Source organism: Microbacterium sp. ABRD28 (assembly GCF_003850245.1).
Classification (GTDB): Bacteria; Actinomycetota; Actinomycetes; order Actinomycetales; family Microbacteriaceae; genus Microbacterium.
In genome coordinates, this window is sequence record NZ_CP031015.1 from 1,127,069 (window position 1) to 1,239,541 (window position 112,473).

Annotated in this window: 108 protein-coding genes, 1 tRNA gene and 2 pseudogenes (2 of these 111 only partly in view); 57 read left to right on the forward strand and 54 right to left on the reverse strand. The window is 69.8% G+C overall.

What is annotated here, in order from left to right:
- The 6 genes in view from DT073_RS05545 to DT073_RS05570 are tightly spaced (at most 30 nt apart) and all read left to right on the forward strand, a layout consistent with a single transcriptional unit that may run on beyond the window.
- Positions 1 to 774, forward strand: the 3' portion of a protein-coding gene (locus tag DT073_RS05545; protein WP_124292485.1) for a MetQ/NlpA family ABC transporter substrate-binding protein. It extends 222 nt beyond the left edge of the window; 774 of the gene's 996 nt are visible here — the last part of the coding sequence; its start codon lies beyond the left edge, outside the window; it ends in the stop codon at positions 772 to 774.
- A gap of 30 nt (positions 775 to 804) precedes the next feature.
- Positions 805 to 1,857, forward strand: a complete 1,053-nt coding sequence (locus tag DT073_RS05550) for a methionine ABC transporter ATP-binding protein (RefSeq protein WP_124292486.1) — start codon at positions 805 to 807, stop codon at positions 1,855 to 1,857.
- Positions 1,850 to 2,512 carry a methionine ABC transporter permease gene (locus DT073_RS05555; RefSeq protein ID WP_124292487.1) on the forward strand — a complete coding sequence of 221 codons (663 nt, stop codon included), beginning with the start codon at positions 1,850 to 1,852 and terminating at the stop codon, positions 2,510 to 2,512. The genes DT073_RS05550 and DT073_RS05555 overlap by 8 nt, the downstream gene beginning before the upstream one ends.
- 5 nt (positions 2,513 to 2,517) lie before the next feature.
- Positions 2,518 to 3,714 carry an acyl-CoA dehydrogenase family protein gene (locus DT073_RS05560; protein WP_240638822.1) on the forward strand — a complete coding sequence of 399 codons (1,197 nt, stop codon included), beginning with the start codon at positions 2,518 to 2,520 and terminating at the stop codon, positions 3,712 to 3,714.
- On the forward strand, positions 3,711 to 4,967 hold the full coding sequence (locus DT073_RS05565; protein WP_124292488.1) for an acyl-CoA dehydrogenase family protein: 1,257 nt from the start codon (positions 3,711 to 3,713) through the stop codon (positions 4,965 to 4,967). The genes DT073_RS05560 and DT073_RS05565 overlap by 4 nt, the downstream gene beginning before the upstream one ends.
- A 17-nt stretch (positions 4,968 to 4,984) precedes the next feature.
- Positions 4,985 to 6,400 carry an NtaA/DmoA family FMN-dependent monooxygenase gene (locus DT073_RS05570; RefSeq protein WP_124292489.1) on the forward strand — a complete coding sequence of 472 codons (1,416 nt, stop codon included), beginning with the start codon at positions 4,985 to 4,987 and terminating at the stop codon, positions 6,398 to 6,400.
- Here DT073_RS05570 and DT073_RS05575 read toward each other — a convergent pair.
- Entirely contained in the window at positions 6,397 to 7,332 is a 936-nt protein-coding gene (locus DT073_RS05575; RefSeq protein ID WP_124292490.1) for a protein kinase family protein, read from the reverse strand. The genes DT073_RS05570 and DT073_RS05575 overlap by 4 nt on opposite strands.
- 148 nt (positions 7,333 to 7,480) lie before the next feature.
- Between DT073_RS05575 and DT073_RS05580 the strand changes: the two genes are divergently transcribed.
- The 5 genes from DT073_RS05580 to DT073_RS05600 are packed head-to-tail and all read left to right on the forward strand — an operon-like array spanning position 7,481 to position 12,343.
- A complete protein-coding gene (locus DT073_RS05580) occupies positions 7,481 to 8,458 on the forward strand; it encodes an ABC transporter substrate-binding protein (RefSeq protein ID WP_124292491.1) in 978 nt (325 codons plus the stop codon).
- Between the two features lie 14 nt (positions 8,459 to 8,472).
- Complete coding sequence (locus DT073_RS05585; RefSeq protein ID WP_124292492.1) at positions 8,473 to 9,435, forward strand: amino acid ABC transporter permease; 963 nt, start codon at positions 8,473 to 8,475, stop codon at positions 9,433 to 9,435.
- Positions 9,432 to 10,262 (forward strand): amino acid ABC transporter ATP-binding protein, encoded by an 831-nt coding sequence (locus tag DT073_RS05590; RefSeq protein ID WP_124292493.1) that lies wholly within the window; start codon positions 9,432 to 9,434, stop codon positions 10,260 to 10,262. The genes DT073_RS05585 and DT073_RS05590 overlap by 4 nt, the downstream gene beginning before the upstream one ends.
- Positions 10,263 to 11,453: a M20/M25/M40 family metallo-hydrolase gene (locus tag DT073_RS05595; protein ID WP_205783037.1), complete on the forward strand. Its 1,191-nt coding sequence runs from the start codon at positions 10,263 to 10,265 to the stop codon at positions 11,451 to 11,453. It abuts the gene before it with no gap.
- Between the two features lie 32 nt (positions 11,454 to 11,485).
- Entirely contained in the window at positions 11,486 to 12,343 is an 858-nt protein-coding gene (locus DT073_RS05600) for a MurR/RpiR family transcriptional regulator (protein WP_124292494.1), read from the forward strand.
- Positions 12,344 to 12,393: 50 nt separating this feature from the next.
- On the opposite strand, the gene DT073_RS05605 is transcribed toward DT073_RS05600, so the two are convergent.
- Positions 12,394 to 13,701, reverse strand: a complete 1,308-nt coding sequence (locus DT073_RS05605; RefSeq protein WP_124292495.1) for a cyanophycinase — start codon at positions 13,699 to 13,701, stop codon at positions 12,394 to 12,396.
- Positions 13,702 to 13,803: 102 nt separating this feature from the next.
- On the opposite strand from DT073_RS05605, the gene DT073_RS05610 reads away from it, so the two are divergent.
- Positions 13,804 to 15,213, forward strand: coding sequence for a pyridoxal phosphate-dependent decarboxylase family protein (locus DT073_RS05610; protein ID WP_124292496.1), 1,410 nt, complete (start codon positions 13,804 to 13,806; stop codon positions 15,211 to 15,213).
- 114 nt (positions 15,214 to 15,327) lie between these two features.
- Here the strand turns inward: DT073_RS05610 and DT073_RS05615 are convergent, their stop codons facing one another.
- A complete protein-coding gene (locus DT073_RS05615) occupies positions 15,328 to 15,624 on the reverse strand; it encodes a helix-turn-helix transcriptional regulator (RefSeq protein ID WP_124292497.1) in 297 nt (98 codons plus the stop codon).
- 89 nt (positions 15,625 to 15,713) lie between these two features.
- Between DT073_RS05615 and DT073_RS05620 the strand changes: the two genes are divergently transcribed.
- The 4 genes from DT073_RS05620 to DT073_RS05635 are packed head-to-tail and all read left to right on the forward strand — an operon-like array spanning position 15,714 to position 20,840.
- Entirely contained in the window at positions 15,714 to 17,090 is a 1,377-nt protein-coding gene (locus DT073_RS05620) for a proton-conducting transporter transmembrane domain-containing protein (protein WP_124292498.1), read from the forward strand.
- Entirely contained in the window at positions 17,087 to 19,681 is a 2,595-nt protein-coding gene (locus tag DT073_RS05625) for a DUF2309 domain-containing protein (RefSeq protein WP_124292499.1), read from the forward strand. Before DT073_RS05620 ends, DT073_RS05625 begins: the two co-directional genes overlap by 4 nt.
- Complete coding sequence (locus DT073_RS05630; RefSeq protein ID WP_124292500.1) at positions 19,678 to 20,001, forward strand: P-II family nitrogen regulator; 324 nt, start codon at positions 19,678 to 19,680, stop codon at positions 19,999 to 20,001. Before DT073_RS05625 ends, DT073_RS05630 begins: the two co-directional genes overlap by 4 nt.
- A complete protein-coding gene (locus tag DT073_RS05635; RefSeq protein WP_124292501.1) occupies positions 19,998 to 20,840 on the forward strand; it encodes a DUF6671 family protein in 843 nt (280 codons plus the stop codon). The genes DT073_RS05630 and DT073_RS05635 overlap by 4 nt, the downstream gene beginning before the upstream one ends.
- Here DT073_RS05635 and DT073_RS05640 read toward each other — a convergent pair.
- The 3 genes from DT073_RS05640 to DT073_RS05650 are packed head-to-tail and all read right to left on the reverse strand — an operon-like array spanning position 20,825 to position 22,909.
- Positions 20,825 to 22,066, reverse strand: a complete 1,242-nt coding sequence (locus DT073_RS05640) for an RNA polymerase sigma factor (RefSeq protein ID WP_124292502.1) — start codon at positions 22,064 to 22,066, stop codon at positions 20,825 to 20,827. The genes DT073_RS05635 and DT073_RS05640 overlap by 16 nt on opposite strands.
- A gap of 24 nt (positions 22,067 to 22,090) precedes the next feature.
- Complete coding sequence (locus DT073_RS05645) at positions 22,091 to 22,447, reverse strand: YciI family protein (protein ID WP_124292503.1); 357 nt, start codon at positions 22,445 to 22,447, stop codon at positions 22,091 to 22,093.
- Positions 22,448 to 22,459: 12 nt separating this feature from the next.
- Positions 22,460 to 22,909, reverse strand: coding sequence for an SRPBCC domain-containing protein (locus tag DT073_RS05650; protein ID WP_124292504.1), 450 nt, complete (start codon positions 22,907 to 22,909; stop codon positions 22,460 to 22,462).
- Positions 22,910 to 23,031: 122 nt separating this feature from the next.
- Between DT073_RS05650 and DT073_RS05655 the strand changes: the two genes are divergently transcribed.
- Complete coding sequence (locus tag DT073_RS05655; protein ID WP_124292505.1) at positions 23,032 to 23,757, forward strand: ThuA domain-containing protein; 726 nt, start codon at positions 23,032 to 23,034, stop codon at positions 23,755 to 23,757.
- Here the strand turns inward: DT073_RS05655 and DT073_RS05660 are convergent, their stop codons facing one another.
- Together DT073_RS05660 and DT073_RS05665 are read right to left on the reverse strand one after the other, a co-directional pair.
- Positions 23,758 to 24,237, reverse strand: a complete 480-nt coding sequence (locus DT073_RS05660) for a BLUF domain-containing protein (RefSeq protein ID WP_124292506.1) — start codon at positions 24,235 to 24,237, stop codon at positions 23,758 to 23,760.
- Between the two features lie 10 nt (positions 24,238 to 24,247).
- Positions 24,248 to 24,448, reverse strand: coding sequence for a hypothetical protein (locus DT073_RS05665; protein ID WP_240638783.1), 201 nt, complete (start codon positions 24,446 to 24,448; stop codon positions 24,248 to 24,250).
- Between the two features lie 195 nt (positions 24,449 to 24,643).
- Between DT073_RS05665 and DT073_RS05670 the strand changes: the two genes are divergently transcribed.
- The 4 genes from DT073_RS05670 (at position 24,644) to DT073_RS05685 (ending at position 29,392) form a co-directional block, all read left to right on the forward strand.
- Positions 24,644 to 25,765, forward strand: coding sequence for a Gfo/Idh/MocA family protein (locus DT073_RS05670; RefSeq protein WP_124292508.1), 1,122 nt, complete (start codon positions 24,644 to 24,646; stop codon positions 25,763 to 25,765).
- A gap of 47 nt (positions 25,766 to 25,812) precedes the next feature.
- Positions 25,813 to 26,706 carry an aldo/keto reductase gene (locus DT073_RS05675; protein WP_124292509.1) on the forward strand — a complete coding sequence of 298 codons (894 nt, stop codon included), beginning with the start codon at positions 25,813 to 25,815 and terminating at the stop codon, positions 26,704 to 26,706.
- 201 nt (positions 26,707 to 26,907) lie between these two features.
- Positions 26,908 to 28,419, forward strand: a complete 1,512-nt coding sequence (locus DT073_RS05680; RefSeq protein ID WP_124292510.1) for an HNH endonuclease signature motif containing protein — start codon at positions 26,908 to 26,910, stop codon at positions 28,417 to 28,419.
- Between the two features lie 163 nt (positions 28,420 to 28,582).
- Entirely contained in the window at positions 28,583 to 29,392 is an 810-nt protein-coding gene (locus tag DT073_RS05685; RefSeq protein ID WP_124292511.1) for a DUF1206 domain-containing protein, read from the forward strand.
- A gap of 19 nt (positions 29,393 to 29,411) precedes the next feature.
- Here DT073_RS05685 and DT073_RS05690 read toward each other — a convergent pair whose 3' ends face one another.
- Positions 29,412 to 31,541 carry an alpha-galactosidase gene (locus DT073_RS05690; RefSeq protein ID WP_240638784.1) on the reverse strand — a complete coding sequence of 710 codons (2,130 nt, stop codon included), beginning with the start codon at positions 31,539 to 31,541 and terminating at the stop codon, positions 29,412 to 29,414.
- Between the two features lie 62 nt (positions 31,542 to 31,603).
- On the opposite strand from DT073_RS05690, the gene DT073_RS05695 reads away from it, so the two are divergent.
- Complete coding sequence (locus DT073_RS05695) at positions 31,604 to 32,749, forward strand: ROK family transcriptional regulator (RefSeq protein ID WP_124292512.1); 1,146 nt, start codon at positions 31,604 to 31,606, stop codon at positions 32,747 to 32,749.
- Positions 32,750 to 32,752: 3 nt separating this feature from the next.
- Here DT073_RS05695 and DT073_RS05700 read toward each other — a convergent pair whose 3' ends face one another.
- Genes DT073_RS05700 through DT073_RS05720 form a run of 5 tightly spaced genes read right to left on the reverse strand, consistent with a single transcriptional unit; the run spans position 32,753 to position 37,570 of the window.
- Positions 32,753 to 33,841 carry a DNA polymerase IV gene (locus DT073_RS05700; protein ID WP_205783039.1) on the reverse strand — a complete coding sequence of 363 codons (1,089 nt, stop codon included), beginning with the start codon at positions 33,839 to 33,841 and terminating at the stop codon, positions 32,753 to 32,755.
- Positions 33,842 to 33,858: 17 nt separating this feature from the next.
- On the reverse strand, positions 33,859 to 34,779 hold the full coding sequence (locus DT073_RS05705; RefSeq protein WP_124292513.1) for an oxygenase MpaB family protein: 921 nt from the start codon (positions 34,777 to 34,779) through the stop codon (positions 33,859 to 33,861).
- A gap of 27 nt (positions 34,780 to 34,806) precedes the next feature.
- Positions 34,807 to 36,063: an FAD-binding protein gene (locus DT073_RS05710; protein ID WP_124292514.1), complete on the reverse strand. Its 1,257-nt coding sequence runs from the start codon at positions 36,061 to 36,063 to the stop codon at positions 34,807 to 34,809.
- A 9-nt stretch (positions 36,064 to 36,072) separates the two neighbouring features.
- Positions 36,073 to 37,050, reverse strand: coding sequence for a 2-phospho-L-lactate transferase (gene cofD, locus DT073_RS05715; RefSeq protein WP_124292515.1), 978 nt, complete (start codon positions 37,048 to 37,050; stop codon positions 36,073 to 36,075).
- 25 nt (positions 37,051 to 37,075) lie between these two features.
- Entirely contained in the window at positions 37,076 to 37,570 is a 495-nt protein-coding gene (locus tag DT073_RS05720; protein WP_124292516.1) for a metallophosphoesterase family protein, read from the reverse strand.
- Between the two features lie 86 nt (positions 37,571 to 37,656).
- Here DT073_RS05720 and DT073_RS05725 point away from each other — a divergent pair, with 86 nt between their 5' ends.
- Complete coding sequence (locus DT073_RS05725) at positions 37,657 to 38,163, forward strand: bifunctional nuclease family protein (protein WP_124292517.1); 507 nt, start codon at positions 37,657 to 37,659, stop codon at positions 38,161 to 38,163.
- A 14-nt stretch (positions 38,164 to 38,177) separates the two neighbouring features.
- Here the strand turns inward: DT073_RS05725 and DT073_RS05730 are convergent, their stop codons facing one another.
- From DT073_RS05730 to DT073_RS05745, 4 genes are all read right to left on the reverse strand, one after another.
- Positions 38,178 to 39,635: a phytoene desaturase family protein gene (locus DT073_RS05730; protein ID WP_124292518.1), complete on the reverse strand. Its 1,458-nt coding sequence runs from the start codon at positions 39,633 to 39,635 to the stop codon at positions 38,178 to 38,180.
- Positions 39,632 to 40,198, reverse strand: a complete 567-nt coding sequence (locus DT073_RS05735) for an SRPBCC family protein (protein ID WP_124292519.1) — start codon at positions 40,196 to 40,198, stop codon at positions 39,632 to 39,634. Before DT073_RS05735 ends, DT073_RS05730 begins: the two co-directional genes overlap by 4 nt.
- A gap of 85 nt (positions 40,199 to 40,283) precedes the next feature.
- Positions 40,284 to 40,835 (reverse strand): DnaJ family domain-containing protein, encoded by a 552-nt coding sequence (locus DT073_RS05740; protein ID WP_124292520.1) that lies wholly within the window; start codon positions 40,833 to 40,835, stop codon positions 40,284 to 40,286.
- A 49-nt stretch (positions 40,836 to 40,884) separates the two neighbouring features.
- A complete protein-coding gene (locus DT073_RS05745) occupies positions 40,885 to 42,123 on the reverse strand; it encodes an MFS transporter (RefSeq protein WP_124292521.1) in 1,239 nt (412 codons plus the stop codon).
- 286 nt (positions 42,124 to 42,409) lie between these two features.
- On the opposite strand from DT073_RS05745, the gene DT073_RS05750 reads away from it, so the two are divergent.
- A complete protein-coding gene (locus tag DT073_RS05750; protein WP_124292522.1) occupies positions 42,410 to 42,934 on the forward strand; it encodes a hypothetical protein in 525 nt (174 codons plus the stop codon).
- Positions 42,935 to 43,024: 90 nt separating this feature from the next.
- Here the strand turns inward: DT073_RS05750 and DT073_RS05755 are convergent, their stop codons facing one another.
- Positions 43,025 to 43,873: an NAD-dependent epimerase/dehydratase family protein gene (locus DT073_RS05755; RefSeq protein WP_124292523.1), complete on the reverse strand. Its 849-nt coding sequence runs from the start codon at positions 43,871 to 43,873 to the stop codon at positions 43,025 to 43,027.
- A gap of 107 nt (positions 43,874 to 43,980) precedes the next feature.
- Between DT073_RS05755 and DT073_RS05760 the strand changes: the two genes are divergently transcribed.
- The 7 genes from DT073_RS05760 (at position 43,981) to DT073_RS05790 (ending at position 50,682) form a co-directional block, all read left to right on the forward strand.
- On the forward strand, positions 43,981 to 44,991 hold the full coding sequence (locus DT073_RS05760) for a LacI family DNA-binding transcriptional regulator (protein WP_124292524.1): 1,011 nt from the start codon (positions 43,981 to 43,983) through the stop codon (positions 44,989 to 44,991).
- A 148-nt stretch (positions 44,992 to 45,139) separates the two neighbouring features.
- A complete protein-coding gene (locus DT073_RS05765) occupies positions 45,140 to 45,829 on the forward strand; it encodes an L-ribulose-5-phosphate 4-epimerase (RefSeq protein WP_240638826.1) in 690 nt (229 codons plus the stop codon).
- Complete coding sequence (locus DT073_RS05770) at positions 45,826 to 47,412, forward strand: xylulokinase (RefSeq protein ID WP_124292526.1); 1,587 nt, start codon at positions 45,826 to 45,828, stop codon at positions 47,410 to 47,412. The genes DT073_RS05765 and DT073_RS05770 overlap by 4 nt, the downstream gene beginning before the upstream one ends.
- Before the next feature lie 26 nt (positions 47,413 to 47,438).
- Positions 47,439 to 48,944 carry an L-arabinose isomerase gene (araA, locus tag DT073_RS05775; RefSeq protein ID WP_124292527.1) on the forward strand — a complete coding sequence of 502 codons (1,506 nt, stop codon included), beginning with the start codon at positions 47,439 to 47,441 and terminating at the stop codon, positions 48,942 to 48,944.
- A 5-nt stretch (positions 48,945 to 48,949) separates the two neighbouring features.
- Entirely contained in the window at positions 48,950 to 49,894 is a 945-nt protein-coding gene (locus DT073_RS05780) for an aldose 1-epimerase family protein (RefSeq protein WP_124292528.1), read from the forward strand.
- Between the two features lie 69 nt (positions 49,895 to 49,963).
- Positions 49,964 to 50,524 carry an asparagine synthase gene (locus tag DT073_RS05785; RefSeq protein WP_124292529.1) on the forward strand — a complete coding sequence of 187 codons (561 nt, stop codon included), beginning with the start codon at positions 49,964 to 49,966 and terminating at the stop codon, positions 50,522 to 50,524.
- Positions 50,525 to 50,609: 85 nt separating this feature from the next.
- Positions 50,610 to 50,682, forward strand: a tRNA-Arg gene (locus tag DT073_RS05790).
- Between the two features lie 83 nt (positions 50,683 to 50,765).
- Here DT073_RS05790 and DT073_RS05795 read toward each other — a convergent pair.
- A complete protein-coding gene (locus DT073_RS05795; RefSeq protein WP_124292530.1) occupies positions 50,766 to 51,263 on the reverse strand; it encodes a DUF4188 domain-containing protein in 498 nt (165 codons plus the stop codon).
- 67 nt (positions 51,264 to 51,330) lie between these two features.
- On the opposite strand from DT073_RS05795, the gene DT073_RS05800 reads away from it, so the two are divergent.
- Entirely contained in the window at positions 51,331 to 51,936 is a 606-nt protein-coding gene (locus DT073_RS05800) for a MerR family transcriptional regulator (RefSeq protein ID WP_124292531.1), read from the forward strand.
- A 12-nt stretch (positions 51,937 to 51,948) separates the two neighbouring features.
- Here the strand turns inward: DT073_RS05800 and DT073_RS05805 are convergent, their stop codons facing one another.
- Positions 51,949 to 52,992, reverse strand: a complete 1,044-nt coding sequence (locus DT073_RS05805) for a LacI family DNA-binding transcriptional regulator (protein WP_124292532.1) — start codon at positions 52,990 to 52,992, stop codon at positions 51,949 to 51,951.
- A gap of 255 nt (positions 52,993 to 53,247) precedes the next feature.
- Here DT073_RS05805 and DT073_RS05810 point away from each other — a divergent pair, with 255 nt between their 5' ends.
- The 5 genes from DT073_RS05810 (at position 53,248) to DT073_RS05830 (ending at position 58,727) form a co-directional block, all read left to right on the forward strand.
- The gene (locus DT073_RS05810; RefSeq protein ID WP_124292533.1) at positions 53,248 to 54,609 is read left to right on the forward strand and encodes an ABC transporter substrate-binding protein; all 1,362 of its coding nucleotides are present in this window, start codon (positions 53,248 to 53,250) and stop codon (positions 54,607 to 54,609) included.
- A gap of 72 nt (positions 54,610 to 54,681) precedes the next feature.
- Complete coding sequence (locus DT073_RS05815; protein ID WP_124292534.1) at positions 54,682 to 55,629, forward strand: carbohydrate ABC transporter permease; 948 nt, start codon at positions 54,682 to 54,684, stop codon at positions 55,627 to 55,629.
- A complete protein-coding gene (locus tag DT073_RS05820; RefSeq protein WP_124292535.1) occupies positions 55,626 to 56,555 on the forward strand; it encodes a carbohydrate ABC transporter permease in 930 nt (309 codons plus the stop codon). Before DT073_RS05815 ends, DT073_RS05820 begins: the two co-directional genes overlap by 4 nt.
- A gap of 53 nt (positions 56,556 to 56,608) precedes the next feature.
- Entirely contained in the window at positions 56,609 to 58,123 is a 1,515-nt protein-coding gene (gene arfA, locus DT073_RS05825) for an arabinosylfuranosidase ArfA (RefSeq protein WP_124292536.1), read from the forward strand.
- Between the two features lie 130 nt (positions 58,124 to 58,253).
- Complete coding sequence (locus DT073_RS05830) at positions 58,254 to 58,727, forward strand: Hsp20/alpha crystallin family protein (protein ID WP_124292537.1); 474 nt, start codon at positions 58,254 to 58,256, stop codon at positions 58,725 to 58,727.
- Positions 58,728 to 58,772: 45 nt separating this feature from the next.
- Here the strand turns inward: DT073_RS05830 and DT073_RS05835 are convergent, their stop codons facing one another.
- The gene (locus DT073_RS05835) at positions 58,773 to 59,216 is read right to left on the reverse strand and encodes a MarR family winged helix-turn-helix transcriptional regulator (protein ID WP_124292538.1); all 444 of its coding nucleotides are present in this window, start codon (positions 59,214 to 59,216) and stop codon (positions 58,773 to 58,775) included.
- Between the two features lie 48 nt (positions 59,217 to 59,264).
- Here DT073_RS05835 and DT073_RS05840 point away from each other — a divergent pair, with 48 nt between their 5' ends.
- The 4 genes from DT073_RS05840 (at position 59,265) to DT073_RS05855 (ending at position 64,778) form a co-directional block, all read left to right on the forward strand.
- On the forward strand, positions 59,265 to 61,055 hold the full coding sequence (locus tag DT073_RS05840) for a DUF2207 domain-containing protein (RefSeq protein WP_124292539.1): 1,791 nt from the start codon (positions 59,265 to 59,267) through the stop codon (positions 61,053 to 61,055).
- A gap of 83 nt (positions 61,056 to 61,138) precedes the next feature.
- Entirely contained in the window at positions 61,139 to 62,104 is a 966-nt protein-coding gene (locus DT073_RS05845) for a TIGR03885 family FMN-dependent LLM class oxidoreductase (RefSeq protein WP_124292540.1), read from the forward strand.
- Positions 62,101 to 63,756: an alpha-amylase family protein gene (locus DT073_RS05850; protein ID WP_124292541.1), complete on the forward strand. Its 1,656-nt coding sequence runs from the start codon at positions 62,101 to 62,103 to the stop codon at positions 63,754 to 63,756. The genes DT073_RS05845 and DT073_RS05850 overlap by 4 nt, the downstream gene beginning before the upstream one ends.
- 62 nt (positions 63,757 to 63,818) lie before the next feature.
- Positions 63,819 to 64,778 (forward strand): endonuclease/exonuclease/phosphatase family protein, encoded by a 960-nt coding sequence (locus DT073_RS05855; protein ID WP_124292542.1) that lies wholly within the window; start codon positions 63,819 to 63,821, stop codon positions 64,776 to 64,778.
- A gap of 388 nt (positions 64,779 to 65,166) precedes the next feature.
- Here DT073_RS05855 and DT073_RS05860 read toward each other — a convergent pair whose 3' ends face one another.
- Genes DT073_RS05860 through DT073_RS05875 form a run of 4 tightly spaced genes read right to left on the reverse strand, consistent with a single transcriptional unit; the run spans position 65,167 to position 69,438 of the window.
- On the reverse strand, positions 65,167 to 66,030 hold the full coding sequence (locus DT073_RS05860) for an ABC transporter permease (RefSeq protein WP_124292543.1): 864 nt from the start codon (positions 66,028 to 66,030) through the stop codon (positions 65,167 to 65,169).
- Positions 66,017 to 66,994: an ABC transporter ATP-binding protein gene (locus DT073_RS05865; RefSeq protein WP_124292544.1), complete on the reverse strand. Its 978-nt coding sequence runs from the start codon at positions 66,992 to 66,994 to the stop codon at positions 66,017 to 66,019. The genes DT073_RS05860 and DT073_RS05865 overlap by 14 nt, the downstream gene beginning before the upstream one ends.
- Before the next feature lie 9 nt (positions 66,995 to 67,003).
- Complete coding sequence (locus DT073_RS05870) at positions 67,004 to 68,131, reverse strand: LolA family protein (RefSeq protein WP_124292545.1); 1,128 nt, start codon at positions 68,129 to 68,131, stop codon at positions 67,004 to 67,006.
- A 38-nt stretch (positions 68,132 to 68,169) separates the two neighbouring features.
- Positions 68,170 to 69,438 (reverse strand): MFS transporter, encoded by a 1,269-nt coding sequence (locus tag DT073_RS05875; RefSeq protein ID WP_124292546.1) that lies wholly within the window; start codon positions 69,436 to 69,438, stop codon positions 68,170 to 68,172.
- An 81-nt stretch (positions 69,439 to 69,519) separates the two neighbouring features.
- Between DT073_RS05875 and DT073_RS05880 the strand changes: the two genes are divergently transcribed.
- Both DT073_RS05880 and DT073_RS05885 read left to right on the forward strand, forming a co-directional pair.
- Positions 69,520 to 69,804, forward strand: a complete 285-nt coding sequence (locus tag DT073_RS05880; protein ID WP_124292547.1) for a hypothetical protein — start codon at positions 69,520 to 69,522, stop codon at positions 69,802 to 69,804.
- Between the two features lie 44 nt (positions 69,805 to 69,848).
- A complete protein-coding gene (locus DT073_RS05885; protein ID WP_124292548.1) occupies positions 69,849 to 70,832 on the forward strand; it encodes a squalene cyclase in 984 nt (327 codons plus the stop codon).
- Between the two features lie 17 nt (positions 70,833 to 70,849).
- Here the strand turns inward: DT073_RS05885 and DT073_RS05890 are convergent.
- From DT073_RS05890 to DT073_RS05925, 9 genes and pseudogenes are all read right to left on the reverse strand, one after another.
- Positions 70,850 to 71,143, reverse strand: a pseudogene (locus tag DT073_RS05890) (LysE family translocator); the annotation flags it as partial.
- Positions 71,119 to 71,322 carry a hypothetical protein gene (locus DT073_RS15965; protein ID WP_205783140.1) on the reverse strand — a complete coding sequence of 68 codons (204 nt, stop codon included), beginning with the start codon at positions 71,320 to 71,322 and terminating at the stop codon, positions 71,119 to 71,121. The gene DT073_RS15965 and the pseudogene DT073_RS05890, both read right to left, overlap by 25 nt.
- Before the next feature lie 148 nt (positions 71,323 to 71,470).
- On the reverse strand, positions 71,471 to 71,929 hold the full coding sequence (locus tag DT073_RS05900) for an iron chaperone (protein WP_124292549.1): 459 nt from the start codon (positions 71,927 to 71,929) through the stop codon (positions 71,471 to 71,473).
- 1 nt (position 71,930) lies between these two features.
- Positions 71,931 to 72,347, reverse strand: coding sequence for a VOC family protein (locus DT073_RS05905; protein ID WP_124292550.1), 417 nt, complete (start codon positions 72,345 to 72,347; stop codon positions 71,931 to 71,933).
- Between the two features lie 21 nt (positions 72,348 to 72,368).
- Positions 72,369 to 72,752: a helix-turn-helix transcriptional regulator gene (locus tag DT073_RS05910; protein ID WP_124294374.1), complete on the reverse strand. Its 384-nt coding sequence runs from the start codon at positions 72,750 to 72,752 to the stop codon at positions 72,369 to 72,371.
- Between the two features lie 84 nt (positions 72,753 to 72,836).
- Positions 72,837 to 73,007, reverse strand: coding sequence for a hypothetical protein (locus DT073_RS15820; protein WP_164478151.1), 171 nt, complete (start codon positions 73,005 to 73,007; stop codon positions 72,837 to 72,839).
- Positions 73,008 to 73,154: 147 nt separating this feature from the next.
- The gene (locus DT073_RS05915; protein WP_124292551.1) at positions 73,155 to 74,243 is read right to left on the reverse strand and encodes a fatty acid desaturase family protein; all 1,089 of its coding nucleotides are present in this window, start codon (positions 74,241 to 74,243) and stop codon (positions 73,155 to 73,157) included.
- Positions 74,244 to 74,380: 137 nt separating this feature from the next.
- A complete protein-coding gene (locus DT073_RS05920) occupies positions 74,381 to 75,088 on the reverse strand; it encodes a GAF and ANTAR domain-containing protein (RefSeq protein WP_124292552.1) in 708 nt (235 codons plus the stop codon).
- Position 75,089: 1 nt separating this feature from the next.
- A complete protein-coding gene (locus DT073_RS05925) occupies positions 75,090 to 75,821 on the reverse strand; it encodes a GAF and ANTAR domain-containing protein (protein WP_124292553.1) in 732 nt (243 codons plus the stop codon).
- A 164-nt stretch (positions 75,822 to 75,985) separates the two neighbouring features.
- Here DT073_RS05925 and DT073_RS05930 point away from each other — a divergent pair, with 164 nt between their 5' ends.
- Positions 75,986 to 77,692 (forward strand): long-chain-fatty-acid--CoA ligase, encoded by a 1,707-nt coding sequence (locus DT073_RS05930; protein WP_124292554.1) that lies wholly within the window; start codon positions 75,986 to 75,988, stop codon positions 77,690 to 77,692.
- Between the two features lie 198 nt (positions 77,693 to 77,890).
- On the opposite strand, the pseudogene erm reads toward DT073_RS05930, so the two are convergent.
- Together erm and DT073_RS05940 are read right to left on the reverse strand one after the other, a co-directional pair.
- A pseudogene (erm, locus tag DT073_RS05935) lies at positions 77,891 to 78,634 on the reverse strand (23S ribosomal RNA methyltransferase Erm); the annotation flags it as partial.
- A gap of 224 nt (positions 78,635 to 78,858) precedes the next feature.
- Entirely contained in the window at positions 78,859 to 80,037 is a 1,179-nt protein-coding gene (locus tag DT073_RS05940) for an MFS transporter (RefSeq protein WP_124292556.1), read from the reverse strand.
- Between the two features lie 69 nt (positions 80,038 to 80,106).
- Here DT073_RS05940 and DT073_RS05945 point away from each other — a divergent pair, with 69 nt between their 5' ends.
- Together DT073_RS05945 and DT073_RS05950 are read left to right on the forward strand one after the other, a co-directional pair.
- Complete coding sequence (locus DT073_RS05945) at positions 80,107 to 80,748, forward strand: TetR/AcrR family transcriptional regulator (RefSeq protein WP_124292557.1); 642 nt, start codon at positions 80,107 to 80,109, stop codon at positions 80,746 to 80,748.
- Positions 80,745 to 81,374 (forward strand): SAM-dependent methyltransferase, encoded by a 630-nt coding sequence (locus DT073_RS05950; protein ID WP_124292558.1) that lies wholly within the window; start codon positions 80,745 to 80,747, stop codon positions 81,372 to 81,374. The genes DT073_RS05945 and DT073_RS05950 overlap by 4 nt, the downstream gene beginning before the upstream one ends.
- Before the next feature lie 34 nt (positions 81,375 to 81,408).
- Here the strand turns inward: DT073_RS05950 and DT073_RS05955 are convergent, their stop codons facing one another.
- Positions 81,409 to 82,800, reverse strand: coding sequence for an HNH endonuclease signature motif containing protein (locus tag DT073_RS05955; RefSeq protein ID WP_124292559.1), 1,392 nt, complete (start codon positions 82,798 to 82,800; stop codon positions 81,409 to 81,411).
- Positions 82,801 to 82,938: 138 nt separating this feature from the next.
- Here DT073_RS05955 and DT073_RS05960 point away from each other — a divergent pair, with 138 nt between their 5' ends.
- On the forward strand, positions 82,939 to 84,009 hold the full coding sequence (locus DT073_RS05960) for a spore photoproduct lyase family protein (RefSeq protein ID WP_124292560.1): 1,071 nt from the start codon (positions 82,939 to 82,941) through the stop codon (positions 84,007 to 84,009).
- A gap of 4 nt (positions 84,010 to 84,013) precedes the next feature.
- Here the strand turns inward: DT073_RS05960 and DT073_RS05965 are convergent, their stop codons facing one another.
- Both DT073_RS05965 and DT073_RS05970 read right to left on the reverse strand, forming a co-directional pair.
- Positions 84,014 to 84,211, reverse strand: a complete 198-nt coding sequence (locus tag DT073_RS05965) for a DUF6186 family protein (protein WP_124292561.1) — start codon at positions 84,209 to 84,211, stop codon at positions 84,014 to 84,016.
- Positions 84,211 to 84,813, reverse strand: coding sequence for a hypothetical protein (locus tag DT073_RS05970; RefSeq protein ID WP_124292562.1), 603 nt, complete (start codon positions 84,811 to 84,813; stop codon positions 84,211 to 84,213). The genes DT073_RS05965 and DT073_RS05970 overlap by 1 nt, the downstream gene beginning before the upstream one ends.
- 164 nt (positions 84,814 to 84,977) lie before the next feature.
- Between DT073_RS05970 and DT073_RS05975 the strand changes: the two genes are divergently transcribed.
- The 3 genes from DT073_RS05975 (at position 84,978) to DT073_RS05985 (ending at position 88,965) form a co-directional block, all read left to right on the forward strand.
- Positions 84,978 to 85,838, forward strand: coding sequence for an ABC transporter ATP-binding protein (locus DT073_RS05975; RefSeq protein ID WP_124294375.1), 861 nt, complete (start codon positions 84,978 to 84,980; stop codon positions 85,836 to 85,838).
- A 77-nt stretch (positions 85,839 to 85,915) separates the two neighbouring features.
- A complete protein-coding gene (locus DT073_RS05980; RefSeq protein WP_124292563.1) occupies positions 85,916 to 86,953 on the forward strand; it encodes an iron-siderophore ABC transporter substrate-binding protein in 1,038 nt (345 codons plus the stop codon).
- Positions 86,950 to 88,965 (forward strand): iron ABC transporter permease, encoded by a 2,016-nt coding sequence (locus tag DT073_RS05985; RefSeq protein WP_124292564.1) that lies wholly within the window; start codon positions 86,950 to 86,952, stop codon positions 88,963 to 88,965. The genes DT073_RS05980 and DT073_RS05985 overlap by 4 nt, the downstream gene beginning before the upstream one ends.
- A gap of 146 nt (positions 88,966 to 89,111) precedes the next feature.
- Here DT073_RS05985 and DT073_RS05990 read toward each other — a convergent pair whose 3' ends face one another.
- Positions 89,112 to 89,840, reverse strand: coding sequence for a MerR family transcriptional regulator (locus DT073_RS05990; protein WP_124292565.1), 729 nt, complete (start codon positions 89,838 to 89,840; stop codon positions 89,112 to 89,114).
- A gap of 61 nt (positions 89,841 to 89,901) precedes the next feature.
- On the opposite strand from DT073_RS05990, the gene DT073_RS05995 reads away from it, so the two are divergent.
- Both DT073_RS05995 and DT073_RS06000 read left to right on the forward strand, forming a co-directional pair.
- Positions 89,902 to 90,348: a DUF6194 family protein gene (locus DT073_RS05995; RefSeq protein ID WP_124292566.1), complete on the forward strand. Its 447-nt coding sequence runs from the start codon at positions 89,902 to 89,904 to the stop codon at positions 90,346 to 90,348.
- A gap of 3 nt (positions 90,349 to 90,351) precedes the next feature.
- Complete coding sequence (locus DT073_RS06000) at positions 90,352 to 90,888, forward strand: putative immunity protein (protein ID WP_124292567.1); 537 nt, start codon at positions 90,352 to 90,354, stop codon at positions 90,886 to 90,888.
- A 109-nt stretch (positions 90,889 to 90,997) separates the two neighbouring features.
- On the opposite strand, the gene DT073_RS06005 is transcribed toward DT073_RS06000, so the two are convergent.
- From DT073_RS06005 to DT073_RS06025, 4 genes are all read right to left on the reverse strand, one after another.
- Entirely contained in the window at positions 90,998 to 92,374 is a 1,377-nt protein-coding gene (locus tag DT073_RS06005; protein ID WP_124292568.1) for an HNH endonuclease signature motif containing protein, read from the reverse strand.
- 87 nt (positions 92,375 to 92,461) lie between these two features.
- Positions 92,462 to 93,013: a dihydrofolate reductase family protein gene (locus tag DT073_RS06010; RefSeq protein WP_164478152.1), complete on the reverse strand. Its 552-nt coding sequence runs from the start codon at positions 93,011 to 93,013 to the stop codon at positions 92,462 to 92,464.
- A 219-nt stretch (positions 93,014 to 93,232) separates the two neighbouring features.
- Positions 93,233 to 93,802 carry a TM2 domain-containing protein gene (locus tag DT073_RS06015; protein WP_124292570.1) on the reverse strand — a complete coding sequence of 190 codons (570 nt, stop codon included), beginning with the start codon at positions 93,800 to 93,802 and terminating at the stop codon, positions 93,233 to 93,235.
- 286 nt (positions 93,803 to 94,088) lie between these two features.
- Positions 94,089 to 96,815, reverse strand: a complete 2,727-nt coding sequence (locus tag DT073_RS06025; protein WP_353681954.1) for an AAA family ATPase — start codon at positions 96,813 to 96,815, stop codon at positions 94,089 to 94,091.
- 142 nt (positions 96,816 to 96,957) lie between these two features.
- Here DT073_RS06025 and DT073_RS06030 point away from each other — a divergent pair, with 142 nt between their 5' ends.
- The 3 genes from DT073_RS06030 to DT073_RS06040 are packed head-to-tail and all read left to right on the forward strand — an operon-like array spanning position 96,958 to position 99,468.
- Positions 96,958 to 97,782, forward strand: a complete 825-nt coding sequence (locus DT073_RS06030; protein WP_124292572.1) for an alpha/beta fold hydrolase — start codon at positions 96,958 to 96,960, stop codon at positions 97,780 to 97,782.
- 43 nt (positions 97,783 to 97,825) lie between these two features.
- The gene (locus DT073_RS06035; protein ID WP_124292573.1) at positions 97,826 to 98,659 is read left to right on the forward strand and encodes an alpha/beta hydrolase; all 834 of its coding nucleotides are present in this window, start codon (positions 97,826 to 97,828) and stop codon (positions 98,657 to 98,659) included.
- Between the two features lie 26 nt (positions 98,660 to 98,685).
- Complete coding sequence (locus DT073_RS06040; RefSeq protein WP_124292574.1) at positions 98,686 to 99,468, forward strand: MBL fold metallo-hydrolase; 783 nt, start codon at positions 98,686 to 98,688, stop codon at positions 99,466 to 99,468.
- Here the strand turns inward: DT073_RS06040 and DT073_RS06045 are convergent.
- From DT073_RS06045 to DT073_RS06080, 8 genes are all read right to left on the reverse strand, one after another.
- On the reverse strand, positions 99,461 to 101,182 hold the full coding sequence (locus DT073_RS06045; protein WP_353681949.1) for a SulP family inorganic anion transporter: 1,722 nt from the start codon (positions 101,180 to 101,182) through the stop codon (positions 99,461 to 99,463). The genes DT073_RS06040 and DT073_RS06045 overlap by 8 nt on opposite strands.
- Before the next feature lie 167 nt (positions 101,183 to 101,349).
- Positions 101,350 to 101,922, reverse strand: coding sequence for a YdeI/OmpD-associated family protein (locus DT073_RS06050; RefSeq protein ID WP_124292575.1), 573 nt, complete (start codon positions 101,920 to 101,922; stop codon positions 101,350 to 101,352).
- A gap of 68 nt (positions 101,923 to 101,990) precedes the next feature.
- Positions 101,991 to 102,914, reverse strand: a complete 924-nt coding sequence (locus tag DT073_RS06055) for an N-acetylglucosamine kinase (RefSeq protein ID WP_124292576.1) — start codon at positions 102,912 to 102,914, stop codon at positions 101,991 to 101,993.
- Complete coding sequence (locus tag DT073_RS06060) at positions 102,911 to 103,867, reverse strand: glycoside hydrolase family 113 (protein WP_502697160.1); 957 nt, start codon at positions 103,865 to 103,867, stop codon at positions 102,911 to 102,913. The genes DT073_RS06055 and DT073_RS06060 overlap by 4 nt, the downstream gene beginning before the upstream one ends.
- Positions 103,864 to 106,350, reverse strand: a complete 2,487-nt coding sequence (locus DT073_RS06065; RefSeq protein ID WP_240638785.1) for a glycoside hydrolase family 2 protein — start codon at positions 106,348 to 106,350, stop codon at positions 103,864 to 103,866. Before DT073_RS06065 ends, DT073_RS06060 begins: the two co-directional genes overlap by 4 nt.
- A complete protein-coding gene (locus DT073_RS06070; RefSeq protein ID WP_124292577.1) occupies positions 106,347 to 107,195 on the reverse strand; it encodes a carbohydrate ABC transporter permease in 849 nt (282 codons plus the stop codon). The genes DT073_RS06065 and DT073_RS06070 overlap by 4 nt, the downstream gene beginning before the upstream one ends.
- A complete protein-coding gene (locus tag DT073_RS06075; RefSeq protein WP_124292578.1) occupies positions 107,192 to 108,175 on the reverse strand; it encodes a carbohydrate ABC transporter permease in 984 nt (327 codons plus the stop codon). Before DT073_RS06075 ends, DT073_RS06070 begins: the two co-directional genes overlap by 4 nt.
- 60 nt (positions 108,176 to 108,235) lie before the next feature.
- Positions 108,236 to 109,555: an ABC transporter substrate-binding protein gene (locus DT073_RS06080; protein ID WP_124292579.1), complete on the reverse strand. Its 1,320-nt coding sequence runs from the start codon at positions 109,553 to 109,555 to the stop codon at positions 108,236 to 108,238.
- Positions 109,556 to 109,821: 266 nt separating this feature from the next.
- Here DT073_RS06080 and DT073_RS06085 point away from each other — a divergent pair, with 266 nt between their 5' ends.
- Positions 109,822 to 110,835 (forward strand): LacI family DNA-binding transcriptional regulator, encoded by a 1,014-nt coding sequence (locus tag DT073_RS06085; RefSeq protein WP_124292580.1) that lies wholly within the window; start codon positions 109,822 to 109,824, stop codon positions 110,833 to 110,835.
- A 9-nt stretch (positions 110,836 to 110,844) separates the two neighbouring features.
- Here DT073_RS06085 and DT073_RS06090 read toward each other — a convergent pair whose 3' ends face one another.
- On the reverse strand, positions 110,845 to 111,297 hold the full coding sequence (locus DT073_RS06090) for a pyridoxamine 5'-phosphate oxidase family protein (protein ID WP_124292581.1): 453 nt from the start codon (positions 111,295 to 111,297) through the stop codon (positions 110,845 to 110,847).
- Positions 111,298 to 111,492: 195 nt separating this feature from the next.
- Between DT073_RS06090 and ppsA the strand changes: the two genes are divergently transcribed.
- Positions 111,493 to 112,473, forward strand: the 5' end (the start) of a protein-coding gene (gene ppsA, locus DT073_RS06095; protein ID WP_240638786.1) for a phosphoenolpyruvate synthase. Its footprint extends 1,413 nt past the window's final position; 981 of the gene's 2,394 nt are visible here — the first part of the coding sequence; its start codon is at positions 111,493 to 111,495; the stop codon falls past the right edge of the window.

The following is a 112,473-nucleotide window of genomic DNA, read 5'->3' on the forward strand; positions in this document are numbered from 1 at the left end:
GCCACCGCCGAGGACAGTGTGTTCCAGGACACCATCGCCGAGGTCGCCGCCGAGAAGGGGCTCGAGGTCGACTGGCTGAACGTCGATGACTGGGTGCTCCCCAACACCGAGCTCGTGGCCGGCACCGTGGACGCCAACGCGTTCCAGCACATCCTCTATCTCAGCGCCTTCAACACCGAGAACGACGCTGACATCACCCCTGTCTTCTCGACCGTGATCACGCAGTGGGGCATCTTCTCCGCCACCCTCGACGACATCGACGCGCTCGCCGACGGCGCGCGGATCGGGATTCCGGACGACCCGTCGAACGGCGGTCGCGCCCTGAACATCCTCGAGTCCGCGGGGCTCATCGAGCTCACCGCCGACGCGGGTGACTTCCCGACCGTCGACGACATCGAGACCAACGAGCGGAATCTGCAGTTCGTGCCGCTTCCCGCGCGCGACATCCCTCTCCAGTTCGAAGACCCGAGCCTCTCGGCCGTCATCGTCGGCACCTCGTACTTCGACCCGTCGCAGGGGATCGGCGCCGACGACGCGCTCTTCCTCGACGACTCGCTCGACGAGAAGAACCTTCCGTACGTCAACGTCGTCGCCACGCGTGCCGACGACGTCGACAACCCGGCGTGGAAGATCCTCAAGGAGGCGTACGCCGACCCCCGGGTGGCCGATGCCCTGGAGGAGGAGTACTTCGGGAACACCGTGCTGGTCGACGTCGACATCGAAGACCTCCGCGCCAAGCTCGCCGACCTGGAAGCCGCGGCCGCGCAGGGTTGATCCCCGGCGGTGCGCAGAGAGGACACGGCCATGACGACCGCCATCTCCTTCGAGGGTGTCTCGAAGACGTTCACCGTCAGGGGACGCCGCATCGACGCCCTCCGCGATGTCGACCTGACCGTCGAGCGGGGCGAGATCTTCGGAATCGTCGGCTACTCCGGCGCCGGGAAGTCGACCCTCCTGCGCACCGTCAACGCTCTGGAGCGTCCGACGTCGGGACGCGTCCTCGTCGACGGCGTGGAGATCTCCGCCCTCGCCGGGCGAGAACTCTACGCCGCGCGGCAGGGCATCGGGATGATCTTCCAGCAGTTCAACCTGCTGCGATCGCGGACGGTGTACAAGAACATCGCGTACCCGCTGAAGCTCGCCGGCTACACGGCAGAGCAGATCGTCGACAGGGTCGAGGAGCTTCTCGAGTTCGTCGGCCTCTCCGACAAGGCGCTCGCCTACCCGTCGCAGCTGTCCGGGGGGCAGAAGCAGCGGGTGGGCATCGCCCGGGCGCTGGCGACGCGTCCCGACATCCTCATCTCCGACGAGTCGACCAGTGCCCTCGACCCCCAGACGACGGGCGAGGTGCTCGAGCTTCTCACGCGGATCAACCGAGAGCAGGGGGTGACCATCGTGCTCGTGACGCACGAGGTCGACGTGGTGCGAGAGATCGCCCATCGCGTCGCCGTCATGGACAGCGGGCGGGTGGTGGAGACGGGGAGCGTCTACGACGTCTTCTCGGCCCCCCGGAACGCGACCTCGCGGCGATTCGTGTCGTCGGTGCTCCGCCACGTGCCCTCGCCGGAGACGCTCGATCGACTGCGCGCGCGTCACCCCGGCCGGCTGGTGCAGGTGCGGATCGCCGACGATGACGGGGCGGGAACGGTTCTCTCCCGCGTCGCGCGTGATCACGGGGTCGACGTGAACGTCGTCTACGGCGGAGTCGACGAACTGCAGGGCCGCACGTTCGGCACCCTCACCGTCGAGCTCGTGGGTCACCCGTCCGACATCGACCGCGCCCTCGACGGCCTCCGTGCCGTGACCACCGTGACGGAGCTCATCGAGGCGCGACTCCCGGAGGTCACCTATGCGTGATTTCGACCTCGAAGCATTCCTTCCCCGCTTCTTCCAGGCGCTGGCTGAGACAGGGCTGATGGTCTCCGTCGCCTTTCTCGGCGCCGCGATCATCGGGATACTCCTCGGCCTGCTGCTCTACGCCTCACGACCCGGCAACCTGCTGCAGAACCGTGTGATCTTCGGGGTGCTGAATTTCGTGATCAACGTCATCCGGCCGATCCCCTTCCTCATCGTCGCGATCGCGCTCATTCCGCTGACGCGATTCGTGTTCGGCACCGGTATCGGCCCGCTTCCCGCGACGCTGCCGCTCGTCCTCGTCGCGAGCGTCGCGATCGCCCGCGTCGCCGAGTCGAATCTCGTCGCCGTCGACCCGGGATCGATCGAGGCGGGAGCGGCGATGGGTGCGAGCCCCGCCCGGGTGCTCTTCACGATCGTGGTCCCCGAGGCGCTCGGGCCGCTCACGCTCGGGCTCACCTACATCCTCGTCGCGCTCGTGGATGCGACGGCCGTCGCCGGCGTCGTCGGAGGCGGGGGACTCGGCGACCTGGCGCTGAAGTTCGGGTATGCGCGTTTCGACTGGATCACCGTGCTGATCGTCGTCGTCACCCTCATCGTCCTGGTCCAGCTCGCACAGCTGATCGGCAATGCCGTCGCGAAGCGGGTGCTGCATTGAGCGCCGTGGACGCGGGTGCGATTCCGAGCGCCCGAGCGCAGGAAGAAGAGCCGAGGGATGACGGCTTCGCGGCCTTCCTCGACCGGGTGGCCGCCGGTGCGGTCGACCGCGAGCGCGACCGCCGGCTGCTCTTCGATGAGGTCGCCGAGCTGCGCGGCCTCGGGTTCGGTGCGCTGCGTGTGCCCGCCGCCTACGGGGGAGAAGACCTCGCCTTCGCGGAGGTCATCGAACGCGTCATCCGTCTGTCTGCCGCCGATGCGAGCCTCGGGCACCTGTGGCGCGGACACATCGCGTTCGTCGAGGATCTCCGTGCGCAGGGCGGGGGAGCGGATGACCGGTGGTGGCGACGCATCCTCGACGGCGACCTGATCGGCAACGCCCAGTCCGAGCGGCAGAGCACGGCGCGTCTGGAGACCCGCCTCGATCGGGTCGGCGACGAGCTGCTGCTCACGGGCACGAAGTACTACACGACCGGGAGCATCTACGCCGACTGGATCCACCTCGCCGCGCTCGACGGTGGCGAGCGCGTCGCGGTCACCGTGGCGGCGGCGCACCCGGGCGTCCGGCCCATCGACGACTGGGACGGCTTCGGCCAGCTGCTGACCGGCAGCGGGACGACCACCTTCGAACGCGTCCCCGTCGACCCGCGCGACGTGGTGCCGTCGATCGAGGACGAGCGCCGGTGGGCGGCGCTCGGGAGCGTCTTCCAACTCACCCTGCTGGCCGTGATCGCCGGCATCGCGCAGCGTGCGCTCGACGACACCGTGTCGTTCGTCCGGCCGAGGCGGCGGACGTTCGGCTTCGCCGGCGAGACGCTCCCCGCCGACGACCCGCTCGTGCAGCTGGTCGTGGGAGAGGTGGGTGCGGCGGCCGCCGCCTCCCGACGCCTCGTGCTCTCGGTCGCCGCCGAGCTCGGCGACGCCCTCGAGGATCGGGGAGCGGGTGGTGCCGAGCGGCTCCGCGCGCTCCAGCTCGAGGTGTACCGGCTGCAGGAGGTCGTCCCCCGGCTGATCCTCGACGCCGCGACGCGGCTGTTCGAGGTCGGCGGGGCGTCTGCCGTGAGTGTGAGCATCGCCCTCGACCGTCACTGGCGGAACGTCCGCACCATCGCCTCTCACAATCCCGTCCTTCAGCGCACACGGGCGATCGGGCAGTGGGAGCTGCGGGGGACGCTCCCCGAGTGGAAGGCGCCGGGAGCATGACGATCACGTTCCCGCTGACGGCCGACGACGTCGGGCCGCGCGCGAGCACCCCGGAGCTGGTCGAGCGTTACCGAGCGGTGTTCGACGAGATCGGCGCCGGAGCCGTCGCGCGTGAGCACGAGCGGCGCCTGCCGTTCGCCGAGGTGGAGCTCCTGCGGGCGTCCGGCTTCACGCGGGTCACGCTGCCGCGCGACCTCGGGGGAGACGGGGCCGACCACCACGCCCTCTTCGAGCTGCTCACCGAGCTCGCCCGACGCGACCCGAACCTCGCTCAGCTCCTTCGCTCCCACTTCGCCTTCGTCGACCGCACCCTGCACGCGGAACCGTCCACCACCGCGGGCGTGCGTCTCGCCCGGATCGCCGAGGGCGCGATCCACGGCAATGCGACCTTCGAGCGGGGCCCTGCGGGGGTCGGCGCGTATGCGACGACGCTGTCTCGCGATGAGCGGGGGCTGCGACTGGACGGGCGGAAATTCTACAGCACGGGCACGCTCTTCGCGGACGTGGTGGGGGTCCTCGCCGCGCCCGATCCCTCGACCGGGCTCGGGCCCGAACCGGTCAGCGTCCTCGTCGCGACCGACGCCCCCGGGCTCACGCGCGTCGATGACTGGGACGGGTTCGGGCAGCGGATGACCGGCAGCGGGTCCACGGTCTTCGACGACGTCCGGGTCGCGGAGGGCGACGTCGTCGCACGTTCCGCCGCACCCGGCCACGCCGGCGCCTTCGTGCAGCTCGTGCTGCTCGCCGCCCTCACCGGCATCGGCCGCGCCGTCGTCGACGACGCCACGCGATTCGTCCGGGAACGCACCCGCTCGTACTCGCACGCCAGCGCAGACCGACCGCGTCACGACCCGATCGTGCAGGAGGTCGTCGGCGATCTCTCCGCCGCCTCCTTCGCCGCCGACGCGGCGCTGAGTCGTGCGGTCACCGCTCTGCAGCGCGCGGCGGAGGCGCCGCATCCCTCCTCATCGTCGCGGCACGGTGATGACCGGGCAGCCGCGATCGCGGCCGCCGACCTCGCCGCCGCCCAGGCGCAGCTCGTCATCGTCCCGAACGTGCTGAAGGCGGCGACCGACCTGTTCGAGGTGGGGGGTGCCAGCGCCCTCGGTGGGTCGCTCGCGCTCGATCGGCACTGGCGGAACGCCCGCGCGCTGGCCTCCCACAACCCCGCGCGGTACAAGGCGCGCATCGTCGGCGACCACCTCGTCAACACCACCCCGATCGTCGCCTGGTGGACCAGCGGCGAAGCCTGAACCGGAAGAATCGCCCTATGACCTCCCCGTCTGCCGAGAAGAAGCCGCTCATCCTGAACCTGTTCGAGATGAACACCGTCAGCCACATCACCCACGGGCTGTGGACGCTGCCGGACAACAACCGCCACCGTCACGGCGAGATCGGGTACTGGACGGAACTCGCCCAGATCCTCGAGGAGGGCGGATTCGACGGCGTGTTCCTCGCCGACGTCGTCGGGGCCTACGACACCTTTCGTGGCAGCCCCGACACCGCCGTGAAGGAGGGTCTGCAGATCCCCTCGCACGACCCGCTGCTGGTGATCCCGCTCATGGCCGCCGTCACCCGCCACCTCGGCTTCGGGGTCACGTTCTCCACCAGCTACGAGCCGCCGTTCTCGTTCGCGAGGCGCATGTCGACGCTCGACCACCTCACCGGTGGGCGCGTCGGGTGGAACATCGTCACCTCCTACCTTCCGAACGCCGCCCGCAACTTCGGCCTCGCCGACGAGATCCCGCACGACGAGCGCTACGAGATCGCCGACGAATTCCTCGAGGTCGTGTACAAGCTGTGGGAGGGATCGTGGGATGACGACGCCGTCGTCGCCGATCGCGAGAACGGCGTCTTCACCCGGCCCGAGATGGTGCGCTACGTCGACCATGTCGGTGAGCACTTCCGTGTGGCGGGGCCGCACCTGGTCGAACCGTCGCCGCAGCGCACGCCCGTGCTGTACCAGGCGACGCAGTCGCCCGCGGGGATCGCGTTCGCGGGGCGGCACGCCGAGCTCGTCTTCACCGGGGGGCGGACCGCAGAGGACTTCCGCCGCCACGCCGCCGACATGCGGGTCGCGGCAGAGGCGAGCGGGCGGTCGGGTGATGACGTGAAGTTCATCGTGCAGGCGGGAGTCGTGGTCGGGCGCACGGAGGAGGAGGCCTCGGACAAGTGGCGCCGCTACCGCGAGCGGCAGAGTCTCGACGGCATCCTGGCGCACGCCAGTCTGCCGCTCGATCTCCCGCGCCTCCCTCGGGAGCAGACAATCGCGGCGGCGCTCGCCGACGCAGGACTGCCGCCGGAGGCGATGGGGCCGATCGACGGTGCGACCACAGTCGGCGCCGTGCTCGACCGATTCGCTGCGCAGCGCGAGGGCCGATTCTTCGTCGCCGGCACCCCCACCGTCGTGGCCGACGAGATCGAGCGCTGGCTCGACGAGGACGGCGTGGACGGCATCAACCTGCGCCAGTACCACTCGTTCGGCACCGCGCGTGATTTCGTCGAGCTCGTGGTCCCCGAGCTTCGTCGGCGCGGGCGCATCCGTGAGCGGCCCGCGGAACCTCAGACACTCCGCGAGCGACTGTTCGGAAAGGGGCCGCGCCTGGCCGAACCGCATCCGGCCGCCGCGTATCGCGGAGCCGCCGGGGTGCGGTCGAGCAGGGAGCCGCTGCGGTTCTCGGCCTAGCCGAGGCCGGCGCGGGCGCGAAGCGCCGCAACGTCCCGGCGGAAGAGGTCGAGCTGCGTGCCGCCGCCGTCCGCGGCATCCTTCCGGGCATTGAACGCGCGATGCCAGAGCGCGGCCGCCCACGCCGCTCTCGTCTCAACCGCATCGAACGGCGCGCCGCGGTGGTGCTCATAGGCGGCGATGAAATCGGCGGCCTGCCCGATCGTGGCGCACCACGCCACGACGCCGGCCGGCCAGATCGCCGCCACGGCGCCGACGCCTGCGCACTCGGGAAGCGGGGCGAGACTGTCCCAGTCGTGGACGACGTGGATGCGCGTGCCGTGCCACCGGATGTTCTGATCCTCGAAATCGGCGTGGACGAGGACCGGTTCACGATCGAGGGTGCGGAGGACCTCGGCGGCATCGCGTCCCGCGTCATCGACGTCGGCCGGACCGGGACTGCGAATCTCGCCCCCCGGGCTGTCGCGCTGCGGCCACAGCCGCGAGGCATCGTCACCCCAGTCCACCCAGGCGGGGAGGTCGTGGCGGAGAGAGGGATGCTGCGCCGCGCCCGGCGCCGCCCGCACGAGGTCGTGGAACACCGCCGCGAAGTCCGACGCGGCGCCGGCGGTGGGGCCCCGGTGTTCGCCGCCGAGGACGAGGCGCTCGACGCTGACGGCCCGACCGTTCTGCCGGTGCACGGTGCCGAGCGGCTCCGGCACCGGCTGCCCGGCACCGTGCAGCGCCCGCTGTACGCCGAGCACACCCTCGAGCCGTGACGAATCGGGGCGTGACTTCACGACGACCTCGTCACCCTCGACGGTGCGCACTCCGACGACCCGGCTCAGGTTGCCCGTCGAGAAGAGCACCTTCTCGACCTGCGCGCCCAAGACCTCCTGGGGGTCGAGCCCCCCGAGGGCGAGAGCGAGGGTGTCCACCGCATCGTCGCTCATTCGGTTCCTTCCGCGTCCAGGACTCACAGCTTCGCACGCTCACTGAATCAAGGAATACTTCTGACGCAAACCTGGACAATCTGTAATGCGTGTTACATGATTGACCGCGACGCCCGACGATGAGCGCTCCGCAGAAAGGTCCACACCGATGGCACACTTCCCCCGCCCCCACCGCGCGATCCTCGCCGCCACCGCGCTTGCCGCGAGCGGCGCCCTCCTGGCCGGCTGCGCAGCCGCGGCCGGTTCTGAGAGCGCCTCTTCCGACGGGGCCGCCGGTCCCGTGGACATCCTCGGCATCGAGGTCGCCGTCGACGACGGCGCCCGCGCGCTCCTGCCCGATGACATCGCCGAGGCCGGCCGTGTCACCGCCGCCACCGACGCGCCCTACGCCCCGTTCGAGATGTTCGTCGAGGAGGGCTCCGAAGAGCTCACCGGCGTCGACATCCTCCTCGGGAAGGCGATCGGCGCCAAGCTCGGCATCGACGTCGAGTTCGCCCAGCAGGGCTTCGACGGCATCATCCCCGCCCTCCAGGCCGGCAACTACGACCTCACCATCTCGGCGATGACCTCGAGCGTCGAGCGTATGGACGTGCTGACGTTCGTGGACTACTCGGCATCGGGCACCGGCATCCTCACCCGCGCCGGGAATCCCGACGACATCGAGACCTACCTCGACCTCTGCGGCAAGGATGTCGCCGTGCAGACCGCCACCAGCCAGGTCGAACTGGTCACCGATGTCTGGCAGGCCGAATGCGAGGCCGAGGGTCTCGACCCGATCTCGCTCGCCGAGTTCCCATCGGACTCCGATGCCCAGCTGGCGATCACGGCCGGCAAGGCCGTCGCGTCGCTGCTGACCAAGCCCAGTGCCGGTTTCGTCGCCAAGACGACGAACGACGGTGAGACGTTCATGGTGGTGGAGGACCCCACGGCCCCCAACGGCTACGACGCGACGCTGAACGGGATCGGCGTGCTCAAGGAGAACGAGCAGTTCGCCGAGGCCATCCAGGCGGCGCTGCAGAGCCTGATGGACGACGGCACGTACACCACGATCCTCGCCGAGTTCGGCGTCGAGGGCATCGGCGTCGACGCGGCGACCATCAACGCCGCCGCCGAGTCCGCCTCCTGAGCGGGGGAGCACCGATGGTCACGTCCTCGATCCCGGTCGACACACCCACGCCTCCTCCTCCCGCCCGCGCCGGGGAGCCCGCGCGCCCGGCGCCCGCACCCATCACCGCGGTGCCCCTCCGGCACCCGGGGCGATGGATCTCCGGCGCAATCGTGGGGATCCTCGCCGCAGCGCTCCTCCTGGGATTCGCCCAGAACCCCAACCTCGACTGGCCGACGGTGGGGGAGTACCTCTTCGCGCCGCTCACGCTCCAGGGCCTCGCGACGACCATCTTCCTCACCGTCGCGGCCATGGCGATCGGGCTCGGTGGTGGAGTCGTCGTGGCGATCATGCGCCTCTCGCCCAACCCGGTACTCCGCGTGGTCGCGGGCCTGTTCGTGTGGGTGTTCCGCGGAACCCCGGTGCTCCTCCAGCTGATCTTCTGGGGCTTCATCGGCGCGTTCCTGCCGAAGATCGTCATCGGCATCCCGTTCACGAGCGTGGAATTCTGGTCGGTCTCGACCAGCGACCTCATCCCCGCGACGGTCGCCGCGCTCCTCGCCCTGGGCCTGAACGAGATGGCCTACGCCTCTGAGATCGTGCGTGCCGGCATCCAGTCGGTCGATCACGGCCAGACCGAGGCTGCGCACTCGCTCGGGATGACCCCGGCGCGCACCATGCGGCGGATCGTGCTCCCGCAGGCGATGCGCGTGATCGTGCCGCCGATGGGGAACGAGGTCATCACCATGCTGAAGACCACCGCGTTGGTGTCGGTGATCGCGGGGCGCGACCTCATGTCGAACCTGCAGGCCGCCTACGCCCAGAACTTCAAGATCATCCCGCTCCTCATCGTCGCCGCGATCTGGTACCTCGCTCTCACGAGCATCCTCGCCGTGCCGCAGGCCTGGCTCGAGCGCCGCTACGGGCGCGGCGTCGCGGGCACGCGCGAGAGCAGCACTCTCCGACTCCTTCGCACCTGGAAAGGCGGCACGAAATGACCACCCCCGTGACCTCACCGGTGCGTGAGCACGCCGCGGCGGCGGCATCCGTCCCCCCGGCATCCGAGACCGCCATCATCGATGCCCGCGATGTGCACAAGCGGTTCGGGTCGCTGGAGGTGCTCAAGGGCATCACGCTTCAGGTCGAGCGCGGCCAGGTCGCGTGCCTGCTCGGACCCTCGGGGTCGGGCAAGTCGACCTTCCTCCGGTGCATCAACCACCTCGAGAAGATCGACGCCGGGCTCATCCGGGTCGCCGGTCGCACGGTCGGCTACGCCGAACGGGGCGGCAAGTTGTACGAGCTGAAGGAGAAGGACGTCGCGCGCCAGCGCCGTGGCGTCGGCATGGTCTTCCAGCGGTTCAACCTCTTCCCGCACATGACGGCGCTGGAGAACATCATCGAGGCGCCGACCCAGGTGCGCGGGCAGTCGCGCGCCGCGGCCAGGGAGCGGGCTCATCACCTGCTCGAGCGGGTGGGGCTCGCCGACAAGGCCGGTGCCTATCCCAGTGCCCTCTCGGGTGGGCAGCAGCAGCGGATCGCCATCGCGCGGGCACTGGCGATGGATCCCGAGGTCATGCTCTTCGACGAGCCGACGTCGGCGCTCGACCCCGAACTCGTCGGCGACGTGCTGGATGTGATGCGCGATCTCGCTGACTCGGGCATGACGATGATCGTCGTCACGCACGAGATCGGATTCGCCCGCGAGGTCGGCGACGTGGCGGTCTTCATGGATGGTGGCGTCGTGGTCGAGCAGGGTGATCCGGCTCAGGTGCTCGGTGACCCACGCGAAGCGCGGACCCGGGCGTTCTTGGCGAAGGTCCTGTAAGTGCTGTTCCAGACGGATGCCGCGGCGTCGGCATCCGCCGCAGTGCTGCGTGCGTACGCCGACGAGCACCTCGCACGATATCGGCGGGAGTTGGCGCACCTGGTCGGGATCGACTCGGGGTCGTACTCCCCGGACGGGGTCGACGCCGTAGGTGCGTGGTGTGCGGCCCGGCTCGACGCGGCCGGGTTCGCCGTCGAGTCCCTGCCGACGCCGGTCGTCGACGGTCGACGCTTCGGCCGCGTCGTGGTGGGTCGACGCCGCGGCACCGGTACGCGCCGCATCCTGCTGTTCGCCCACATGGACACCGTCTTCGCCGACGGCACCGCGGACCTGCGCCCCTACCGGGAATCGGGAGGCCGCGCCTTCGGCCCGGGGGTGAGCGACGACAAGGGTGGGCTGCTCGCCGGGATCCACGCCGCCGATGTGCTGGATCGCGCCGGATACGTCGGGTACGGCGAGCTCATCCTCGCCTTCACCCCCGACGAGGAGGTCGGGGCGCCCGCCTCCGGCGGTCTGCTCCGAGCCGTGGGGACAGGAGTCGACGCCGCGCTGTGCCTGGAATGCGCGCGGGAGAACGGCGATGTCGTCATCGCTCGCAAGGGTGTCGCCGATGTGCGTTTCGACGTGTCGGGGCGTGCGGCGCACGCCGGTGTGGAGCCCGAGCGGGGCGCCGACGCCGCCGTCGAGGCGGCCCGTCTGCTGTTGGACGCGCACGAGCTGGCGCGCGAGGGCGAGGTGACGGTCAACATCGGCGTCGTCGCGGCCGGGGATCGGCCCAACGTCGTGCCCGCTGCAGCCCGGCTGAGCGGAGAGGTCCGGGCGTTCGGTGCGGGATCTCTCGAGCAGACGCTGCGCGCGCTCGAGCGGCGCGCGAACGCGCCGACGGTCGCCGGTGTCGTCACCGCGTTCCGCACGGAGGCACTGTGTCCGCCGCTGGAGCCGACGGCTACGGCGACGCTCTTCACGGCGGCGCGTGACGTCGCCGCCGAACTCGGCTTCTCTCTCGGCGGCGCGGCAACCGGCGGCGTCTCGGACGCCAACTTCGTCGCGGCGCTCGGCGTTCCGGTCCTCGACGGATTGGGCCCGATCGGAGGTGACGACCACTCCCCGGCCGAGTGGCTCGATCTCGCCTCGGTTCCCGAACGTGTCGCGCTGCTCGCCGGACTCGTCGTCCGCATCGCGGAGGGATGAGGGCAGTACTGTCGAGGGCGGAGGTGCCGCAGATGACCGATGCCGGTGTCGCAGAGTCCATCCGGCGCGGGATGGCGGACTGTTCGCCCGCCGAGCGCAAGGTCGCTCGGGTGCTGCTCTCCGCCTACCCGTCCGCCGGATTCGAGACGGTGGCACGTCTCGCCGAGCGTGCGGGGGTGAGCGGTCCCACCGTGCTGCGGTTCGTGCATCGCCTCGGTTATCGGGGGTTCCCCGATTTCCAGGAGGCCCTCCGCCACGACCTCGACGAGCGTTCGGCGTCGCCGCTGCGCATCCTCGCGTCGCGCCCGCCCTCCGATTCCGAACCACAGAGCCTGCGCGACCGGGCCGCGGCGATCACCACGGGAACGGTGCAGCGCACGTTCGACGAGGTGAACACCCATGACCTCGAGCGCTGCGTGGAGCTCGTCTCTCACGCCTCCGGCTCGGTGGTCATCGCCGGCGGACGCTACAGCAACCTGCTCGGTCGCATTCTGGCACTGCACCTGGAGCAACTCCGCCCGCGGGTGCGGATGCTCTCCGACCAACCGTCCGCGCGGGCGGCGATGGTCGACGACCTCGGGCGGCGGGACGTCGTGGTGCTGTTCGACTACCGACGCTACGAGGAGGCCACGCTTCGGCTCGCGAGGCTCGCGCGCGAGCGCCACGCCGTCCTGGTGCTGTTCACCGATACGTTCCTCTCGCCGATCGCGTCGGAAGCCGACGTGGTGCTCGCGAGCGAAACGGCCGCCCCGTCGCCGTTCGACGCCCTGACGCCCGCGCTCGCACTCATCGAGACGGTGGTCGCCGGCTGCTTCGAGCGCCTCGGCGACGCGGCGGTGGACCGGATGGCGCGGGCCGACCGGGCCGCCGCCGATCTCGGTCTCTACTGAGTTCGGGGCGCCCCGCGAAGGCGGGACGCCCCGAGCAAGGCCGCGCGCGGTCAGTCGGCGACGCGGATGTCCATCCGGAGGTCGGAGAACGACACGGCGCCCGCGGGAGTCGTCCAGACGTCGGTCTTCCGGTCGCGCGTGAGCACGGTCTCGAACCGCGGCTCACCCTCGAAGCTCACACCCGTGCCGACGCCGGTCCGTGACGCGGCGACCTCCCGGGCCAGATCGCGTAGGGAGTAGACGCCGCCGTCGCCGTCGATCGAGTCCCAGACATCCGTGCGTACGGCCGCATCGGCGCCCCGGGGCTTCAGCTTCTTCGCGCCGCGCGCGTCTTCGACCTCGGCCCGACCGCGCAGGTCGATCTCGTCTCCGGCGCTGGCGTAGCTCCACCGCACGTTCTCGATCCCGGTGTCGGTGACCGTCGCGCGGGTCACGTCGAGGATCGAGGCGCCGTGTTCGCCGATCACGCGCCCCTCGTGGTCATCGCGGTCGAGCACCACCGCCGTGGTCTCGTCGACGCCGAGGACGTACGGGTTCCCCGTCTCGAGCGCCAGCTTCGCCGCGCGCCCCTGCCGGCCCCACGTCGTGAAGTGGCTGTCGAGGAGCACGCCGTCCACGAAGCCGAAACCGCCGAAGGGGAGGTACCCCAGGGCGGTGGCGTCGTCGAGATAGCCGGGGGTCGCACCGTCGCGCAGCGCCTGGTAGGACTCACCGCCCGTGATCATGTCGGCGCCCTGCTGGATCGTCAAGCCCGCGCTCACGCCGGCCACGACCCCGCGACCTGCAACCTGACGGATCGCCGTCATCGCCGGAGTATCGGTGCACGAGGTGAAGGCTTCGAGCTCGGCGTCGTCGCAGGTGAACAGCGTCCGGACGTATCGCATCTGATCGCCACCGCCGAAGAACACGCCCGTCGAGGCCGCGATCTGCGCCGCCACCTCGGGATCGGAGGCGCGCGCCGGGTAGTAGGCGTCTCCGTCGTAGTCGGCACGGGTGTCGATCGGCACGGCGTAGGTGTCCGCGCCGAAGCGGCCGAAGAGCTCGGCGTAGTAGAGCCCGTTGGCTGCGGCGTTGTTGAGCGTCGCGTCGGCGGCTTCGGCGGGGGTCCGCGCCGTCGACGACGCCGCCGTCACGATCGCGATCCGCGCACGCGCGGGTCCGGTTCCGTCGGGGTCTGCGAGGTCGACGATCGTCTGGAGGATCTCTGCGTTCTCCTTGAGATTGCCGCCGATGAGAACGGCATGCGGGTCGAGGGGCTTCGACCGGTTCAGCGGGGCGGCGGTCGCAGGGGCGGCGACGCCGACGATCATGGCGCAGGATAGAGCGAGAACGCCCCACGTGCGAGCGGATGAGGTCACGGTTTCTCCTTCGAAACGACGACGGTGAAATGTACGATACGGATTCGGTATCTTCATGACTGAAGCTAACGCACATTACATGACGACGGAAGAGGTCTCCCGATGACGCGAGCGCCCGAATTGCCCTCCTCGGGCCTCGACACCGCCGCGCGGATGCACGCGATCACCCCGCAGACGACGGCCGTCGTCGACCAGGTCCTCGAATATGCGCGTCGGCGCGCGCTCTACTCCGACGTGCCCCTCGATCGCGCGATGCGCCTGGCAGACCTCCGCCGGCTCGCCGGCGACTCCATCCGACCCGACGGCATGGGGTCCGAGCGCGCCCTTGCGCTGTTCGAGCACGTGCTCGCTCCCGCCTGCCTGTCGACCGATCACCCCGGTTACCTCTCCTTCATCCCGTCGGCGCCGTCGAAGGCCGCGTTGGCGTTCGATGTCGTCGTATCGGCATCCGCGATCTACGGCGGCTCGTGGATGGAGGGCTCGGGGGCGGTCTTCGCCGAGAACGAGGTGCTCCGGTGGCTCGCCGCCGAGTTCGGCCTCCCCGCCTCGGCGGGCGGGGTGTTCGTGCAGGGCGGGACCATCGGAAACCTCTCCGCCCTCGTCACGGCGCGTGACCACGCGCGCCGGCGCGCCGCCGACACCGAGCGGCCGGCTCCCGCCCGCTGGGCCGTGGTCTGCAGCGCCGAGGCGCACTCGTCGATCGCGTCGGCCGCCGCCGTGATGGATGTCGACGTGCTGACCGCGGCCGTGGGTGACGACGGCAAGCTGCACGGCGCGGCCGTGCGCGCGGTGCTGGACGACCACGGCGATCGGGTGTTCGCCGTGGTCGCGACAGCCGGAACGACGAACTTCGGCATCGTCGACGACATCGCCTCGATCGCCGACGCGGCCAAGGACGCCGGGGTGTGGTTCCACGTCGACGGCGCCTACGGACTCGCGGCGATGCTCTCGCCCGCCTCGCGACCGCTGTTCGCCGGCGTGGAGCAGGCCGATTCGGTCATCGTCGACCCGCACAAGTGGCTGTTCGCCCCCTTCGACGCCTGCGCCCTGATCTACCGCGACCCGGTGCCGGCGATCCAGGCGCACACCCAGAAGGCCGAGTACCTCGACACCCTCACCGACTCGCTCGACTGGAACCCCTCCGACCTCGCCATTCAGCTCACCCGACGCGCCCGCGGCCTGCCGCTGTGGTTCTCGCTCGCCGTGCACGGCACCGAGCAGTACCGCACGACGATCGCCGATGCGGTCTCGCGGGCGAAGCGTCTCGCCGACGACATCCGCCGTCGCCCCGGCCTCACCCTCGTCCGCGAGCCCGACCTGTCGGTGGTGGTGTTCCGCCGTGAGGGGTGGTCGCTCGCCGACTACGAGGCGTGGTCGGACAGGCTGCTCGACGAGCAGCGCGCGTTCGTCGTGCCGAGTTCGCACCGGGGCGAGCCCGTGCTGCGGATCGCCCTCATCTCACCGCTCACCACCGACGAGCTGCTCGGCGAGATCCTCGACTCGCTGGTCTGACCCTGCCTCTTCGGTCGTCGGGGCCGACTCCTTCCGCCGCGACCGACCGCGTCACGACAGGTCTCGGCCGCGCGGGTGGGTCTCGACGTGCCGAGCGGCTGCGCCCTGCGTCCGTCAGTCGGCCGAGGCCCGGGGGCCGGGCTTGGTGAGGGTCGCCAACAGCTCGCCGATCAGATGGTCGCTTTCGATCGGATGCCGCAGCGGCAGGTCTTCGACGCACTCGTAGCGATTGCGCCGCCCCGACTTCTCGCGACGCAGATAGCCGGCGTCGACGAGGTCGCTGAGGATCCCCTGCGCCGTTCGCTCGGTGATGCCGACGGCATCGGCGATGTCGCGCACCCGCGCGCCCGGATCGCGGGCGACGTAGATGAGCACGTGAGCGTGATTGGTCATGAAGGTCCATCCGCTCATGCCTCGATTCTACGCGGGAGCGTCGGCACGGCGGACATCTGAAACGTGTGCTTTGACACCGGCAATACAATACAGGTATTGTGCGACGCATGACATGGCCCACCCTCCGCTCTCTCGCGCCGACCATGGTGCTGGTCGTCACCCTTCTCGGTGGTCTCGCCGTCGCCGTCCTGCGCGGCGACGTCGTCGGAGCCGCCCTCGCCGTGCTCGTGGTGGGTCTGACGGCGGTGGTGCAGTCCTTCAGCAGGCGGCACCTGCGCGGTGATCCGCGCGCCGGCCGCTTCCTCGCCCTGTCGTCGGTCTTCGCGCTGGCGAGCGTCGTCACCGTCACCGCGTCGACCCTCGTCGTCCTCGCCGCGGGCTGGACGGTTGCGAGCGTCGTCATGGCGCTCCTCCTCGCCACGGGCGGTGCCCCGCAGACCGTGGTGGCGGTCCGCCGCTCCGCCGTCGCCTTCCTCATCGGCGATCTCGCGCTGTGGGGCGCGGTCGTCCTGTCGCTCGAGGCGCTGGGAACGACGCAGTTCGCCGCGCTCGCCGACATCGAGCCCGTGACAGCCAGCGCCGTGGGCGCGCTGATCGCCGTCGCCGCCGTCGCCCGCGCCGCGTCGGTGCCCTTCCATGGGTGGCTGCCCGCGACGGTCGCGAGCACGACACCGGTCTCGGCCCTCCTCCACGCCGGATTCGTCAACGCCGGGGCTCTGCTGCTGCTGCGCACCGACGCCGTTCCGTCCCTCGCCGGCCCCCTCGTCGTCGGTATCGCCGGAGCCCTCACGGTCGTCATCGCCGGAGCAGCGATGCTCACCCGAAGCGACGTGAAAGGCAGGCTCGTCCAGTCCACGGCGGCGCAGATGGGATTCATGCTCCTCGCGTGCAGCCTGGGCGCCTTCGCCGTCGCCCTGGTGCACGTGATCGGGCACGCGCTGTTCAAGGCGAGCCTCTTCCTGGGCGCCGGGTCGGCCGTGGAGCGGGCGGTGGCCGGTCGTGCCGCTCCCCGCAGAGACCACGACCGCCGGATGCCGCTCCTCGCCGCCCTCGCGGTGATCGCCGTCGCCGCCACCGCGGTGGCCGGTACGGCGGCGTGGACGAGCCCGTCGGCGGTGCTTCTGCTGTTCGTCGTCACCACCGCCGCCGTCGCCGCCGCGCAGCTCGCGGGGGGCGCGCTTCCCGCCGGGGCACGGCTGGCCGGCGTGGCACTCGTCGGCGGCGCTGTCGCGATCTACGTCTTCGCGGTCGCCGATCTCGGCGGCATCCTGGGTCTCCCGCCCGCCGCTGCGGCGATGCCGGCCACGCTGGCCGTCGCGACCTTCGTCGCCGGCGTCGCGGTCGCCCTCCTCGCGCGGGCGCGGGGTGCACTCGCCGATCGCGCGTACGTCTTCGCCCTCGGCTGGGGGCGTCCGCCCCTGCCGGTCTCTTCGTCCGTTCCCGCCGGATCATCCGGCCCTCGTGAATACCGGAGCGCGTCATGACCCTCCCCTCCCTGCACGACAGCGTCCTCGAGCAGCGCGCCGCGATCCGCGGCATGGTCGCCGCCGCGGCGCGCGCCATCTCGCCGCACTACCCGCTCGAGACCTTCATCGCGCGAAATCCCGTCGCCGACTATGAACGCCTGAGCTTCGAAGACGCCATCCGCGCGGTCGCGGCCGACCACGGCGCGGGCCTCACGCACCCCGAGCCCGTGTTCCGGCAGCTCCTGGCTGCGGGACGGATCACCCCAGACGACCTCCGCCGTGCGATCGCCTTCCACGTCGCCGAGGCGCGGAGCCCCCGCATCCTCTGCTGCGGTGAGACGGAGGTGACGGTCGGGGAGCTGCTCCTGATCGACCTGTGCCACGCGCCCGCGGACGCCTCGCCGCGCCCCGCGCTTCAGACGCCGGCCGCGCTCCAGGCGCCGAAGGCGCACGCGCGCATCGACGAGCACATCGGCCGCTGGCTGAGCGCCGCCTTCGCTGAGGCCTCCTGGGCTCGGGGGCCCGAAGACGGCGGGCTCTGGGAGGCCTGGCGCCGGCTCGCGCCGCTCGACCTGCGTCTGCCGCGGCGCGTGCGCTCCGGCATCCGATGGTCGGCGACGCACCCCGAAGACGCCATCGCCGACGTGCTCTCCCGGTGGGAATGGGACGACGCGACCGCGACGCAGTACCTGCGCGCGCATGTGCTGGCGCAGCCCGGCTGGACGGCCGCAGTGCGCCATGCCGCGATGACGGGGGACGAGCGGATGTCGGTGACCGCGCTCGTCGCGATGAGGGTCACCCTCGAGTCCCTCCTCCTCGCCGACCGCGACCTCTCGCCCGAGGAGCTCGGGTACGTCGGCGCTGCGCAGGCCCCGGCGGCGCCCGGCGACGACAGGATCGACGCCGTCGGCCGGGCGGCGGGCGTCGATGTCACCGATCCCGCGGTGCGGCAGGCGTTGGCGCGCGTGCTCAGCCTCGTCGACCCGGCGAGTCGGCGGGCGATCTGGCAGGAGGCCTACGAGCGGGGTGTCGCCCGGCGTCTCGCCCCCGTCGTCGCTCCCGTGCTGCGGCCCGTCGGTCCGGCAACCGGACGACCGCTCGCTCAGGCGGTGTTCTGCATCGACCCGCGGTCCGAGGGCATCCGCCGCCACCTCGAAGCGGCGGGGCACGTCGAAACTCTCGGCTTCGCCGGCTTCTTCGCCGTGCCGATCTCGTTCCGCAGCGCTGCGGGCGGGCCGGCCGTCGCCTCGTGCCCCGTCCTCCTCACGCCGCGCCGCGCGGTGACCGAATCCTCCTCCGACCGCGAGCCCCTCGCCCGCTGGCAGGAGCGGCTCGCCGGCGGTCACGCCCTGCGCGGCACGTTCGGGCGGGTCAAGGAATCGACGATCACGCCCTTCGCCCTGGCCGAGACCGCCGGGTGGCTCATGGGCCCGGCGATGGCTGCCCGCACCGTCAGCCCGACCGGATGGCGGGCGCTCGGAGAGCGGGTCGGTCGTCTGCTGCCGGCCAAACCGGCGACCCGACTCGACGCGGATGTCGCGATGGATCTCGACGAACGGGTGCTCTACGCCGAAGCGGCCCTGCGCATGATGGGTCTCGTCGACGGCTTCGCCCGCCTCGTCGTGCTCGCCGGTCATGGCGCGGAGGTGACGAACAACCCCTACGCGTCGGCCCTGCAGTGCGGTGCCTGCGGCGGACACGAGGGCGCGCCCAACGCCCGGGCGGCCGCCCTGGTCTTCAACGACCCGCCCACCCGTGCCCGGCTCGCCGAGCGCGGCATCCGCATCCCCGACGACACGCTCTTCGTCGCGGCTCAGCACGACACCGTCACCGACAGTGTGCGGCTGCTCGAGCCGTGGGCGATCCCGGCGACGCACGCCGACGACGTCGAGCGCCTCGACGCGGTGTTGGGCCGCGCGCGCGCAGGCCATGCGGCGGAACGGCTGGCGGTGCTGCCCGGGGTCGCTCCCGGCGCGGATCCACTGCGGGAGACCGCCCGTCGCGGGGCGGACTGGGCCGAGGTGTACCCCGAGTGGGGCCTCGCGGGCAACGCCGCCTTCATCGTGGGACCGCGAAGCATCACCGGCGGACACGACCTCGGCCGGCGGGCGTTCCTCCACAGCTACGACGCCGACGCCGACCCCGACGGCTCGGGGTTGGAGACCATCCTCACCGCCCCGATGATCGTCGCGCAATGGATCAACGCTCAGTACGCGGCATCCGCTCTCTCACCCGACCGATTCGGCGCCGGGCCCAAGCCCCTGCACAACGTCGTCGGAACCGTCGGCGTGCTCTCGGGGTATGGCGGCGACCTGCGCATCGGCCTGCCATGGCAGTCGGTCGGGGTCGGCGGCGAGCTCGTTCACGAGCCGGTGCGCCTGCAGGTGTTCGTGCAGGCGCCCTTCGCCCGCCTGAACCACCTTCTGGAATCGGCGGAGGTCGTCCGCGACCTCGTCGTCAAAGAGTGGATCACGCTGCGCGCCCGTGAGCACGACACCGACCGCTGGCTGCGGTTCGGACCCTACGGCTGGGTGGAGGAACCCGACCTGGCACCCGTTCCGGCCGATACTCCCGCTCCCACCCTCGAGAACCTGGAGGCTTCACGATGAGCACGACCGCCCTCACCCCCATGACCAAGATCGAGATCGTCGTTCCCGGCGACGATGCGGCAGACGTCGCGGAGCTCATCCGCTCCGTCGGCGCCCGCGGGTACACCTCGGTCTCCGGCGTCTCGGGCTTCGGCCACCACGGCGCGCGCGGCGGCCGGATGCTATTCAACGACCACGATGCGCTGACGCTCCTCATCACGGTGGTGCCCGACGATCGGGCGGATGCGATCGTCGCGGGCATCCGGCCGATCCTCGATCGCACGTCGGGGGTGATGTTCGTCTCGGCGACGGCCGTGAGCCGACCCGACTACTTCGCGTGACCTCACCCGCCAGGACCCGGCCCTACGAGGGACGGACCGTCACCGTCGGCACGCTGCACGGCAAGGAGCGGCAGTTCGCGCCCGCGTTCGCGCGGTGGCACGGCATGACGGCGCGGGCGACGCGCGCGCTCGACACCGACCTGCTCGGCACCTTCAGCGGGGAGGTCGCAAGAACCCTTGTGCCGGTGGCGGCCGCGACGGCCAAGGCGGTCGCGGCGACCGAGGAGTCGGGGTCTTCCCTCGGACTCGCGAGTGAGGCGTCGTACGTCTCCAGCGCGGGCGGGTTCGGCCCGGTCATGCACGAGGAGATCGCGGTCTTCGTCGATCAGGAGCGGGGGACCCGCGTCGTGGAGACGATCCGGGCCTTCGCGGCGGTGCCGGCGCCGGTGACGCTGCGGGAGGGGGTCGGCATCGAGGCGGGGCTGAGGCGACTCGGCTTCCCCGAGAACGCCCTGATCATCCGGATGCCGGACGGCACGCTGCACAAGGGGATCACCGACCGCGCGGCCGTCGAGGATCTGTTCGCCGTCGCTCGCTCGGCGGGGCCGATGACCCTCGAGCGCGACCTGCGCGCGCACCACAACCCCTCACGACAGCGGGTTCTCCGCCGTCTGGCGTGGGTGCTCGCCGCGCGGTTGACCACCCCGTGCCCGGCGTGTCGGACTCCGGGATTCGGCCGCGTCGCGGTCATCCGGGGCCTCCCGTGCGCGTGGTGCGGGGAACCGACCCGCCGGATCATCGCCGACGTGCACGGCTGCGGACTCTGCGACGAGCGAGTCGAGGTGGGCCGTGGGAACGGCCGGGCCGATCCCGGATCGTGCGATCAGTGCAATCCCTGAGCGGACCGCCCCACGAGGTACGCCCTCACCCTCGGGTCGGTGGTCAGGCCGATCGCACGCCGCATCGCGGCATCCGCCTCGACGTGTCGCCCACGCGCCGCCTCGACCCGAGCGAGACAGACCCAGTACGGCTGATGGGCGGCGACGGCAGACGGCGGCAGGTCGGCGAGCATGCGCGCTGCCTCATCGACATCGCCCACCTCGACCAGAGCCGCGGCGGCGCCGATCGTCGCCCCGACCGACGGCGCGATCTGCAGGAGGCCGCGATAGAGCGTGACCACCGCCTGCCAATCGGTGACGCCGGTCTCGGCGCGCGCCGAGTGCACGGCGCTGATCGCCGCTTCGAGCTGAAACCGTCCGAGCGCGCCGAACGCCGCCGCGCGCCGGAGCTCGGCGTCACCGCGCCGGCGGAGCGTTGCCGACCAGACCCGGGTGTCCTGGGAGGCGAGCGGCACGAACCCGCCCTCGCCGAAGCGAGCAGGGCGTCGGCTCTCGGTGTGGAGCAACAGCGCCAGCAGCCCGCGGGCCTCGGGGTCTTCGGGGACCAGGGCCACCATCATCTCGGCCAGCCGCAGTGCCTCGTCCCGAAGTGCCGGACGATCGCCGCCGGGATCGTCGATGAGAGCATCGGATGATCCGTAGGCGGCGTAGATCGCGCGCAGCACCGCCCCCACCCGCCCCGGCAGCTCTTCGGCGGGAGGCATCCGGTAGCGGATCCCGGCGTCACGGATCTTGATCTTCACCCGGCTGAGGCGCTGACCCATCGTGGCCGGCGGAACGAGGAAGACCGCCGCGATTCGTGCGGCGTCGACCGCGAGCACCGCCTGCAGCATGAGAGGGGCGTGCAGTCGTTCGTCGATCGCCGGATGGGCGCACACGAAGAGCAGAGAGAGGACGTCGTCGGGGGTGGGCGCGCCTTCTGCGACCGCGTCGTCGCTCGCGGTCATGCCCGTCATCTCCTCGGGGGCGACGGAGACCTCCCGGGTGCGCCGCCGCGCGGCACTGACCGCGGCGTTCCGCGCTGCAACCCGCAGCCAGGCCTCAGCCGACCCCGGCACACCGCCGGCCCGCCAGGCGGTGACGGCGTGAGCGAAGGCCGTCGCCACGGCATCCTCTGCGGCCTGCAGATCGCCGTCTCGGCGGAACAGCCAGCCGACGAGACGCCCGAAGAGCTCTCGATGAGCCTCGGCGAGCGCCTCGTCGACCGGGTCGTGGCGGTGGATCATCCGCGGTGTGGGGACGGCACGGGATCAGGACATCGGCGGCAGCACCGGGCGGACCTCCACCGACCCCCGCGCGGCCGCCGGGCAGCGCGCCGCCCACGCCATCGCGGCGTCGAGATCGGGGACGTCGATGAGGAAGATCCCGCCCAGGTGCTCCTTGACGTCGGCGAAGGGGCCGTCCTGGATCTCGACGTCACCGCCTCGGTTTCGAAGCGTCGTCGCCGTACCCGGTGGTTGCAGTCCCGCGGCCGCCGACATGATGCCGCTGTCCTGAAGCGCCGCGACGTATGCCGCCCACGACGCCCAGTAGGCCTCGGCGTGGTCAGGATCGATGCGGTCGGCGTAGTCGGCCTCGGCCTCCATCGCCAGGATCGCGAACTGCATGGGGTGTCCTTCCTAGGCGGTCGGCGCCGGCACGAGCGGCGCCGAGGTCTCGAGCAGCGTCTTCAGGCCCGAGAGGATCAGCACCCATCCGCGCTCGATGTCCTCGGCGGTGGTGCTCTCGGGAAGGCCGTCGTGAGTCAGCGTGAGCTGAGTCAGACCCGGGACCGCCATCGCGGTGTCCGACAGCACGTACGTCACGCGGCTCTCGGGGAGCTCGGCGACATCCGGCGCCCACGATCCACGGAAGGTCATGCCCAGACGCTCCCCTTCGACGTAGTCGGTGACGGTGCCGGCGATGACCTCGCGACCGCCCATCACGTACGAGTATGGCTCTCCCGCGGTCGTCGGGAAGCGGGCTTCGAAGCCGTAGTAGTAGGCGGGCGAGATCGCGGGGTCGGTGAGCGCGCGCCAGACCTTCCCGGCCGGAGCCTTGATGGCGAGCTGGATCTTCTGGGTCGACATGATGTCCTCTCTTCGCGCCACGGTGGCGCTACCGGGAAGACGCGCGAATCATCGACGTTTCGACAAACCCGCGAAAAAAGTTCTTCGCGGGTAGTGTGTGCCGGGTTGCGGAAGGGTGACCGGTGAACGATCGAGCAGGAGACAACCCCGAGCGCCGTGCGCTCATCGTGCGCGGCGGATGGGAAGGGCACCAGCCGGTCGCGGCGACCGACCTCTTCGTGCCGTTCCTGCGCAATCAGGGATTCGCGGTGCGGATCGAGGACTCCAACGCCGTCTACGCCGATGCTCAGGTGATGGCCGAAACCGACCTCATCGTGCAGAGCGTGACGATGTCGGAGATCTCGGCCGATGCGCTCCGCGGCCTCATGGACGCCGTTGCGTCGGGGACCGGCCTCGCCGGTTGGCACGGCGGGATCGCCGATTCGTACCGCAACAGCTCCGACTACCTGCAGCTGATCGGCGGACAGTTCGCAACACATCCGGCGAAGGCCCCCGACGAGCGTGTCAACGACGAGACCGACAACTTCCTGCCCTACACGATCGAGATCACCCCGCTCGGGCGCGAACATGAGATCACTCGTGGCATCGGCGACTTCGACCTCGTCACCGAGCAGTACTGGGTGCTCCACGACGACCTCAACGACGTGCTCGCGACCACCATCCACCCGGTGCAGCCCTACCAGCCGTGGCACCGGCCGGTCACGTCGCCCGCGGTCTGGACGCGAGCGTGGGGGAGCGGTCGGGTGTTCGTGGCGACCCCCGGTCACAGTGTCGACGTGCTGCAGGACGACCGGGTGCGCTCGATCATCGAGCGCGGCATGCTGTGGGCCGCGCGCGAGCGGGCCTGATCAGAACGACGTCGCCGCCCTCGAGCGCACCCGGAACCACAGGCTGAGCTCCCGCGCCGCGCGGATCGTCGGGGCGGCACCTTCGACGCCATCCAGATCGTCGAAGGTGCTCCGGAAGCCCAGGGGGATGGTCTCCTCGTGATCGGGGACGCGCTCGAAGCCCATCGTCCACTCTGCGAAGTGGCGTTCGTCGACGCGGTCTTCGACCAGCGTGCGCACCGAGTGATGACGGGGGTCGACGGCGATGCTGTCGTAGAGCGTGCGGACCTCGGCGGCCGGGCCCTCGATCACCTGGAAGAAGCGTCCCGCGCGATACACGAGCAGGCCGGTGATGCCGGCGGCGGCGTTTCGCTCACGGCTCGCCCTGAGCAGTTCGGTGAGCTGGCCGTCGTCCAGCGGTTCATGGGAGGTGCTGGTGTAGAGCACCGACAGGAGGTCGTCGAATGTTCCTTGCGGACGCGTGGCTGCGCTTTCCCTCACGCGGTCTCCTTCATCTGCGTTCGTAGCCGATCCCGAGCGTCAGGGCCACCAGCCCGTGCATCGCCTCGGTCAGGTCGGCGTACTTCCCGACCGGTCGAGAGCGCATGTCGTAGGCGGTGAACCGACGGTCGCGCTCTCGGATGATGTATCCGAGCAACGCGCCGCTGCGGCTTCCGACGTGGAATCCGTCTTCCACACGCGACCAGACCACGCCTGCGCCAGGACTGCTGCCTCGATGGTTCACGAGCTGGCCTACTCATCCTGTTGCGCGCCGGTGGATCCACGCGTGACCCTCAGGGTGACACACGCGGGTCTCCGTCCGGTAGTCGGCCCGCGGCCGCGACGCGTGTGACCGATAACCTGACAGGACAGGACGAGCCCGATTCGCAGGCGAAGGGAAGCATCGATGACGACGTCGACCGGCAGTGACCCAGGTTCCACCGCTCGGCCCCACGGGGTGGGCATCGTGGGGCTCGGGGTGATCTCGGGTCAGTACCTCACCACCTTCCGGGGTCGCGATGACGTCGCCGTCGTGGCCGTCGCCGATCTCGACATCGCCCGGGCCGAGACGGTGGCCCGCGGCATCCCCGGATGCCGGGCCCTGTCCGTTCCCGACCTGATGTCCGATCCGCGCGTCGATACGGTGCTCAACCTCACCATCCCGGCGGCGCACGCCGAGATCGCCCTGCAGTCGCTCGCCGCAGGGAAGAACGTCTACGGCGAGAAGCCTCTTGCGGCCACCCTGGCCGATGCGCGAAGTGTCGTCGACGCCGTCCCGGCGGGTGCGTGGCTCGGCGGGGCTCCCGACACGGTGCTGGGCACCGGCATCCAGACCGCGCGCGCCGCTGTGGATGCCGGCCTCATCGGCCGGCCGGTGGCGGCGATCGCGACCTGGACCTCCGGCGGCCACGAGTCGTGGCACCCGCACCCCGACTTCTACTATCGCGAGGGGGGTGGGCCGCTGCTGGACATGGGGCCGTACTACCTCACGTCACTTGTCCAGCTGCTCGGCCCGGTCGTGCGGGTGAGTGGAGCGTCCTCGCGCTCGCGAGATATCCGCCGCATCGCCACGGGTCCCCGCGCGGGGGAGGAGATTCCTGTCGAGGTCGACACCCACGTCACGGGCACCCTCGTGCACGCGGGCGGGGCGATCTCGACGGTGACCTTCAGCTTCGACGGGGGCGAAACCGGAGCGCCGCCGATCGAGGTGCACGGCGAGGCGGGCAGTCTGCAGGCGCCCGACCCGAATCACTTCGACGGCCAGGTGAGGATGCGACGCCACGGCGCACAGGAGTGGGCCGAGGTCCCGGTCGGAGCCGGTTATGTCGCGGCGGGTCGCGGTGTCGGTCTGGTGGACTTCGTGCGCCCGGGTGGCGGGCGCGCGAGCGGCGCGATGGCCCTGCACGTGCTCGAGATCATGTCCTCGCTCCTCGAGGCCGCCGCCGAGCGACGCTGGATCGAACTGGTGACGACGGTCGAGCGGCCGACGCCGGTGCCCCTGACGCGTTTCGGCGCGCTGCCGCGCTGAGGGCCCCGTCCCGTGGCGCATCAATCCCCCACTGAAGGAGAAGCCCCATGAAACACCGTTCACTCGCCGGTCGTCGTGTCTCGGCGATCGGGCTGGGCGCGATGCCCCTGTCGATGAACAACGACCGGGTGTTCCCGAGTCGCGAAGAGGCGGTCGCCACCGTCCATGCCGCCCTCGACGCCGGAGTCACCCTCATCGACACCGCCGACATCTATGCGCCGCAGTGGGACCAGATGGGGCACAACGAAGAGATCGTGGCAGAGGCGCTCCGCACCTGGGGAGGCGATGCATCGTCTGTGTTCGTCACCACCAAGGGCGGGATCACACGGGCGGAGGGCGAGACATGGGGACGCGACGGATCGCTCGCCTACCTCCGCGCCGCCGTCGAGCGGTCGACGCGGATCCTGGGGGTGGACGCGATCGAGCTCTACCAGTACCACCGGCCCGACCGCTGGATGGTCTACGGCGAGATCATGCAGAACCTGAAGGCGCTGCAGGACGAGGGGCTGATCCGCCACATCGGCATCTCGAACGCGAGCGTCGAGGAGATCGACATCGCCGTGGAAGTGCTGGGCGAGGGCAACCTGGCGAGCGTTCAGAACGAGTTCTCGCCGAAGTATCCGGGATCGATCGACGAGCTCCGCCACTGCGCGAGGCACGGTATCGCCTTCTTGCCCTGGAGCCCCCTGGGAGGAACCGGAGGCGGAGCGCGCACGGTGGGCGATCGCTTCTCGGCCTTCGCCGAGGTGGCATCGGCGCACGAGGTGAGCCCGCAGCGCGTCGTCCTTGCGTGGGAGCTGGCACTCGCCGACACCGTCATTCCGATCCCTGGCGCACGGCGCGCCGCGTCCATCGTCGATTCGGCGGCCGCCGCCGATCTCGAGCTGTCCGCCGACGAGGTCGAGCGCCTGTCGTACTCGGTCGGTATCGATCCGCAGTAGCGCGCGAGAGGACGACGGTCGCCGGCAGCTGGGGGAGGACTACGAGGTCTTCCACCGCATCGTGGACAGGTGGCAGCCTTAGGGTGCAACTCCGGCGCTTATTCGAATCTTTGTCCTGCTAACCGGATCTGCTGGCTCGTCTCGTCACGCAGATCATCGTGCTCTCCCGGCGATGCCGGAGGCAAAGCGTAGATTTGTTCTATGAAAAGTTCCGGTGCGATGGCGACCACGCGGCGGTTGAGGGATGCCGCTGATCGTGTCGCTGCCGACCTGGAGGCCGCCTGCGGTGCGGCGTTGTCGTGTTCGCTGTCGGAGGTTGTCGCCGGGATCGGCGATGACGAGCTGTTGGCGCTGCTGTCGGATGCAGCGCAGGTGCGGGCGGCGGCGGACGTCATCACCGCTGCCGCGGCCGCGGAAGCAACCCGGCGCTCGGCACGGGAGCTGGGGTACGACGGGTTGGCGCAGCGCACGGGGCACCGCAACGGCACGACGCTGGTGCAGACGATCACGGGGCAGACGCGCGCGGATGTGACCCGTGCGGTGCGGACCGGTGAGGACCTCGCGCCGAGTGTTCCGCCGCCGGCGGTCTCGGGCGCGGAATCAGCGCCCGCGGTTCCGGCGACTCCGGAGTGGTTGCGGTTGCTGCGGGAGGCGTTGACGGGCGGGGTGATCACGCAGGCGCAGTTCCGGGCGATCCGTGACGGGCTGGGGGATCCGCCGGTCGAGCGGTACCCGGATCTGGATCCGGGGTTCCTTCCCGCGGCGTGGGCGACCGCGGTCGGGATGCTGCTGGAGGAGGCGGGGGTGTTCCCCGTCGAAGAGCTCCGGAACGCGGCCCGGATCGCCAGGGACCGGTTGGATCCGGTCGGGGTGACTGTGCGGTTCGAGGAACGCTTCGCGGCGCGGTCGCTACGGACATGGACCGATGAGCACGGGCAGCAACACGCGAAGATCGTGTTCGACGACGACGGGGCGGCGTGGGTGCAGGTGATCCTCTCCGCGGCGCTGCGTCCCCGGCGTGGGCCGCGATTCGTGGAGTCACCGGCTGCGACGGCGGCCGACGGTGGGCGGGATGAGCGGTCGAATGGGCAGGTGCAGTACGACACGGTGCTGGCGATCCTGCGCACCGGCGCCGCCGCGGACCCCGCTCAGTCGTTCGGGGACCGGCAACCCGGGGTGCGGATCCTCGTCACCGCCGACACCCTCACCTCCGAGACCGACGCCGACGGGGTGATCCGGGTGCGGGTGGTCGGGGTGGGGCACCTCGAGGACGGTGGCGCGGCGATCCCCGGTGGCGTGGTCGACAGTTATCTGTGTGATGCGGGCAGTGTTCCGGTGATCCGCGACAGCACCGGCAGGCCCCTCGATGTCGGAAGGGAGCAGCGCCTGTTCACCCGAAAACAGCGTCTCGCGATCGCCGCCCGTCACGGCGGGTGCATCGGAGAGCACTGCACCGCTCCGTCGAGCTGGACCGAGATCCACCACCTGACCCACTGGTCCCACGGTGGACACACCGACGTCGACGACGGTGTTCCCCTGTGTCGTAACTGCCACCTCGGCCTCCACAACCGCGGCCAGTGGATCACCCGCGAACGCGACCCCGACGGCGCCGACGCGTACTGGCTGCACTCCCCACCTGATCCGGTCAGCGGGGAAGCAGCTCCGCCCACTCGACTGAGGTCCCGCAGTCCGCTGCGCTTCACCGCCGCCTGACCCGGCGATGTGGATGTCGCCGCCTGACCCGTCGCCGTGGATGTGCGCACCGGTGCTGAGGGGAGCGCAGCGAGACGAAACGCGCTCCGGCGGTGGCACAGCACGTCGCAGGGGGCGCGTCAACAGGTGGTCGGGGCGCGCGGGAGACGGATACCGTTTCGGCATGAGCACGGCGAAGCAAGCGGCGCGGTCGGCGCACTCATCATCCACTTTCCGTGCCGTCGCGCGCGTCGGTTACGCCGTCCTCGGACTCCTCCACATCATCATCGGCAGCATCGCCCTCACGATCGCCACCGGCGCCGGTGGCGGCTCCGCAGACCAGAGCGGCGCGATGGCGCAGATCCGAGAGACGCCCTTCGGCCTCGGCGTGCTCTGGGTCATCGTCATCGGACTCGCCGCCCTTGCTCTCTTCGAGATCGCCCAGGCGTTCTTCGCCTCCGACTCGGACGGCGACAGCAAGAAGAAGTGGGGCAGGCGCGTGAAGCACCTCGGCACCGCCGCCGCCTACATCGCGATCGCCGTGACCGCCCTCATCTACGCGCTGGGCGGAAGCTCCTCATCGTCGGGGTCGACGCAGTCGCTCAGCGCCCAGCTGCTCGCCGCGCCGGGTGGAGTCTTCGTGCTCGTCCTCATCGGCCTCGTGGTGCTCGCCATCGGCGGCGCGTTCATCTACAAGGGCGCCACGAAGAAGTTCGAGGAGAAGCTCGACCTCCCCACCTCGCAGGTCCGGAAGGCGATCGTCGCGTTCGGCGTCACCGGGTACATCGCCAAGGGCGTCGCCGTCGGAGTCGCCGGCATCCTCTTCGTCGTCGCCGCTTTCACCCACGACCCCGAAGCCGCCGGCGGTCTCGATGGGGCACTGCAGAGCCTCGCGCAGCTGCCGTTCGGGCAGGTCATCCTCTGGATCGTCGGCGCCGGGCTCATCCTCTACGGCCTGTTCTGCTTCGCCCGCGCCCGCTACGCCCGCATGTGACACCGGTGGTGATGCGGCGTCAATCCACCGCCACCACGTCGACGACGATCGCGCGCTGCGGTTGCTGCACCATGGGCCGCAGTCCCACGACCGACAGCTGCCGGCCGGTCAGGACCGTGTCGACCGTCGCCCACTCCAGCGCCGACTGCCCGGCATCATGGTCGCGCGTGAGCGGCGAGAGCGTGAGACGGTACAGCCGGTCATCGTCCAGGCCGGGCATGCGCACGCGCCCCGGCGGCCACGCGGCATCCGTCGCCGTCTGCACGATCGTGAACATCGCCTGCGAGCGATCCGCGGCGACGACACCGCGCACGTCCACCCCCGGGTCGGCGCCGTCGACATGCACCGTGCGACCGGTGGCGATCATCTCGCGAAGCGACTTCGCGTAGACCACCCACTCCGCGATGCGCGCGCGGGTGGCCGCGTCGGTGGCCGTGAGATCCCACTCGATGCCGACGTGCCCGATGAGGGCCACCGCGGCGCTCAGCTCGAGATCGACCGTCCGGCCCGACGTGTGCAGGTGCGGAGTCGTCAGGTGTGCGCCCATCATCTCCGGCGGCACGACGAGCCCGGTGTACCTCTGGTTGGGAAGGCGCTCGAGCGGGTCGAGGCTGTCGCTCGTCCAGATCCGGTCGGTGCGGTCGAGGATTCCCAGATCGACCCGCGCCCCGCCGGACGCACAGCTCTCGATCTCGAGTGCGGGGTGCGCGGCCTTCAGCTCGTCGAGAAGGCGGTACAGCGCCTGCGTGGTGGCATGGACCCGCGCGACTCCGCCAGGGCCCGCCGCCGCATCGACGAGGTCGCGATTGTGGTCCCACTTGAGGTACGCGATCGGGTACTCCTCGAGCAGTGCGTGCAGTCGCTCGGAGATGTAGCGATACGCGTCGGGGTGCGCCAAATCCAGCACCTGCTGCTGCCGTGCCGACGGGGGCAGGTCGGCACGTCCGCGCAGGATCCAGTCCGGGTGCCGCCGGGCCAGCTCGCTGTCGGGGTTCACCATCTCGGGCTCGACCCACAGCCCGAACTCCATGCCGAGGGCCCGCACGTGGTCGACGAGCGGATGCAGCCCGTCGGGCCAGACGACGGGGTCGACCAGCCAATCACCGAGACCGGCGGTGTCGTCGCGGCGGCCGAGGAACCACCCGTCATCGAGCACGAATCGCTCGACACCCACGTCGGCGGCGGCGGCGGCGAGGGCCGTGAGCCGGGCCAGGTCGTGGTCGAAGTACACCGCCTCCCAGGTGTTGAGGGTGATCGGACGCGGACGGGACGGATGCTGCGGGCGCGCCCGCCACTCGTCATGGAACCGGTGCGACAGCGCGCTCAGACCCTCACCCCAGGACCCCATCACGGGGGGTGTCGCGATCTCCTCGCCTGGAGCGAGCACGACCTCCCCCGGGAGGAACAGCTCGCCGCCGGCGAGGAACGCATCGCCGTTGCTCGTGCGCTCGGCGAGGACGCGGTGGTTGCCGCTCCACGCGACGTGGAGGCCGTGCACCAGTCCGGCTTCGAACCCGAAGCCCGGGCGCCCGGCGGCGAGCAGCACGGTGGCATCGGCGCCCGGCCGCCCCCGCCGACTCTCGCGCAGGTGGGTGCCGAGGGCGAGGGGCCGGCGCTGCGGCGCGCGCTCGCGCAGATGATGGCCGGTGGTGTCGAGGATCTCCGTCGCGTCCCAGGGCAGGGGGAACGTCGCCTGCAGCCGGTCGACCGTGAACGCCGAGTCACCGGTGTTGCGCAGGGTCACCCGCTGGGTGAACACCCCCGCGACGCCGAGCGTCAGCTCGACCCGTGCGGAGAGACCCGCCGCGGCGTCGACGAGCTCGAGCGTCGCCGAGTGATCGTCGGCGGTGACCTGTGAGAGGGCGAAGAGGATGCTGCTGCCTGCGCCGCTTCGGTGGCCCTCGATGGCGGGGGTGAACATCCATCCGGCCGCCTCGGTGGGAATCACCGTGAGACGCGGTGTGGCGTCGAGACCACCCGAGACCCGCTGCGGGCGGGCGGCGACCGCGAGCGAGGAGAGTGCGGCGACGGGCAGCTCGCCGAGGTCGGCGCCCCAGTGCACGATCGTCGGGAGAGGGGCGGTCGACAGATCGAGGATGACACTCGTGCCGCCGCGTCGGAGATGAAGGACGTCGTCGCGGGGGTTCATGACAATATTTCTATCAGGAAAATATTCCCCGACCGCGGTGAGGCCCGGTCGTAGGAGGCGCCGTGCTGACTGCAAGCGAGTCCGCCCTCGCGCGCGCCGTCCTGGTGCACGGCCCGATCGCCCGGAGCGCACTGGCGCACCGCCTCGCCCTGTCGCCGGCGACGCTGACGCGCCTGGTCAAGCCGTTCCTCGATCAGGGCGTGTTCGTCGAACGGCCGCACACGGTCGACGGCCTGGTGGGCCGCCCCGTCACCCCCCTCGACGTCTCCCCGGGGTGGGGTCGGTTCGCGGGGGTGAAGCTCACGGGCGACCGCGCCTATGCGGTCATCACCGATGCGCGGGCCGAGGTGCTCGCGCGCGGCGACCGGCCGCTCGTCTCGACCGAACCCGAGGCGGTGTGTGCGCTCATCGCCGACCTGGTGGACGGCCTCCTCGCCGGTGGCCTCCCCCCAGACCCCGTGCAGCTCCGCGCGGCCGGGGTGAGTCTCGGCGGCATCGTCCGGTCGGGACGCGCGGTGTTCGCACCGTTCCTCGACTGGGCCGACGTCGACCTCGCTCCGCTCCTCGCTCCCCGCCTCGGGGTGCCGGTGACGGTCGAGAACGACGTCATCGCGCTCACCGAGGCCGAGCACTGGTTCGGGCACGGCCGCGGCATCCCGGGATTCTCGCTCATCACGATCGGGGCGGGGGTGGGGCACGGGCTGGTCGTCGACGACCGCGTGGTCCGTGCGGCCGCGGGCGCCGACCTCGTGGGGCACGTGCCGGTCGCGTCGTCGGGCCCGGTCTGCCTGCTCGGTCACCGGGGCTGCGCCCAGATGCTGACGACGGCGGCGATCCTCTCCGAATGCGCCGGTGCGCTCGGCCGACCCGTCGCCTACGACGACCTCCGTGCCCTGGTGCTGAGGGGTGATGAGAGGATCGCCCCGATCATCGACGCGCTCGCCGACGCGCTCGGGAGCCTCATCGCGCTCGTGGCCGGCCTCACGCAGCAGCGTGCGGTCGTGCTCGCGGGTGACGGGGTCGGCCTTTTCGTCGCCGCGGAGGACCGTGTCCGGGCAGCGATCGCCGCTGCCCGGGATCGGCGCGCCGACGCCGTCGAGCTGCATGTCGACGAGAGCGGCTTTCCCGCGTGGGCGCGAGGCGCGGCCGCGGTGGCCATCCAGGCGGCGGTCGACCGGATCGATCTCGCGAAGGCTCCGATCGTCTGAGTGTCACCAGCCGCTGCGGGTGGGCGTGTGCCCTCCGCGTGCATCATCCGGCATGGCCATCTCCGCCCGCATCCCGAGCAGCCGGACCGGCCGGTCGGGCTCGATCTTGGCGAGGAGAGCGGATGCTTCGGCGATCACCCTCTCGCGGTCGTGCGTCTCGGCGATCCGGCGGGTGAAGGTCTTGGTGAGAAAGGGCGCGTAGCGCACCTTGAGCCCGAGGCCGACGACGGGGCGCCCCTCGGCGGCGACGTCGTCGAGCACCTGCGCGAGCAGGACGAGCGCCGCCGCCTCGATCTCCTCCCGCGCGACGAGGTTCTGCTGGTATGTCGTCTCGCGGCTGTGCCCCCGTGCGACCCAGGGGGTGTCATCGACGACGTTCGATCCGTCACCGCGGCCGAGCTGGCGATACCACGGCCCCATCTTCGGCCCGAACTCCGCCGCGAGGGGCGCGGTCTCGGCGACCGCCAGGTCGCGCACCGTTCGGATGCCGAGCGCCTCGAGGCGCCGCGAGATCTTCGTGCCGACGCCCCAGAGCTCGATCGTGGGCCGGTCGCCCATCACTGCCAGCCAGGTGTCCGCGGTGAGGCGGAAGCGACCGCGCGGCTTGCCGAATCCGGTGGCGTTCTTCGCCCGCACGAGGGTGTCGCCGATGCCCACGCTGCAGTGCAGCCGGGTGCGCTCGAGCACCGCGCGCTGCAAATTCTCGGCGTACCCCTCGGGGTCGGCGGTGGTGATGCCCACGAATGCCTCATCCCACCCGAGCACCTGCACCACGGCGCCGGGCTGGACGCGAAGCGTCGCCATCACCTCCTCCGAGGCGGCGGTGTACGCGTCGTGATCCACCGGCAGAATCACCGCGTCGGGCACCTTCCTCGCGGCGATCCGCAGGGGCATCCCCGACCCGACGCCGAACTCCCGTGCTTCGTACGACGCGGTCGAGACGACGGCGCGCTCCGTGGGGTCACCCCGACCGCCGACGATCACGGGCCTCCCGGCGAGCTCAGGGTGGCGGAGCACCTCGACGGCCGCGATGAACTGGTCGAGGTCGACGTGCAGCACCCAGCGACGCGTCTCTGCCTCGCTCTGGGCCATCGGCGTGCTCCGACCGGTCAGTCCTGGCCCACGGGCGGCGGGAATCCGAGCCGTGCGTGGCGTTCGCGGGCGAAATCCTGCGCGCGGGGCCCGGCGCCGAGGGCGCGGGTGGATGCCGCGAGCGCGACCCGCGCGAGCGTGATCACCGGCAGCGGCAGTCGGCGCAGCCCGAGCAGCTTCCGGTATTCGCGGGGCAGGCTCGCCACGGCTGCAGCGAACAGCAGTCGGTAGCTCACGCCCATCGAGCCGGGAAGCGGCACGCGGCGGAGGAACCGCACGACGTCGTCCACGCGCTCGTCGCGGCGCAGCTCGCCGGTGAACGCCGCGAGGCGTTCCCGCAGTGCGGCCTCGGTCTCGGGGGGATGAGCGACCCGCATCAGTCGGCCCGCCTGCGCCCACTCCCGGACGTAGGCGTCGCTTCCGCCCGGAATGGGTCCACCCCAGATCTTGTGCGCGCCGAGGAAGGCCTCGGTGAACGCCAGATGCACCCACTCGACGAGGTCGGCGTCGTCGGCGGAGTAGGCGCGCTCGCCGTCGGCGGCGTCGTACGTGCCCCGCACCCGCTGGTGCAGACGCCCGACTCGCGCGGTCTCGCGCCGGGCCTGCTCGGTCGAGCCGTAGGTGACGCACAGGATCCACCGCACGGTGCCCGACAGGCGCCCCATGGGATCATCGCGGTACCGCGAGTGGTCGTGGACGCCGGCCAATGCGCCCGGGTGGAGCGCCTGGATGAGCAGCGCCCGGATGCCCGCGATCAGCGTGCTCGTGCCGGCGTGCACGGTCCACACGGCCCCGCCGTCGGCGAAGTAGCCGGCGTCGTCGCCGTCGGCGAGGGCCCGCACCCAGGGCGGGGTGCCGTTGGGGTCGCCCGACAGCGCGGTGAGCAGGCGAGAGCGCAGCGTCGACGAACGCGGGGGAGCGAGCGATCCGGTGCCCATGCTTCCAGCGTGCCACGCCTCCGCAGGTTAGAGACCGAGTCGCGCGAGGTAGTCACCGACGAACCGGCGGTCGGGGTCCAGACGCGCCCGCAGCGCCGAGAAGTCGTCGAACCGCGGGTAGCGGCGACGGATCTCGTCGCCGGGCATCGTGAAGACCTTCCCCCAGTGCGGACGGGCGGAGGCGGGGAGAGCCGCTTCGAGCGTGGGGAGGAGGGCGCGCACGGCTGCTTCGTCGCGCTGCCACGTGAAGTGGATGCCGACGGTCGGGCGCCCGTACGCGGGGGAGAGCCACAGATCATCGGCCGCCATCGTGCGCACCTCGCACGTGAGAAGGAGCGGCGCGATCCGGTCGGCGAGCCCCCGCACGGCCTGGATCGCCGCTACGGCGTCGGCGCGGGCGACGAGGTACTCCGACTGCAGCTCTTCACCCGCCGAGGGGGTGAACGCCAGCCGGAAGTGCGGAAGCCGGTCGTACCAGGGCCCCGGGACGCCCTCCTGCGCCGTGCACGGGGTCGGGTCGATGCCGGGGATCGGATGACGGGGTCCGTCGGCGGCCCGGGCGCCGAACGTCGACAGGTCATCGGGGTCCGAAGTCGTCCGGGACTTGACCCACACCTGGTCGATGACGTCGGCGTCCGTCCACCGTGTGAACAGGCTCACGCTGTCGCCCGCACCGGTGAGCTCGTCGAAGCGGCTCAGCGCGTCATCCCATCGCACACCCTCGAAGACGGTCTGCGCGACGGTGAAGTGCGGCAGGGCGTCGAGGGTCAGGTGCGTGACGATGCCGAGCGCGCCGAGCCCGACGACGACGCCGTCGAATCCGTCCTCGCCCCTTGTGAGCGTCATGCGCTCTCCGGCGGCGGTGAGGAGTTCGACGCCGGCGACCTGGGTGCCGAGGGCTCCGACGCGGTCGCCCGACCCGTGCGTGCCGGTCTGCACGGCGCCGGCGACGGAGATGTGAGGGAGGGAGGCGAGGTTCGCCAGCGCGAGACCTTCGCGTTCGAGCACGGGCACCAGGTCGCCATAGCGGATGCCCGCGGGGATCCGCACGGTCTGGCGGTCGGGCGCGACGCTCACGCGGTCGGCGGTGGCGAGGCCGGCGAGGGAGATGATCACCCCGTCGGTGTCGGCGACGTCGTTGAAGGAGTGCCGGCTCCCCAGCACGCGGACGGTGGTGCCATCGCCACGCGCACGATCGAGGATGGCGCTCAGTTCGGCCTCATCGATCGGTTCGACGATGCGCGCAGCGCGGTACGTGAGGTTCCCTGCCCAGTTGGTGGTCACCCCACAGGTCTACCCGAGATCGGCGACCGTCCGGGCCAGCGCGACCGCATCGGCGGCGAGGGCGGCCGAGGTATCGGCATCCTTCATCCACAGCGGAACAGCGCGGGCGACGATCCCCGCGGCCTCGATACCCGGCACCGCCGGTGAGTCCTCGTCGTCGACCAGCCAGCCATCCAGCACGCCGCCGGCGGCGCGCGCGCCGTAGTGCCGGGCGACGGCGCCCGCGTCGGCGTCGACGCCGATGACGGCAAGGCACGCCTCGGCCATGCCCCGCACCGCGGCCCCGCCGATGATCGGCGAGACGCCGACGATCGGCGCGGATGCGGTGGCGAGCGCGGCGCGGATACCCGGGATCTCGAGCACCGGGCCGATCGAGACCACGGGGTTCGACGGGGCGACGAGGATGACATCCGCGGCGGTGATCGCGTCCAGCGCGGCCGGGGCGGGGCGCGCCGCGTCGATCCCGTTCTGCTCGAACCGCGCGACCGGAAGGCGCGCGCGGTGCCGGGTCCACCACTCCTGGAAGTGCAGCCGCTCGCCGTCCGGCGTGACGATGTGGGTGTCGACCTCGTCATCGGTCGCCGGGTGCAGGGTCACGCCGAGGTCCCACCGGGCGCCGAGACGCCGCGCGACCTCCGTGGGTGTCTCGCCGGCGCGGAGCCACGCCGTCCGGGCGATGTGAGTGCCGAGATCGAGGTCGCCGAGGGTGAACCACTCGGGGGTGACGCCCCAGGTGCGAAGCTCCGCCGACACGCGTTCGCTCTCGCCGCGCCGGCCCCAGCCGCGCTCTTCGTCGTTCTGCCCGGCGAGGGTGTAGAGGATGCTGTCATGGTCGGGCCAGATGCGAAGACCCGCCAGCCACCAGTCATCCCCGGTGTTGACGACCACGTCGATGGTGTGGTCCTCGTCGCTGCGGCGAACGAACTCCCGGACGCCGCGCACGAATCGTGCGCCGCCGACGCCCCCTGCGATGACGGTGATCTTCACCCGTCAACGCTACCCGCGCGCCGAGTCAGAGTTCGACGCGCGTCACCTCGCGGAGAGCCCGATCGTCGACGACCGCTGTCATGAGCGTGTGATGCGGCTGACGCCGACGATCTGTGGGCGAGCCGGGGTTGAGAAGGCGCAATCCCGACGCGGTGGTCGTGTCCCAGGGGATGTGGCTGTGCCCGAAGACGAGCACATCGAGGTCGGGGTAGCGCAGCGTCATCCGTCTCTCCCGGCCCTTCGCATCGCCGGTCTCGTGCACGACGCCCCATCGCACTCCCTCGATCGTCCGCTCGGCGAACTCGGGGAGACGGGCCCGCAGGTCATCGCCGTCGTTGTTGCCGTACACCCCCAGCACCTCGCCGTGGCCCTGCAGGTCATCGAGCACGTCGACAGTCACCCAGTCGCCGGCGTGGATGATGAGATCGGCGGCGTCGGCCTCACGACGCACGGCATCGGGCAGGCTGCGCGCCCGCCCGGGGATGTGGGTGTCGGAGATCAGCAGCAGACGCGTCGGCATGGATCGAGTCTGACTGACCATCGCCGCCCGGCGGCCGCTGTGCCTACGATGGGCACATCCTCGCCGTCGACATCGAGGAGGTCGGCATGGTCCAGGTTCGTGTGATCGGCGTCGCGCTCGACGCCGCGCGCCAGTACGTGATCCTGCTGCGGCCGATCACCGAAGAGGTGGACGGTCCGCGGATGCTCCCCATCTGGATCGGCGCGCAGGAGGCCACGTCGATCGCCATCGCCGTCGAGGGTGCCGAACCGCCGCGCCCGCTCGCCCACGATCTGATGAAGACCCTGCTCGAGACGGTGTCGGCGCAGGTCGAGCGGGTCGAGATCACCCGCATCGACGACGGCACCTTCTACGCCGAGATCACTCTCCTGCTTCCGGGTGGCCGGCGCGTGCTCGACGCCCGTCCCTCCGACGCGATCGCGCTCGCCTCCCGCGTCGACGCACCGATCTGGGTGGCCGACGAGGTGCTGGCCGACGCCGGCATCCCGGTCTCGGCGATGGAGTTCGAAGACGACGACAGGCTCGAGGAGGAGAAGCTCGAGGAGTTCAAGCGCTTCCTCGACGAGGTCGACCCGGAAGACTTCCAGGGCTGACGCGCAGGGCGACCTCAGGGGGCCAGGTTGGGCAGGATGCGGGTGCCGAACTCGTGTCGCAGGGCGCTGCGCGCCGCCAGCCATCCGGCCATCCCGTGCACCCCGGGCCCCGGGCTCGTCGACGCGCCGCAGAGGTACACCCCCGGTATCGCGGTGCGCCAGGGCTCGGGGGAAAGGGTCGGGCGCCCCAGGAGCTGGCGCACATCGGGGAGGCCGGCGGCGATGTCGCCGCCGGGGTAATTCGGATTGTGTCGCTCCATCTCGACGGCGGTGAGCGTGGAGCTGGCGACGATCACATCGCGGAAGCCCGGGGCGAACCGTTCGATCTGTGCGATGACGGCCTCGGTGACGTCGACGGCCGATCCCGCCGGCACGTGCGTGTAGGTCCAGAGTGTGTGCATGCCCGCCGGCGCGCGGCTGTCGTCGAAGGTGCTGGGTTGGGCCACGAGCACGTAGGGCCGCTCGGGCACCCCGCCGCGTGCGACGACGTTCTCGGCCGCCGCCACCTCCGCCCGGGTGCCGCCGACGTGCACCGTCCCTGCACGACGGACGGCGTCATTCGCCCACGGCACCGGGCCGGAGAGGGCGAAATCCACCTTGAGGACGCCGTTGCCGTACCGGAACCGCTCCAGCGCGCGGCGGTACGCCGCCGGCATCCTCCCACCGGCGAGCCGGATGAGCGCGGCCGGGGTGACGTCGAGCAGCACGGTGCGCGCCGGCGGGAGCTCGTCGAGGCTCGTGACCTCGGTGTCGGTGACGATCTCGCCGCCGTGGGCGAGCAGATCGTCGGCGAGGGCGTCGGCGATCGCCTGGCTGCCGCCGATCGGGATCGGCCAGCCGCGCGCGTGCGCGTAGGTCGTGAGCGCCAGTCCCGCCGCCGCCGACGCCAGGCTCGGCAGAGGAAGGATGGTGTGGGCCGAGACCCCGGTGATCATCGACGGCGCGATGTCCTCGGTGAACGGGGTGTTCCACCAGCGACCGGCTTGCGACAGCGCGGCCAGACCGAACGCGACGGGTGCGATCACGTGCGGGGGGACGCGCACGAGCGGGTGGGTGGTGAAATCGGCGATCTGATCGGATGCGGCGACGAGGGGTCCGAGGAGAGCGCGATAGGCCGCGCCGTCGCGGCCGAGGTCGTCGGCGGTGCGGTCGAGGTCGCGGTAGGCGACGCCCGCGCGTCCGCCGTCGAGAGGATGGGCGAAGGAGATCTCCGGCACCTCGAACCGGATGCGGTCGCCGAGCCCGAACTCGCGGAAGAACGGCGACGCCAGAGCAAGCGGGTGCACCGCCGAGCAGACGTCGTGGCGAAACCCCGGGAGGGTGAGCTCGGATGTCGCGGTGCCGCCGCCGACGGCGCCGAGTCGCTCGTAGACCCGGACGCCGAGCCCTGCCCGGGCCAGCGTGACGGCAGCGGCCAGGCCGTTGGGCCCCGCGCCGACGACGACGGCGTCGAGTTCGCCCGCCCGCCTCATTCGCGCGCCGCTTCGGCCGCTTCAGCCGCCTGGGCGGCCTCTTCGGCTTCGTGATCGTCCGCGACATCGGGGGAGGAGGGGCGCCCCGCCTCTTCGTTCTCCTCTTCGGCGGTGGTCTCGCGCGTGCGGGCGTGGCGGCCCTCGGCCAGATACGCGAGGCGGTGGAGCGTCTCGGCGTTGCGCCGATGAAGCAGCAGATCGAAGAGCAGATCGGGGAGGTAGCGGGGGAGCCCTGCGATGGCCTCCTCCTGCAGCCGCACGACACAGCCTTCGCCGCGCGGCTTCACGTCGATGGAGATGCGGGCTTCGCCGATCGGCCAACCGGTGGCGACCATCACCGCGCGCCGCGGCGGGCTCCATTCGGTCGACATCGTCTCGTCGTTGATCAGAACGGGCCAGGCGCCGAAGGAGTGGTGAAGACGCGAACCCGCCGCGGGCCAGTCGGCGTCGACATCCCGCATGCGTGACGCGCCGACCACCCACGTCGGGAAGAGCCATCCCTCGGCGAGCACCTCGAAGACGCTCTCGGGCGCGCACGTCATCTCTCGTGTGTTGCGTGACATCTCGGCCTCCACCCGGGCGATCTCGTTCCGGATGTCTCGACCGTAGGTCCAACCGGTCGCGACGCGCACCCGGTTGACAGGTCGCTCACCGCTTCGATCTGCGCCACCACGGTCGTGCGGGTGGGGCCTCGTCGGGAGCCGGCATCCGCGCCCGGCGGCGTGCTGCCCACTCCGCGACCTCGGCGTCGACGTCGCGGAGGGCGGTGACCACGGGCGGGCCGCCGAGCAGCTGCATCCGTGCGAGCTTCACCCGTCGGTTGAAGTCCTCCACGGCCTCGCGCACGTCCTCCTCCCGCGAGAGGGCGTCCAGTCTCCCCGACAGTTCGGCGTCCTCGACCCGCAGGGTCAGCGCCGGGGGACCGAGCCCCGTCAGCTGCTCACGCTCGATCTTGCGACGGATCCACCAGTCCGGGTCGTGGGCGCGTCCGAGATCGGGGAGGGGCTTGCCGGCCCCGGGAAGGTCGTCGAAATCCCCTCGTCGGATCGCCTGCTGGATGGCGACCTCGACGTAGGCGGCGCGTTCCGCCGGAGTGGACGTCGGCGCCTTTTCGAGGTTCTCGCCCGTCGCGTCCGGGGTCTCGTCCTGCTGCAGCCGTTCGACGCGGTAGCGCGCGGCGCGGAGCCTGGGATCCTCCATGCTCGTCCACGGTACGCGCCCGAGGTGCCGAGCGGGCCGCACGCCGCATTCAGCCGCCGAAGCGCAGCCGACGGCGCGGCGCCGACGCCGCGTCGACGACACCCGCCAGCAGCACGATCGTCGCGGCGAGGAACGGCAGCGTCAGCGCGGCATCCGTTCCCAGGTACTCCGCGACGACGCCGGCCACCGCGGTCGAGGCCGACTGTCCGACGACGATGCCCGAGCCGAGCATCGTCATCACCGTCGACGAGCGCCCGAGAGGGCTCCGGTGGGCGGCGAGGCTGTACTGGGTGACGAGGGTCGGGCCGATGCCCACACCGATGAGGAGAAGGGTGAGGGTCATGGCCACCACGCTCGTTACGAACGGGAGCGCGAGGGTGCCGGTGACGAGAACGGCGGCGAAGACGATCCAGCGTGCGCCGAGCGTGAACCGGGCGGGGAACGCCGCGACGCCCAGCGCCAGCGCCGCCGAGCCGAGTCCCATCGCGCCGTAGACGACGCCCGCCTGCTCGGCGATGCCGCGGTCGGCCATGAACGAGGTCAGCGAGGTGAGCATCGTGCCGAAGAAGAGGCCCATTCCCAGAGCTCCCACCACGGGTGCCGCGACCCGGATGAGCTCGCGCGCCGGGGCCGGTGCGGGGGCGCCATCACGGAGGCCGGCCTCGACGCGGGCGGACGGATGCAGCGCGAAGGCCGACACGAAGATCACCGCGAGGGCTGCGGCGCCGAGGACGGGCGCGACGGGATCGAGCGTGGCGGCGAGGACGCCGACGAACACCGGTCCGAAGACGAAGACGATCTCGTCGGCGGCCGACTCGTAGGCCATGGTGCCGCTGACAACGGCGTCCCGGCGGGCGGGATCGATGGCGCGGGTGATGATCCCCACGAGGCGGCTCCGCGAGAACGGGGCGACCTGGGGTGTGGACGCGCCGATGAGGAACCCGGCGGCCAGCACCGCCGCATCGGGCACCGGTGCGAATGCCAGCCACGCGATCGCGACGAGCAGCAGGCTGTTGACCAGACCCGCGCACAGCAGCACCCGTCGTTGACCGAACCGGTCTGCCGCCGCCCCCAGAAGGGGGCCGAACATCGCGGTTCCGAGGCCGGTCACCGCGGCGGTCACCCCGCCGAGGGCCAGCGAGTCGCGGGCCGAGACCACGAGGGTCAGGAGTCCGACGACCACCATGGCGAACGGCAGACGCGCGACGAGCGCGATGGGGAAGTACGACAGACCAGCGGCCCGGATCAGGGAGGTCGGGCGGGGCGCAGCAGAAGAAGTCATATGCATCAGGTCGATTCGGTCGGCCGCGCGGATCGTCGGGCGGCGTTTCGTGCCGCCTTTGCGCGAAGCGCGAGGTGATGCACAGAGCCCGATGAGTCTACCAAGCCCCCTTCCGCGGCAGCATCCGCGGCGTTCAGTGAACTCCCAGGATGCCGGCACCGCCGCGGAATCGCGGGCGTCTGCCGCGTGGACGGGTGGTGCTGGCGGGTCACGACGCCATCCGATCGCGGGGGTTCTCCGGATCACCCCACGTGCGGCGGAAGTCGCACACGACAGATGGAAGGAAATGAGAATGCGTAAGAACATCACTCGCGCCGGAGTCTTCACTGCAGGCCTCGGAATCGCCGCCCTGACCGTGACCGGCCTGGCACTTCCGGCCAACGCCGACACCGTCTCGAGCGCCGACGAGACGCAGACCACGGTGTCGGCTCTGACGACCCTCGAGGCCTTCCAGGACATCCTCAACGACGCGCTGCAGGCCAGCGGCAACTCCGCGCAGACCGGTGACGTGAGCGTCGACGGTGTCGACGGCGGGCTGGTCAACGGCCCGATCGTGAGCGGGCCCGTGGTGGACGACGTCGCCAACGGCCCGATCCTCTCGGGCAACGACACCCCGATCGCCTCGGGCAACGAGGTTCAGGCGCCGATCGCCTCGGGTAACGACACCTCGGTCGATGCCCCGATCGGTTCCGGCAACGAGGTCGCCTCGGGCAACGACACCGACACCTCGATCGGCGACATCGGCGCCTCGGTCGGCGACGTCGTCGGCGATGTCTCCGGCGAGGTCGACGGCCTGGTCAGCGGCCTGCTCGACTGACCCCCTGAACGGACGCCCCTCCTGGACGTCAAGACGAAGCGGCGCCGGCGATCCCGGCGCCGCTTCGGCGTTCTGCGTCGGCGAACGCCCTCAGGAGAGCTCGGTCCGCCACGAATGGCGGGGCTCGTAGCCGAGCATCCGGCGCGCCTTGTCGATCGACAGCAGGGTGTCGTTCTCTCCGATCTCGCCGCGCACCCCGACGTCTGGGAACACCTCGGCGAGCAGTTCGGCGTTCGGGCGGGTCATCACGGTGTCGGCCGCCGCGATGATGAAGGGTTCGAATCCGGGCTCGGCCACGCGCAGTGCCCGCTCGATCGCCTGGGCGCCGTCGCGGGCGTCGATGTAGCCCCACAGGTTCCACTTACGGCGCCGGGGGTCGGCGTCGAACGACGGGAACTCGGCGTAGTCCTCGGGCACCATGACGTTCGAGAAGCGCAGTGCGGTGATCGAGAGGTCGGGGTGCCAGCGCACGAGCTCGCGCGCCATGCGCTCTTCGAGGGTCTTCACGAGCGAATAGACGCTCTCGGGACGCGGTTCGTACTCCTCGTCGACCGGGGCGTACGGCGGCGGCACGTCGAAGGGGAGACCCAGCACCGTCTCACTCGATGCGGCGACGATCCGGCGCACCCCCACGCGGATGGCGGCGTGGAAGACGTTGAAGGTCGCCGCCATGTTGTTGTGGAAGGTCGCCACGTCGCTGCGCAGTCCCGGTGCCGGGATCGCCCCCAGGTGCACCACGGCGTCGACACCGTCGTGCTGGTCGTTCACCGCGCCCAGCGCGTCGACGACCTGGCCGTAGTCGGTGAGATCGACCTGGACGAAACCCGGGCCGCGCTCGCCGGCGACGTCGAGGCCGATGGCCTCGATGCCGCCGGCGCGAAGTTCGCGGGCCACGACCGAGCCGAGCTTTCCGGATGAACCGGTGAGTGCGATGCGCATCTGATCACCTTGCCATGTCAGCACGGCGGCGAGGGCCGGCTCAGGCGACCGCCCCTCGAGGACCACATCGGACGCCTCGCGCCGTCCGGCCGCTAACCTCGGTTGCCATGACCGCTCCTGACGACCGGCGCGCCCGCCTCGGCATGCGCGAGGTCGCGGCTGCGGCCGGTGTCTCGCCGCAGACGGTGTCGCGCGTGCTGAACAATCACCCGCACATCCGTCCCGAGACGCGCGCCCGGGTGCTCGAGACCGTGAGCCGCCTCGGATACCGGGTGAACAACGCCGCCCGCGCGCTCGGCACGCGAAGCACCCGGACGCTCGGTGTGCTCGCCTCCGATGCCACCCTGTACGGACCCGCCGTCGGCATCGCCGCGCTGGACGCCGCCGCCCGCGAGCAGGGGCGCTGGATCGCCACCGCGTACGCGGACGCCGAAAGCGAGTCGTCCGTCATCGCCGCCGCCGACCGTCTCCTCACGCAGGGTGTCGACGGCATCATCGTGCTGGCCCCGCATCTCACGACCTCGGCGGCGTTGCGAAAGGCCCATCCCGACGTGCGTATGGCCGCCCTTCACGAGGGAGAGGGTGCCGAGCGGCAGGCTGAGGGTGCCGCAGCCGCCGTCCGGCACCTCGTCGGCCTCGGCCATCGCCGCATCGCCCGGCTCGCCGGCCCTGCGGCGTGGAGCGAAGCGGTCAGCCGCGAGGCGGGCGCGGTCGCGGCCCTCACCGAAGCTGGCCTGGACACCACGTTGCGCTGGGAAGGGGACTGGACGGCAGCCACGGCGGCGGGGCTGAGTCAGGCGATCGCGGCTGCGGCACGAGAGCCGGACGGGCCGACCGCGGTCGTCGCCGCCAACGACCAGATGGCGCTCGGCGTGATCTCCGGGCTCCGCGCAGCGGGCGTCGAGGTGCCGGGGAGCGTGAGCGTGACGGGGTTCGACGACAATCCTGATGCGGCGTTCTACCGTCCCGCGCTCACGACGGTGCGTCTCGACGTCGCCGGCGAGGCGCGTCGCGCCGTCGCGGAAGTCCTCGGGGAGATCGACGCGCCGCCGCATCCGGCCGCTCCCACCCTCGTGCCGCGGGCCTCGACGACCCGCCCACCGACGCCGACGCCGTGATCGGACCACGGCCGCGCGCTCTGTACCCGCAAGATTGTTACCGGTAACATGAGCACCGCCTGCGCCCCGCGCATCCGCCACCGAGGGAGGAATCGTGCCCAGCACCGATGCTGCGACACCGTCGTTCGACCCTGTCGTCCGTGAAGCCATCGAAACCGTCCGCGCTGACGTCGCGCGTCTTCACGGCGAACTCGTCCGGTACGGGCTCGTCGTCTGGACGGGCGGGAACGTCTCGGGCAGGGTGCCCGGCACCGACCTCTTCGTCATCAAGCCTTCCGGCGTCTCGTACGACGATCTCGACGCGCAGAACATGATCCTGTGCGACCTCGACGGCAACGTCGTGCCCGGGTCGGCGGGGAGCGAACGGAGCCCGTCCAGCGACACCGCAGCGCACGCCTACGTCTACCGGAACATGCCGGAGGTCGGCGGTGTGGTCCACACCCACTCCACCTACGCCGTGGCATGGGCCGCGCGCGGCGAAGCGATCCCGTGCGTCATCACCGGGATGGCGGATGAATTCGGAGGTCCGATCCCGGTGGGACCTTTCGCCATCATCGGCGACGACTCGATCGGCCGCGGAATCGTCGAGACGCTCCGCGGACACCGATCTCGGGCCGTGCTCATGCGCAACCACGGCCCCTTCACCATCGGGGTCTCCGCGAAGGACGCCGTGAAGGCCGCCGTCATGGTCGAGGATGCCGCGAGGACCATCCACATCGCACGCCAGGGGGGTCCTCTCATCCCCATCCCGCAGGACTCGATCGATCGGCTTTACGACCGCTATCAGAACGTCTACGGGCAGAGCACCGACGATCGCCGTGAAGAGGACGCGCGATGAGTGCCGACGTCATCACCTCCGGCCGGACCGCCCTGGGCATCGAACTCGGCTCGACCCGGATCAAGGCGTGCCTCGTCGACGCCGACGATCCGACGGAGGTACTCGCGGTCGGCTCGCACGCCTGGGAGAACCGTTTCGAAGGGAGGACATGGACCTATGCGCTCGACGATGTCTGGAACGGTGTGCGCAGCGCCTACGCCGACCTGGTTGCCGATGCCCAGCGGCGGCACGGCGTCGCGCTCGAGACGGTCGGGGCCATCGGCGTCTCGGCCATGATGCACGGCTACCTCGCCTTCGATGGCGAGGGTGAGCTGCTGACCCCGTTCCGCACATGGCGCAACACCACGACCGGACCCGCCGCCGAAGCGCTCTCGACGGCGTTCGACCAGAACATCCCGCTCCGCTGGTCGGTCGCCCACCTCTTCCAGGCGGTTCTCGACGGTGAGCCGCACGTTCCCGAGATCCGCCACCTCACCACCCTCGCGGGATACGTGCACGAGCAGCTGACGGGTCGGCGCGTGGTGGGCGTGGGAGACGCATCGGGCATGTTCCCGATAGACCCGGCGACGCGCGACTACGACCTCGGACTCATCGAGACTTTCGATGGGATGGTCGCCGAGGCGGCACCGGGTTTGCGCATCGCCGCCCTCCTCCCACGGGTCCTGAAAGCGGGTGAGCCCGCCGGCACACTCACCGGGGCCGGGGCGGCTCGGCTCGACCCGACCGGGCGGCTGCGCCCCGGCATCCCGTTCTGTCCTCCGGAAGGCGACGCCGGAACCGGAATGGTGGCAACGAACGCCGTCGCGCCGCGCACCGGGAATGTCAGCGCCGGAACGAGCATCTTCGCGATGGTCGTGCTCGAAGGCGCGCTCGCCGCCGCGCACCACGAGATCGACATCGTCACCACACCCGTCGGCGACCCGGTGGCGATGGTGCACTGCAACAACGGCGCGAGCGAGCTCGCGGAGTGGGCGGGGATGTTCGGCGACTTCACCGAGCGCGCCGGGTCGCCGCTCTCGTCCGACGAGGTTTTCGAGGTCCTTTTCCGCGCGGCGGAACAGGGCGACCCCGACGCCGGTGGATTGATCGCCTTCAACCAGCTCTCGGGCGAGCCGATCGTCGGTCTCGAGGAGGGGCGACCGTTGTTCGTGCGGACGCCCGAGAGTCGATTCACGCTCCCTAACGCGATCCGCGCGCAGCTCTACGGAATGTTCGCGACGCTCGCGCTCGGCATGCGCGTGCTCTCGGATGAGGGAGTCGCGATCGACCGGATGTTCGCCCACGGTGGGGTCTTCCGCACCGCCGGGGTCGCCCAGCGGTTCCTCGCCGCCGCGATCGGCACTCCCATCGCCGTCGGCGATACCGCGGGTGAAGGGGGCCCGTGGGGGATGGCGGTGCTCGCCGCCCACCTTTTGCACGCCGATGGGTCGACGCTCTCCGACTACCTCGACAGGCACGTCTTCGCCGACGCGAAGACCGTGACCGTCGATCCCCAGCCCGACGACGTCGCCGGGTTCACCCGGTTCCTCGGACGCTACGAGGCGGCTCTCGCCGTCGAGCGCGCCGCCGTCGCCGCCCTCTGACCATCCGATTCGAAGGAAGACCCGTCATGCCGTCACTGTCCACCTCTCTCGACGCCTACGAGGTGTGGTTCGTCACCGGAAGCCAGACCCTCTACGGCGAGGAGACGCTCCGTCAGGTCGCCGAACAGTCGCAGCAGGTCGTCACGGGGCTCGATGGCCTGCCCGTTCGTGTCGTCTGGAAGCCCGTGCTGAAGGATGCCGACTCGATCCGCCGGCTCGCGCTCGAGGTGAACGCACGCGACGAGGTCATCGGCATCATCGCCTGGATGCACACGTTCAGTCCGGCGAAGATGTGGATCGCCGGGCTCGACGCACTGCACAAGCCCCTGCTGCACCTCCACACCCAGGCGAATGTCGAGCTGCCGTGGGCGGATATCGACTTCGACTTCATGAACTTGAACCAGGCTGCCCACGGCGACCGCGAGTTCGGCTACATCCAGACCCGACTGGGCGTCGCCCGCAAGACCGTCGTCGGACACGTGTCGAACCCGGCCGTCCGCCAGCAGGTCGAGGACTGGCAGCGGGCCGCGGCAGGGTGGGCGGCTGCGCGGTCTCTGAAACTCGCGCGGTTCGGTGACAACATGCGCTATGTCGCCGTCACCGAGGGCGACAAGACCGAGGCAGAGCTGCGCTTCGGCGTTCAGGTGAACACCTGGGGAGTCAACGAGCTCGCCGCTGCCGTCGCCGACGCCTCTTCGGCCGACGTCGACGCGCTCGTCGACGAATACGTCACAAGCTACGACGTCGCCGCCGAACTGCTGCCGGGCGGTGACCGCCATCAGAGCCTCCGGGACGGCGCCGCGATCGAGGTCGGTCTCCGCTCCTTCCTCGAGACGGGTGGCTTCGGCGCGTTCACGACCTCGTTCGAAGACCTCGGCGCCCTCACGCAGCTCCCCGGCCTCGCCGTGCAGCGGCTCATGGCCGAGGGCTACGGCTTCGGCGCGGAGGGCGACTGGAAGACCGCCATCCTCGTCCGTGTCGCTAATGTCATGGGCGCCGGCCGCCCCGGTGGCGCGAGCCTCATGGAGGACTACACCTACGACCTGGTGCCCGGGTCCGAACGCATCCTCGGCGCGCACATGCTCGAGGTCGCGCCGTCGCTGACGACGCGCAAGCCGCGCCTCGAGGTGCACCCGCTGGGGATCGGCGGAAAGGCCGATCCCGTCCGGCTTGTCTTCACCGCAGACCCGGGGCCGGCCCTCGTCGTCGCCATGAGCGACATGCGCGACCGGTTCCGCCTGGTTGCCAACGTCGTCGAGAACGTCGACGCGCCTGACCTCCCGCGGCTGCCGGTCGGTCGCGCCGTGTGGAAGCCCGCGCCTGACTTCGCCACCTCGGCGGCCTGCTGGCTGGCGGCCGGTGCCGCGCACCATACTGTGATGACGACGGCTGTGGGCGTGGAGGTCTTCCGGGACTTCGCCGAGATCGCCCGCACCGAGTTCGTCGTCATCGACGAGCAGACCACCGTCCGTGATTTCCAGCGGGAGCTCCGGTGGAACCAGGCCTACTACCGACTCGCGCAGGGAATCTGACTTCTATGGCATCGCACTCCGTCTCGGGCACCCAGCACTCCCTTCGCGCGGGCGATTACGAGGCCTGCATCGCCAGCGTCGGCGCGACGCTGCGGTGTCTGACCTTCCAGGGCCGCGACCTCGTCGTGCCGTTCGGCGCCGACGAGGTGCGTCCCTCGTACCGTGGGGCGACGCTCGCGCCGTGGCCGAACCGGGTCGTCGACGGCATCTACACCTTCCGTGGCGTCGAACGTCGCGTCGCGCTGACCGAGCCGACGCGCGGGCATGCGCTGCACGGCCTGGCGTCGTGGCTCGACTTCGAAGCGATCGACAAGGGCCCGAGCCACGTCACGCTCGCGGCGACCATCGTCGCGCAGACCGGCTACCCCTGGGAGCTCGGACTCGAGACGACCTTCCAGCTCGCGGCCGACGGCCTCACCCAGACGGTGCGGGTGCACAACCACAGCGACGAGCCCGCACCGTGGGGGACGGGGCCCCACCCCTATCTCGTCGCCGGCCCCGGACTCGTCGACGAGTGGTCGCTCGAGCTCCCTGCCGACGACGTTCTCACCGTCACCGATGACCGGCTGATCCCCGTCTCGCTCGAGCCGGCCGAGACTGCCGGCGCCGAGCGATTCGACTTCCGCCGTGCTCGGCGGATCGGTCAGGTCGAGATCGACCACGCCTACACCGGGTTCGCCCGGGATGACGACGGCTTCGCCTCCGTGCGGGTGACCGCGCCCGACGGCACCGGGGTCGCGATGACCTGGGACACGGCCTGCCCGTGGGCCCAGATCCACACCGCCGACAAGCCCGACAAGGCCGTCTCGCGCCTGGGCCTCGCCGTCGAGCCGATGACCTGCGCGCCCGATGCGTTCAACGCCAGCCGCTACGACTTCGACGCCGGTCTCATCGAACTGGGGCCGGGCGCGTCATCCGCAGCCTCCTGGCGGATCTCCGCCATCGCCTGACGGGGCGTCGACGGGCCTTCCTCCCGGCCGATCGGCCCCGACCGGTAGCCTGGGAGCGAGGGGGTGACGATGGGTAAGACCGCCGAAGCCATCGGCGAGGGGGTCTCGATCGCCGCTGCTGCCGCCCGCCTCACCGTGCGCAATCGCATCCTCGTCGAGACGATCGCCAACGACGAGACATTCCACTACGAGCCGTTCGAGCGGTTCGCCCGGACGACGCTGCTCGCTCTCGCCGACGAACAGGACGCCGCCGCCGACCTCGCCCGACGCCAGCGCAAGAAGGCCTGGGGGAAGTTCTCCGACCCCGACGGCACGCACGACTACCGCGACCGCGACACCCGCAACCTCCGCCGTCGCCGCCGGCAGTACGAGGGGGTCGCGAAGCGGCTTCGTGAGATGGCCGACAACCCCGAGGCGGTGCGCGATCTCGTCGAGAACGCCCGGGATGCCGCGTGGGGCGACGTCGAATCGAACCTGCAGCGTCGGCTGCGGGTCGAGGCGATGCGCCCCGATCTCGACCCCGATTACGAGACGATGCGGACAGCACGGATGCAGGCGCTGCGCCTCGTCGACCTCCCGCGCCTGTCGGCGCATCGTCGGGCGCGTCAACGGGAGGGCGACCCGTCGTGACCGGGCCGCCGCTCGATTCGCGGCGCCGCCCCCGGTGGGGTATTCTCATCTGGTGCTCGCGCGCCGGTAACGGTTGCGAGTGCGGGCGCCCGTAGCTCAATGGATAGAGCATCTGACTACGGATCAGAAGGTTAGGGGTTCGAGTCCCTTCGGGCGCGCACTGTGTTGAGACAGTGAAGAAGAGGTCCCCATCGGGGGCCTCTTCTGCTGCATCCGGATCTGTTCGCGCTCCGAGCGGCGGTCAGCGAGCCGGGGTGGAGCTCGTCCTCCCGTCCGCGAAGCGAGCGCGAGCCCCGTCGTGGCGGCCCGTGACCGGCACGTGTTCGGTGGCGGCGGCGAGGCCCATCGGCTTCGTCGAGACGTACATGCTCTCGGCGCGTTCGACGAGGAACGTCTCGTGCCAGATGCCGACGGCCCCCGGCGCCTTCCGGGCGCGCTGGTTGAAGGCCGTCCAGGCCGGCCGATGCTGAAGATCCATCGACGACGCGTAGGCGTAGAGCTTCTCGATCGACGACCAGTACTGGACGACATACGGCCCACCCGCCCCGAGGAGGAGCTGCGCACCCAGGAGCCCGGAGTCCGTGTCGGTCATCTGCTCCCGCAGCATTCTCGGCATGGCCGTGAACACCGGCAACCACTGGTCGAATCGCCACCAGCGGTTGATCTGCATCCCGATGTGGAAGACCACGAGCTCCCCCTCGTGGCGATGCGTCATGCGGCCTACGGCGATCTTGCTCATCGTGAAGTCCTTTCGATAGTGACGCTATCCAGTATGGATAGTTGTACTATCTAATGCAAGGAGGGATATGCGGATCTCTGAGCTCGCGGCCACAGCGGATGTCGCCGTGCCGACCATCAAGTACTACCTGCGCGAAGGACTGCTGCCCGAAGGAGTCCGCACGGCGGCCACCCAGGCCGACTACGGCCCGCGACACGTCGAACGGCTCCGGGTCGTGCGGGCGCTCGTGGCCGCAGGGGTCAGTGTGGCCGAGATCCGCCACGTCGTCGCGGCGCTCGATGACCCGCCGGCGGGATCCTACGATCTGCTCGGCATCGCCCACAGCGCCGTGACCCCCAGCGTGCCCGACGACATCGACACCGCCAGTGCTGAGGATCTGTACGAGCGTCTGGGTGGAGAGCCCGGCACATGCGAGCCTCGCCTGCTCGGCGGGCTCGCCGTGGCGCTCGCGACCCTCGAGCGGGCGGGCTTCCGTGTGCCGGTCGATGTCCTCGACGCGTACGTCCGTTCGGCGCGGCAGATCGCCGACGCGGAGATCGCCGGTATCCCGGACGATTCGATCGAGAGCGCGGTGCGGTATGTGGTGCTCGGCACCGTCTTGACCGAACCACTGTTGCTGGCCCTTCGTCGCGCTGCGCAACAGATCGTCTCGAGCGAGCGATACGGCGCCTGACGCCGCGCGACGTCAGTCGGAGTCGGCGATGGTGAAGCCCGTGGACTCGCGCCGCACGACCCGGAAGTCCGGTTTGTACGTCTCGGGCGGTCGGCGCTCGCCCTTCTCCTTGATGCGCTCGATCAGGCGGTCGACCGCGATCGCAGCGATCTCATCCCGACCGGTGTCGATCGTCGACATCGAGGGGACAGAGTATTTACTCTCGTCGATGTTGTCGAACCCGATGACGGCGACGTCCTCCGGTACGCGGAGGCCCTCCTCGCCCAGCGCGCGAAGCACGCCCAAACCCAGGGTGTCGGTGAGGGCGAAGACGGCGTCGAAGTCCACGCCGTCCGCCACGAGGCGGTGGATGGCCGCCGCGCCGCCGGCGCGGTTCCAGTCGGACATGACCGTCGGGCGGACGAGGACCGGGTCGAAGGGGAGCCCTGCCCGCTCGAGCGCGCGACGGTAGCCTCGTAGCCGCAGATTCGCAGAGTTCGCCTCGTCGTCGCGGTGACGCGGGTCGGCGCCGATGAGGGCGATGCGGCGGCGGCCGATGTCGATGAGGTGCTCGACGGCGGCTTGGGCGGACGTCATGTTGTGCATCGTGACGTGATCGGTCGGCCCGCCGAAGATCCGCTCGCCCAGCAGCACGAGCGGCCCGTCCGCGGTGAGCAGCGAGGCGTCGGCCTGACCGAGGCTCACGGGGCTGAAGAGCAGCCCGTCGAGGAAGCGCGGGCGACTGCCCGACACGGCACGCACCTCGGCCTCGCGCTGGCCACCGGTCTGCTCCACCATCACGCCCAGCCCGCGGGCCTCCGCCGCGCGGATCACCGCGTCGGCGAGTTCGGCGAAGTAGTTCTCCCGCAGGGACGGGACGGCGAGCCCGATGACCCCGGTGCGTCCGGACCGCAGTCCGCGCGCAGAGAGGTTGGGGCGGTAATCGAGCTGTGCGATCGCCTCGTTGACCCGATCGCGCGTACCGGGCCGCACGTGCGGATGGTCGTTGATGACGTTGGACACCGTCTTGATCGACACGCCGGCGACGCGGGCGACGTCGTGCAACGTGGGGCCCATGGGCGTGCTCCTGACTCCGCTTTCTCCTCCACCCTAGGGCTTCTTCGCCTTGCTGCGAGCCGTCCCGCATCCGTGCGGGGGTCGTCGGGTGATAAGAGCACCTTGACACGAATCCGGGCGCGTGCCAATGTTTTTCTAACGTTGGAATACAACGTTGGAAATGCTTCCCGGATGGCGACATCCCCTGGCGCGTCGACGCGCGGGAAGTAGGTCGCGCACCGACGAAGAAGTCCCGCAACCCCGAAAGGAATCCCCGTGAAGACGAAGCCAGTCCTTGCTGCCATGGCAACGATCGCGCTCGCCACCGGCCTTGCTGCCTGCTCGAATGGAGGCGGCGGCGGAGACGCTGGAGGCGGAAACGGCGCCAGCAACTGCGAGAACACCATCCCCAAGCCCGACCTGCCGGTGGTCACGCTGTGGGCGTGGTACCCCAACATGGAAGACGTCGCCGACAACTTCAACGAGGCCAACGACGAAGTTCAGGTCTGCTGGACGAACGTGGGGGCCGGCGGCCCGGCATACGAGCGCCTGCAGACCGCCGTCTCCGCCGGCAGCGGTGCCGCGGACGTCGTGATGGTCGAGTCCGACCGCATCCCGAGCTTCCAGGTCCAGGGCGCCTTCGTCGACCTGCGGGACCTCGGCTACGAAGAGGTCCAGGACAACTTCAGCGAAGGCGCGTGGCAGGACGTCTCCGTCGGCGACGGCATCTACGGCGCTCCGATCGACGGTGGCCCCATGGGCATGATATATCGCACCGACATCTTCGAGGAGTACGGCATCACTCCGCCCACCACGTGGGAGGAGTTCGAAGCGGCTGCCCGTACCGTGCGTGACGCCGGTGGGCCGTACTTCGCCGACTTCGCGGCGAACCAGCCCGCCTTCGTCACGGCGCTGATGTATCAGACCGGAGCGGAGCCCTTCACCTACACCCCCGAGAACGAGGGTGAGATCTCGATCAACCTCGATGACCCGGCCATCAAGGACATGCTCGACTACTGGGCGAACCTCGTCTCAGAGGACCTGGTGGGCACGCAGGATCAGTTCACCCCGGAGTACATCTCAGGCGTGATCGGCGGAGATTATGCCACCTACCTGTCTGCCGCATGGGCTCCCGGGTACCTGCAGGGCGCCGGCGTCGGTGAGGGCGCGGACGCGGGCGTCTGGGCCACGGCTCCGATGCCGCAGTGGGATCCTGCGGACCCGGTCGCGATCAACTGGGGTGGTTCCGCGTTCGCCGTGACCAGCCAGGCCAGCGACCCCGAGCTCGCCGCCCAGGTGGCCTTCGGCGTCTACGCCGACCAGGCCTCGCTCGACCAGGGCTGGCGCGAGCAGATCATCTTTCCGCTGAACGTCGACGTCCTCGACTCCCCGGAGTTCCAGGATTACGAGGTGCCCTTCTTCAACGGCCGGCAGGCCAACAAGGAGGTGTACGTTCCCGCCGCGAACGCGTACACCGGCATGGTGTACACGCCGATCGGGCAGTACTACTACTCCGCGCTGACCGAACAGCTCGCACGGATCAACGACGGTTCCGCGACCGGCTCGGAGGCGGCCGACGCCCTCCAGGCCGACCTCGTGGCCTACGCCGAGGAGCAGGGATTCACCGTCGTCGATTGAGGTGACGGTAGGGGGTCGGACAGTGCTCACGCGGTCCGATCCCCCACCGCACCCTCGCCCCGGAGGCACATCATGACCGTCACTCTCGCAACACCCGAGCGCGAAAGCGCCACGCACAACAAGAAGGGACGCCGCCGCTCCGCCGCCGCGCGACAGAACCTCGTCGGATGGCTCTTCGTCGGGCCGTTCGCCGTCGTCTTCCTCGCGCTGCTCGTTCTGCCGATCGGATTCGCGTTCTACCTGAGCATGTTCCAGTCCTCGCTGATCGGCGGGGAGCGGTTCGTGCTGTTCGACAACTACATCAAGGCGTTCACCGATCCGTCGTTCCTCAGCGGGGCGTGGTTCGTCATCAGCTTCTCGCTGGTGCTCATCCCGCTGCAGATGGCCGTCTCCCTCGCGGTGGCTCTGATGCTCGACATCATGACCACGCGGTTCGCCCGCTTCTCGCGGCTGATGATCTTCATGCCCTATGCGATCCCCACCGTCATCGGTGCCCTGATGTGGGGGTTCCTCTACAGCAGCAACTTCGGCCCGCTGGCGGAGATCTTCGGGATCTTCGGCGCGACGGCACCGAACTTCCTCAGCAGCAACCTGATCTTCTACGGCCTGCTCAACATTGTGACGTGGCAGTGGGCCGGCTACTACATGATCATCCTCTACGCGGCGCTCCAGGGAATCGACCCGACGCTGTACGAGGCGGCCCGTATCGACGGCGCGTCGCAGTGGCAGATCGTCCTGCGCATCAAGATCCCCCTCATCGCGCCGGCGCTCCTGCTGATCCTGGTCTTCGCCCTCATCGGGACGCTGCAGTTCTTCAACGAGCCGAAGATCCTCCAACAACTGGCAGCCGGAGCCATACCCAATGACTTCACGCCGAACATGTATGCGTACCAGCAGGCCTTCTCGCTGGCCAATGACAACTACGGTTCCGCGATCTCGTTCGCGTTGGGCGCGGTGGTCTTCATCTGCGTGTACATCTTCCTGTTCGCGACCCGCAAGCGAGGGAGCTTCATCTCATGAGCGTCACACCGGTCGAGCGTCCGAAAACGCGGCGCGCTTCGGGCAAGCTCGTCGAACGGCGATCCGATCCCCGACGTGTCGGCGGTCGCATCCCGCTCAACATCGTCCTCGCCCTCCTGATGATCTACTTCCTCATCCCGTTCTGGTGGCTGATCGTCAACAGTTCGAAGGATGCAGCGAGCCTGTTCGGCGGGGGAAGTGCGCTGTGGTTCGGCGACAACATCGACTACGTCCAGAACTTCACCGATCTGTTCACGTACAGCGGCGGCATCTACGCCCGCTGGCTCGGCAACTCCGCCCTCTACGCCCTGGCGGGCGGCATCGGGGCGACGGTGCTCGCGGTGCTCGCCGGGTACGGCTTCGCGAAGTACAGCTTCGCGGGGCGCCGGTTCGGCTTCGCCGTCATCCTGGGTGCGGTCATGGTGCCCACGACCGCGCTGGTCATCCCGACCTTCGTCCTGTTCGCCGAAGCCGGGCTCACGAACACCATCTGGGCGGTGATCCTCCCGACCCTGCTGAACCCGTTCGGTGTGTATCTGATGTGCGTCTACGCGCGAGATGCCGTGCCCGACGAGCTGCTCGACGCTGCGCGCGTGGACGGCGCGGGGGAGTTCCGTACGTTCGCGACGGTCGCCCTGCCACTGCTGCGGCCGGCGATGGTGACCGTGCTGCTGCTCTCGGTGGTGTCATCGTGGAACAACTACTTCCTGCCGCTGGTCATGCTCTCGGACAACCGGCTGTTCCCCGTGACGGTCGGGATCGGTCTGTGGCAGTCCACGGCCTCGTCCTACGGCGCGGCCGGAGGCCAGACCCTGTGGAGCATCATCATCCTCGGCTCGCTCGTCTCGGTGATCCCGCTGATCATCGCCTTCCTGACCCTCCAGCGGTACTGGCGGGGCGGGCTGGCGATCGGAAGCCTCAAGTGATCCTCGGCCCGCGCCGCACGTCCTGCTGAACCCGCCCTTCCCGAAAGAGAAGCATGATCCGCGCACATCTCACCATCGACCCGCACTTCGCCGTCGGCCCCATCAACCGACGTCTGTTCGGCTCCTTCGTCGAGCATCTCGGGCGGTGCGTCTACGACGGCATCTACGAGCCGGGTCACCCCTCGGCTGATGAGGAGGGCTTCCGCGCCGACGTCATCGATCTCGTGCGCGAGCTCGGCGTGTCAACGATCCGCTACCCCGGCGGAAACTTCGTCTCGGGGTACCGGTGGGAGGACGGTGTCGGACCCCGCGAGGAGCGGCCCCGCCGGCTCGACCTGGCGTGGCACTCGACCGAGACGAACGAGATCGGCCTCGACGAGTTCGCCTCGTGGATGAAGAAGGTCGACGGCGAGCTGATGTACGCGGTGAACCTCGGCACCCGCGGGGTGCTCGAGGCCCTCGACGTGCTGGAGTACGCCAACATCCGCTCCGGCACACGGCTCTCGGACGAGCGCGTCGCCAACGGGCACGCCGAACCCCACGACATCCGCATGTGGTGTCTCGGCAACGAGATGGATGGGCCGTGGCAGCTCGGCTACAGCACGGCGGAGAACTACGCGCAGCTCGCGGCCACGACCGCGCGAGCGATGCGTCAGGTCGACCCCGATCTCGAGCTCGTCGTCTGCGGCAGCTCGGGTGCGGGAATGCCGACGTTCGGCGAGTGGGAGCGCGTCGTCCTGGAGCACACGTACGACAACGTCGACTACATCTCCTGCCACGCGTACTACGAGCCCGCGAGCGACGACGTGGCGAGCTTCCTGGCATCGGGCGTCGATATGGATCGCTTCATCGAGGCGGTCGTGGCCACCGCCGACCACGTCAAGGCGATGAAGCGGAGCGAGAAGACGATCAACATCTCCTTCGACGAGTGGAACGTCTGGTACCAGTCGCGCTACAACGAGGTCGACAAGATCACGGATGTCGCGGACTGGCCGGTCGCACCCAGGCTGCTCGAAGACCGGTACACCGTGCTCGACGCCGTCGTCTTCGGAAGCCTCATGATCTCGCTCATCCGGCACGCCGACCGGGTGACGTCGGCGAGCCTTGCGCAGCTGGTGAACGTCATCGCACCGATCATGACCGAGCCCGGCGGTCCGGCATGGCGGCAAACGACGTTCTATCCGTTCTCGCTGACCTCGCAGCTCGCGCGCGGCGTCGCCCTCGAGCTCAAGCTCGACAGCCCGACCTACGAGACGGCGAAGTTCGGCGAGGTGCCGATCGTCGACGCCGTTGCGACGATCGATCCTGACAGTGGTGCCATCACGGTCTTCGCCGTCAACCGCAGCCTCACGGACGAGGTCACTCTCGAGATCGACTCCACGGCGCTCGCAGGTGGCGTCTCATCCGCGACGGCGACATCGATCTTCGACGACGACATCCATGCCGCGAACACGCTCGAACAGCCCGACCGGGTGACGCCGAAGGTCAACGACTCGGTGGAGATCGCCGACGGAGCCATCGCCCTCACCCTGCCCCCCTGCTCGTGGACGGTCCTGACCGCCGAGTGATCTCCGCCTCTCCGTTCGCTCACGGCGAACGCCGCGGCACTTAGCACTCTCCACCCTCGAGTGCTAACCTGGACGTACTTGAGTCAAGCTGACTCAAGTTCCAGATTTCGTCCAGTGAAGGAGACCGAACATGGCGACGTATGACCCGTTCCGTGACCTCGACCGTCTCGCGACGAGCTTCTTCGATGCCCGTCGCGGTCCTCGCCGCATGCCGATGGACCTCTACCGCGACGGTGACCACTATGTGCTCACCGCCGACCTGCCCGGCATCGACCCCGGCTCGGTCGACATCGACGTGGACGGCCAGCTGCTGACCATCCGCGCCGAGCGCACGCTCAGTGCCGGTGACGGCGTGAAGTGGATCACGCGCGAGCGTGAGGCCGCGAGCTTCGTGCGACAGCTGAACCTCGGCCAGGGCATCGACACCGACCGCATCGCGGCCAGCTACAGCAACGGCGTGCTCAGCGTCACCATCCCGGTGAGCGAGAAGGCCAAGCCACGCAAGATCGAGGTCGCCACCGAGAACGGTGCGCAGGTGCTGCAGGCGCACGAGACCGCTTCGGCGTCGAGTGCGGTAGATCACCCGCAGCCGGTCGAACAGTAAACCGCGTCCGTCGACGGCGCACCTCGCGACGCCCCCGTCGGGTCCTCACTCGGCGGGGGCGTCGCGCGTCCGGAGCTTGGTGGTGAGTTCGCGCAGTTGGGCGAGCTCGGACTCGTTCAGCACCGACATCCGCTCCGCGATGTGGGCGGCATGAACCCGTGCCACGTCGCGGAATGCGCGGGCGCCCGCCTCCGTCGCCCGGACGAGCGACCCGCGTCCATCATCGGGGTCGGGGCGCTTCGTGACGTATCCGCGGGCGACCATCCGGTCGACGAGGCGCGACACCGAGGGCTGGCTGACGAGCATCAGGCGCGTGATGTCACGCAGTCGCGCGGTCATGTCGGGCGCCCGGGTCACCGTCAGGAGCACGTCATACTCGCCCTGCTGCAGCGGCGCATCGCTGAAGTCGCGGCCCAGATCGGCGAACAGCTCGTGCTGCGCACGAAAGAGGCTTTCCCATGCCTCGACGGCGAGGCGACGATCGTTCACGGCCCCAGGGTATCCGGTGGCGGCGACGCCGCCATCTAGGCTGAGCGCATGCCGCGAACGCGTCGGATCACCGCCACGGTGTTGACGGTCCTCCTGGGGGTCGTCGGCCTCGTCGGCTTGGCGGTCTCCGCACAGCCCGCCTCCGCCTCCGGCGACCTCGACGACTTCGTGTTCGAGAGCATGCACGCCGAATACACCCTCGGCCGTGAGGATGGCGACACCAGCACCCTTCGCGTCGTCGAGACGTTCGTCGCGGTCTTCCCCGAGGATCAGAATCGCGGCCTGCGCCGGGAGATCCCCGCCGATTACAACGGTCAGCCCACCTTTCCCGACCTGGTCTCGGTCACCGACGAAGAGGGCAACCCGAGGCCGAGCGAGGTCGAGACCGACGGGGACTGGATGATCGTCACATCCCGCGCCGACGACTTCCTCTCCGGCCGGCAGACATTCGTGTTCACCTACACCCTGCGCAATGTCACCGACTTCTTCGCCGACACCAGCGACGAGTTCTACTGGGACGTCAATGGCAACGGGTGGCGCCAACCCTTCGGTGAGGTCACGGCCACACTCGTGGTGCCTGCCGACCTGGCCGGCGCGCTCACCGGAGCGCACGCGTGCTACGTCGGGAGGTTCGGCGCGGAAACCACGTGTCCGATCGAGGTCTCCGACAGCGGGGAGGGCGCCGTCGTCACCGCCGGCGCCCGTGATCTCGCACCGACGGAGACGCTCACGATCGCGGTGGGATTCGAGTCGGGCACCTTCGCCCGATTCGATGACTCCTACCTCGCGTCGGGCTGGGGGTGGGCCCAGGGGGTGGCCGGCATCGCCGGCCTCGGTATGCTCGGCGCGGCGATCGTGGTCAATCGCCGGTCGCTGAGGAACGAACCCGGGCGACCGACGATCATCGCGGAGTTCACCCCGCCCCCCGGCATCGACGCCCTGGAGAGCGCGCTGCTGCTGGGCAAGACGGCGAAGGCGATCCCGGCCGAGGTGCTCGAGCAGGCGGTGGTCGGAAGCATCCGGATCCTCGAAGGGGAGAAGCGGTGGTTCGGGAGCGCCAAGCTGCAGGCGGAGCTGATCGACGCCGGCCGCGCCGACCGCGATGGACGGATGCTGCTGGAAGGCCTCTTCGACGAGGAGCTCCGACCCGGCGAGATCTACGAGTTCGGCGGCAACGACACCCATTTCTCCCGCACGGCCCAGAAGATCCTCGCGGCGGGGCGCAAGGAGCTGAAGAGCCGGGGGCTCTATCGCACCATCCCGGCGCGGGTGCGGGCATGGCCGATCGCCGGCGCACTGCTGATCGGAGTGCTCATCGTGCTCTTCGGGGTGTTCGCTCTGGCAGGGTCGGTCGACCCCCTGCTGCCGATCGTCATCATCGTGCTCGGGTCGGGGCTCACGATCGTGACGGTCGCGGTGCTCTCGACGCGGCCGTTGAGCGCGACCGGCGCCGAGGTGCGCGACCACCTGGAGGGTCTGAAGATCTTCATCGAGTGGGCGGAGGCCGATCGGATCCGGATGTTGCAGACTCCGACCGGTGCCGAACGGCGCCCGGTCGACACCGGCGACCCTCGCGAGATGCTCCACCTCTACGAGCGGCTGCTCCCGTACGCGGTGGTCTTCGGCCAGGAGAAGGAGTGGGCGAAGCAGCTCGCCATCTACTACGGCGACGACACCCCCGGCTGGTACGTCGGTACGGCGGGGTTCAACGCCGCGGCCTTCTCGGCGGGCATCAGCAGCCTCTCCGCCACGGCGGCGGCGTCGTCGAGCTCAGGCGGCTCGAGCGGGGGAGGCTCCGCGGGCGGCGGGGGCGGCGGCGGTGGGGGCGGGGGCGTCTGACGCATCGCAGCCCGGGGCCTACCCGATCCCGCGGCAAAGCGGAACCCCTCCCGCTTCTCATCTGAGGGGGGCACGGTGGAGTCATGGTCGTCATCGGATTCCACGCCTCGCACGAACAGATTCCGCCGAGCGCGCTCCTGCGCGATGTCCAAGGAGCCGAAGCCGCCGGCTTCGACGCCGCGATGTGCTCCGACCACCTGTCGCCGTGGGGTGTCCGCCAGGGCGAGTCGGGGTACGCGTGGTCGTGGCTGGCTGCGGCCCTCGCGACCACGCGACTGTCGTTCGGCGTCGTGACCGCCCCCGGGCAGCGTTACCACCCGGTGGTCCATGCGCAGGCGATCGCGACGCTGGGAGAGATGTTCCCGGGCCGATTCTGGGCGGCGCTCGGCAGCGGTGAGGCGATGAACGAGCACGTCACCGGCGACGAATGGCCCGAGAAGGACGTTCGCAACGCCCGTCTGCTCGAGAGCGCGACCGTGATGCGGCGTCTTCTGGCAGGCGAGGAGGTCAGCCACGACGGCCTCATCCTCGTCGATCGTGCGCGAGTGTGGTCGAGGCCCGAGGTGCCGCCCCCCTTCCTCGCCGCAGCGGTGAGCACACAGACCGCCCGCTGGGCGGGGTCGTGGGCCGACGGCTTCGCGACGGTCGCCCAGGCCCCCGAGGTGCTTCGCGACGTCCTCGACGCCTACCGCGAGGGCGGCGGAGCAGGCCCCCTCGTGCTGCAGGTGCACGTGAGTTTCGCCGAGACCGACGCCGAGGCCATCGCGCTCGCGAAGGACCAGTGGCCGAACGGGCTGGTGTCGCCGCCTGAGGCGTGGGACTTCGAGCAGCCCGAAGACTTCGATCGGGCCGTCGGCGAACCCGATGAGGCCGAGCTCCGCAAGGCGGTGCTGGTCGATCACGACCCCACCGCGCTCGCCGAGCGGATCGCCGAGCTCGTCGACATCGGGTTCGACCGGGTCTACCTCCACCACGTCGGGCGCGATCAGGCCGACTTCCTCGCGGCGTCCGAGCGCAGCATCCTTCCCCGCCTCCGGGAGCTCGTATGAGGATCACCGACACCAGCGACCTGTGGTGGAAGAGCGCGGTCATCTACTGCCTCGACGTGGAGACCTACTTCGACTCGAACGGTGACGGCATCGGTGATCTGCAGGGGCTCGCGGCGCGGATCGACTACCTCGCTCAGCTCGGCGTGACCTGTCTGTGGCTGATGCCCATCTATCCGACTCCCGATCTGGATGACGGCTACGACGTCGCCGACTTCTACGGGATCGATCCGCGGCTGGGGTCTTTCGGAGACTTCGTCGAGGTCATCCGCACCGCTCGCGACCGGGGCATGCGGGTCATCGTCGATCTGGTCGTCAACCACACCTCCGATCGCCATCCCTGGTTCCTCGCGGCCAAGCGGAGCAAGAACTCGCCGTTCCGCGATTTCTACATCTGGCGCAGCGACCCGCCGCCGAAGGGTCAGAAGAACCCCGTCTTCCCGGGCGAGGCCGACGGCATCTGGAACTACGAGGAGAAGACCGAGGAGTGGTACCTCCACAGCTTCTACCCGCACCAGCCTGACCTGAACATCGCCAACCCGAAGGTGCGCGACGAGATCGCGAAGACCGTCGGGTTCTGGCTGCAGCTGGGGGTGTCGGGGTTCCGGGTCGATGCCGTGCCGTCGCTGCTCGAGATCCCCGAGATGGCCGATCCTCATCAGTACCTCCGGAACGTGCGACAGTTCCTGCAGCGGCGGTCGAGTGAGGCGGTGCTCCTCGGCGAGGTCAACCTGCCGTATGACGAGCAGGTCGCGTACTTCGGCGGTGAGGACGGCGACGAGCTGACCATGCAGTTCGACTTCGTCGCCATGCAGCGGCTCTATCTGTCGCTGGTGCGACACGATCCTGCGTCCCTCATCGAGGCTCTCTCGTCACGGCCCGACCTGCCGGTCGAGGCGCAGTTCGCCAACTTCGTGCGCAACCACGACGAGCTGACCCTCGATCAGCTGAGCGAGGACGAGCGCCAGGAGGTCTTCGAGGCGCTCGCGCCCGACGAGAGCCAGCGGATCTACGGGCGAGGCATCGTGCGGCGGCTGCCGACGATGCTCGGTGGTGATCCCCGCCGCATCCGCATGGCCTACAGCCTGCTGTTCACCCTTCCGGGCACCCCGGTGCTCTTCTACGGGGAGGAGATCGGCATGGGCGAGAACCCCGAAGACAAGAGCCGAGAGGCGGTGCGGACGCCCATGCAGTGGTCGGGGGAGCGGAACGGGGGATTCTCGGATGCCGCGCCGTCGCGTCTTCCCGCGGCGGTGCCGGGTGACGGGTACGCCCCGGAGCACGTCAACGTGGCCGACCAGATCGAAGACCGCGACTCGCTGCTGCACTTCGTCCGCGGTCTCATCGCGCGATACCGCATCTCGCCGGAACTCGGCTGGGGCTCGCTCGAGGTGATCGAACACGATGTGCCTGCGGTGATGGTGCACAAGCTCGCGGCCGACGTCGGCGCGATGGTCGCCGTGCACAACTTCGCCGACGTGCCGGCCACGATCTCCTTCGCCTTGCCGGATGAGCCGGAGGGGACCCGGCTGGTCGATCTGCTGGCAGCCGACCGGATGCCACTCGACGGGAAGGGGCGCATCGAGATGGAGATCGCCCCGTACGGGTTCCGCTGGTTGCGCGTCTCGCGCCCGGGGGACGGACGGGTCTCCTGAGGAGATCCCGGGAACGCGGCTGCGCGATCGAGATCGGCGCGACGCGCGGTTAGCGTGGCCGGGTGAGAACCGCACGCCGGAGCCGAGCGCGCCTGATCTGGACGGTCGTCGCCCTCCTGGTCGCCGCGTTCGCGGCGGTGCTGCCCCACCTCGATGTCCTCGTCGGAGGACTCGTTCCCATCGCCCAGGCGCTGATTCCCGTGGGCGCCATCGGGTTGCTGGTGCTCGCCGTGGTCCCGCTGTTCTTCCGAGCCTGGGCGGCGGCCGTCATCCTCGTCGTCGGGGCGGTGCTGGCGGGGCTTCCCGCCCTCACTCCGCTGCGCGCCGGGACGGAGTGCGCGGCGGACGCGTCGATCACGGTCGTGGCCTTCAACGCGAAGTTCGCCGGAGCCGACCCCGCCCTGCTGGCCGCGCGCATCGCCGACGCCGACGCCGACATCGTCGCCCTGGTCGAGACCGATGAGGTGCACATCGAGGCCGTGCTGAGGGAACGGGGGCTCGCTGCAGCGCTGCCGCACCGCACCCGGGAGACGACGGAGGGCGGGGTGAGGGGCAGCGTGATCCTTTCGGCGTTCCCGCTCCGCGGTGAACAGGACATCTCGGGGAGCGTGTTCGATCAGGTCACCGCGGTCGCGACGTTGCCCGGGGGTGACGAGGTTCGGGTGGCTGCGGTGCACCCCCCGCCTCCGGTGGGGCAGCCGGTCGATTGGCGGACGGCGATCGGCGCGCTCGATCGCTGGATCGGCGAAGCACCGGATGAGCGCCTCATCGTCGCGGGTGACCTGAACGCGTCGTATGCGCATCCGGGGTTCCGTGAGCTCGCGTCATCGCTGCGGAGCGCGGCCGAGGCGGCCGGACCGATCCCGTGGCCGACGTGGCCGCAGGAGAGGCCGGTGCCGGCATTCACGGCGATCGATCACATCCTCGCGCGCGGTGCGGTGCCGACAGGGTGGGACAGCTTCTCCGTGCCGGGGAGCGACCACCGCGGGGTGATCGGCGACTGGGCGATCTGCTCGGGGTGAAGGCCGCACAAGTAAGGGCCGGTCGGGGAGGCTCCCGACCGGCCCTTGTCCCTTGCACCAAGAGTGTCCTGCAATCACATGTCGGTAGCTGCCACAGCAAAACAACTACCGTGCGAGCACTCTATAACGGGGAGATAACGAAAGGGAAGGGCTGGCCGTTACCTTTTCGTGATTCTCAGGCGATGCATAACATGCAGGCGCGCGGCGAAAGAGTAAGGGCCGGTCGGTGAGGCTCCCGACCGGCCCTTGTCCCTTGCACCAAGAGTGTCCTGCAATCACATGTCGGTAGCTGCCACAGCAAAACAACTACCGTGCGAGCACTCTATAACGGGGAGATAACGAAAGGGAAGGGCTGGCCGTTACCTTTTCGTGATCGATCTCCGCCGGTCTAGGAGAGCACGTCCTTCGTCGCGAATCGGAGCATCGCCGCCGCTCCGAACACGGCGATGTAGCCGCCCTGCAGGAGGGCATTGGCCGCGAACGAGTCCCAGATGACGGGAGAGCGCAGAAGGTCGCCGAAGTCGAGCCACCGGTCGGTGAAGAGCCACGGGTGCAGGGCGTCCAGCTGGGGGATCGCCCCGACGATCTGCGCGGCGACGGCGAGGATGGCCGTCGCCGCCATCGCACCGATCGGCACCGTGGTCAGGGTCGAGAGGAAGAGGCCGATCGCCGAGAGGCCGACAAGCGAGATCGATGCGTAGGCGCCGACCGCGAGCAGTCGCAGCAGTCCTTCGCCCATCGACACCTGGGCGCCCGACACGAGTGTGACCGGCCCGATCGGGAACAGGATCGCGCCCACGATCGATCCGACGATCACCACGGTGAGGGTGGCGGCCACGCAGAACACCACGGCGCTGAGGTACTTGACCAGGAGAAGACGGATGCGACCGGCGGGCGCGATCAGCAGATAGCGGAGCGTCCCGTGGCTCGCCTCGCCCGCGATGGCGTCGCCGGCCGTCACGCTGACGGTCAGCGGGAGGAAGAGCGGGATCGCCACCGTGAGAGCGGCCAGCCCGACGAACAGCCCGTTGTCGGTGATCTGATCCAGGAACGCGGGGCCGCGGCCGGGGTCCGAGCCGCCGACGAATCGGATCGCCACGCCCAGCAGGAGGGGGATGAGCGCCAGCGCGCCGAGCATCGCCCACGTGCGCCACCGTCGGAACTGGACCGACAGCTCACTGCCCAGCAGCGCCAGCGTCCCCCATCCCCGAGGGGCCGACGACCGCGCCACGGTGGACTCAGGCGACGACATCGAAACCCTCCCCGGTCAGCTCGACGAAGCGCTGCTCGAGGCTCTCGGTCACGACGGCGAAGCCCCGCACGCGGACACCGGCCCCGACGAGAGCCGCCACGATCGCCTCGGGAGAGGCCGTCTCCGGCAGGGATCCGGTGAGTGTTTCGCGGTCGGACGAGGCATCCGAGGCATCCGTCTCGACACCGAGCGCGGCGAGCACCCCGCGCGCCGATGCGAGGTCGGGGGTCTGTACCCGCACCCGCGCCCGCGCACCCGAGCGACGGAAGTCGTCGAGGGTGCCCTGGGCGACGAGGCGGCCGCCGCTCATCACGCCGACGTGGGTGCACAGCTGCTCGACCTCGGCGAGCAGGTGGCTGGAGACGAAGACGGTCGTGCCGTCCGCTGCGAACGAGCGGATCAGCGCCCGCACTTCGCGGGTGCCCTGCGGGTCGAGACCGTTGGTCGGCTCGTCCAGCACGAGGAGGTCGCGCGGCATGAGGAGTGCGCTCGCGAGCCCGAGGCGCTGCTTCATGCCGAGCGAGTAGGCGTGAGCCTTTTTCTTCGCCGCGTGGGACAGGCCGACGCGGTCGAGCGCGGTCGCGACCCGCTGTCGGCGCGTACGACCGGACGAGTGCCGATCGGCGGCGTCGAAGCGGCGGAGGTTCTGCTCACCGGTGAGGAATGGCGAGAAGGCCGGACCTTCGACGAGGGCGCCCACCCTCGGCAGGACGGTGTCGAGCGAGCGCGGCATCGCCTCTCCGAGCACCTCGGCGTCGCCGCTGCTCGGGCGGATGAGTCCCAGGAGCATCCGGATCGTCGTGGTCTTCCCCGACCCGTTCGGCCCGAGGAAGCCGAAGACCGAGCCGCGGGGAACGGCGATGTCGATGCCGTCGACCGCGGTCTGGCTGCCGAACCGCTTCGTGAGGCCGCGCGTCTGGACGGCCAGCTCTCCGGAGCGGGTCTCGTCAGGACGGGTCGTCACCGGCGGGCGTCAGCGTCCCGCGACGTCGACCAGGCGCTGAGTGGGCACGGCGCCGACGAGGATCCGCCCGTCGTCGGTGATCATCACGCTCACCAGAGAGGTCTGGACGACCCGGCCGCCGTCCACGGCGGTGGTGACGCTGTCGAGCATCGCCTGCTGTTCGGCGTCCATCCCCGGGTTCGCCAGTTCGACCACGGCGGACCAGCCCTCACCGACGACGCGGGGTGCCGTCTCCTCCTGCGGCGTCGAGAGCTCGCCCTGTTCCCGGTCGATCGGAAGGGGCACGTCCTTCTCGGTCACCTCGAGGCCGGCGGCGGGTTCGAACGCGAAGACGCTCGCGTCGGGGGCCGAGAAGTCGACCTGCGTGAACGCGACCTGGAAGGCGGGCTCGGTGGCACCCCGAGCGGTGACGGAAGCCGAGAGGGCGACACCGGTCTCGCCATCGATGGCGAACCGCACGTCGCCGACCAGGGTGTCGTCGGTGCGGGGTGTCAGGACCAGCTCGTAGACCTCGCGTCCGGCGACCCGCGCGTCGGTGCCCACGGTCACCTCGGTGCTCTCGTCCAGGCGTGCGAGCGCCTCGTCGAGCATCTCGTCGGGGGTCGGCAGCGCGTCGCCGGCCTCGGGCTTCTCGGCGCCCTCTCCGTAGGTATCCCGCAGCTCTTCTTCGTCCGGCAGCACCAGCTTGGTCGCCGACTGGCTTTCGCTGTCGACGTACCAGACCTCGCCGGCCGCGCCGTCGACGTAGACGTTGCGCTCACCGAGTCGATCGAGCACCTGGAGACGTGCGCTGTCGCCGTCGAGATAGACCTTCGCGGTGTGCGAGCCGGTGACGAGTGAGACCAGATCCTCGATTTGCGCCGATGATGGGCCGTCGCCGGCGCCTTCCATCGGTCCGGTGAGGGCACCGATATCGGGTAGGCCCAGCTCCGACTTCTGCTCGATCGTGCCGCTGAGCGCCTCGACATCGCTCGCGCCCGCGAATGCGATGAGCTCTCGCGGGGTCTTATCGGGAAGATCGACGGCGCCGCTGGCGGCCATCGGCACGGCGATCGCCGCACCCGCGAGCAAGGGCACGGCCACGACGGAGGTCCAGATCACTGGACGACGAACGCGTGCGCGAGGGCCGGGGCTCATGCGACTAGGCTACGCCGGTCGGGGGATTCCGACCCGGGTCACGGCGAACCCTCAGGATGCCGCGCGTCGCGCAGCGGCGAGATCACGACGACGAGGGCGGCGACGGCGAAGATGCCGGCGGCGACGCCGATCGTGGGCTGAAATCCCAGCCAGGTCATGAGGACGCCGGCGAAGAGCGCTCCGAAGAAGAAGACGACGCGGTTCATCGTGCGGATCGTGGAGTTCATCCGTCCCTGAATGCTGTCCGGGGCGACGGCCTGGCGGTAGGAGATGTCGTTCGCGTCTTCGAGTCCCATGCCCAGACCGGAGAGAAGCTGGACCAGACCGACCACGACGAGCACCGGTGCGGTGCCGCTGGCGGCGGTCAACGGCGCCAGCGCGAGGACGAGCCAGGGGATGGCCACAAGAGTGCGTCCGAGGAAGATGGCGCGTCCTGCGCCGAGGCGCGCACCGACGCGCGGTGCGATCAGGGCGCCGGCGAAGCCGCCGATCCCCCCGGCGGCGAGGGCGAGGCCGAACGCCCACGAGGGCAGACCGAGCTCACGCAGGACGTAGACCGCGAGCACGGTGGTCACGATGCTGTTGGCCAGGAACCACACGTGAATCGAGATCGCGAGAGGGCGCAGCGTGCGGTGCCGGTAGGTGTAGCGCATCCCCTCGACGATGTCGTGGCCGACGTGTCGTCCCGGAGGGCGCGGGGCGCTTCGTGGCTCGGTGATCGCGATGCGGGATTGCAGGATCGCGGCGATCGCGTTGATGACCGCCTCGATCACGAACAGGATCGAGGGCCCGACGAGGTTGAGGAGGAGACCGCCGAGGGCGGGTCCTGCGGTTCCCGCGACGGTTTCGCTCTGGCCGAGGCGCGCATTGGCCTGGACGAGAGAGCGTCGCGGCACGATCCGGGGGAGGAGGGGTTGCGCGGCGGAGTCGGCGAACAGGGTGAGCACGCCAAGGGCCAGGGTCACGACCGCGAGAGTCCAGAAGTCGAGAATGCCCGTGACGAGGAGGATCGCGAGGACGACGAAAGCAAGAACCCGTCCGATGCTGGTGAGGACGAGTGTGCGCTGCCGTCGCCAGCGATCCATGAGGGCGCCGACGATGAGGCCGAGGAACAGGTAGGGCACGACGCTGAGGGCGCTCAGGATGCTGATCTGGGCGGGCGTCGCGGCGAGAACGGTGACGATGATGACCTGGATGGCGACGGTCGCCATGGAGCCGCCGACCGCTCGGAGAGTGGACGCGCCCCAGAAGTAGGCGAAGGGTCGCAACCGCAGGATCTCGCCGTCCCGACCGGCTCCGTCGCGCATCCCCACAGACTAGGTGTTGCCCCCGAATGTCATCCTTTCGGGGGACGCGAAGCGTCTGCGCCCTCTTCTAGCCTGATCGGCATGACTGACGTCCTGGGCTGGGGAACCGTCCTGCTCGTGCTCTGCATCCCCGTCGTCTTCGTCGCCGTGGGCGTCGCCTCGCTGCGGCACCGCGCCGACGCCGACGGCTCGCCGTCGTCATCCGGGGGTCTTCTCGGCTTCGACGAACTGTTCCACCCGGCTGCTCACGACGCACGGCTGGCGTGGGAGTCCGAGCAGCAGATCCCCGTTCCCGCCCCGACGCCCGATCGTGGTCCCGGTGTCATCGCGGACGGGAAGACGATCGTCATCGACGTCGGCGACTGAACGACCGGTTTCGGATGTCAGATCCGGGGACTACCGTCCCACCCATGGCGATCGATGAGCGCACGCTGGCCTGGATGCTCGACACCGACCCCGCTCTGCGGTGGCAGGTGGAGAAAGATATCGCCCACGCGCCGCCCGAGATCTGGCAGGCCACCCGGGCGCGCGTGCCTCGCGAGGGGTGGGGTGCGCTGCTGCTGTCGACGCAGGACGCCGACGGGCAGTGGGCGGGGGGTGCGTACTTCCCGGCGGGATACTTCGACAGCGAGGAGGCGCAGCAGCCGGGTCAGCCCTGGAATGCCACGACGTGGACCCTGAAGGACTTGCGCGAGTTCGGCGTGCCCGCCGATGCTCTCGGCGACACCGCCGAAAAGCTCGCGCAGAACAGCCGCTGGGAGTACGACGACCTGCCCTACTGGGCTGGTGAAGTGGACGTCTGCATCAACTCCTTCACCCTCGCCAACGGGGCCTGGCTGGGCGTCGACATGTCCGGACTGGCGGAGTGGTTCCGCGAGCACCGCCTGGCCGACGGCGGATGGAACTGCGAGGCCGAGGAGGGCGATTCGGTACGGTCGTCGTTCCACTCCACGTTGAATGCGCTGCGCGGCCTCCTCGCCTATCAACGGCTGACCGGCGACGGCACGCTCACCGAGGTGCGCCGCACGGGAGAGGAGTACCTCCTGTCTCGGAAGCTTCTGTACCGGGCGTCGACCGGTGAGCCGGTTGCGCCCTTCGCCACCCACTTCCTCTTCCCGAATCGCCACGTCTACAGCGCGCTCGCGGCGCTCGACTACTTCCGCGACGCCGCGGAGTACGACGGCCTCCCACCTGACGAACGACTCGCCGAGGCCATCGAGGTCGTCCGCGACCAGCGACAGCCCGACGGAACCTGGATCCAGTCACGTCGCCTGCCCGGACGGGTGTGGTTCCACATGGATGTTCCGGAGGGTGAGCCGTCCCCATGGCTGACGCTGATCGGCACCCGGGTGCTGGCGTGGTGGGATGCGGCGCACGACGTCGCTGTCGCGTGAGCCGAGCGTCTGGGGCGTCAGCTTTTCGCGCCGGTGAGGGCGAGCGTCCCGCCGAGGCCGATCATCATCACGCCACCCGTACCGGACATCGTCGCCATGCGGCGGGGTGAGGTCGCGAAACACGCTCGCGCGGTTCCGGCGGCGAGCGCCCAGGCGCTGTCACAGACCAGGGCCAGCGCTTGGAAGATCAGCCCGAGCACCAGCAGCTGCGCCCAGACGGCGCCCGCTGCGGGCTCGACGAACTGGGGCAGGACCGCCACGAAGAAGGCAATGGTCTTCGGGTTCGTCAGTCCCACGATGAACCCCTGGCGAGGCGATCCGACACCGCCACGAGCGCGTCGGTGCCGCGTCGACGCCTGCCGTCGGCACGCGGCGACTGCTTCAGGCACCCGATGTCGGCGAGCGGAGCACCCGGCCGGGTCAGAAGAGCGATCAGCTCGTCGCGCTTTCCGGGCACGGCGCCCAGCGTTCCCACGTTCACGAAGGTCATGCCGTGGACGATACCCGCGACCACCCCCACTGGCGTCGGGCGATGCGTCCGGAGCTCACGGGTCGGCGTGCCACGTGGTGCTGACCGCCTCCGAGACCATCGGATAGCGGAAGAGCTGCGCCTGCTCGATCAGCCGACGCGCCCGGCTTCAGCCCTCCGCCGCCACCGCCTTGCGGATGAGCCCGCGGATCTTCTTCTCCGCAGCCTCGGTCATCTCGAGCAGGGCGAACGAGACGGCCCACATGTCGCCGTCGTCGATCGCGGCGTCCTCGGCGAAGTTCACCGTGCCGTACCGGGTGTCGAACTTCGACGCCGGCTGGTAGAAGAGGATGTTCTTGCCGTCCTGGGCATAGGTGGGGAACCCGTACCAGGTCTTCGGGTCGAGGCCGGGTGCCTCTTCACTGACCATGACGTGCAGGCGTTCGGCGATGACCCGATCGGTCTCGGGCAGTTCGGCGATAGCGGTGAGGCACGCTTCGAGCTCCTTCGCCTTCTTCGCGGCGCCCTTCACGCCCTTCATCGACCGCAGCTCCTCGGCGCGCTGCTGCATCGCCGCGCGCTCGGTGTCGCTGAACCCGGACTTCGTCGTGGAGCTCTCCGGTGCCATCTCAGGCATCCCCTCTCTGCTGGAGGCGGATCAGATTGCCCGCCGGGTCTCGGAACGCCGCGTCGCGGACGCCGTAGTCCTGCTCGATCGGCTCTTGGACGATGTCGGCGCCCGCCGCCTCGACGCGCTCGAAGGCGGCGTCGAGGTCATCCGTGGCGAGATTCACCCCGAAGTAGCTCCCCTTCGCGATGACGCCGAGCAGCATGTCGCGCTCGTCGTCGGAGATGTCGTTCCCGACGGCCGGCGGGTGGAGCACGATCGCGGTGTCGGGCTGGCCTGCGGGGCCGACGGTGATCCAGCGCATGTCCTCATAGCCGACGTCGAGCCTGACCTCGAAGCCGAGCACATCGCGATAGAAGATCAGGGATGCCTCGGGGTCGGTGTGCGGCAGGAAACTCGAGTGAATCGTGATGTCCATGGCTTCACGCTAGAGCCCGCGTCATCGCGGCGCTTCTCGATTCCTGATCGGTCTGGTCACCTGCCGGGCGATGCAGGGCAGCATCCCGGGCCGGAACGGCGCGCCGCGCTCACGATAGACGCTGGGAGGCACACCGACCAGCTCGGTGAAGCGCGTGCTGAAGGTGCCGAGCGATTGGCATCCGACCTCGAAGCAGACCTCCGTCACTGTGAGATCGCCGCGACGCAGGAGGGCCATCGCCCGTTCGATGCGACGCGTCATCAGATACGCATACGGCGACTCGCCGTACGCGAGGTGGAACTGGCGGCTGAGGTGTCCTGCCGACATGTGCACGCCGCGGGCGAGGGCGCTGATATCGAGGGGCTGGGCGTACTCGCGGTCCATCCTGTCTCTCACCCGGCGCATCAGCACGAGTGTCTCGAGGTCGGGTCGCTTGCCCACGCCCCGATGATCGCACGAGGCGACCGGGTCGTGTCGACCGCCGCTTCGTCACTCCTTGTCGATGATGGCGTCTTCCGCCGTGGCCATCGCCGCCGCGCCCTCCTCCGGGGATTCCGAGCCGGCGTCGGCCGCGGAGTTCTTCTCTCCGTCCGCGAGGGGCTCGGAGCTGCCCGACCGGTCGTCGCCCGATCGGTCGTCGGTGTCGTTCTTGTCGGTCATGCTGTCTCCTGATCGTCGTCAGCCCGAGGGGTTGTCCACGGGGCGGTCGTCCTCATCGGTGGTCTCGGGCTGCGTGTTGTCATGGATGTCTCCTGTGATGTCGTTTCATACGCCGCGTTGTGCGGCGGGGTCCTGCGGGGTACGAGGTCACAGGCTCCGGCGCTGAGCGACGAGCGGGCAGTCGAAGGGGTCTCGTTCGCCGAGGCCGACGCGGTTGATGTAGCGCACCACGATCGTGTACGACGCGAGCAGACCCGTCTCGGTGTAGGGGATGCCGAGCCGGAGACAGTAAGCGCGGACGATCGGTGCCGCGTGGCGAAGGTGCGGGCGCGGCATCGAGGGGAAGAGATGATGCTCGATCTGATAGTTCAGGCCCCCCATGAACGTGTCGACGAAGCGACCGCCACGGATGTTGCGGCTCATGAGCACCTGGCGATGGAGGAAGTCGAGCTTGAGCCCGGCGGGCACGAGCGGCATCCCTTTGTGGTTGGGCGCGAACGACGCGCCCATGTACACCCCGAACACGCCGAGCTGCACGACCAGGAACACCACGGCGATGCCGGGTGAGAGGACCAAGAACACCAGCGCGAGGAATCCACCGATCCGGATCGCGAGGAAGAGGATCTCGACCCAGCGGCGCTCGACGGGCTCGCGCCTCAGCACTCGCGCGAGCCCCGACGCATGAAGAGAGATCCCCTCGAGCAGCAGCACGGGGAAGAAGAATGCTCCCTGGTGGCTCACCAACCATCTCGAAACCGGTCCGCGGCGCCGTTGCACCTGTTCGGGCGTGAAGGAGATCACCGGCAGTTCGATGTCGGGATCCGAGCCGATCTTGTTGGGGTTGGCGTGGTGTCGGGTGTGTTTGTGTCGCCACCACCCGTAGCTCATCCCCACCAGCAGGTCGCCGATCACCAGGCTCGTCCAGTCGTTCCACCTGCCTGAGACGAAGATCTGTCGATGAGCGGCGTCATGACCGAGGAAGGCGATCTGGGTGAAGATGACAGCGAACACGACGGCGGTGAACAGTTGCCACCAGCTGTCGCCGACGACGATGAACGCAGCCACTGCGGCGGCCAACGTCAGCGGCAGGAGCACGAGCTTTGACCAGTAGTAGCCGTACCGTCGTCGCAGCAGTCCGGCGCCGCGGATGCGCGCGGAAAGTGCGGTGAAGTCGCTGATCCCGGTGCCGCGCACCCGGGCGGACGAGCCCGTCGACATGACGTCGGCTTCAGTCATGAGGTGCTCCAGTCCACGCGTCTACGTGCTCGATCGGGGAGAAGCGACCGAGGTCTGGGGCAACTTGTGTTCAGGCTACGTCCACGCTGCCGATACGGCAAGGGAACCGGGTACGAGGGAGGTGGCGATCGCCGGACTCAGACGGTGAGACGGCCGGTGATGATCGCGTCGGCGACGTCGCTCAGACGAGTCTGTGTGCTGCGGGCGTGGGCGCGGATCCGGTGGAACGCCGCTTCCATGTCGATGCCTTCGAGCTGGGCGACGTAGCCCTTCGCCTGTTCGATGACCACCCGGCTGTCCAGAGCCCGCTGCAGCTGCGCCTGGGCGAGAACGGATTCTTCGACGGTGCGCTGCTGGAGGATGCTGATCGTCGCGATATCGGCGAGGGTCTTCGCTGCCGTGGCATCGGGCTCGTTCAGGGCACCGATCCGCTCGCCGAACAGGTTCAGCGATCCGATGGTGATGCTTCGCAGCCGCATCGGGATGGCGTGCATCGAGGCGAACCCCGACTCCGTCGCCGCGCTGGCGAAGGCCGGCCATCGGTCGGAGATGTGCGAGAGATCCGGGACCGAGACGACCTGACCTGTGGTGACCGCTTCGACGCACGGTCCCTCTCCGATACGAAGCTGCATCAGACCCACGAACTCGCTGCGCTCACTGGTCGAGACGATCACCTCCAGCTCGCCCCCGGGCCCGCGGAGCAGGATGCCGGCGGCGACGATGTCGAAGATCATGGTGCACTCGTCGATGAGCACCTGCAGAAGCTCGACGACGTCGAAGTCGTCCACGAGCGAGTCAGCCAGCGCCGCGACGGTGTGCAGCAGCTGATCTTCCCGGGTGCTCATATCAGGATTGTAGGTCTCGGGGTGGGTTGTCGAAGGTGATGCGGCGGGCGATCACGTCGACGGCGACGGCGCGGACCGTGCGCCCCGAGGAGAACGCGTGGGCGCGGAGCACCACCAGCGCGTCGTCGACACCGATCCGCAGTTGCGCGGCGATCATGCCGGACGCCTGATGCATCTCGCGACGCGAGTAAGGGCCCTCCGACATCCCCTCGTCAGCGCTGTCCAGGTCCTGCAGCACGCGTCGGAGGACCTGATGGGCCGCGATGGACGCCAAGACCGAAACGTCTTCGACCAGGGCGGGGGCCAGCGGCCGAGCCGTATGCGAGAAGAGGTCGACCGAACCGACGCTGAGATCGCCCACATGCATGGGAAATGCGAAGAGCGCGCCGATCCGCAGCGATCGGAACGCCTCTCGGGCGGCGGGCCAGTTCGATCCTCCGCCGCGCTGGATATCGGATTCGAGTACCGGATGCCGCGTGCTCAGCGCTTCCCAGCAGGGGCCCTCGCCGAGGTCGATCTGGATCTCATCGATCCGGGCCGCGACGGCATTGCTCGCGCACACCGTCTGGCTGCCGAGCGGTCGACCGAGCGTCGACAGCGCCGCCCCCGCGACGCCGGTGACGCCGACGAAGGGGGCGCAGAGGTCGTCGCCGGGATGCGTGGCGGCGGTCAGGCGCGCAACGGCGGCATCGAAAGTATCCGATTCCGGCCCCTGCCGTGGTGAGGTGGCCATCGCTTCCCGTCCGGACATCGCAGATGAGGGCGACCGACGCGACCGCGAGCGCCCCGACGGAGCCGCCGGGTGCACGTCGAGCCTACTCTCGAACGTGCCGGCAGGGGTGCGGAGCGCGCGCGACGCCGAGCGCCTACGCTGGCGACAGATCCGAAGGAGGCGCAATGAGCGCGACCCCGTCTTCGCCCCTGCGCGACCGACCCTGGCTGAGCTCCTACGCGCCGGGGGTGCCTCACGAGATCGATCCGGTGACCGAGACACTCGTCGACCTTCTCGACGGCGCGGTGTCGCGGTACGGCAGAAAGGTCGCACTGGAGTTCTTCGGCGCCGAAACCCGGTACGACGAGCTGGGCGAGCAGGTCTCGCGGGCGGCGAACGCCCTGCGGAAGCTCGGAGTGCGGGCAGGCGATCGGGTCGCCCTGGTGCTTCCCAACTGTCCGCAGCACGTCGTGGCGTTCTACGCCGCACTGCGACTGGGGGCGATCGTGGTCGAGCACAATCCGCTCTACACCGCCCGTGAGCTGCGCCATCAGTTCGAGGTGCACGAGGCGGTCGTCGCGATCGTGTGGGACAAGGTCGCCGATGTCGTCGCCGACTTCCCGCGTGACATCGCCCCCGCGGCGATCGTCGCCGTGCGCATGCCCGATGCCCTGCCGTTCGGAAAGCGGGTGGCGCTCCGTCTGCCGGTCCCGGCGGCGCGTGCATCGCGGGAAGCGATGACGTCGACGCCGACGGCGAAGGGCATCCTGTCGTGGTCGCAGCTGGTGAAGGCCCGTCGACTGCCGAAGTCGCACCCGCGTCCTGCCCTCGACGACGTCGCACTGCTGCAACTGACCAGCGGGACGACCGGCACCCCGAAGGCGGCGATCCTCTCGCACCGGAACCTCCGGTCCAACGCCGCGCAGGGGCGTGCGTGGGTGCCGGGACTCGCCGAGGGAGCCGAGACCTTCTACGCCGTGCTGCCCATGTTCCATGCGTACGGCCTCACCCTGTGCCTCACCTTCGCGATCTCGATCGGCGCGCGGATCGTGCTGTTCCCGAAGTTCGACGTCGACCTCGTGGTCGCCGCCGCCAAGACCTCGCCGCCGACCTTCCTTCCCGGAGTTCCGCCGATCTACGACGCCCTCGCCCGGGCGACCCAACGCAAGAACGTCGATCTCACCAGCATCCGCTTCGCCATCTCCGGGGCGATGAGCCTTCCGGTGCCGACCGTGACGCGGTGGGAGGAGGCGACGGGCGGTCTTCTCGTCGAGGGCTACGGCATGACCGAGACCTCGCCTGTCGCGCTCGGCAACCCGATCGGCCCCTCGCGTCGCCCCGGCACGGTCGGGGTGCCCTTCCCCAGTACCGAGATCCGCGTCGTCGACCCGGATGATCCCGCCGTCGACCGCCCGATCGGCGAACCCGGCGAGCTGCTGGTGCGCGGGCCGCAGGTCTTCCAGGGGTACTGGCACCGGCCCGACGAGACCGCGGCGGTGCTGCTGGAGGATGGGTGGCTGCGCACCGGCGACATCGTCACCGTCTCGCCCGACGGATTCGTCACCGTCATCGACCGGGTCAAGGAACTCATCATCACGGGCGGATTCAACGTGAGCCCGAGCGAGATCGAGGGGGTGCTGATGATGCATCCGGATGTCGCCGGCGCGGCCGTCGTGGGCATGCCGCGCGCCTCCGGAGGCGAAGACGTCGTCGCAGCGGTCGTGCTGAAAGACGGCGCGGTCTTCGACGCCGGATCGCTCCGGGACTTCTGCCGGTCGCACGTCACCGCGTACAAGGTGCCCAAGCGCATCGTCGAAGTCGACGACCTGCCCCGTTCGCAGATCGGCAAGGTGCTGCGCCGCGTCGTGCGTGAGGAGCTCCTCGCCCGCTGACGCCTGCGCTCGGCCGGCGGCTCAGCGCGGGACGTGGATGCCGACGAGGCGCTCCGACACGTCCCAGAGCTGTCGCGCGTCGTCGAGGCTCTGGAGTGGCGCCCAGAAGTCCCCTCCGACCGACCCTTTCTCCGCGAGAGTGCGCGTCGCAGCCAGGGCCTGTCAGTCCGCCCTTTTCTCGCTCCCCGCCAGCGCCGTCCACAGCGCGACCCACTGCCGCGCCGTCAGATCTCTCGGGAGCGCCGCCCGCTCTACGTCCGCACGCGCGAGCGCGCACCGCGCGATTCTGCGCTCGATCCGCGCGGCGCCCGCGACGATGTGGTCGAGACCGCGTCCTCTCCCGGAGAACACCGCCGCCACGAACCTCTCGTAGCTTCGACGTGCCGTGCCGGGGAGCAAGGGGTCGTCGCGACGAGTGATGGTGAGGATGCCGCCGTCGACGGTCGGTGCGGGGGTGAATCCCGACCGCGGGATTCTGCCGTGGAGGCCGAACGTGAACCACGGCCCGCTCTGCGCGGTCATCATCGTCTGGCCGCCGACACCCGCTCGTTTTCGTGCCACCTCCCACTGCGTCACGAGCACCGCGTCTGTCCATCGCGTTTCGCGGAGCAGGCGGCGAAGGATCGGGGTGGTGAGGTGGAACGGGATGTTGCCGACGATCACCGGCTCCCGAAACGGATGACGCAGGGCGTCGGCCTGTCGAACCGTGACACCGGGCAGGGACCCTGCCAGACGGTGTGCCCGGTGCTCGTCGATGTCGATGGCCGTCAGTCGACGCCCCGTCGCCGCGAGCCGCCGCGTCAGGGCGCCGTCACCGGCACCGATCTCGAGGATCGAACCCCGCGTGCCGCGGACGAGACTGTCGATCCGGTCGATCGACGGTGTATGGATGAGGAAGTTCTGGCCGAGTTCGTGTCGGCCGCCGTGCTGAGAACGAGGCATGGGCGTGCTCCGATGAAAAGGGGAGCACCCGGTGCGGGACGTGGAGAGGCGGGATACGCCGAGGCGCCCGTCCGAGTGCAGAAGGACTCGGAGGAGACGGCGCGATGCGACGAAGCGGTCGCGCCGTCAGGCGCGGCGGTCGCGGACCAGAGCGGTGAGCGCCATCACGGGCGCCATCGTTATCGTTCCCACCCTTCGACGTTATCAGGATCGTTTCCACACTGTCACCGCGCGGGTCGCGCGGGTGTGCGGAGGAACACCGTCAGGACCACGCCCACGACACTGATCGCGGCGCCGAATCCGAAGGCGGTGGCGACCCCGCCCGCGAGGGCGGCCAGTCGATCGTCGCTCGTGGCCGAAGACACCGCGACGCTGAACAGCGTGATGAACAGCGCCGTCCCGGCCGCCCCCGACGGCGCGAGAACGCCGGACAGGATCCCGCCGGGCAGAAGCATGAGACCCGCGACGTACGCGGGTTCACCCAGCACCCCCTGGATGAAGAGCGGCAGCAGGATCACCGAACCGAACAGGGCGATGGAGACGACCACGATGGCCGCTGTCGAGAGGGTGAACGGCAGGCTGCTGAACACGCGGGGATCCAGCAGCACGCGATCGGTGTCTCGAAGCGCGAACTGCCGCCAGACCAGTCCCGCCAGCGCGAGCGTGCCCACCATGAGGGGGATCCACACCGGCATCCCACCCTCGCCTCCCGCGCGCTCGCCGATGCTCGCGAGACCGTAGATGAGCCCCGAGAAGCCGACCGCCGACAGTACAAGTGAGCCGAGATCGAAGCGCGCGGGTGCAGTGGGCGTCACCGTCCGAAGCCAGATCGCGCCCGCGATGAGTGCGATCGCCGCGATCGGAAGCACCGCGACGAACACCGACCGCCATCCGGATGTCGACACGAGAAGGCCAGAGAACGTCGGGCCGAGTGCGGGGGCAGCGGCGGTGACGATCGTGACGAGGCCCATCGTGCGGCCGCGGCGCTCGGGTGCTACCAGCAGCATCACCGTGGTGAACAGCAGCGGCAGCATGATTGCTGTTCCCAGCGCCTGCACGACGCGAGCAACCAGCAGCACGTCGAAGGTGGGTGCGGTCGCGGCGACGAGAGTGCCGAGGGTGAACACCCCCATTGCCGTCAGGAAGTTGCGACGGAGCGGGAGCCGCCGCAGAAGCACACCGGTCGTCGGGATGACGACTGCCATCGTCAGCATGAAGGCGGTCGTCAGCCACTGCGCCGAGGCGGCGGAGACGCTGAATTCGCTCATGATGCGCGGAATCGAGACCCCCATCGCCGTCTCGTTGAGGACGACGACGAAAGCCGAGATCAGCAGCAGCGCGATCACGGGCCCGGTGCGGCGGGATGCTGCGGTGCGGACGGGAAGGGAAGGGGTGATGGTCATGACACTCCTGGTACTGCGTTTGAAAACGGCGCTAAGTACCGTATACGTACGACGTGCTAACGTAGCACCATGTCCTCACCTCGTACGACCCGCCGACCCCAGCCCGATCTTCGCGAGCGCCGACGGCGCGAACTGGTGCGGGGTATCGCGGCTGCCGCCGTCGAGCTCTTCGAACGGCAGGGATTCGGCTCGACGACGATCGACGACATCGCCGCCGAAGCGGGGATCTCGCGAACCACGTTCTTCCGCTACTGCGCCACGAAGGAAGCGGCGGTTCTCGTCGACGACGCAGGGCTCGAAGCGGAGCTGATCGCCGTGGCGAAGGAGGCGCCGGAACGAGACCCGCTCGCGCACCTCGAGCAGGCCTGGGCCGATATGGCGGCGGTCTTCGACGCTGATGCCGAGGGGCGAGATCGCTTTCTGCGCGTCCGGCGGTTGATGCGCGACCAACCCGCCCTGCTGGCGGCGGGGCTCGAGCGCGATGCGCGGTTGGCGGCGCATGTCGCGGATGCTCTGGAGACGGGGGCGGGTCTGTCCTCACTCGATGCTGCAGCGGTGGCCGAGAGCTTCGCCGTCGGGATGCGTCTCACCTTCGACGAGTGGGTGCGCCGGGTCGACGATGCCCCCACGCCGTCGACGCCCCCGCTCAGCAGCATCTATCAAGATGTCCGCTCCGCGCTCGCGCGTGCTCGCGGAGGCGCGGCGTCGTGACATCCGAGTTCAGCGCCGCGTTCTGGGAGAGTCACTGGGAGGAGCGGGGGGACGATCGCGCACTGCCGCCGCATCCTGCACTCGAGACCGAGATCGCCGACCTTGCTCCGGGTGCAGCGCTCGAGGCCGGCAGCGGTGAGGGCGCTGAAGCGGTCTGGCTCGCCGAGCGTGGGTGGAAGGTCACCGCCGTCGACCTGTCGGCACGGGCGCTGCGGCGGGCGGGGGCCCGGTTCTCCGATCGAAGCTTCGCGGTGCCCATCGAGTGGCTGCACGCAGATCTCACCACGTGGGAACCGATCCACCCGTTCGATCTGGTCACCACGTTCTACGCCCATCCCGCGATGGCGCAGGACGCCTTCTACGCCCGCCTCTCCCGCTGGGTCGCTCCCGGCGGCGCTCTGCTGATCGTCGGGCATGAAGAGGCCGGCCGGCTTGACGCTCCGCGGGACGCGGTGCACTCGCATCCGTCCACGGCCGTGACCGCTCCCCGTCGCATCCTCTCCGTCCTCGACGAGGGGGAGTGGACGGTCTCGACCGCCGACGTCCGTGAGCGCGCCGTCGGCATTCCCGATGGGGGGACTCGGATGCTGCGTGACGTCGTCGTGCGGGCGACGCGACGCTCGTGACGATCTCGTCGGCATTCCCCCGTCACGCCTGGGGCTAGAACGGGGCGGGTTCGTGGGGGTCGTCGGCGGGTTCGTCGGTGATGCGGAACTCGCCGGTGAAGGTGGTCCATTTCACCCACAGGTCGTCGGGGACGTCCTCCTCCGGTGAGAAGTGCACCCCATGACCCGGTGGGTTGTCGGTGTAGATCCTGCCCGTCGGTGACGTCCACTCCATGACTCCACCAGGGAGTTGTTTCACTTTCCAGGCGGTGAACTGTTTCATGCTGTGGTGTCGTTGGCACAGGCAGGACAGGTTGCAGATCTCGGTTCTCCCGCCCAGGGCGGCGTCGTGGTTGTGGTCGATCTCGCAGGTTCGGGCGGGCATCCGGCATCCTGGCCACCGGCAGTGCTTGTCCCGGCCCTTCAGGAACCGGACCATCGCCCCGGTCGGCCGGTACTGGTCCACTGCCATCGTCAACCCGGTGACCGGATGGGTGAGGAGTCGCTCCCACATCCCGTCACTGTTCCCCGCAAGCAACCGCGCCGTCTCGGCATCGATCGGCCCGACCCCGGCAAGATCGCACGGGACGTCGCTTTGCCCCATGAGGGCCATGATGGGGATGACGACCTGCACCTTCGCGGTGATCGCGCCCAACCCTCCCGGCAGGTCACCAGAGCCGGTCGGGTTGAGGCTCGGTACGGCGGTGAGGAGCATGTCGGCGAACACGTCCGCGCGGACCTCATCGATCGACCGGGTGTCCGGCGCCACATCATCGCCCGGCTGCGGTTCTCGAGCGGTGATGACCGCGGTGGCTTCGTCGGTGATGCGTTGGAAGATCCCCTCGATCAGCACCGTGGACTGCACCGCCCGCAGCTCCGACATCCCGTCACCGATCGCGTACCGGACGATCTTCCGCTCCCGGGACGCCCCCGCATGCCGCTCGGTCAGTGTCCGCGGGTGCATCCGCTCGGCGATGATCTCCAAATCCGCACGCGCACGACCCGGGGTCTCGTCCAGACAGATCTCCGCGGCCAGCTGATCGAACTCCCCCTTCACCTCCGGCGGCAACCGCCGCCCGACATCCTCCACCACCGCCACATGCGCCCGCGTGATCAGCCCCTTCTCCAGGCAGTGCACCGTCGCGGGGTAGTCGTTCACCAGCGCGAAAGCACTATCAATCTGGCGCTGGACCGACCGGTCGGACAGTCGCACCGCGGCCGCGATCTCCGCTGCCACACCCCGCAACGCCATATCCCGGTCCCGCACGACCGCGGTCGACCCCTTCGCCAGCCGCGCCGCGAACGCCCCCGCCTCGGCCAACACCCGGGTCTGCTCCGCCTCCGCCGCCGCCAACGCCGCCTGCGCGGCCTCCACCCGGCTCAGCACACCCGTCAGCTCAGACCGGTCCTCGTCGCTGAGGAGGGTGAGCCGCGGGTTCGAACGCATGTATGAATGATGGCACCACCCTCCGACATCGAGACCCGAAACCCTCAACCCCAGGTTGAGGCCATTTTCGACCCATCCGGCACGACCCCGCGCCACCCACACCGCCTCCATGTCCGACCCTCGGCGTAGACAGGAACGATGCCGAAAACCGCCGCGCCCCTCCTGCAGATCAGCCGCATCTACGCGGAGGACGCTGCACTCGAACTGCCGCGCGGCCAGGACATCGTCTCGCGTTGGCCTGACGCCGAGATCGTGCCGATCGCCTCTCACTGGCAGATCCCCGAGGTGCACGGCGACGAGGCCAACGTCGCCCGCTGGGTGCGCATCAAGACCGAGGCGCTCGTCGTCGGCGTGAAGAAGAGCGTCGTCACCCGCCCGAATGGCCGGTCGGCCGACTTCATCGCACCGTCCACGGCGAACGGATGCACGATGGCCTGCGCCTATTGCTACGTGCCGCGCCGCAAGGGATACAGCAACCCCGTCACCATCTTCGCCAACATCGGCCAGATCACCCGTCACCTCGCGCGTCACATCGCCAAGCAGGGCGAGAAGGCCACGCCCAACCAGTGCGACCCTGACGCCTGGGTGTACGACATCGGCGAGAACAGCGACTGCTCGGTCGACGCGATGCTCAGCGAGAACGTCCGCGACCTCTGCGAGTTGTTCCGGATGACACCGACGGCGAAGGCGTCCTTCGCCACGAAGTTCGTCAATCGCGATCTGCTCGACTGGGATCCCTCCGGGCGGGTCCGCGTGCGCTTCTCCCTGATGCCGCACGCGGTCGCGAAGGTCACCGACATCCGCACGTCCCCGATGAGCGAGCGCATCGCCGCGATCAACGACTTCGTCGACGCCGGTTTCGAGGTGCACGTGAACTTCTCGCCCGTCATCCTCACGCCCGGCTGGGTGAAGGAGTGGACCGCTCTCTTCGATGAGCTCGATGAGACACTGCACTCCCGCGCGAAAGCCCAGCTCGCCTGCGAGGTGATCTTCCTCACCCACAACGAGCAGCTCCACGACGTGAACCTCGGATGGCACCCGAAGGCTGAGGAGCTGCTGTGGACCCCCGAGACCCAGGAGCCGAAGCTCTCGCAGAACGGCGCCGTCAACGTTCGGTATCGCTACGGCCTGAAGAGCGCGGCGGTGGCCCAGCTCGAAGCGCTCATCGCCGAGAGGCTCCCGTACTGCCGCGTGCGCTACGCATTCTGATGCGTCACGACCCGATCAGAAAGTGCCACCCGAGCCACCACCAGAAGGTGATGACGGTGATGCGGGCGGGCATCGACGCGAGGGTGTCGTCGAGGACGGATGTCGCGCTCGCGAACCCATGCGGACGCACGCGGGGAAGCGTGGTCATCGCCACCGCCCCGCACACGAGGAGCAGGTACCCCGCGATCGTCGCCTCGCGCATCAGTCGCTCCTCGATCGGCGCAGGAGCAGCGTGCCACCCGCAAACAGCCAGACGGCGGTGAAGGCCACGCGTCCGACATCCGATTCGACAACGGGTGTGACGAGCGCCGAGATCGTCGGATGCTCGGTGGCCGCCGCCGGACCGGATGTCGCCAGGAAGAACGCGGTGACCTCCCAGAGGCAGAGGAGAACGAGCAGGGCCGCCCAGCCGATCTCCGTTCGGCGGAGCGGCGCATCGCGGGGTGGCCGCCGCGCGACCCGGGTGGCGATGGCGAACACCGCGATCACGGCGAGCAGCGACATCGCCCCGATATGCACGAGCGTGGTCAGCGGCAGCGCGAGGAGCACACCGCAGGCAACAAGGCTGCACAAAAGGATGACGCGTATCCGCGACCGCACCGGGGTGATCGACCCGCTCTGCGATCCGTCGAACCCGGTGCGTTCGGCCGCGACGAGCCCGATCGCGGCGGCTGCGAAGATGCCGGCGTCGACGTAGGCACCCCGGAACAGTTGGAAGGCCGATGCAAGCACGAGGGATGCGCACCACAGCCATGCCGACGGCGATAGGGAGCGGGTCGCCGTCGGCGTCGCCCTGATGGTCATGGCGGCTCCTCCTCGCTCGAGCGCTGCCGGTCGGCGATTTCACCGTGTCGGATTCATCCCGGATCGGAAGGGGCGTTGGTCCTGCGGCCTTGTCTCACCGTCGAGAGAAATCCGTTTGAACCGTTCGCGACCCTAGGTTAGGCTCACCTAACGTGAGGACCACAATGGAGAACACGAACCCGGCGAGCGAGCTGCGCGGCGACGCGCTGGCCCTCGGCTACGGTCGCACCCGAGTGGTGCACGACGTGTCGCTCCATCTCCGTCCCGGCGTCGTCACCGCGCTCATCGGTCCGAACGGCAGCGGCAAGTCCACCGCACTCCGCGCGCTCGCACGCCTCCACCGCATCGACGGCGGCGCCGTCCACCTCGACGGCCCCGATGGCTCCCGCGACGCCGCATCGCTCTCGGCCAAGGAGTTCGCCAAGGCCGTCGCCATGCTCTCGCAGTCGCGCCCTCACCCTTCGGGTCTCGAGGTGCGCGACATCGTCGCCCACGGACGCCACCCGCATCGCAGCCGTTTCGCCGGGCTCAGCGACGCCGACCGCGCCGCGATCGACCATGCGCTGCGCCTCACCGGCCTCCTCACGATGGAGCACCGCCCCGTCGACGAGCTCTCGGGGGGCGAGCTGCAGCGCGTGTGGCTGGCCACCGCGCTCGCGCAGGGCACCGGCATCCTTCTCCTCGATGAGCCCACCAACCACCTCGACCTGCGCTACCAGGTCGAGACCCTCGATCTCATCTGCGATCTCGCTGATCACGGCACCGCCGTCGGCGTCGTGCTCCACGACCTCGACCATGCCGCGCTCATCGCCGACGAGGTCGTGCTCATGAGCCGCGGACGGGTTCACGCGACGGGCTCGCCCGCCGAGGTGCTGACGGCCGCGAACCTCACCGAGGTCTACGAGTTCGCCATCGATACAGAACTGGATGCCGCAACGGGGCGCGTCCGGGTGATGCCGCGTGGACGCCACCACGCACGGGCCGAGGCCCGCAGTCGCGCCCATCTGCACGCCGTTTCCGCCTGACGTCGGCCGCGGCGAAAGCGTCGCGCCCCGGCATCCGTTCTTCTCTCTCACCGCACCCTTCATCGATGGAGTTCGTCATGACCAAGAAGCCCCTCGCCGCCCTCGCCGGAGCGGCCGCCCTCGCCCTCGCGCTCACCGGATGCGGTACGACGCAGACCACTCCGGCGGCCGAGGGCAGCGCCGCACCCGCGACCTCGACGAGCGAGGGCTGCGCCGACGACACCACAACGACCTCGACCGGCCCGGTCGAGCTGACCGATGCCTTCGGTCGCACCGTCACCCTCGACCAGCCGGCCGAGCGGGTCGCGGTGCTGGAGTGGCAGCAGATCGAAGACGTGCTGAGCCTCTGCCTCACCCCGGTCGCCGTGGCCGACGCCGACGGATACCGCACCTGGAACTCCGCGGAGGAACTGCCCGAGAGCGTCGAGAGCGTCGGCACCCGCCAGGAGCCGAACCTCGACGCGCTCTTCGCCACCGAGCCCGACCTCGTCGTCGTCGAGGCCTACACCCGGGATGACGCGATCATCGCGCAGCTCGAGGAGTACGGCGTGCCCGTGCTCGCCACCGTCGGCGCGAACGCCGAAGACCCGATCGCGCAGATGCTCGACACCTTCGGTCTCATCGCCGAGGCGACCGGCCGCGAGGAGCGCGCCCAGGTCGTCACCGAGGAGTTCGAGCAGCACCTCGCCGACGCCAAGGCCGAGGTCGAGGGCGCAAGCCCCGAGGTCACCGACTTCGTCTACTTCGACGGCTGGGTCGACGGCGGCAACGTCTCGATCCGCCCGTTCGGACAGGGGTCGCTCGTCGGTGAGCTCGGCGAAGAACTGGGCCTGACCAACGCCTGGACCGGCGAGGTCGACCCCGCCTACGGCCTCGGTCAGACCGACATCGAGGGCATGACCACGGTGGGCGGCGCGCACCTCTTCTACACCGGCACCGAAGACCCCGAGTCGGAGAGCTTCATCGACGCGGCCGAGTCGAACCCGGCGTGGGCGTCGATCCCGGCCGTCGCCGAGGGCCGAATCGCCGCGTTCCCCGCCGGCATCTGGACCTTCGGCGGACCCCGATCGGCCGAGCAGATCATCGACGCGTACGTCGCCGCCATCACGCAGTGAGCACGCGCATCGCCGAGCGCTCCTCGACAGGGGTAGCGCTCGGCGTGCTCGCCGCGCTCTTCGTGGTGCTTGTCCTCTCGGCGGGGTGGCACCTCACCCAGGGGACGAGCGGCGCGATCTTCGCCGACCCGGACGTGCTCTGGGGGTCGCGCATCCCGCGTCTGGCAGCCGGGGTCGCCGTCGGCGTCGCGCTGGGGGTCGCGGGGCTCCTGATGCAGTCTCTCTCGCGCAACGCCCTCGCTTCGCCCGACACCCTCGGCGTCACCGCCGGGTCGTACCTCGCCGTCACCGCCATCGCGGCGTTCGGCATCGTCGTGCCGATCTGGGCGTCGGGCGTCGTCGCGTTCGTGGGCGGGCTCGTCGCCGCCGTGATCGTCCTCGGCCTCGCCGGGGGTGCGGGCACCTCGACCACGCGTCTCGTGCTCGCCGGCTCAGCGCTCGCGCTGGCCTTCCAGGCCGGGACGTCGGCGCTGCTCGTCCTGTTCTCCGAGGAGACGAAGGGCCTGCTCGCGTGGGGGAGCGGCAGCCTCTCGCAGCTCGGGCTCGAGGCCTTCCTTCGGGCGGCGCCGGTCGTCGTCGTCGCGGTGATCCTCGCCCTCGTGCTCTCTCGCCGCCTCGACGTGCTCGCCCTCGGCGATGACACCGCCTCGTCGCTCGGGGTGCCGATCCGTTCGACGCGGGTCGCCGGCATCCTCATCGCGGTCCTCCTCACCGCGACCGCCGTCACCCTCGCCGGCCCGATCGGATTCGTCGGCCTCTGCGCCCCCGTGCTCGCGCGGCTGCTCGTGCGGGTAGTGCCGGCGCTCGGGCGGCACCTGCTGCTGATCCCGCTGTCGGGACTGATCGGCGCGATCGTCGTCATCCTCGCTGACGCCCTGCTGCGCGCGCTCATCGGCGCGGAGGGCGCGATCGCCGTTCCCACGGGCGTGGCGACCACGGTGTTCGGGGCGATCGTGCTCGTGCTGATGGCGCGGCGCCTCCGCGACTCGGGCCCCACACGCCGCCCGCCGACCATGCGCATCGGCGTGCGCACACAGCGACGCTTCGTCGTGGTCGTCGCCGTGTCGGCGCTCGTGCTGGGCGCGACGGTCCTCGCCGGGTTGCTGCTGGGCAGCACGCGCCTTCTCACCGGCGACATCGTGCTGTGGCTCACCGACTCCGCCCCGCCGCTCGTGGCGTTCGCGTTGGATGAGCGCGCTCCGCGCGTCGTCGCCGCCGTCGTCGCGGGCGCCGCGCTCGGTCTGTCGGGATGCATCACGCAGGCGGTCAGCCGTAACCCGCTCGCAGAACCCGGCCTTCTCGGCATCACCGGGGGCGCGGGCCTGGGCGCCGTGCTGGTCGTCACGAGTGCGACAGCGAGCAATCTCGGGATGCTGGTGGCCGCCGTCGTCGGGGGGCTGCTGGCGTTCGGGCTGGTCTACGCGCTGGCCTGGCGCGGTGGGCTGAGCGCCGACCGGTTCATCCTCATCGGCATCGGCGTCTCGTACGGCGCAGTGGCGCTGACCACCTTCGTGCTCCTGCGCGCGAACCCGTGGGACACCCCGCGCATCTACACGTGGCTGTCGGGCACCACGTACGGGCGCATCTGGGAGCAGGTGGTCCCGCTCGCGATCGTGCTGGCGATCGCCCTGCCCTTCGCGCTCGCGCGCCGCCGCGACCTCGACATCCTCGCCATGGATGAGGACACCCCGAAGCTCGTCGGCATCCGCCTCGAGCGCACGCGCCTCGCGCTGCTCGTGACAGCGGCGGTGCTCGCGGCGCTCGGCGTCGTCGCGGTGGGCGTCATCGGGTTCGTGGGGCTGGTCGCGCCCCACGCCGCGCGGGCGCTCGTCGGCGCAAAACACGGTCGGTCGATTCCGGTCGCCGTGCTGCTCGGCGCCGTCCTGGTCGGCGTCGCCGACACCCTGGGTCGCACCGTCATCGCCCCGGCGCAGCTGCCGGCGGGCCTGGTCGTCGCGCTCATCGGTGCGCCGTACTTCGTCTGGCTGCTGTGGCGGTCGCGCGACGCCTGACGGGTGGTCCCGTTCCGGCCGGGAGAGCACGTCGATACACTCACGTCCTGCGGATCCGTCCGATCGATCTGGTGGACGTCCTGGTCTATCTCGTGGTGCTCGGGACGTTCATCTTCCGGCGCGCGGACCGACCCCGCCGCCGCCGGCTAGGGCTGCCGGGTCGCCCGATCGCGCAGCAGCTCGTGAAGGTACCCCGCCGCTTCCAGCAGCGCCACGCTCCGGCGGGTGAGATCGGCCAGTCGCTCCTCCAGCAGAGCACGGGTGTCATCGGTCATCCCGTCCGTACGGAGCTGCCCGAGCACCCGCGCGATGGGCGGCAATGGGTACCCGCCGCTTCGCAGCGCCGCGACGATCCGCGCCTCGCTGACGGCTCGCGCCCCGTATCGACGAGCGCCCGATCTCGCGCTGCGATCGGGGGCGATCAGGCCCTCCTCTTCCCAGTGGCGGAGCGCCGAGGTGCGGACGCCGAGCGCGTCGGCCAGTTCGCCGATCGTCATCGCATCGCGCTCGTCGAACACCGCAGCGCGGTCTGCGAGGACGGCGTCCAGGCCTCGGAGGGCCTCTCGGAGATGTCCGCGTGATCGCGCGAGGTCGACGTGGAGGTCGTCGATGCGTTCGGCGGCTGTTTCGATCGGGTCGTGGATCAGCGCGGGCATCAGCCGGCGCGTAGGGACGGGTCCGATCGCGGCGGCCAGTGCGCGATAGGCGCGGAGCGCGAGGATGTGAGAGGGCCCGTAGCGCCGATAGCCGTTCTCTCCGCGCTCAGCGACAGGGATGACGCCGAGCTGCTCCAGGTCCCGAACCTGCTGCGTGGAGTAGCCCACCTGTCGGCCGGCTGCCGCGGTCGTGACGAATCGCTCTTGAGGGTTTCGCACCTCTGTGACTGCACCTTTCACCGAGAAGTCCACACAAGCACATCAAGCTCACGATGGAGAGATGGAGATTCAGGAGATCGTCGACGCCGTCCGAGCCTTCGACGGCGTGCTCGTGGTCATCCCCGACGAGGGGAGCGGAATGCCCGAGCTCGCCTGGGGCGATGCGTTCCTCTACTACGCACCAGATGGCGTGATGCCCGAGCGCACGCAGCCGTACGCGACCATCGTGACGAAGAACTACCCCGACGATGTGGCGTCTCGGCTCGACGAGCCCGATCGCTTCCGCGTGAACATCCACGTCGGTCGTGATCAGGTGGGGATGCTGACGGATGCCGGCGCGCAGCCCATGACGAAGGATGCCTTCGTGCCGCACCCGCTCTACGGCGACGCGGGCTGGGTGTCTGTCGTCAACCCGGGTCCGATGACCTCCGACCGCGTGATCGCTCTGCTTCGTGACGCGCATGCTGCCGCGCGGGCCCGCGCGAACCGTCGCTTGTCCGGGAGCTGAGGCGTGCCCTCGCCGCAGACTCTGAGTGAGGTCGACCGCCGCCTGGTCGCAGCGTGGGCCGCGGATTGCGCCGAGCGCGTGCTGCCGCTGTTCGAGCGTGTAGCGCCGGATGATCCGCGGCCCCGCGGTGCGATCGCGCGGACTCGTGCTTTCGCGCGCGGCGAGCTGGATGCGGCGGGCGAGATCCGGCGCCGCTTCGAAGCGGGGCGTGCCGCGGGCGGACTCGCCGATCCGGCTGCGGTCGCGGCAGCCCGCGCGGCTGGGCATGCGGCCGGAGTGGCGCACATGGGCGCGCACGCGCTCGGCGCGGCGGCTTACGCCGTGCGGGCAGTGCGACTGGCGGCGGCAGATCGTCCGTATGCCGCTGCCGATGAGATCCGCTGGCAGCTCGCCGCTGTCGCACCCGACGCGCGAGCGGCTCTTCGTCGGTTGCCTCCGCTCGGCGCCGACGCGGCAGGGCCGCTCGGCAGTGGCCTGCTTGCCCGCGGTGATCTCGCAGCGCACATCCGGCAGATCCAGGCAGCACTGAGTCCGCGGTGATCCAGGACATCTGTGCCGAGGTGCGGCGAAGCCTGCGGTGGCCCGGGCTACGTGGCCGACCCGGTAGACGGCCGCGTGACGTCGAACGAGAGGCGCGAGCGCGTCGCGGTCAGAAGGGTGCTGGCGCGTGGGGGTCGTCGACGGGTTCGTCGAGGATGCGGAATTCGCCGGTGAAGGTGGTCCATTTCACCCACAGGTCGTCGGGGACGTCCTCTTCCGGTGAGAAGTGCACCCCATGGCCCGGTGGATTGTCGGTGTAGATCCTCCCGGTGGGGGAGGTCCACTCGATGACCCCACCGTCGAGTTGTTTCACTTTCCAGGCGGTGAACTGTTTCATGCTGTGGTGTCGTTGGCACAGGCAGGACAGGTTGCAGATCTCGGTTCTCCCACCGAGGGCGGCGTCGTGGTTGTGGTCGACTTCGCAGGTGCGGGCGGGCATCCGGCATCCTGGCCACCTGCAGTGCTTATCCCGGCCTTTGAGGAACCGGACCATCGCCCCGGTCGGCCGGTACTGGTCCACCGCCATCGTCAACCCCGTCACCGGATGGGTCAGCAGCCGCTCCCACGTCCCGTCGCTGTTCCCCGCGAGCAGTCGGGCGGTGTCCGCGTCGATCGGTCCCACCCCGGCAAGGTCACACGGGACGTCACTCTGCCCCATGAGCGCCATGACGGGGATCACGACCTGCACCTTCGCCTTGATCGCCCCGAGCCCACCGGCGCCGTCGCCGCAACCGGTCGGGTCCAGGCTCGGGACAGCGGTGAGGAGCATGTCGGCGAACAGGTCGGCACGGACCTCGTCCAGAGACCGGGTGTCACCCGATCCCGGTTCCCGAGAGGCGATGACCTCGTTCGCCTGCTCGGTGACCCGCTGGAAGATCCCCTCCACCAGCACCGTGGAATGCACCGACCGCAACTCCGACATCCCCTCCCCAAGGCTGTAGCGGACGATCTTCCGCTCCCGAAACGCCCCCGCATGCCGCTCGGTGAGTGTCCGGGGGTGCAGGCGTTCGGCGATGATCTCCAGATCCGCGCGGGCACGCCCCGGGGTCTCGTCCAGGCAGATCTCCGCGGCGAGCTGGTCGAACTCCCCTTTCACCTCCGGCGGCAGGCGCCGCCCGACATCCTCCACCACGGCCACATGCGCCCGCGTGATCAACCCCTTCTCGAGGCAGTGCACCGTCGCGGGGTAGTCGTTCACCAACGCGAAGGAACTGTCGATCTGGCGCTGCACCGAGCGGTCCGACAGTCGCACCGCCGCGGCGATCTCGGCCGCCACACCCCGTAACGCCATATCCCGGTCCCGCACCACCGAGGATGACCCCTGCGCCAACCGCGCCGCGAACGCCCCAGCCTCGGCCAGCGCACGTGTCTGCTCGGCTTCCGCGGCAGCCAGAGCCACCTGCGCGGCCTCCACCCGCGTCAGCACCCCGGTCAGCTCAGACCGGTCCTCGTCACTGAGGAGAGTGAGCCGCGGGTTCGAACGCATGTATGAATCATGGCACCATCCTCCGACATTAATTTTCGAACGGTGGGGGGCCGGGTGCCTCTGCGAGCGCGCGCCGTCCTTCCCCCGTCATCGCTCCACCCGATACCTGACGTGGGTGATCCCTCGAGACGGGATGACGCGCGTCGGCGTCATCCGAATCGGTGTGTCGGCGAGCCAATCGAAGAGCTTGATTCCGGCGCCGAGAACCACTCCGGTGATGGCGAGCTCCATCTCATCGATAGCGTGGGCATCGAAGAGCTGTCGTGCGACGGTGGGGCTCCCCATCACATAGACGTCTCGTTCGCGGGCCGCGTCCCGTGCCAGGTGCAGGGCTTGGGCGGCCGACGGGGCGAACGTGAAGAGTGCCCCGTTTCTCGTCACCGGTTCGCGGCGCTCATGCGTGGGGATGAAGACGGGCATCGAGAAGATCGCATCGTCGCCCCACGCGGCATCGCCGGCACGGAGCGTCCGGGCGCCGAAGACGACCGCTCCTGCCGCGAAGAACTCGCCGGTCACCTGCGGGTGCATCTGCATCGACGAATCTCCGAACGCCCACCCGTGCAACACCGACACATCTCCGTCGGGGCCAGCGGCGAACCCGTCGAGTGATATCGATGCGTAGAGGATGACGCGGGGCACAGCCCCAATGTATACGGCGTGAACATCGGCGTCGAGAGCCGCGTCTGACTGAGCGTCTCCGCCACCGTTCAGCCGTGATCGAATGCCACCTCGAATGCTGTCGTGGTGACAACCGTCGCTGTGGCCCGCAGCGGACGGGGCCCCGTGGAGAACGCGCCGTATCTCATCGTCCCCGCACCCTCCGCGACGCGGTGCGTGCGACCAGCATCCCGACCCCGCTCAGGCGCGCAGCCCCGACCCTGTCGACCGCACCGCATTCGCCCGGCGCACCAGGGCGGGGAGGAGGAAGAGGTCCACCACCCACCAGATCGCGGCTGCGATGACCATCGGGACGCCGATCAGCAGAATCGACAGCAGCCATCCGCCCCACCACAGGACGTTGAAGACGATCGCCGACGGGATGAGGCCGAGATAGAAGCGATGCGCGGCCACGCCTCCGAGCAGGAGCAGAAGGAGGTAGGCGATTCCCACATCCTTCGCGGGGGCGCCGCCCTGCGCGGCAGGCGGGGCGAACGGACCCCAGTGCCTGCCGTCCCACCACTGCAGCGCTCCCGTCGGGCCCGGGTACCACCCGGCGGGTGGCGACGCGGCGACGAGGGGAGTCATCGGGACGGTCGCCACCGTGGCCGTCGCGACCGGCGCCGGTAGGTACGGATCCAGCGCTTCGTACTCGGCCGTCGCACTGGGGGCACCGACGACATCGGCCGACCAGCTCTTCCCGTCCCAGAAACGCTTGCCCCCCGCGGGAACGTCGTACCAGCCGGCCGGTGGCGTGGGGGGAGGATTCATCGTCGGGTCCTTCGCTCGGCGGCGCCGGTGGCGCGCCCGCCCAGAGTAACCCCTGCTGTGCGAGATAGAGCGGTCGGATCTGACCGGCCTGCAGCCGCGCGATTCCAGGGTCTCGTCGACACCGGCGCCTTGAGCGAGGGCTCTGCGGAGGCTAGCGCTCGAACGCATCGAGGATCCGACAGGGTTCAGTCGTCAGATCGAGCTGCCGACCTGGATCATGGAGCGCGGAACGGGGGAGCGGCCGCCCGCGGCGCGCTGAGCTCGTCGAGCGCGATGGGCGTCGACCTCATTCCTCGGCGAACCGGTCGGCGAGTTGGCGCCGCGAACTGATCTCCAGCTTTCTGAAGACCTTGCGCAGGTGGTAGTCGACCGTGTTGGGGCTGATGAACATCGACGCGGCGATCTCGGCGTTGGTCGCGCCGTGCGCGGCGAGGAGCGCCACCTGACGCTCCTGGCTGCTCAGCGGGTCGATGGGCGTCGAGTCCGTCGGGACCGAGCCGCCCGCGGCGAGGATCTCGCGCCGGGCCCGCACGGCGAAGGTCGTCGCGCCGACCGCCTCGAAGTCGCGGAGAGCCTGCTCGAGCTGCGCTCGCGCGTCGGAACGCCGTCGCACGCGACGAAGCCACTCGCCGTAGAGGAGGCGCGTGCGAGCGACGTCGCCGCGATGCGACGGTGGGAACATCCCGATCGCCTCCGTGAAATGGCGCTCGGTGTGCGCGTCATCCGTCAGAAGTGCGAGAGACCGGAAGAAGAGTGCTCGCGCGACCTCCGAACCGCTGGCGTCGGCATAGGCTTCGATCCGATCGAGCGCCCACTGCGCCGCCGACCGGTTGCCGCTGCGGACAGCGGCTTCGACGTACTCGGGATAGTGATGGAAACTCGACTGCAGGAACGGATGACGCACCAGCGGCGTCAGCCGCTCGAACGCCGACTCGTACGCGCCGGCCGCGAGCTCGTTGATCGCGATGGCCGCGGCGCCCATGCGAGAGATTCCGCCCCACCCCGCCTCATGGATCGCATGGTTGATCTGCTCGACCACCACTGACGGTGTGCCCTGCCAGGCGAGCATCGCTGCATTCACCGCCTGTTCGTCGCCCACGCCGAGCGCTCGACGCAGCTCGGCCGACTGCTCCAGATAGTCCGACGCCGCTTTCGGATTGACGCGGCTGAGTTCTACGGCGCTCAGGGTCCACAGGCACGCGTCGACATCGCGAAGGGCTCCGATGGTCCGCCCGATGTCGGCCGAACGCCGCAGGAGTTCTGCCGCAGCATCCCAATCCCACAGCGCGACGCACGGCACGGTGACGAAGAACGCCAGCGACGTGAGGCCGGCTCCCGATTCTCTCCGTAGCGCCTCCACCGCGCGGCGCAGCGCGGGGGCAGCTGTGACGTAGCCGTCGAGGATGAATGCGCTCGCCGCCTGCATCACGACCGCGGTGATGTCGTCGCCGCCCGACGCCGCACGCATCCGCTCGCCCACCTCGTGGACGGTCGCGCCGACGGCCTGTCCCTCGGTCACGGTGGCGGAGTTGAGGGCGAGCAGCAGCGCCTGACGGCGCAGCTGCGGCGCGGACTCACCGGCAAGGTCGGCCGCGGCCACGAGCTTCGCCATCCCGGCGCGCAACCCCTCGGGATCGGAGAGGAACATCCCCGACATCGCCTCGACGATGAGCTTCCGTGCTCGTGCGACATCGTCGAGCTCGTGATCGTCGCCCTTCGGAAGAAGGTGCAACGCGAGCCGTGCAGCGCCGGCGCTGAGCGCCGCCTCGGCGGCGGCGACCGAGCGTTCGCTTGCCTCCGCGGCATCCGGAGTCAGCTCCGCCGCACGCGCGAGCAGATGCGCACGCGAGAGCATGCCGCCTCGGGCGCCGGCGGCGTCGGCGGCGGCCGCCAGCTGGGCGGCGACCTCGGCGTCGGGTCCGTGCACAGCCGCGGCCGCGTGGTGAGCGGCGACGTCGAGCTGCCCGCGCTCGCGAGCATCCTCAGCGAGCGCGCGGTGTACGCGCCGTCGGGCTGCATCGGTCGCGGCGCCGTAGACGGCGGATCGGATGAGGGGATGGCGGAACCGCACCGTGTCGCGAACGGAGACGAAGTCGATGCCCTCGGCTGCGTCCGACGCGTCAGCGGGGATTCCGAGCACCTCAGCCGCGGCGTCGACAGCCGCCGGGTCACCGGACGACTCGGCAGCCGCGACGAGCAACCAGTCTCTGCTGGACGCGGGGAGTTCCGACATCCTCTCCGTGTAGATCATCTCGAGTCGGCCGCCGATGGGAACGGGGGAGTGCGCGATCGCCGTCGCCGTGAGTTGCGCGGCCGATAGCTCGGTCGCCAACTCGCGTAGCGCGAGCGGGTTGCCGGCGGTGTCGCGGACGTAGTCGGCCGCGACGGTGCGATCGAGCTCGCCCTCCACTCCGCGGCGGAGGAGTGCCGAGCCCGCCTCGGTGTCGAGTCCGCCGAGCTCGATGCGCGGCACCCCTGCGAGTGCGCCCTCGACGCCCTCGTCGGCACGGGCTGCGACGACCAATCCGACCCGTTCGGCGGAGATTCGACGGGCGACGAACCCCAGGACGAGGAGCGACTCGGCGTCGACGTGGTGGGCGTCATCGACGACGCAGAGCGTCGGGCGGTCAGCGCCCGCGCGGGCCAGAAGCGAGAGGAACCCGAGGCCCACGAGCGGCGGCTGCGGGGGCGGACCCTCGTCGAGACCCGCGGCGACGCGCAACGCCGCGCGCTGGGTCTCCGGGATGTCGTCGACGAACGCGATCAGCGGACCACCGAGCCGCTGCAGGGCACCGAAGGCGATGCCCGCCTCGACCTCCACGCCCTGAATGCACAGCACCCGGAGAGACTGCGTGTGCTCGTGCAGTGCGGCGTCGACGAGCGAGGTCTTTCCGATGCCGGGCTCCCCGGTGATGAACAGCGCGCCACCCGCCTCGTTGCGGACACCGGAGAGCAGCGTGCGGAGTCGTTCAGACTCCTCCGCGCGCCCCAGCAGAGATCGTTCCGCGTCGATGCGGTCAGAGTAGCGGCCGGTCCGAGTCGTGGGGAAGCGTCCTTCGCGACGACTCCGCGATCGTCACGAAGGACTACGCGCTCGACGTGGTGCGCTCACGCACGCACCGGGCCACGCTGGCGACGAGCAGATGGAGGACCCCATGCCCTACGTGACCACCGATGACGGAACGCGAATCTTCTACAAAGACTGGGATGGCGGGGGGACGCCCGTGCTGCTCAGTCACGGCTGGCCCCTCAATTCCGACGCGTGGGAGGCGACGGCGCTCGTCCTCGCCCAGCATGGCCACCGTGCGATCGCGCACGACCGCCGCGGACACGGCAAGTCGACCCAGTCCTGGAACGGCAACGAGATGGACACCTACGCCGATGACCTCGCCTGCCTCATCGACCACCTCGACCTGCAGAATCTCACCCTCATCGGCCACTCGACCGGAGGCGGCGAGGTGCTGCACTACGTGGCGCGCCACGGTTCGGCGCGGGTTGCGAAGCTCGTGCTCGTGTCGGCGGTTCCGCCGATGATGGTGAAGACCGACGACAACCCGGGTGGTCTGCCGATCACGGTCTTCGACGACATCCGTGCGGGCGAAGCATCCAATCGGTCGCAGCTGTATCGCGACCTGGCCGACGGACCCTTCTTCGGCAACAACCGCACCGGCGACGTGCCGCAGGGCACGCGCGACGCCTTCTGGCTGCAGGGCCTGGCGTCGGGCACGCGAAACGCCTACGAGTGCATCGCTGCGTTCTCGGCCACCGACTTCCGCCCCGACCTCGACAAGGTCGACGTGCCCACGCTCGTGGTCCACGGCGACGACGACCAGATCGTGCCGTTCGAGATCAGCGGACGCCTGTCGGCCGCGGGCATCCGCGACGCCGAACTCGTCGTCTACGAGGGTGGGGCGCACGGACTGCCTGACACCGAGCGCGAGCGCCTGCATGACGACATTCTCCGCTTCATCCGTTCCTGACCACCGCACCACCGCGCTCCACCGATCCGAGAAGGACCCTCTCATGAGCACCGACAACGCACCCGACACGATCGTCCTCGTCCACGGCCTCTGGGTCACGCCCCGCAGTTGGGAGGAGTGGAAATCCCGTTACGAAGCCAAGGGCTACACCGTGGTCACCCCGGCCTACCCAGGCTTCGAGATCGAAGTCGAAGCCCTGCGCGAGAACACCGACGTCATCGCCAACCTCACCGTGCCCGAGACCGTCGAGCACCTCGCCGGCGTCATCGAGGCGCTCCCCGCGCCGCCGATCATCATGGGCCACTCCTTCGGCGGGCTTCTCACCCAAATGCTTCTCGCCCGCGGGCTCGGGGCCGCAGGGGTCGCGATCGACTCCGCACCGACCGAGGGGGTACGGGTCACGCCGCTGTCGCAGGCGCGATCGCTCTTCCCGGCGCTGAAGAATCCCGCGAACTTCCGTCGCGCCGTCGGCTTCACGAAGGAGGAGTGGCACTACGCGTTCGCCAACGCGCTCAGCCGAGAGGAATCGGATGCCGCGTGGGAGCGCTACGCGATCCCGGCACCGGGCAACTGGGTGTGGGCCTACGGGTTGCTGGCGAACTTCCAGCCCGGGCACCAGGAGACGTGGGTGGACTACTCGGTCGACCGCGCGCCGCTGCTCTTCATCGGGGGGAGCATCGACCACATCATGCCCCCGGCGGTGAACAAGTCCAACGCCAAGCACTGGGGCAAGTCCCCTGCGCTGACGGACTACTACGAGTTCGAGGGACGCGGCCACTGGACCTGCGGCGAACCCGGATGGGAGGCCGTCGCCGACTACGCCCTCGACTGGGCGCTGCAGCACGCGCGGCCGCTGTCGGCGCGGTCGGACGCCTGAGCGGCGCGGACCGGCGGGGAACGGGGATGCGCCTCACGCGGATCGGCGGGCCGACCGTGCTCGTCCAATTGGCCGGGTGGCGCATCCTCGTCGACCCCACCTTCGACCCGCCGGGGCGGCGGTACGCCTTCGCTCTCGGCACCTCGAGCACGAAGACGAAAGGTCCTCTCGTGGCGGCCGCGGACATCGGGCCGATCGATGTGATCCTGCTCAGTCACGATCACCACGCCGACAATCTGGATGACGCGGGCCGCGCGCTCCTTCCCGGAGCGACGCACGTCATCACGACGCACAGTGGCGCACGGCGACTGGGGTTCCCGGCGGCGCATGGCCTGCGGCCCGACGAGTCGATCCTGCTCGAGGCTGACGGCAAGGAGGCGCTCCGGGTGCTGGCGACGCCCGGGCGTCATGGGCCGCCGCTCAGCAGAGCGATCGTCGGTGATGTGATCGGGTTCACTCTGCGGCGGCAGCACCGCCCGCATCCGGATCTGTGGATCACCGGTGACACCGTGCTCACGCGGAAGCTTCTGCGGGTGGCTCGCGGGATGACAGTGGATGTCGCCATCGTCCACGCCGGCGGGGTCGGATTTCCCGCGACGGGGCCGCTGACGTACACGATGACCGGGCGCGACGTCGTGCGCTTCATCGAGGCGCTGCGGGCGAGTGTCGTGGTGCCGGCGCACTACGACGGGTGGTCGCACTTCCGCGACGGGGAGGACGGGCTGCGTCGGGCTCTGGCGGCTGCTCCGCGTGAAGCGGGCGCGAGGGTGCGGTGGCTACCTGACGGGGTGGCGGTGGAAGTCAGCTGAGGGCGTCATCGCCCGCCCCCTGAGCGAGCTGGGCCTGAACGGCGCGGTGGACGTTGCCGTGTATGCGATCGGCGCCGATCCGATCCAGGACACCCTCCGCGTCGAGCGCCGGGATCAGCTGAGGCTTCATCCGCGCCAGTCGAAGGGCGATTCCCCTCTCTTCGGCGAGGTCGACGAGTTCGGTGAGCGTTGCCGCGCCCTGCGAGTCGACGAAGGCCACGCCTTCGAGGTCGATCACGACGGTCGTGATCGGTGGCTCTCCGAGCATGAGTTCGCGCACGCGCTCGTCGAACGCCTCGGCGGTGGCGAAGAACAGGCCGCCGTCGAGCCGGACCACGGCGATGCCGGGGAACGTCTCATCCGCGGGGTTGAGGACGATGTCGCGGAAGACCTGCGTTCCGGGCTCGCGGCCGAGCAGCGGCATGGCGGGCCGGGTCGAGACGTAGATCAGCCACAGAAGCGACAGGGCGATGCCGATCACGATCCCGAAGAGCACCCCTGACCAGAGCACGCCCGCCGTCGCGGCCACGGCGATCCAGAAGTCGAATCTCGACACGCGCCGCAGGCGCGAGAACTCCTTGAGGTCGATCATCCCGAAGACGACCGCATCGATGATGACCGCTCCCAGCACCGCTTTCGGCAGGTCGGCGAAGAGAGGTGCGAGGAAGACGAGTGTCAGGATCACCAACCCCCCGGTGGTCAGCGACGCAACAGGAGTCCTGGCGCCGGCCGATTCGTTCAGCGAGCTGGCCGACAGGCTGGTGGAGACCGGCATTCCCTGAACGAGGCCGGCGCCGACGTTGGCCATGCCCTGCGCGACCGCCTCCTGGTTCGCATCGATCCGGTAGTGGTGTCGGGTCGCGAACGACCGGGCGTCACCCGCCGTCTGCGAGAAACCGATCAGCAGCAGGGCCAGCGCCGCGATCGCGATCTCCGGGATGTTCTCCCGCACGACGTCCAGGCTCGGCAGTTGAGGAAGAGGGAGACCGCTCGGCACGGTGCCCACCAGCGCAACGCCTCGCTCGCCCAGATCGAGCAGGGCGGCGGCGAGAAGGCCCCCGACCACGAGCACCAGGGCGCCCGGCACCTTCGGCGCCCAGAATCGCAACGCCAGGATGACAGCGAGAGCTGCGGCGCCGACCAGCAAGGTCGGGAGATGGGTATCGCCGAGACCGATGACCCACGACGCGAGTTCTCGCCAGACGTTGTCACCGTCTGCCGCGGTTCCGGTCAGTTTCGGCAGTTCGCCGGCGACGACGTCGATGGCAGCCCCGGCGAGGAACCCTGTGACGACAGCCCGCGAGAGGAACTGGGCGATCCAACCCATGCGGAACAGCGCGAGGAGCAGAAGGAGGATGCCGGTGACCAACGTGATCGCGGCCACGAGCTGTGCGGCATCGCCGCCCGTCACGCCGGTCACGATGACCGCGCCCCCCGCCACGGTCGCCAGTGCCGAGCTCGGACCGGTTGAGATCTGCCGCGACGTGCAGAACAGCGCGTAGATGACAGCACCCGCCGCCGCGGCGTACAGGCCGTTCTGCACCGGCACCCCCGCGATCTCGGCGTATCCGAGGTTCTTCGGCACGATCATCGCCACCACGGCGACGCCCGCGATGAGGTCGGGGCGCAACCACCGTCGCTCGTATCGGGGCAACCACTGCACGATCGGCAGGAACCCCCCGGTACGGTTCCTCGTCGCTTTCCGCACGTTCACCTCCCAGGGGCCGAAGCGGTCCGCCGGTGGCCCACTCAGGCAACCGTGGACCGTGAGCCGCCAGGGGGCATCATCCGCGCGAGATGATTCCGCGTCGGCGAGCGTTCCTCGACGTCGACGATCCACCGGCGCGGTCCCGCCGTCACGGTGTCGAGCCGGCCTTCGCGCTAGTGGATCGTCTCGCCCCGCTCGAGCATGGCGACGTACTGGGCGACGCGCGCGGCACGGGTTTCCGGACGCTTGAGGTTGCTGATGCAGAACGTCATCGCGAACCGATTCTGGGCCGACTGCGCAGCGAAGGCGGCAGCGATCTTCGGGTCGGCGTCGAGAGCCGCTTGGAGTTCGGCGGGAATGTCGCCGTCGCTCTGACGGTACGCGGCGTCCCAGCGACCGTCGGCCTTGGCGCGGTCGATCTCGTGCTGGCCGGCGGGGCGCATCCGGCCCTCGGAGATCAGGCGCTCGGCGTGCTCGATGTTGACCTTCGACCACACTCCGCGGGGCCTGCGTGGCGTGAACACCTGCAGGAAGTAGTCGGCGTCCAGCGACTGCTTCTGGCCGTCGATCCAGCCGAAGCAGAGGGCGACCTCGAGCGCCTGGGCATAGGTGATGCCCGGCCGGCGCGACGCCGTCTTGCGCACACGCAGCCGCACGCCGTCGGGACCGGGGTCGGAGGCGAGCCGGCGCTCCCACTCCTCGACGGTGTCGACGTGCAGCTCGGGCTTGGCGGAGGTGGCGACCATGGTCGAAGGGTAGAGCGCTGCGCCGACACCGGGCGGCTCGTCTCGCTGCGCTCGCTCGACGACCGGGGTCACGCCACCGATACGTGTGACAGCAGCGGGTGCCCCGGACCGAGCCGGGCAAGCTCGGCGGTGCCGTCGACGCCGGCGCCCTGCGCACGGCGAACGACGGCCCGCGGGTGCCGCAGGGCGAGCTCGCGCGCGAAACCCTCGCGGATGACCTCGGCGCGGAACACGCCGCCGATCGCGGCGACCTGGGCCTCGGCCCCTGGGTCGTCGGCCACCCGATCGAGCGCCGTCGCGACCGACAGCGCCAGCTCGGCGGCGGCGCGGCGGCAGATGTCGGCCGCTACCGCGTCATCCGCGGCGAGCTCGGCGACACCGCGCGCGAGCGCGGCGATCTGAGCGACCCGGTCGTCGGCCCCCTGCAGCTCGATGTAGGCGCTCTCGACCTCTGGCCACCGCTCGGCGACCAGCGTCGACAGCGCGGTGAGCCGACCCCGTCCGTCGTAGGCGCGCATCACGGCCTCGAGGGCCTCGCGGCCGATCCAATAGCCGCTGCCGGCGTCGCCCATGATGTTGCCCCACCCGTCGACCCGCGCGACGCGGTGCCGGCCGACGGCGAGCGTGACCACTCCGGTTCCGGCGGCGACGACGGCGCCCGGACGATCGCCGAGCGCCCCCAGATAGGAGGTGACCGAGTCGTGGGCGAGGAGCACCCGATCGGGTGACTCGGCGGCGACCGCGGCGCGAAGCGACGCGGCATCCGACTCCGCCTCGGTGAGCCCCGAAACCCCGGCGGCCAGCACGTCGATCTGCACCCGGTGATGGCGGGCGGCGGCGATCGCCACCGACGCCAGCTGCGGAAGCAGCGGCTCATGGGTGCGGATACCGGGAAAGACCTGATCGACCGGCGCCGCACCGTGCGGAGCGACACGCACCTTCATCCCCGTCTGGCCGGCATCGATCGCGACCACCGCGCTCGCAGCAGTCATCGCGCCGCCTCCCTCTGCCAGCGCCGGTACGTCTCGCGCATGAGCTCACCCGCGGGTTTGCCGTACGGGTAGTAGTCATCGTTCTCGACCGCGTCTTCACGCGCGTACAGTCGTGCCGGCCAATCCCACAACATCAGCCCGCCCACCCAGTCGCGGCCCTCGCACGCCTCGAACATCTCGGCGTAGTACGCCCGCTGCTCCTCGCCCGACGGCGCCCCGGCGAGGCTCCAGTCGTTCGGCAACCGCGCCGACCCCTCACGGCTCGGGCACCCCGCCTCCATGAAGAAGAACGGCTTGCCCTCGCGCGTCACCACGGCCTCGATCCGGTCGAGGTGCTGCGTCCACGTGCCGGTGGGGTAGTAGCCGCTCGACGAGATCACGTCGACGGCGTCCCACCAGGTGATGTGGTCTTCCTGGTACTTGTCGCAGTTGTAGGTGAGGAGGCCGGAGTACACCGCACGGATGTCGGCGATGAGCGCCCGCCAGTGCGCCTCCTGCCCGTCGGCACGCACCATCTCGCAGCCGATGCAGAGCATCGCCACACCCTCCGCTTCGGCGATCCGCGCGGCGTGCAGCAGGAACCGCCGGTACGAGGCGAACCACTGCGTCCATGACGGCTCGCCCGGCACATCCCAGTCGAAGAAGCCGATGTGCGCCCGCCAGGTGCCGTCGGCGACGTTCACCACAGGCTTGAGCGCCACCTTCAGCCCGAGCCCGTGGGCGCGACGGATGGCGGCGACGATCTCATCGTCGGTGACCGTGGGGTCGTTTCCGAAAGGGATGTCGGTGGAGAACGCGGTCGCCTGCTCGGCCGCATACGCCAGCGCCGTCCAGGTGACCCCGTGCTCGGCCATCGCGGTCATCGAGGCCTCGGCCTCGGGGGTGTCCCACTCGCCGCGGACGCCGACCCAGCCCCAGGTCATGCCGCAGACCGGCCCGCCCTCGATCGTCACGGGCTCACCAGTTCGTTGAGCGTGCGCGCCACGCGCGGGTCGGCCAGCTGCGCAGCATCCAGCGTGCCCTCGTGGCGAATGCGCACGGTCGTGCGCTCGCCGGGAAGGAGCGTGATGAGGCCCTCCTCGGCGTGCGCGGCCGGGTCGACCTTGTCGACGAGGAAGGTCAGGTCGCGCACCAGCGAGGTCGCGGTGACGGTCACCATGCTGCCGCCCTCGACGGGGGAGACCTCGAGGTCGAACTCCGCCGGCGGAAGCGCGCTGTCGCGAGCCTCGGCGAAGAACCACGTGCCGCGCACCTCACCGGCGTCGGCGATCAGGAACTCGGCGTTCGCGGCATCCGTCTGCGCCAGCTCGCTCGACAACGCGAGCGTCGCCGTCCCGCGCGCGGCGACGGCGAACCCGAGCGACTCGTCCGCGCGGACGTCACCGCGGAAAGTGAGACGACGCACATGCAGCGTGCCCGACCACTCCTCGCCGGTGTCGTTCGTCACGATGGCTGCCAGCCCGCCCTCACGCGGCTGGAGAGAGACGGTGCGCGCCGCGAAAGCGCGTCGCAGCGCGTGGAAGAGCGGCTTCGGTCGCTCGTCTCCGTCGATCGCCGCCCACGAGGTGACCGGCCAGCAGTCGTTGAGCTGCCACACGATCGCCCCCATGGTGTGCGGCGCCCACGAGCGGAAGTGCTCCAGCGCCGTACGCACTGCGATCGCCTGATTCAGCTGCATCGCCCAGTGCCAGGTCTCCATGTCGTCGGGCACGCGCAGGTGCGGCACGAGACCGGCGGTGAGCTTGACGTTGCCCTCCATCGCCTTCTGGTGCACGATCATGCCCGGCGATTCGGGCGTGAGCGGGTCGTCCGACACCGAACGGCGAAGGGTCGTCCACGCGGGCGGGCCCTGCCAGCCGAACTCGGCGACGAAGCGCGGCCGGTGCTCGCGGTAGGTGAGCCAGTCCTGCCGGTTCCACTGCTCCCACAGGTGCATCGATCCGTGCTCTTCGGCGTTCGGGTGCTGTCCGCCCGGGCTGAAGGGACTCCCCGGCGCGTACGGCACGTGCGAGGCGAGCTCGGAGATGAGACGAGGGAAGAGGTCGTGATAGTAGTACGCGCCCCAGGTGCGGCCGTCGAGTCGGCGCTTCCAGTCCCAGTCCTCGTAACCCCAGATGTTCTCGTTGTTGCCGGTGAGCAGGACGAGTGAGGCATGGGATGCCAGACGAACGATGTTCTCGCGTGCCTCCGCCTCGATCTCGGAGCGCAGCGGCTCCTCCTCGGGGTAGGCGGCGCAGGCGAAGAGGAAGTCCTGCCAGGTGAGAAGGCCGAGCTCATCGCACAGGTCGTAGAAGTCGTCGCTCTCGTAGATGCCGCCGCCCCAGACCCGGATGAGGTTGAGGTTCGCCTCGAGCGCCTGGCGCAGCCGTCGCTCGTAGCGGGCACGGTCGACCCGAACCGGCAGGGCGTCGTCGGGGATCCAGTTCGCCCCCTTGACGAAGACCGGCTGGTCGTTGACGACGAGGGTGAACGGTGTGCCGGCGTCGTCGGGCGCGGTGTCCCACTCCACGGTGCGGAAGCCCACACGGCGCTCGGCGGTGTCGACGGTCTCGTCGGCCCCGAGCAAGTCGACCGCCACCTCGTACAGGTGGGGTTCGCCGTAGCCGGCAGGCCACCAGCGCTCGACCTGGTCGAGGTTCAGCTGACCCGTGACCTCGTCGCCGCCTGCCGGCACCGAGGCGATGGTCTCGGCACCGCCGACACGGAGCCGCACGCGCAGGTCATCCGTGGCCGCCCGCGCCGCGGCATCCGCTCGTTCGATCCGCACGGTCGCGGCGACGCGCCCTCCTGCGCCTTCGGGCGCGGCGTGGGTGCGTACCTCGGCCAGCCGCGCGGTCGACCACGACTCCAGGCGCACCTCGCGCCAGATGCCGGAGGTGAAGGTGGCGATGCCCCAGTCCCAGCCGAAGTTGCAGGCCGATTTGCGGATCGCCTCGTAGGGGAGGGGATAGGGCCGCGGGCGCGCACCGAGTGCGACGCTCTGCGCGTTGGCGTAGGGCACCGGCGCGGTGAAGTGCACCACGAGGTCGTTCTCACCCTCGCGGAGCAGCCCGGCCGTGTCGAGCGGGATGCGGTAGGAGCGGTGCTGATTCGCCGTCTCGGCGACGGTGCGCCCGTTGACCTCGACGCGGGCGACGGTGTCGAGGCCGTCGAAGACGAGGTCGTGGCGTTCGTGGCCGTCGGGGGCCCACGAGAACGTCGTGCGGTAGGACCAGTCGACGCGGCCGATCCAGGCGAGAAGCGCCTCGTTGTCATCGAGGTACGGGTCGGGAATGAGACCCGCGGCAAGCAGATCGGTGTGCACGCAGCCGGGAACCTCCGCCGGCACGGGCGCGTCGACCACCTGCGTCCGCATCGCGTCGGGCACCGGGCCCGCGGTGGCCTCCAGGGTCCATCCGTCGGCGATCGGGCGGCGGATGAGAGGGGTGAGGGTCACTTGACGGCTCCGGCGGTCAGGCCGCGATAGATCCAGCGCTGCAGAGCGAGGAACGCGACGAGGGTGGGGATGATGACGAGGATCGTGCCGGCGGCGATGATCTCCCAGTTCGCGCCGAACGGTCCTTTGAATCGGAACAGCGACGTGGAGATCAGGCCCTCCGACGGCAGGTACAGGAAGGGAAGGTAGAACTCGTTGTAGATGGCGATCCCCTTGATGATCACGACCGTGGCGATCGCGGGCTTGAGCAGCGGCAGCACGATGCGCCAGTAGATCGTCCACCGGTTCGCGCCGTCGATCATCGCCGCCTCGTCGAGGGAGACGGGGATCGACTGCATGAACTGGATGAAGATGTAGATCGAGATGATGTCGGTGCCCATGAACAGCATCACGAGCGCCGCCATCGAGTCGTAGAGCCCCAGACCGTTGATGATCTGGAACGTCGCGACCTGACTCGTCACTCCGGGGATCAGCGTGGCGACGAGGAAGAGCCCGACGACCAGCTTCTTTCCTCGGAAGCGGAAGCGGTCGAGCGCGTACGCGGCGGTGGAGCCGATGAAGATGGTGCCCACCAGCGAGAACGCCAGCACGATCGTGGTGTTGATGAACCCCTCGACCATGCCGCCCTGCTCGAAGGCGATGACGAAGTTCTCGAGGTTGAACCATGACCCCGGCGCCTCGAAGGGCCCGGTCGTGCCGATCTCCTGCGAGGTCTTCAGGCTCGCGATCAGCACGACCGACAGGGGCACGAGCGTGACCACCACCCCGGCGATGAGCGACAGGTACTTCACAGTCGCGCCGATCGAGCGGCCGGCGCGGGGAGGACGGAGGGCGGTCGCGCTCATGTCAGGTCCACCTTCTCGTCGGGGAACACTCTTCGCTGCACCCAGGTCACGATGAGCACGATCGCCAGGAGAACGATCGCCATGGCCGACGCCAGCCCGACCTGCCGGAATGTGAACGCCGTCTGCAAGGTCTGGATGACGAAGGTCGAGGTGCCATTGGCCCCGCCGGTCATGATGAAGGGGATCTCGAACACCGAGAGGCTGCCGGCGACGGCGAGGATGAAGCTCAGCCCGATGATCCGACGGATGCCGGGGAAGGTCAGCGCCCAGAACTGCTGCCAGTCGTTCGCGCCGTCGATCTCGGCAGCCTCGTACAGCTCGCGGGGGATCGACTGCATCGCGCCGAGGAAGAGCACGAAGTTCATACCGGTGTAGCGCCACACGCTCGTGCCGGCCAGAGAGAAGTTCGCCACGTTCGGGTCGCCGAGCCACTGCGGAGTGTCGGCCATGCCGAACCAGCCGAGCACGGTGTCGAGCGTGCCGCCGGGCTGGAAGAGGTAGAGGAAGACGAATCCGATGGCGACGCCGTTGATGAGGTAGGGGAAGAAGAGCACCCCGCGGAAGAAGTTCGAGAACCGCGTGCGGGTCGACAGGAGCGCGGCGAAGTAGAGCGCGATCGCCATCTGCACGAAGGCGCCGATGAAGTAATAGATGCTGACGAAGAAGACCCCGAACACGCGAGGGTTGGTGAACACCTCGAGGTAGTTCTGCAGTCCGATGAAGTTCTGCTCTTTGTCGATGCCGTCCCAGTCGGTGAGGCTGTACCAGAGCATGTTGGCTGCGGGCAGGTAGGTCAACAGAAGCAGCAGACCGACGGCGGCCGCGATGAAGAGATAGGGCGTCAGTCGATTCAGGATGCTGCGCCGGCCGGCCGGGCGGCGGTCACGGCACCGGCTGCTGCGCGACGGCCGCGGGGCGATCGGGACGATGGCGGGGCCCGGCGCGGCGGGAGCGTCGGGGGCTGCGGCGGTGAACGACATGATTCCTCCGTGGTTCCGGCCGGGGCGGGATGCCCCGGCCGGAACGGTCGGTGTGCGGGCTCAGCCCACCTGAGCGCGGGAGTCGGCCCACGCGGTGTTCAGTTCCTCGAAGTACGACTCCTTATCGCCGTCGGCGGCGCCACGGGCGATGTCGACGAGCTTCTGGCGGTAGATGTTGCCGTAGAGGTCGATCTGCGCGCCGTCGGCGATGTCGTTGACGAGCGACTCTTCGCCGGCGGGGGCGGGGCTGAGTTCGAGCAGCTCGACGCCCTCTTCCTCCAGTCCGCCGAGGTTCGACGGCAGCGGATCGGCCGTCAGCGCGGAGACCATGCCCTGCGTCTCGGTGAAGCCCGACTCCTCCAGGAGGAAGTCGATCCAGGCCTTCGCCGCGGCCTTCACGTCGGAGTTGACGTTGATGCCGAGGTTGTAGTCGCCGCCGACCATGGCGTACTGGGTGCCGTCGGACGCGGTGGCGGGGAAGGTCATGTAGCCCACGACATCCGCGGACTCGCCGTTGTCTTCCGCGGCGGCCTGCAGCTGCGAGATCGCCCACGATCCGAGTCCCATCACGCCGATCTTGCCGGTGGCGAAGTCGACCTTCGACTGCTCCCAGTTGGTGGTGAGCGGGTCGTCTTCGGTGTACCCGCCGGCGACGGCGTCGAAGATGAGCGAGTCGATGGCGTAGATGTCGGTGCCCTCGGTCCAGGGAGCATCCTCCGTGGTCATCGCGTTCATCGCGTCGGCATCGCCGCTCGGGGCTCCGATGTTGCTGGTCCACTGGCTCAGCGGCCAGCCATCCTTGTAGTTCGTGTACATCGGGATGGCGTCGGTGTTCTCCTCGATCGCCTGCAGTGCCGCGAGGAACTCCTCCTCGGTCTTGGGAACCTCGGTGACGCCCGCCTCTTCGAAGACGGCGGTGTTGTAGACCAGGCCGTTGGCGTTGCCTCCGAGAGCCAGACCGTACTGCACCCCGTCGAAGCTCTTCGGGGCCAGGAACCGGTACGTGCTTTCGAGGTCGTCGGTCTGGCCGAGCGGCTCGAAGTAGTCGGCGAACTGGTCGGGCTGCACGCTGTTGGGGATTCCCAGCACGTCGCCGTAGCTCTCCGTCGACAGGCGGGTGCGCATCTCACCCTCGTAGTCGGTGATGCCCTCGAAGGTGACCGAGGCGTCGGGGTACATCTCGGTGAACTGCTCGGCGTAGGCCTCGAAGGTGCCGTCCTGCACCAGGTCGGTGCGCCAGGTCACGAAGGTCACCTCGCCCTGCACCTCACCGTCGATGGTGTTGTCGGGGTCGTCGGCCCCCGCGCCACCCGCGCAGCCGGCCAGTGCCAGTGCGCTCACCACCCCGAGGGAGGCGATCGCAATCGTCTTGCGCCTCATGTGCATCTCCTTTGCAGATTCACCGTTGATCCGTCTGTGCGACCGCGGCCTCGCGGCGTCTCGTCGACGATAAATGGCAATGTCCTACGTTGACAAGGCCACGGGACAAGGTTGTCCAGGCTTGACCGATGACGATCCACCGGTACAGAATGCCTTTGACCGGGGCTTTATGCGTTTCATCCGATCGGTGAGGGGAAGTGGATGTCCAACTTCATGTCCACGTCAGACATGAGCGGTTTCGGCGTTGTTGACGCGGGCGTAAGCCGGTGACGTCGCAGCGCGCAACCGTCGAAGACGTGGCGCGGTTGGCGCACGTCAGCGCCAAGACCGTGTCGAGGGTGTTCAGTCAGCGCGAGCTCGTGGCGCCCGAGACGGCCGAGCGGGTGCTCGCGGCGGCCAAGCGCCTGCGCTTCCGCCCGAACGCCCTCGCCCAGGGGCTGCGCCGCGGCGGCAGAACGCGCACCATGGGCCTCATCATCGGCGAGCTCGGCAACCCGTTCTATTACAAGGTCGCCTCAGGTATCGAACGCGTTCTGCGCGAGGAGGGATACGGACTGGTGCTCGCCACGACCGACGACACCGAGGAGGGGGAGGAGCAGGTCGCCGAGACGCTCCTCGGGCAGCGTATCGACGCACTGCTGCTCATCCCTGTCAGCCGCGACCAGGGCTATCTCGAGGGGGAGCGGCAGCTCGGCACGGCCGTCGTCAGCGTGGACCGACCGGCGCGCAACCTCATCGCCGACTCGGTGGTGCTCGCCAACCGCGCAGGCGTGGCGGATGCGACATCCCGGCTCATCGCCCACGGCCACCGTCGCATCGCGTACGTGTGCAACCCGGCAGCGGTGTACTCGCAGGAGGAGCGGCTCGCCGGACGCCGCGCGGCGCTCGCCGCCGCGGGGATAGATGACGCCGCACGGTGGGAGCTCTTGGCGGACGATCCCGCTGAGCCGCCCGAGCGACTGGTGGGCCAGCTGCTCGATGCAGCCGAACCGCCGACGGCGATCATCGCGGGCAACAACCGCATGACGATCGGGGCGCTGCGCGCCCTGCGTGCCCGAGGCGACGACACCACCGCCCTGATCGGGTTCGACGACTTCGACACCGCCGACCTCATGGGGGTCACGGTGATCTCGTACGACCCGGTCGATCTCGGCCGGCAGGCCGCCCGCTTGGCGCTCGAGCGGATCGAGGACCCCACCGGGTTCAGTCGTCAGATCGAACTGCCGACGTGGATCATGGAGCGCGGCACCGGGGAGCGGCCACCACGCGCGCGGGGATGACGCGCGCCCTCACGTCCACTGGTCGTTCGCGGCGGCGTCGTACCGGTCGGGCTCCGGGCCGCGCTGGAAGCGCCGGCCGGTGATCGACGTCGGTGAGAGCCGGACCCAGCGGTATTTGAGGGTCGGGATCCAGGGTGTGAGCGGCAGAGCCTCGGCCGCGTCGATCTCGCTCTGCAGTTCGAGCCGGGTCGCCGTTCCTTTGAACACCACGCTCGCGGCACCGTCGTCGTCGTACTCGTCGACCTCGAACGCGATGCGGGGGTTGGCCGAGAGCTCCGCGAGCTTCGACCCGGGCGCCGTGCGGAACAGCACGTGCGGTCCGTCGGTCACGTAGTTGATGGGGAAGATGTCGGGCTCCCCCTGGATCGACACCGCAAGACGACCCACCTGACCACGTGCGAGCAGGCTCCAGCATTCGTCCTCGCTGAGACTCCACACGGGGGCTTCGGTGATGTCATCCATCGGTGTGCTCCTTCTCGCCCGCGGCGTCGGCGTCGGCGTCGGCGTCGGGAGGAGTCTCCCGGCGCCCCCTGGCCGGACCCGGGACATTGGTCCCGCGGCATCCGGGGCGGGGCCTGGCAGGACCTTCGGCCCGGGCTGGTGGCGACCATCCCTCGACACTGACCCTGCACCGGACGAACGAGGTCAGAAGAGGACATGATGGCCGCAGCAGGAGTGAGCAACGTCATCCCACTGTCCGAGATCGGGATGGCGGACCTGCCCCAGGTGGGGGGGAAGAACGCCTCCCTCGGCGAGATGATCTCGCGCCTGGCCTCGAGCGGCGTGCGGGTGCCGGGCGGGTTCGCCACCACGGCGCAGGCCTACCGTGCCTTCCTCGCGGCAGACGGACTCGCGGCTCGGATCACGCGGATGCTGGCGGAGCTCGACGTGTCCGACGTCGCGGCGCTCGCCCGAGCCGGAGCCGAGATCCGTGCGATGATCGGCGCCCAGCCCCTTCCGGCCGATCTCGAACGCGACATCCGCGACGCCTTCGCCGCCGTCGTCGAAGATGCCGGGGGCACCGACATCACCTGGGCGGTCCGTTCGTCGGCGACCGCCGAGGACCTGCCGGATGCGTCCTTCGCCGGGCAGCAGGAGACCTTTCTGCACATCGCCGGCGTCGAGAACATCCTCGCGGCGATCAAGAGGGTGTTCGCCTCGCTCTACAACGATCGCGCGATCGCCTATCGGGTGCACCAGGGGTTCGCGCACTCCGATGTGGCGCTGTCGGCGAGCGTGCAGCGCATGGTGCGCTCCGACATCGGCGCGTCGGGTGTGATCTTCACCGTCGACACCGAGTCGGGTTTCCGCGACAGCGTCCTCGTCACCAGTGCCTATGGACTGGGGGAGGCGGTGGTGCAGGGGGCCGTCAACCCGGATGAGTTCCTGGTGTACAAGCCCGGGCTCCGGGCGGGCCGGCCCGCGATCCTCCGCCGGCGCCTCGGCGAGAAGGCCATCGCCCTTCGGTTCGCCACCGAGAGCACCGTCGGACACAGCACGTCGTTCGAGGACGTTCCCGACAGCGCGCGCTCGCGGTTCAGCATCACCGATGACGATGTCTCCGAACTCGCACGATCCGCGCTCGTGATCGAGGAGCACTACGGCCGGCCGATGGACATCGAGTGGGCCCGCGACGGG

Bases quoted from the DNA above. Each gene is read 5' to 3' on its own strand.
- DT073_RS05565 (WP_124292488.1), top strand. From the start codon at position 3,711: ATGACGATCACGTTCCCGCTGACGGCCGACGACGTCGGGCCGCGCGCG.
- DT073_RS05580 (WP_124292491.1), top strand. From the start codon at position 7,481: ATGGCACACTTCCCCCGCCCCCACCGCGCGATCCTCGCCGCCACCGCG.
- DT073_RS06075 (WP_124292578.1), bottom strand. From the start codon at position 108,175: ATGTCGTTCACCGCCGCAGCCCCCGACGCTCCCGCCGCGCCGGGCCCC.
- DT073_RS05550 (WP_124292486.1), top strand. From the start codon at position 805: ATGACGACCGCCATCTCCTTCGAGGGTGTCTCGAAGACGTTCACCGTC.
- DT073_RS05875 (WP_124292546.1), bottom strand. From the start codon at position 69,438: ATGCGCGACGGAGCCGGTCGGGACGGCGAGATCCTGCGGTTGCGACCC.
- DT073_RS05815 (WP_124292534.1), top strand. From the start codon at position 54,682: ATGACCGTCACTCTCGCAACACCCGAGCGCGAAAGCGCCACGCACAAC.
- DT073_RS05910 (WP_124294374.1), bottom strand. From the start codon at position 72,752: ATGCGCCGGGTGAGAGACAGGATGGACCGCGAGTACGCCCAGCCCCTC.
- DT073_RS05975 (WP_124294375.1), top strand. From the start codon at position 84,978: ATGGAGAACACGAACCCGGCGAGCGAGCTGCGCGGCGACGCGCTGGCC.
- DT073_RS05840 (WP_124292539.1), top strand. From the start codon at position 59,265: ATGCCGCGAACGCGTCGGATCACCGCCACGGTGTTGACGGTCCTCCTG.
- DT073_RS05590 (WP_124292493.1), top strand. From the start codon at position 9,432: ATGACCACCCCCGTGACCTCACCGGTGCGTGAGCACGCCGCGGCGGCG.
- araA (WP_124292527.1), top strand. From the start codon at position 47,439: ATGCCGTCACTGTCCACCTCTCTCGACGCCTACGAGGTGTGGTTCGTC.
- DT073_RS05955 (WP_124292559.1), bottom strand. From the start codon at position 82,800: ATGCGTTCGAACCCGCGGCTCACCCTCCTCAGCGACGAGGACCGGTCT.
- DT073_RS05925 (WP_124292553.1), bottom strand. From the start codon at position 75,821: ATGGCCACCTCACCACGGCAGGGGCCGGAATCGGATACTTTCGATGCC.
- DT073_RS05905 (WP_124292550.1), bottom strand. From the start codon at position 72,347: ATGGACATCACGATTCACTCGAGTTTCCTGCCGCACACCGACCCCGAG.
- DT073_RS05940 (WP_124292556.1), bottom strand. From the start codon at position 80,037: ATGACCATCACCCCTTCCCTTCCCGTCCGCACCGCAGCATCCCGCCGC.
- DT073_RS06055 (WP_124292576.1), bottom strand. From the start codon at position 102,914: ATGACTGCTGCGAGCGCGGTGGTCGCGATCGATGCCGGCCAGACGGGG.
- DT073_RS06035 (WP_124292573.1), top strand. From the start codon at position 97,826: ATGAGCACCGACAACGCACCCGACACGATCGTCCTCGTCCACGGCCTC.
- DT073_RS06030 (WP_124292572.1), top strand. From the start codon at position 96,958: ATGCCCTACGTGACCACCGATGACGGAACGCGAATCTTCTACAAAGAC.
- DT073_RS05705 (WP_124292513.1), bottom strand. From the start codon at position 34,779: ATGGGCACCGGATCGCTCGCTCCCCCGCGTTCGTCGACGCTGCGCTCT.
- DT073_RS05800 (WP_124292531.1), top strand. From the start codon at position 51,331: ATGCGGATCTCTGAGCTCGCGGCCACAGCGGATGTCGCCGTGCCGACC.
- DT073_RS05785 (WP_124292529.1), top strand. From the start codon at position 49,964: ATGGGTAAGACCGCCGAAGCCATCGGCGAGGGGGTCTCGATCGCCGCT.
- DT073_RS05680 (WP_124292510.1), top strand. From the start codon at position 26,908: ATGAAAAGTTCCGGTGCGATGGCGACCACGCGGCGGTTGAGGGATGCC.
- DT073_RS05730 (WP_124292518.1), bottom strand. From the start codon at position 39,635: ATGAGGCGGGCGGGCGAACTCGACGCCGTCGTCGTCGGCGCGGGGCCC.
- DT073_RS05850 (WP_124292541.1), top strand. From the start codon at position 62,101: ATGAGGATCACCGACACCAGCGACCTGTGGTGGAAGAGCGCGGTCATC.
- DT073_RS05805 (WP_124292532.1), bottom strand. From the start codon at position 52,992: ATGGGCCCCACGTTGCACGACGTCGCCCGCGTCGCCGGCGTGTCGATC.
- DT073_RS05885 (WP_124292548.1), top strand. From the start codon at position 69,849: ATGGCGATCGATGAGCGCACGCTGGCCTGGATGCTCGACACCGACCCC.
- DT073_RS05745 (WP_124292521.1), bottom strand. From the start codon at position 42,123: ATGCATATGACTTCTTCTGCTGCGCCCCGCCCGACCTCCCTGATCCGG.
- DT073_RS05860 (WP_124292543.1), bottom strand. From the start codon at position 66,030: ATGTCGTCGCCTGAGTCCACCGTGGCGCGGTCGTCGGCCCCTCGGGGA.
- DT073_RS05640 (WP_124292502.1), bottom strand. From the start codon at position 22,066: ATGATCCACCGCCACGACCCGGTCGACGAGGCGCTCGCCGAGGCTCAT.
- DT073_RS05615 (WP_124292497.1), bottom strand. From the start codon at position 15,624: ATGAGCGGATGGACCTTCATGACCAATCACGCTCACGTGCTCATCTAC.
- DT073_RS05880 (WP_124292547.1), top strand. From the start codon at position 69,520: ATGACTGACGTCCTGGGCTGGGGAACCGTCCTGCTCGTGCTCTGCATC.
- DT073_RS05575 (WP_124292490.1), bottom strand. From the start codon at position 7,332: ATGAGCGACGATGCGGTGGACACCCTCGCTCTCGCCCTCGGGGGGCTC.
- arfA (WP_124292536.1), top strand. From the start codon at position 56,609: ATGATCCGCGCACATCTCACCATCGACCCGCACTTCGCCGTCGGCCCC.
- DT073_RS05700 (WP_205783039.1), bottom strand. From the start codon at position 33,841: ATGGCCCAGAGCGAGGCAGAGACGCGTCGCTGGGTGCTGCACGTCGAC.
- DT073_RS05970 (WP_124292562.1), bottom strand. From the start codon at position 84,813: ATGACCATCAGGGCGACGCCGACGGCGACCCGCTCCCTATCGCCGTCG.
- DT073_RS05555 (WP_124292487.1), top strand. From the start codon at position 1,850: ATGCGTGATTTCGACCTCGAAGCATTCCTTCCCCGCTTCTTCCAGGCG.
- DT073_RS05645 (WP_124292503.1), bottom strand. From the start codon at position 22,447: ATGCAGTTCGCGATCCTGGCGATGGAGGCCGAGGCCGACTACGCCGAC.
- DT073_RS06070 (WP_124292577.1), bottom strand. From the start codon at position 107,195: ATGAGCGCGACCGCCCTCCGTCCTCCCCGCGCCGGCCGCTCGATCGGC.
- DT073_RS05585 (WP_124292492.1), top strand. From the start codon at position 8,473: ATGGTCACGTCCTCGATCCCGGTCGACACACCCACGCCTCCTCCTCCC.
- DT073_RS05915 (WP_124292551.1), bottom strand. From the start codon at position 74,243: ATGACTGAAGCCGACGTCATGTCGACGGGCTCGTCCGCCCGGGTGCGC.
- DT073_RS06005 (WP_124292568.1), bottom strand. From the start codon at position 92,374: ATGCGTTCGAACCCGCGGCTCACTCTCCTCAGTGACGAGGACCGGTCT.
- DT073_RS05760 (WP_124292524.1), top strand. From the start codon at position 43,981: ATGACCGCTCCTGACGACCGGCGCGCCCGCCTCGGCATGCGCGAGGTC.
- DT073_RS05755 (WP_124292523.1), bottom strand. From the start codon at position 43,873: ATGCGCATCGCACTCACCGGTTCATCCGGAAAGCTCGGCTCGGTCGTG.
- DT073_RS06040 (WP_124292574.1), top strand. From the start codon at position 98,686: ATGCGCCTCACGCGGATCGGCGGGCCGACCGTGCTCGTCCAATTGGCC.
- DT073_RS05685 (WP_124292511.1), top strand. From the start codon at position 28,583: ATGAGCACGGCGAAGCAAGCGGCGCGGTCGGCGCACTCATCATCCACT.
- DT073_RS05965 (WP_124292561.1), bottom strand. From the start codon at position 84,211: ATGCGCGAGGCGACGATCGCGGGGTACCTGCTCCTCGTGTGCGGGGCG.
- DT073_RS05980 (WP_124292563.1), top strand. From the start codon at position 85,916: ATGACCAAGAAGCCCCTCGCCGCCCTCGCCGGAGCGGCCGCCCTCGCC.
- DT073_RS05795 (WP_124292530.1), bottom strand. From the start codon at position 51,263: ATGAGCAAGATCGCCGTAGGCCGCATGACGCATCGCCACGAGGGGGAG.
- DT073_RS05845 (WP_124292540.1), top strand. From the start codon at position 61,139: ATGGTCGTCATCGGATTCCACGCCTCGCACGAACAGATTCCGCCGAGC.
- DT073_RS05930 (WP_124292554.1), top strand. From the start codon at position 75,986: ATGAGCGCGACCCCGTCTTCGCCCCTGCGCGACCGACCCTGGCTGAGC.
- DT073_RS05570 (WP_124292489.1), top strand. From the start codon at position 4,985: ATGACCTCCCCGTCTGCCGAGAAGAAGCCGCTCATCCTGAACCTGTTC.
- DT073_RS15965 (WP_205783140.1), bottom strand. From the start codon at position 71,322: ATGACCTTCGTGAACGTGGGAACGCTGGGCGCCGTGCCCGGAAAGCGC.
- DT073_RS05900 (WP_124292549.1), bottom strand. From the start codon at position 71,929: ATGGCACCGGAGAGCTCCACGACGAAGTCCGGGTTCAGCGACACCGAG.
- DT073_RS05945 (WP_124292557.1), top strand. From the start codon at position 80,107: ATGTCCTCACCTCGTACGACCCGCCGACCCCAGCCCGATCTTCGCGAG.
- DT073_RS05740 (WP_124292520.1), bottom strand. From the start codon at position 40,835: ATGGAGGATCCCAGGCTCCGCGCCGCGCGCTACCGCGTCGAACGGCTG.
- DT073_RS05870 (WP_124292545.1), bottom strand. From the start codon at position 68,131: ATGAGCCCCGGCCCTCGCGCACGCGTTCGTCGTCCAGTGATCTGGACC.
- DT073_RS06090 (WP_124292581.1), bottom strand. From the start codon at position 111,297: ATGGATGACATCACCGAAGCCCCCGTGTGGAGTCTCAGCGAGGACGAA.
- DT073_RS05600 (WP_124292494.1), top strand. From the start codon at position 11,486: ATGACCGATGCCGGTGTCGCAGAGTCCATCCGGCGCGGGATGGCGGAC.
- DT073_RS05625 (WP_124292499.1), top strand. From the start codon at position 17,087: ATGACCCTCCCCTCCCTGCACGACAGCGTCCTCGAGCAGCGCGCCGCG.
- DT073_RS05690 (WP_240638784.1), bottom strand. From the start codon at position 31,541: ATGAACCCCCGCGACGACGTCCTTCATCTCCGACGCGGCGGCACGAGT.
- DT073_RS05820 (WP_124292535.1), top strand. From the start codon at position 55,626: ATGAGCGTCACACCGGTCGAGCGTCCGAAAACGCGGCGCGCTTCGGGC.
- DT073_RS05995 (WP_124292566.1), top strand. From the start codon at position 89,902: ATGGAGATTCAGGAGATCGTCGACGCCGTCCGAGCCTTCGACGGCGTG.
- DT073_RS06050 (WP_124292575.1), bottom strand. From the start codon at position 101,922: ATGGTCGCCACCTCCGCCAAGCCCGAGCTGCACGTCGACACCGTCGAG.
- DT073_RS05650 (WP_124292504.1), bottom strand. From the start codon at position 22,909: ATGTCGACCCAGAAGATCCAGCTCGCCATCAAGGCTCCGGCCGGGAAG.
- DT073_RS05725 (WP_124292517.1), top strand. From the start codon at position 37,657: ATGGTCCAGGTTCGTGTGATCGGCGTCGCGCTCGACGCCGCGCGCCAG.
- DT073_RS05750 (WP_124292522.1), top strand. From the start codon at position 42,410: ATGCGTAAGAACATCACTCGCGCCGGAGTCTTCACTGCAGGCCTCGGA.
- DT073_RS06015 (WP_124292570.1), bottom strand. From the start codon at position 93,802: ATGAATCCTCCCCCCACGCCACCGGCCGGCTGGTACGACGTTCCCGCG.
- DT073_RS05630 (WP_124292500.1), top strand. From the start codon at position 19,678: ATGAGCACGACCGCCCTCACCCCCATGACCAAGATCGAGATCGTCGTT.
- DT073_RS05675 (WP_124292509.1), top strand. From the start codon at position 25,813: ATGAAACACCGTTCACTCGCCGGTCGTCGTGTCTCGGCGATCGGGCTG.
- DT073_RS05960 (WP_124292560.1), top strand. From the start codon at position 82,939: ATGCCGAAAACCGCCGCGCCCCTCCTGCAGATCAGCCGCATCTACGCG.
- DT073_RS05610 (WP_124292496.1), top strand. From the start codon at position 13,804: ATGACGCGAGCGCCCGAATTGCCCTCCTCGGGCCTCGACACCGCCGCG.
- DT073_RS05735 (WP_124292519.1), bottom strand. From the start codon at position 40,198: ATGTCACGCAACACACGAGAGATGACGTGCGCGCCCGAGAGCGTCTTC.
- DT073_RS05720 (WP_124292516.1), bottom strand. From the start codon at position 37,570: ATGCCGACGCGTCTGCTGCTGATCTCCGACACCCACATCCCCGGGCGG.
- DT073_RS15820 (WP_164478151.1), bottom strand. From the start codon at position 73,007: ATGACCGACAAGAACGACACCGACGACCGATCGGGCGACGACCGGTCG.
- DT073_RS05770 (WP_124292526.1), top strand. From the start codon at position 45,826: ATGAGTGCCGACGTCATCACCTCCGGCCGGACCGCCCTGGGCATCGAA.
- DT073_RS06080 (WP_124292579.1), bottom strand. From the start codon at position 109,555: ATGAGGCGCAAGACGATTGCGATCGCCTCCCTCGGGGTGGTGAGCGCA.
- DT073_RS05620 (WP_124292498.1), top strand. From the start codon at position 15,714: ATGACATGGCCCACCCTCCGCTCTCTCGCGCCGACCATGGTGCTGGTC.
- DT073_RS05920 (WP_124292552.1), bottom strand. From the start codon at position 75,088: ATGAGCACCCGGGAAGATCAGCTGCTGCACACCGTCGCGGCGCTGGCT.
- DT073_RS05830 (WP_124292537.1), top strand. From the start codon at position 58,254: ATGGCGACGTATGACCCGTTCCGTGACCTCGACCGTCTCGCGACGAGC.
- DT073_RS05780 (WP_124292528.1), top strand. From the start codon at position 48,950: ATGGCATCGCACTCCGTCTCGGGCACCCAGCACTCCCTTCGCGCGGGC.
- DT073_RS05670 (WP_124292508.1), top strand. From the start codon at position 24,644: ATGACGACGTCGACCGGCAGTGACCCAGGTTCCACCGCTCGGCCCCAC.